Source organism: Chryseobacterium shigense, assembly GCF_900156575.1.
Classification (GTDB): Bacteria; Bacteroidota; Bacteroidia; order Flavobacteriales; family Weeksellaceae; genus Chryseobacterium; species Chryseobacterium shigense.
This window is the reverse complement of the sequence record NZ_FTNY01000007.1, coordinates 115,343-230,685: the sequence shown is the minus strand read 5'-3', so window position 1 is coordinate 230,685 and position 115,343 is coordinate 115,343. Positions and strand designations below refer to the sequence as shown.

Annotated in this window: 107 protein-coding genes and 1 tRNA gene (2 of these 108 running past the window's edge); 54 read left to right on the top strand and 54 right to left on the bottom strand. The window is 37.7% G+C overall.

All coding sequences use genetic code 11. The annotated features are described in order from the left end of the window. The 8 genes from BW964_RS20885 to amaB all read right to left on the bottom strand — a co-directional run. Positions 1–649 carry the 5' end (the start) of a TolC family protein gene (locus tag BW964_RS20885; RefSeq protein WP_076510292.1) on the bottom strand. Its footprint begins 767 nt before the window's first position, so only the first 649 of its 1,416 coding nucleotides appear in the window; the start codon lies at positions 647–649; its stop codon lies off the left edge, out of view. A 90-nt stretch (positions 650–739) separates the two neighbouring features. Then, positions 740–3,886 carry an efflux RND transporter permease subunit gene (locus tag BW964_RS20880; protein ID WP_076510290.1) on the bottom strand — a complete coding sequence of 1,049 codons (3,147 nt, stop codon included), beginning with the start codon at positions 3,884–3,886 and terminating at the stop codon, positions 740–742. A 1-nt stretch (position 3,887) separates the two neighbouring features. Beyond that, positions 3,888–5,072, bottom strand: coding sequence for an efflux RND transporter periplasmic adaptor subunit (locus tag BW964_RS20875; protein WP_076510288.1), 1,185 nt, complete (start codon positions 5,070–5,072; stop codon positions 3,888–3,890). A 1-nt stretch (position 5,073) separates the two neighbouring features. After that, the gene (locus BW964_RS20870) at positions 5,074–5,529 is read right to left on the bottom strand and encodes a transcriptional regulator (protein ID WP_076510286.1); all 456 of its coding nucleotides are present in this window, start codon (positions 5,527–5,529) and stop codon (positions 5,074–5,076) included. A gap of 116 nt (positions 5,530–5,645) precedes the next feature. Next, the gene (locus BW964_RS20865; protein WP_076510284.1) at positions 5,646–6,158 is read right to left on the bottom strand and encodes a GNAT family N-acetyltransferase; all 513 of its coding nucleotides are present in this window, start codon (positions 6,156–6,158) and stop codon (positions 5,646–5,648) included. Positions 6,159–6,456: 298 nt separating this feature from the next. Beyond that, on the bottom strand, positions 6,457–6,687 hold the full coding sequence (locus tag BW964_RS20860) for a DUF2007 domain-containing protein (protein ID WP_034727856.1): 231 nt from the start codon (positions 6,685–6,687) through the stop codon (positions 6,457–6,459). A gap of 62 nt (positions 6,688–6,749) precedes the next feature. After that, complete coding sequence (gene lat, locus BW964_RS20855; protein ID WP_076510282.1) at positions 6,750–8,075, bottom strand: L-lysine 6-transaminase; 1,326 nt, start codon at positions 8,073–8,075, stop codon at positions 6,750–6,752. 105 nt (positions 8,076–8,180) lie between these two features. Next, positions 8,181–9,731, bottom strand: coding sequence for an L-piperidine-6-carboxylate dehydrogenase (gene amaB, locus BW964_RS20850; RefSeq protein ID WP_076510280.1), 1,551 nt, complete (start codon positions 9,729–9,731; stop codon positions 8,181–8,183). Positions 9,732–9,865: 134 nt separating this feature from the next. On the opposite strand from amaB, the gene BW964_RS20845 reads away from it, so the two are divergent. Then, positions 9,866–10,069 (top strand): hypothetical protein, encoded by a 204-nt coding sequence (locus BW964_RS20845; RefSeq protein WP_076510279.1) that lies wholly within the window; start codon positions 9,866–9,868, stop codon positions 10,067–10,069. Between the two features lie 113 nt (positions 10,070–10,182). On the opposite strand, the gene BW964_RS20840 is transcribed toward BW964_RS20845, so the two are convergent. The 3 genes from BW964_RS20840 to ccsA form a co-directional block, all read right to left on the bottom strand. Then, positions 10,183–10,380: a type II toxin-antitoxin system antitoxin gene (locus BW964_RS20840; RefSeq protein ID WP_076510277.1), complete on the bottom strand. Its 198-nt coding sequence runs from the start codon at positions 10,378–10,380 to the stop codon at positions 10,183–10,185. A 127-nt stretch (positions 10,381–10,507) separates the two neighbouring features. Beyond that, a complete protein-coding gene (locus tag BW964_RS20835; protein WP_034750601.1) occupies positions 10,508–11,371 on the bottom strand; it encodes an SPFH domain-containing protein in 864 nt (287 codons plus the stop codon). A 340-nt stretch (positions 11,372–11,711) separates the two neighbouring features. Next, positions 11,712–14,981 (bottom strand): cytochrome c biogenesis protein CcsA, encoded by a 3,270-nt coding sequence (ccsA, locus tag BW964_RS20830; RefSeq protein ID WP_076510275.1) that lies wholly within the window; start codon positions 14,979–14,981, stop codon positions 11,712–11,714. A 567-nt stretch (positions 14,982–15,548) separates the two neighbouring features. Here ccsA and BW964_RS20825 point away from each other — a divergent pair. The 6 genes from BW964_RS20825 to BW964_RS20800 all read left to right on the top strand — a co-directional run bounded on the left by BW964_RS20825 (position 15,549) and on the right by BW964_RS20800 (position 23,112). Continuing rightward, positions 15,549–18,089 carry an FtsK/SpoIIIE family DNA translocase gene (locus BW964_RS20825; protein ID WP_076510273.1) on the top strand — a complete coding sequence of 847 codons (2,541 nt, stop codon included), beginning with the start codon at positions 15,549–15,551 and terminating at the stop codon, positions 18,087–18,089. Between the two features lie 66 nt (positions 18,090–18,155). Next, the gene (locus tag BW964_RS20820) at positions 18,156–18,803 is read left to right on the top strand and encodes an outer membrane lipoprotein periplasmic chaperone LolA1 (RefSeq protein WP_076510271.1); all 648 of its coding nucleotides are present in this window, start codon (positions 18,156–18,158) and stop codon (positions 18,801–18,803) included. Positions 18,804–18,871: 68 nt separating this feature from the next. Beyond that, positions 18,872–20,326: an LptF/LptG family permease gene (locus BW964_RS20815; protein ID WP_076510269.1), complete on the top strand. Its 1,455-nt coding sequence runs from the start codon at positions 18,872–18,874 to the stop codon at positions 20,324–20,326. A gap of 152 nt (positions 20,327–20,478) precedes the next feature. Continuing rightward, positions 20,479–21,270, top strand: a complete 792-nt coding sequence (locus BW964_RS20810) for a hypothetical protein (protein ID WP_076510267.1) — start codon at positions 20,479–20,481, stop codon at positions 21,268–21,270. A gap of 189 nt (positions 21,271–21,459) precedes the next feature. Further along, entirely contained in the window at positions 21,460–22,104 is a 645-nt protein-coding gene (locus tag BW964_RS20805) for a hypothetical protein (protein ID WP_076510265.1), read from the top strand. A 108-nt stretch (positions 22,105–22,212) separates the two neighbouring features. Next, positions 22,213–23,112 carry a PhzF family isomerase gene (locus BW964_RS20800; protein WP_076510263.1) on the top strand — a complete coding sequence of 300 codons (900 nt, stop codon included), beginning with the start codon at positions 22,213–22,215 and terminating at the stop codon, positions 23,110–23,112. Positions 23,113–23,163: 51 nt separating this feature from the next. On the opposite strand, the gene frr is transcribed toward BW964_RS20800, so the two are convergent. Together frr and pyrH are read right to left on the bottom strand one after the other, a co-directional pair. Further along, complete coding sequence (frr, locus tag BW964_RS20795; protein ID WP_076510261.1) at positions 23,164–23,718, bottom strand: ribosome recycling factor; 555 nt, start codon at positions 23,716–23,718, stop codon at positions 23,164–23,166. Between the two features lie 150 nt (positions 23,719–23,868). After that, complete coding sequence (gene pyrH / locus BW964_RS20790; RefSeq protein WP_073331171.1) at positions 23,869–24,576, bottom strand: UMP kinase; 708 nt, start codon at positions 24,574–24,576, stop codon at positions 23,869–23,871. 166 nt (positions 24,577–24,742) lie between these two features. On the opposite strand from pyrH, the gene porQ reads away from it, so the two are divergent. The 5 genes from porQ to BW964_RS20765 all read left to right on the top strand — a co-directional run bounded on the left by porQ (position 24,743) and on the right by BW964_RS20765 (position 27,827). Next, entirely contained in the window at positions 24,743–25,735 is a 993-nt protein-coding gene (gene porQ, locus BW964_RS20785) for a type IX secretion system protein PorQ (protein ID WP_076510259.1), read from the top strand. Positions 25,736–25,818: 83 nt separating this feature from the next. Further along, on the top strand, positions 25,819–26,493 hold the full coding sequence (gene cmk, locus BW964_RS20780; RefSeq protein ID WP_076510257.1) for a (d)CMP kinase: 675 nt from the start codon (positions 25,819–25,821) through the stop codon (positions 26,491–26,493). A gap of 94 nt (positions 26,494–26,587) precedes the next feature. Beyond that, the gene (locus tag BW964_RS20775) at positions 26,588–26,938 is read left to right on the top strand and encodes a YtxH domain-containing protein (protein ID WP_076510255.1); all 351 of its coding nucleotides are present in this window, start codon (positions 26,588–26,590) and stop codon (positions 26,936–26,938) included. Positions 26,939–27,017: 79 nt separating this feature from the next. Further along, positions 27,018–27,326 carry a phage holin family protein gene (locus tag BW964_RS20770; protein ID WP_076510253.1) on the top strand — a complete coding sequence of 103 codons (309 nt, stop codon included), beginning with the start codon at positions 27,018–27,020 and terminating at the stop codon, positions 27,324–27,326. Between the two features lie 3 nt (positions 27,327–27,329). After that, complete coding sequence (locus BW964_RS20765) at positions 27,330–27,827, top strand: phosphoribosyl-ATP pyrophosphatase (RefSeq protein WP_076510251.1); 498 nt, start codon at positions 27,330–27,332, stop codon at positions 27,825–27,827. A gap of 92 nt (positions 27,828–27,919) precedes the next feature. On the opposite strand, the gene BW964_RS20760 is transcribed toward BW964_RS20765, so the two are convergent. After that, on the bottom strand, positions 27,920–28,645 hold the full coding sequence (locus BW964_RS20760; RefSeq protein ID WP_076510249.1) for a TrmH family RNA methyltransferase: 726 nt from the start codon (positions 28,643–28,645) through the stop codon (positions 27,920–27,922). On the opposite strand from BW964_RS20760, the gene tamL reads away from it, so the two are divergent. Then, the gene (gene tamL / locus BW964_RS20755) at positions 28,631–31,237 is read left to right on the top strand and encodes a translocation and assembly module lipoprotein TamL (protein WP_084176074.1); all 2,607 of its coding nucleotides are present in this window, start codon (positions 28,631–28,633) and stop codon (positions 31,235–31,237) included. The genes BW964_RS20760 and tamL overlap by 15 nt on opposite strands. Here tamL and BW964_RS20750 read toward each other — a convergent pair. Together BW964_RS20750 and BW964_RS20745 are read right to left on the bottom strand one after the other, a co-directional pair. After that, a complete protein-coding gene (locus BW964_RS20750) occupies positions 31,234–31,791 on the bottom strand; it encodes a SanA/YdcF family protein (RefSeq protein ID WP_394333907.1) in 558 nt (185 codons plus the stop codon). The two genes, tamL and BW964_RS20750, sit on opposite strands and share 4 nt — an antisense overlap. A 56-nt stretch (positions 31,792–31,847) precedes the next feature. Next, a complete protein-coding gene (locus BW964_RS20745) occupies positions 31,848–32,972 on the bottom strand; it encodes a flavin reductase family protein (protein WP_076510245.1) in 1,125 nt (374 codons plus the stop codon). A 32-nt stretch (positions 32,973–33,004) separates the two neighbouring features. Here BW964_RS20745 and BW964_RS20740 point away from each other — a divergent pair, with 32 nt between their 5' ends. The 10 genes from BW964_RS20740 (at position 33,005) to BW964_RS20695 (ending at position 43,242) form a co-directional block, all read left to right on the top strand. Continuing rightward, positions 33,005–33,565 carry a TlpA family protein disulfide reductase gene (locus BW964_RS20740; RefSeq protein ID WP_076510244.1) on the top strand — a complete coding sequence of 187 codons (561 nt, stop codon included), beginning with the start codon at positions 33,005–33,007 and terminating at the stop codon, positions 33,563–33,565. A gap of 23 nt (positions 33,566–33,588) precedes the next feature. Continuing rightward, a complete protein-coding gene (locus BW964_RS20735; protein ID WP_076510242.1) occupies positions 33,589–34,560 on the top strand; it encodes an iron ABC transporter permease in 972 nt (323 codons plus the stop codon). Positions 34,561–34,901: 341 nt separating this feature from the next. Beyond that, entirely contained in the window at positions 34,902–35,279 is a 378-nt protein-coding gene (locus BW964_RS20730) for a GxxExxY protein (RefSeq protein WP_076510240.1), read from the top strand. A gap of 136 nt (positions 35,280–35,415) precedes the next feature. Next, positions 35,416–36,339 (top strand): ABC transporter ATP-binding protein, encoded by a 924-nt coding sequence (locus BW964_RS20725; protein ID WP_076510238.1) that lies wholly within the window; start codon positions 35,416–35,418, stop codon positions 36,337–36,339. 165 nt (positions 36,340–36,504) lie between these two features. Further along, positions 36,505–36,957, top strand: coding sequence for a MarR family winged helix-turn-helix transcriptional regulator (locus tag BW964_RS20720; protein ID WP_034751372.1), 453 nt, complete (start codon positions 36,505–36,507; stop codon positions 36,955–36,957). 55 nt (positions 36,958–37,012) lie between these two features. After that, the gene (locus BW964_RS20715; protein WP_076510236.1) at positions 37,013–39,406 is read left to right on the top strand and encodes a 3-hydroxyacyl-CoA dehydrogenase/enoyl-CoA hydratase family protein; all 2,394 of its coding nucleotides are present in this window, start codon (positions 37,013–37,015) and stop codon (positions 39,404–39,406) included. 39 nt (positions 39,407–39,445) lie between these two features. Next, positions 39,446–39,799, top strand: a complete 354-nt coding sequence (locus BW964_RS20710) for a four helix bundle protein (RefSeq protein WP_076510234.1) — start codon at positions 39,446–39,448, stop codon at positions 39,797–39,799. Positions 39,800–39,844: 45 nt separating this feature from the next. After that, positions 39,845–41,023, top strand: coding sequence for a thiolase family protein (locus tag BW964_RS20705; RefSeq protein ID WP_076510232.1), 1,179 nt, complete (start codon positions 39,845–39,847; stop codon positions 41,021–41,023). 43 nt (positions 41,024–41,066) lie between these two features. Then, entirely contained in the window at positions 41,067–41,423 is a 357-nt protein-coding gene (locus BW964_RS20700) for a four helix bundle protein (RefSeq protein ID WP_076510230.1), read from the top strand. Positions 41,424–41,475: 52 nt separating this feature from the next. Continuing rightward, positions 41,476–43,242: an acyl-CoA dehydrogenase family protein gene (locus BW964_RS20695; protein ID WP_076510228.1), complete on the top strand. Its 1,767-nt coding sequence runs from the start codon at positions 41,476–41,478 to the stop codon at positions 43,240–43,242. An 83-nt stretch (positions 43,243–43,325) separates the two neighbouring features. Here BW964_RS20695 and BW964_RS20690 read toward each other — a convergent pair whose 3' ends face one another. Both BW964_RS20690 and BW964_RS20685 read right to left on the bottom strand, forming a co-directional pair. Then, positions 43,326–43,730: a DUF805 domain-containing protein gene (locus tag BW964_RS20690; RefSeq protein WP_076510226.1), complete on the bottom strand. Its 405-nt coding sequence runs from the start codon at positions 43,728–43,730 to the stop codon at positions 43,326–43,328. A gap of 270 nt (positions 43,731–44,000) precedes the next feature. After that, positions 44,001–44,843 carry a GNAT family N-acetyltransferase gene (locus BW964_RS20685; protein WP_076510224.1) on the bottom strand — a complete coding sequence of 281 codons (843 nt, stop codon included), beginning with the start codon at positions 44,841–44,843 and terminating at the stop codon, positions 44,001–44,003. A gap of 275 nt (positions 44,844–45,118) precedes the next feature. On the opposite strand from BW964_RS20685, the gene BW964_RS20680 reads away from it, so the two are divergent. From BW964_RS20680 to BW964_RS20660, 5 genes are all read left to right on the top strand, one after another. Beyond that, on the top strand, positions 45,119–45,694 hold the full coding sequence (locus BW964_RS20680) for a hypothetical protein (protein WP_076510222.1): 576 nt from the start codon (positions 45,119–45,121) through the stop codon (positions 45,692–45,694). Positions 45,695–45,717: 23 nt separating this feature from the next. Further along, positions 45,718–46,038, top strand: a complete 321-nt coding sequence (locus tag BW964_RS20675; RefSeq protein ID WP_076510220.1) for a hypothetical protein — start codon at positions 45,718–45,720, stop codon at positions 46,036–46,038. A 36-nt stretch (positions 46,039–46,074) separates the two neighbouring features. Next, positions 46,075–46,410 (top strand): YegP family protein, encoded by a 336-nt coding sequence (locus BW964_RS20670; RefSeq protein ID WP_076510217.1) that lies wholly within the window; start codon positions 46,075–46,077, stop codon positions 46,408–46,410. 79 nt (positions 46,411–46,489) lie between these two features. Continuing rightward, the gene (locus BW964_RS20665) at positions 46,490–46,936 is read left to right on the top strand and encodes a phosphohydrolase (protein WP_084176068.1); all 447 of its coding nucleotides are present in this window, start codon (positions 46,490–46,492) and stop codon (positions 46,934–46,936) included. A gap of 145 nt (positions 46,937–47,081) precedes the next feature. Further along, complete coding sequence (locus tag BW964_RS20660; RefSeq protein ID WP_076510215.1) at positions 47,082–47,402, top strand: hypothetical protein; 321 nt, start codon at positions 47,082–47,084, stop codon at positions 47,400–47,402. On the opposite strand, the gene BW964_RS20655 is transcribed toward BW964_RS20660, so the two are convergent. Both BW964_RS20655 and BW964_RS20650 read right to left on the bottom strand, forming a co-directional pair. Further along, a complete protein-coding gene (locus BW964_RS20655) occupies positions 47,399–48,115 on the bottom strand; it encodes a DUF2490 domain-containing protein (RefSeq protein ID WP_076510312.1) in 717 nt (238 codons plus the stop codon). The two genes, BW964_RS20660 and BW964_RS20655, sit on opposite strands and share 4 nt — an antisense overlap. A 71-nt stretch (positions 48,116–48,186) precedes the next feature. Further along, positions 48,187–49,998: a TonB-dependent receptor plug domain-containing protein gene (locus BW964_RS20650; RefSeq protein WP_076510213.1), complete on the bottom strand. Its 1,812-nt coding sequence runs from the start codon at positions 49,996–49,998 to the stop codon at positions 48,187–48,189. 515 nt (positions 49,999–50,513) lie between these two features. Here BW964_RS20650 and uvrA point away from each other — a divergent pair. Beyond that, positions 50,514–53,306, top strand: coding sequence for an excinuclease ABC subunit UvrA (gene uvrA, locus BW964_RS20645; RefSeq protein WP_076510211.1), 2,793 nt, complete (start codon positions 50,514–50,516; stop codon positions 53,304–53,306). Positions 53,307–53,360: 54 nt separating this feature from the next. Here uvrA and BW964_RS20640 read toward each other — a convergent pair whose 3' ends face one another. Beyond that, positions 53,361–54,002, bottom strand: coding sequence for an NAD(P)-dependent oxidoreductase (locus BW964_RS20640; protein ID WP_076510310.1), 642 nt, complete (start codon positions 54,000–54,002; stop codon positions 53,361–53,363). A 207-nt stretch (positions 54,003–54,209) separates the two neighbouring features. On the opposite strand from BW964_RS20640, the gene BW964_RS20635 reads away from it, so the two are divergent. Next, positions 54,210–54,860, top strand: a complete 651-nt coding sequence (locus BW964_RS20635; protein WP_185117128.1) for an alpha/beta hydrolase — start codon at positions 54,210–54,212, stop codon at positions 54,858–54,860. Between the two features lie 363 nt (positions 54,861–55,223). Beyond that, positions 55,224–55,295 (top strand) — tRNA-Arg (locus BW964_RS20630). Positions 55,296–55,371: 76 nt separating this feature from the next. Here BW964_RS20630 and BW964_RS20625 read toward each other — a convergent pair. The 3 genes from BW964_RS20625 to BW964_RS20615 all read right to left on the bottom strand — a co-directional run bounded on the left by BW964_RS20625 (position 55,372) and on the right by BW964_RS20615 (position 58,432). Then, positions 55,372–56,286, bottom strand: a complete 915-nt coding sequence (locus tag BW964_RS20625; RefSeq protein ID WP_076510308.1) for a helix-turn-helix domain-containing protein — start codon at positions 56,284–56,286, stop codon at positions 55,372–55,374. A gap of 78 nt (positions 56,287–56,364) precedes the next feature. Next, complete coding sequence (locus BW964_RS20620) at positions 56,365–57,162, bottom strand: SDR family oxidoreductase (RefSeq protein WP_076510209.1); 798 nt, start codon at positions 57,160–57,162, stop codon at positions 56,365–56,367. A gap of 211 nt (positions 57,163–57,373) precedes the next feature. After that, the gene (locus BW964_RS20615; protein ID WP_076510207.1) at positions 57,374–58,432 is read right to left on the bottom strand and encodes a 3-oxoacyl-ACP synthase III family protein; all 1,059 of its coding nucleotides are present in this window, start codon (positions 58,430–58,432) and stop codon (positions 57,374–57,376) included. Between the two features lie 240 nt (positions 58,433–58,672). Here BW964_RS20615 and BW964_RS20610 point away from each other — a divergent pair, with 240 nt between their 5' ends. Next, positions 58,673–62,017 carry a DEAD/DEAH box helicase gene (locus BW964_RS20610; RefSeq protein ID WP_076510205.1) on the top strand — a complete coding sequence of 1,115 codons (3,345 nt, stop codon included), beginning with the start codon at positions 58,673–58,675 and terminating at the stop codon, positions 62,015–62,017. Between the two features lie 92 nt (positions 62,018–62,109). Here the strand turns inward: BW964_RS20610 and BW964_RS20605 are convergent, their stop codons facing one another. From BW964_RS20605 to BW964_RS20585, 5 genes are all read right to left on the bottom strand, one after another. Further along, entirely contained in the window at positions 62,110–63,408 is a 1,299-nt protein-coding gene (locus BW964_RS20605; RefSeq protein ID WP_076510203.1) for a GEVED domain-containing protein, read from the bottom strand. A 206-nt stretch (positions 63,409–63,614) separates the two neighbouring features. Next, positions 63,615–64,115 (bottom strand): endonuclease V, encoded by a 501-nt coding sequence (locus BW964_RS20600; RefSeq protein WP_076510201.1) that lies wholly within the window; start codon positions 64,113–64,115, stop codon positions 63,615–63,617. A 12-nt stretch (positions 64,116–64,127) separates the two neighbouring features. Then, positions 64,128–64,490, bottom strand: a complete 363-nt coding sequence (locus BW964_RS20595) for a VOC family protein (RefSeq protein ID WP_076510199.1) — start codon at positions 64,488–64,490, stop codon at positions 64,128–64,130. Further along, positions 64,487–64,933 carry a GNAT family N-acetyltransferase gene (locus tag BW964_RS20590; RefSeq protein ID WP_228432047.1) on the bottom strand — a complete coding sequence of 149 codons (447 nt, stop codon included), beginning with the start codon at positions 64,931–64,933 and terminating at the stop codon, positions 64,487–64,489. The genes BW964_RS20595 and BW964_RS20590 overlap by 4 nt, the downstream gene beginning before the upstream one ends. Positions 64,934–65,172: 239 nt before the next feature. After that, positions 65,173–66,216: a M28 family metallopeptidase gene (locus BW964_RS20585; RefSeq protein WP_076510197.1), complete on the bottom strand. Its 1,044-nt coding sequence runs from the start codon at positions 66,214–66,216 to the stop codon at positions 65,173–65,175. A gap of 254 nt (positions 66,217–66,470) precedes the next feature. Between BW964_RS20585 and BW964_RS20580 the strand changes: the two genes are divergently transcribed. After that, positions 66,471–67,610, top strand: coding sequence for an aminotransferase class I/II-fold pyridoxal phosphate-dependent enzyme (locus tag BW964_RS20580; RefSeq protein ID WP_076510195.1), 1,140 nt, complete (start codon positions 66,471–66,473; stop codon positions 67,608–67,610). 129 nt (positions 67,611–67,739) lie between these two features. On the opposite strand, the gene BW964_RS20575 is transcribed toward BW964_RS20580, so the two are convergent. Then, a complete protein-coding gene (locus tag BW964_RS20575) occupies positions 67,740–70,475 on the bottom strand; it encodes a sodium-translocating pyrophosphatase (RefSeq protein ID WP_076510193.1) in 2,736 nt (911 codons plus the stop codon). 131 nt (positions 70,476–70,606) lie between these two features. Between BW964_RS20575 and BW964_RS20570 the strand changes: the two genes are divergently transcribed. Then, positions 70,607–72,331 (top strand): amidohydrolase, encoded by a 1,725-nt coding sequence (locus BW964_RS20570; protein ID WP_076510191.1) that lies wholly within the window; start codon positions 70,607–70,609, stop codon positions 72,329–72,331. A gap of 132 nt (positions 72,332–72,463) precedes the next feature. On the opposite strand, the gene BW964_RS20565 is transcribed toward BW964_RS20570, so the two are convergent. The 8 genes from BW964_RS20565 to BW964_RS20530 all read right to left on the bottom strand — a co-directional run bounded on the left by BW964_RS20565 (position 72,464) and on the right by BW964_RS20530 (position 78,847). Then, positions 72,464–73,075 carry an inorganic pyrophosphatase gene (locus tag BW964_RS20565; RefSeq protein WP_076510188.1) on the bottom strand — a complete coding sequence of 204 codons (612 nt, stop codon included), beginning with the start codon at positions 73,073–73,075 and terminating at the stop codon, positions 72,464–72,466. A 17-nt stretch (positions 73,076–73,092) separates the two neighbouring features. Then, positions 73,093–73,605: a DUF7935 family protein gene (locus BW964_RS20560; RefSeq protein WP_076510186.1), complete on the bottom strand. Its 513-nt coding sequence runs from the start codon at positions 73,603–73,605 to the stop codon at positions 73,093–73,095. A gap of 24 nt (positions 73,606–73,629) precedes the next feature. After that, positions 73,630–74,796: a hypothetical protein gene (locus tag BW964_RS20555; RefSeq protein WP_076510184.1), complete on the bottom strand. Its 1,167-nt coding sequence runs from the start codon at positions 74,794–74,796 to the stop codon at positions 73,630–73,632. A 99-nt stretch (positions 74,797–74,895) separates the two neighbouring features. Next, positions 74,896–75,828: a phytanoyl-CoA dioxygenase family protein gene (locus BW964_RS20550; protein ID WP_076510182.1), complete on the bottom strand. Its 933-nt coding sequence runs from the start codon at positions 75,826–75,828 to the stop codon at positions 74,896–74,898. Between the two features lie 92 nt (positions 75,829–75,920). Next, positions 75,921–76,832 carry a hypothetical protein gene (locus BW964_RS20545; protein WP_084176065.1) on the bottom strand — a complete coding sequence of 304 codons (912 nt, stop codon included), beginning with the start codon at positions 76,830–76,832 and terminating at the stop codon, positions 75,921–75,923. Next, positions 76,829–77,506 carry a RadC family protein gene (gene radC, locus BW964_RS20540; protein ID WP_076510178.1) on the bottom strand — a complete coding sequence of 226 codons (678 nt, stop codon included), beginning with the start codon at positions 77,504–77,506 and terminating at the stop codon, positions 76,829–76,831. Before radC ends, BW964_RS20545 begins: the two co-directional genes overlap by 4 nt. 78 nt (positions 77,507–77,584) lie before the next feature. Next, positions 77,585–78,163, bottom strand: coding sequence for a murein L,D-transpeptidase catalytic domain-containing protein (locus tag BW964_RS20535; RefSeq protein WP_076510176.1), 579 nt, complete (start codon positions 78,161–78,163; stop codon positions 77,585–77,587). 15 nt (positions 78,164–78,178) lie between these two features. Further along, complete coding sequence (locus BW964_RS20530) at positions 78,179–78,847, bottom strand: ABC transporter ATP-binding protein (protein WP_076510174.1); 669 nt, start codon at positions 78,845–78,847, stop codon at positions 78,179–78,181. Positions 78,848–79,029: 182 nt separating this feature from the next. Here BW964_RS20530 and BW964_RS20525 point away from each other — a divergent pair, with 182 nt between their 5' ends. Further along, a complete protein-coding gene (locus BW964_RS20525) occupies positions 79,030–80,196 on the top strand; it encodes a hypothetical protein (RefSeq protein WP_076510172.1) in 1,167 nt (388 codons plus the stop codon). Positions 80,197–80,269: 73 nt separating this feature from the next. Here the strand turns inward: BW964_RS20525 and BW964_RS20520 are convergent, their stop codons facing one another. Next, the gene (locus BW964_RS20520; protein ID WP_076510170.1) at positions 80,270–81,883 is read right to left on the bottom strand and encodes a 2-oxo acid dehydrogenase subunit E2; all 1,614 of its coding nucleotides are present in this window, start codon (positions 81,881–81,883) and stop codon (positions 80,270–80,272) included. Positions 81,884–81,978: 95 nt separating this feature from the next. After that, positions 81,979–82,980, bottom strand: coding sequence for a pyruvate dehydrogenase (acetyl-transferring) E1 component subunit alpha (gene pdhA / locus BW964_RS20515; RefSeq protein WP_076510168.1), 1,002 nt, complete (start codon positions 82,978–82,980; stop codon positions 81,979–81,981). Positions 82,981–83,104: 124 nt separating this feature from the next. Here pdhA and BW964_RS20510 point away from each other — a divergent pair, with 124 nt between their 5' ends. Both BW964_RS20510 and BW964_RS20505 read left to right on the top strand, forming a co-directional pair. Then, a complete protein-coding gene (locus BW964_RS20510) occupies positions 83,105–83,707 on the top strand; it encodes a phosphatase PAP2 family protein (RefSeq protein WP_076510165.1) in 603 nt (200 codons plus the stop codon). A 7-nt stretch (positions 83,708–83,714) separates the two neighbouring features. After that, on the top strand, positions 83,715–84,206 hold the full coding sequence (locus BW964_RS20505) for a BlaI/MecI/CopY family transcriptional regulator (RefSeq protein WP_076510162.1): 492 nt from the start codon (positions 83,715–83,717) through the stop codon (positions 84,204–84,206). Between the two features lie 284 nt (positions 84,207–84,490). Here the strand turns inward: BW964_RS20505 and BW964_RS20500 are convergent, their stop codons facing one another. Further along, positions 84,491–84,859, bottom strand: a complete 369-nt coding sequence (locus BW964_RS20500) for an RNA recognition motif domain-containing protein (protein WP_076510160.1) — start codon at positions 84,857–84,859, stop codon at positions 84,491–84,493. Positions 84,860–85,166: 307 nt separating this feature from the next. Here BW964_RS20500 and BW964_RS20495 point away from each other — a divergent pair, with 307 nt between their 5' ends. The 12 genes from BW964_RS20495 to BW964_RS20440 all read left to right on the top strand — a co-directional run bounded on the left by BW964_RS20495 (position 85,167) and on the right by BW964_RS20440 (position 97,070). After that, complete coding sequence (locus BW964_RS20495) at positions 85,167–85,370, top strand: helix-turn-helix domain-containing protein (protein ID WP_076510158.1); 204 nt, start codon at positions 85,167–85,169, stop codon at positions 85,368–85,370. 61 nt (positions 85,371–85,431) lie between these two features. Beyond that, positions 85,432–85,842: a DUF6157 family protein gene (locus tag BW964_RS20490; RefSeq protein WP_076510155.1), complete on the top strand. Its 411-nt coding sequence runs from the start codon at positions 85,432–85,434 to the stop codon at positions 85,840–85,842. Positions 85,843–85,937: 95 nt separating this feature from the next. Further along, positions 85,938–86,330: an acyl-CoA thioesterase gene (locus BW964_RS20485; protein WP_076510153.1), complete on the top strand. Its 393-nt coding sequence runs from the start codon at positions 85,938–85,940 to the stop codon at positions 86,328–86,330. Continuing rightward, a complete protein-coding gene (locus BW964_RS20480; protein WP_076510150.1) occupies positions 86,327–86,887 on the top strand; it encodes a helix-turn-helix domain-containing protein in 561 nt (186 codons plus the stop codon). Before BW964_RS20485 ends, BW964_RS20480 begins: the two co-directional genes overlap by 4 nt. 240 nt (positions 86,888–87,127) lie before the next feature. Then, entirely contained in the window at positions 87,128–89,983 is a 2,856-nt protein-coding gene (locus BW964_RS20475; protein WP_076510148.1) for a heavy metal translocating P-type ATPase, read from the top strand. Between the two features lie 4 nt (positions 89,984–89,987). Then, on the top strand, positions 89,988–90,716 hold the full coding sequence (locus tag BW964_RS20470) for a DUF72 domain-containing protein (protein WP_076510305.1): 729 nt from the start codon (positions 89,988–89,990) through the stop codon (positions 90,714–90,716). Between the two features lie 445 nt (positions 90,717–91,161). Continuing rightward, positions 91,162–92,028, top strand: coding sequence for a polysaccharide deacetylase family protein (locus BW964_RS20465; RefSeq protein WP_076510146.1), 867 nt, complete (start codon positions 91,162–91,164; stop codon positions 92,026–92,028). 170 nt (positions 92,029–92,198) lie between these two features. Continuing rightward, the gene (locus BW964_RS20460) at positions 92,199–92,858 is read left to right on the top strand and encodes a YggS family pyridoxal phosphate-dependent enzyme (protein ID WP_076510143.1); all 660 of its coding nucleotides are present in this window, start codon (positions 92,199–92,201) and stop codon (positions 92,856–92,858) included. A 56-nt stretch (positions 92,859–92,914) separates the two neighbouring features. Further along, positions 92,915–94,099 carry a sigma-54-dependent transcriptional regulator gene (locus tag BW964_RS20455; RefSeq protein ID WP_076510141.1) on the top strand — a complete coding sequence of 395 codons (1,185 nt, stop codon included), beginning with the start codon at positions 92,915–92,917 and terminating at the stop codon, positions 94,097–94,099. 105 nt (positions 94,100–94,204) lie between these two features. Continuing rightward, complete coding sequence (locus tag BW964_RS20450) at positions 94,205–95,563, top strand: MATE family efflux transporter (protein WP_076510139.1); 1,359 nt, start codon at positions 94,205–94,207, stop codon at positions 95,561–95,563. A 179-nt stretch (positions 95,564–95,742) separates the two neighbouring features. Beyond that, on the top strand, positions 95,743–96,570 hold the full coding sequence (locus BW964_RS20445; protein ID WP_076510137.1) for a GLPGLI family protein: 828 nt from the start codon (positions 95,743–95,745) through the stop codon (positions 96,568–96,570). Between the two features lie 11 nt (positions 96,571–96,581). Next, entirely contained in the window at positions 96,582–97,070 is a 489-nt protein-coding gene (locus BW964_RS20440) for a hypothetical protein (protein WP_076510135.1), read from the top strand. 58 nt (positions 97,071–97,128) lie between these two features. Here the strand turns inward: BW964_RS20440 and BW964_RS20435 are convergent, their stop codons facing one another. Then, entirely contained in the window at positions 97,129–97,629 is a 501-nt protein-coding gene (locus BW964_RS20435; RefSeq protein WP_076510133.1) for a GNAT family N-acetyltransferase, read from the bottom strand. A gap of 268 nt (positions 97,630–97,897) precedes the next feature. Beyond that, complete coding sequence (locus tag BW964_RS20430; RefSeq protein ID WP_076510131.1) at positions 97,898–98,464, bottom strand: Crp/Fnr family transcriptional regulator; 567 nt, start codon at positions 98,462–98,464, stop codon at positions 97,898–97,900. A 77-nt stretch (positions 98,465–98,541) separates the two neighbouring features. Here BW964_RS20430 and BW964_RS20425 point away from each other — a divergent pair, with 77 nt between their 5' ends. Then, a complete protein-coding gene (locus BW964_RS20425; protein ID WP_076510129.1) occupies positions 98,542–99,231 on the top strand; it encodes an HAD family hydrolase in 690 nt (229 codons plus the stop codon). A 635-nt stretch (positions 99,232–99,866) separates the two neighbouring features. Here the strand turns inward: BW964_RS20425 and BW964_RS20420 are convergent. After that, positions 99,867–102,269: a S9 family peptidase gene (locus tag BW964_RS20420; RefSeq protein ID WP_076510127.1), complete on the bottom strand. Its 2,403-nt coding sequence runs from the start codon at positions 102,267–102,269 to the stop codon at positions 99,867–99,869. Positions 102,270–102,396: 127 nt separating this feature from the next. Here BW964_RS20420 and BW964_RS22625 point away from each other — a divergent pair, with 127 nt between their 5' ends. Next, a complete protein-coding gene (locus BW964_RS22625) occupies positions 102,397–102,552 on the top strand; it encodes a bacteriocin-like protein (protein WP_165789190.1) in 156 nt (51 codons plus the stop codon). Positions 102,553–102,623: 71 nt separating this feature from the next. On the opposite strand, the gene BW964_RS20415 is transcribed toward BW964_RS22625, so the two are convergent. Then, positions 102,624–103,052, bottom strand: coding sequence for a DoxX family protein (locus tag BW964_RS20415; protein ID WP_076510125.1), 429 nt, complete (start codon positions 103,050–103,052; stop codon positions 102,624–102,626). A gap of 67 nt (positions 103,053–103,119) precedes the next feature. Continuing rightward, the gene (gene era / locus BW964_RS20410; RefSeq protein WP_076510123.1) at positions 103,120–103,995 is read right to left on the bottom strand and encodes a GTPase Era; all 876 of its coding nucleotides are present in this window, start codon (positions 103,993–103,995) and stop codon (positions 103,120–103,122) included. A 223-nt stretch (positions 103,996–104,218) separates the two neighbouring features. Between era and BW964_RS20405 the strand changes: the two genes are divergently transcribed. Next, positions 104,219–104,782 carry a Crp/Fnr family transcriptional regulator gene (locus BW964_RS20405; protein ID WP_076510121.1) on the top strand — a complete coding sequence of 188 codons (564 nt, stop codon included), beginning with the start codon at positions 104,219–104,221 and terminating at the stop codon, positions 104,780–104,782. Between the two features lie 213 nt (positions 104,783–104,995). After that, complete coding sequence (locus BW964_RS20400; protein WP_076510119.1) at positions 104,996–105,322, top strand: DMT family transporter; 327 nt, start codon at positions 104,996–104,998, stop codon at positions 105,320–105,322. A 68-nt stretch (positions 105,323–105,390) separates the two neighbouring features. Here the strand turns inward: BW964_RS20400 and BW964_RS20395 are convergent, their stop codons facing one another. From BW964_RS20395 to gpmI, 5 genes are all read right to left on the bottom strand, one after another. Further along, positions 105,391–106,158: a class I SAM-dependent methyltransferase gene (locus BW964_RS20395; protein WP_076510117.1), complete on the bottom strand. Its 768-nt coding sequence runs from the start codon at positions 106,156–106,158 to the stop codon at positions 105,391–105,393. Next, positions 106,158–106,967, bottom strand: a complete 810-nt coding sequence (map, locus tag BW964_RS20390) for a type I methionyl aminopeptidase (protein ID WP_076510115.1) — start codon at positions 106,965–106,967, stop codon at positions 106,158–106,160. The genes BW964_RS20395 and map overlap by 1 nt, the downstream gene beginning before the upstream one ends. A 169-nt stretch (positions 106,968–107,136) precedes the next feature. Next, entirely contained in the window at positions 107,137–107,568 is a 432-nt protein-coding gene (locus BW964_RS20385; protein ID WP_076510113.1) for a BT0820 family HAD-type phosphatase, read from the bottom strand. A gap of 95 nt (positions 107,569–107,663) precedes the next feature. Beyond that, positions 107,664–108,644: an acyl-ACP desaturase gene (locus tag BW964_RS20380; RefSeq protein ID WP_076510111.1), complete on the bottom strand. Its 981-nt coding sequence runs from the start codon at positions 108,642–108,644 to the stop codon at positions 107,664–107,666. A 150-nt stretch (positions 108,645–108,794) separates the two neighbouring features. Continuing rightward, positions 108,795–110,336, bottom strand: coding sequence for a 2,3-bisphosphoglycerate-independent phosphoglycerate mutase (gpmI, locus tag BW964_RS20375; RefSeq protein ID WP_076510109.1), 1,542 nt, complete (start codon positions 110,334–110,336; stop codon positions 108,795–108,797). A gap of 358 nt (positions 110,337–110,694) precedes the next feature. Here gpmI and BW964_RS20370 point away from each other — a divergent pair, with 358 nt between their 5' ends. Continuing rightward, positions 110,695–111,018, top strand: coding sequence for a translation initiation factor (locus tag BW964_RS20370; protein WP_076510107.1), 324 nt, complete (start codon positions 110,695–110,697; stop codon positions 111,016–111,018). A gap of 2 nt (positions 111,019–111,020) precedes the next feature. Here BW964_RS20370 and BW964_RS20365 read toward each other — a convergent pair whose 3' ends face one another. The 3 genes from BW964_RS20365 to BW964_RS20355 form a co-directional block, all read right to left on the bottom strand. After that, complete coding sequence (locus BW964_RS20365) at positions 111,021–111,920, bottom strand: leucine-rich repeat domain-containing protein (protein WP_076510105.1); 900 nt, start codon at positions 111,918–111,920, stop codon at positions 111,021–111,023. A 54-nt stretch (positions 111,921–111,974) separates the two neighbouring features. After that, on the bottom strand, positions 111,975–114,128 hold the full coding sequence (locus BW964_RS20360) for an alkaline phosphatase PhoX (protein WP_076510103.1): 2,154 nt from the start codon (positions 114,126–114,128) through the stop codon (positions 111,975–111,977). Positions 114,129–114,405: 277 nt separating this feature from the next. Continuing rightward, positions 114,406–115,343: the 3' portion of a cytochrome-c peroxidase gene (locus BW964_RS20355; RefSeq protein WP_076510101.1), read on the bottom strand. The gene runs 892 nt beyond the window's last position; the window shows 938 of its 1,830 coding nt (coding positions 893–1,830); its start codon lies beyond the right edge, outside the window; it ends in the stop codon at positions 114,406–114,408.

Sequence of the window (115,343 nt, the reverse complement as noted above, 5' to 3'; positions counted from 1 at the left end):
TTAATGCTCTGGTTGTTTCTAAATTTTTCTCACGTACAGCAATGGTTTCCGTAATGATCTTTTTCTGGGAATCATACGTTAACAGCTGATAATACGAAGAAGCAACTGATGCTACCAGATCACTTTTTACAGCTTTATGTGCTGCTACCGTTCCCAGATAAGTGGCAAGCTGAGCTTTTTCCTGAGCTTTTAATTTGCCCCAGATATCCGCTTCCCAACCAAGACTTGCTGTAATATCAAGCTGATTGATGTATCTTCTATCTCCAAACAACTGTCCGGTTTGGGTATTCAAAGACTGGGTCTGGAAAGAATAGCCGGGTCCCACAGTTAAGGTGGGTGCGTAAGCTGCCTTACTTTGCTTCAAATAAGCCTCTGCAGAAGTAATGCTCTGTAAAGCAATTCTGATATCTAAATTATTTTCTAAAGCTTTGGAAATATGCCCCTGAAGTATAGGATCGGTAAAAATTTCTTTCCAGGAAACGTTTGCGATACTGGTGCTGTCTGTAGGAAGCATATCTGTGCGGAAAAGCTTTTCGTCTGCCACATTTTTCGGCCTTTCATATTCTTTTCTGGCCATACAAGATGAAACGGCAGCAAGAATTGCGACTGAAAAAGTTATTCCTTTTATGATGTTTAATAAACTCTTCATTTTTGTTAATTAGAAGTTAGAGTTTAGAAGTTAGAAGTTAGTTTTAGACTAATCTCTAAATTCTAACTTCTAATTTCCTGAACTTTAATTTTATTCTGCTAAATTGATTTCTTCTTTTTTAAGCGGTTTCACTTTTTCCTGTAAAGTCTGGAAAATTACATACAAAACAGGAATTACGAAAAGTCCTAAAATCGTACCTATTAATAATCCAATCGCGGCACCTGTAGCAATAGATCTGTTACCTACCGCACCAATTCCGCTCGCTAAAACCAATGGTAATAAACCGAAGATGAAAGCAAATGACGTCATCAGGATGGGTCTTAATCTGGCTTTTGCCGCATTGATGGCAGACATGACAATGGTTTCACCATGATGTCTTCTCTGAACCGCAAATTCAATGATCAGGATGGCATTTTTCGCGAGCAATCCAACCAACATAATCAAGGCGATCTGGAAATAGATATTATTCTCCAGGCCCATTATCTTTTGTCCGAAATATGCTCCCATTACCCCAAGAGGAAGGGAAATAACCACCACTAAAGGAAGGATGTAACTTTCATACTGAGCAGAAAGAATTAAGTAAACGAAAACTAAACTTAATCCAAAGATCAAAAGAGTCTGAGATCCTGAATTCAATTCTTCTCTTGTTAATCCCGTAAACTCTACATCATAATTTTGATTTAAAGTTTCCTTCGCTACGTCCTGAACTGCCGTAATGGCATCCCCGGAACTGAATCCTGCCGAGTTCGCTCCTGTAATCTTCACGGAAGTAAACAAGTTATATCTGCTTACCGATTGCGGACCGTATGCTTTTTTCAGCGTTACAAACTGAGAGATCGGCGACATTACTCCGGAAGCTGTTCTTACATATAATTCATTCAAATTATTGATGTTCTGTCTGTTTTCAGGAAGTGCCTGAACCATTACTCTGAACTGTTTTCCGTACTTCGTAAAGTCGGCGGTGTAAACGCCTCCGATATATCCCTGCATTGTACTTAAGATCGTACTTACAGAAACTCCCATCTGTTTAGCCAAAGGAACATTGATGTCCATTTGGTACTGAGGATATTTTGTATTAAATGATGACTGGGCAAATTCAATCTCAGGTCTCTGCATTAGTTTTCCGATGAACTCGTTTGTTTTGTCATCGAGATCAGCATAATCACCTCCTGACTTGTCCAGCAATACCATTTCAAAACCGGCACTGTTACCAAAACCTGGTACACTTGGCGGCTGGAAGAATACAACTTTCGCATCCGGAACTTTTCCTGAGATCCCGAATAGCTTTTTAGTAATATCTTCAGAAGTCTGATTGTCTTTTTTCCTTTCGTCAAATGGTTTCAACTTAATGAACGCAAGACCATTATTACTTCCGTTTCCTGATAAGAAACCTCTACCGGTAGAAATCGTAACGTTTTGTACTCCCGGAACTTTCATTGCATTAGCCTGAAGTGTTTTCAAAGCGTTATAGGTTCTTTCCATAGAAGCGCCCGGAGGAAGCTGTACATCTGTAAAGATAATCCCTCTGTCTTCTGTAGGAACGAAACCTTTTTTCATCGTTGAGCTCGCCCAGAATAAAATCCCTCCTGTCACGGCAAAAATGATCAAAGTAACCCATTTATGTCTTAGTAAGAACACAAATCCTCTTCCGTAACGATCTGTAGTCGTTTTGAAAGCAATATTAAATTTATAGAAAAACTTCTGTAAAAAGTTTAAGTTTTTATATTCTGCATGATGAGCATCGTGAGGTTTCAGGAATAATGAACATAAAACCGGACTCAACGTTAATGCATTAATAGCAGAAATGATAATCGCAATAATCAGCGTAATCCCAAACTGCTGGTAGAAAACCCCTGTTGGACCTGTAATAAAGGTTACCGGAACGAATACCGCTGCCATCACCAAGGTAATGGAGATAATAGCTCCTGTAATCTCGTCCATCGCTTCTACTGTCGCTTTTTTTGCATCGGAAATACCGTGTTCCATTTTCGCATGAACGGCCTCGACGACGACAATGGCGTCATCCACCACAATACCGATCGCAAGCACTAATGCAAACAGGGTGAGAAGGTTTAATGAATATCCAAATAAATTCAGGAAGAAGAATGCTCCTACAATAGATACCGGAACCGCAATGGCCGGAATCAAGGTAGATCTGAAATCCTGTAAGAAGATATACACCACAATAAATACCAGGATAAATGCTTCAATTAAAGTATGAACTACCTTTTCAATGGATGCATCAAGGAATTCGTTGGTATCAAAGTTAAACGTATATTTTACCCCTTCAGGAAAGCTTCCTTCTGCTGATTTCAGGTAAGATTTGATATTTTTAATGATCTCCTGAGCATTGGAACCCGGCGTCTGGAAGATCCCCATACTGATGGACGGGTTGTTTCCGTTTTCCCCGACTCCCGTATAAGACTGGCCTGCCAGCTCAACTTTAGCTACATCTTTCAGCATCAAGTTCTGTCCGTCAGGAAGCGCTTTGATGATGATATTGTCATACTGATCTTTTTCGTTGAATTTTCCGACATATTTAATGATATATTCAAAAGAACTTCCACTGTTTTGTCCGATAGAACCAGCGGCCGCTTCTCTACTCTGCTCATTGATAGCAGCCGTAACATCATCCGGAGTTAATCCGTACGCTGCCATTTTGGAAGGATCCAGCCAAACTCTCATGGAGTAGTTTTTACCCCCGAAAACGTTGGCATCACCTACTCCGTTAATCCTTTTTAAGTTGGGAATAACGTTGATATTCAAGAAGTTTTGAAGGTATACATCATCTAAGTCTTTATTTTCAGAATAGAAAGACATATACATCAGGGCACTGGTCTGCTGTTTCTGGGTAACCACTCCTGAACGGGTTACCTCGCTTGGAAGCAACGGTGTCGCTCTTGTCACACGGTTCTGTACGTTTACCGCAGCAATATCGGGGTCAATTCCCTGTTTAAAAAATACCTGAATCTGCGCTGAACCATCATTTCCTGCACTGGAAGTAATGTAGTCCATTCCTTCCACTCCATTAATCTGTTCCTCCAAAGGGACTACCACACTTTTCATAACAGTTTCCGCATTGGCTCCGGTATAGTTTGCTGAAACGCTTACAGTAGGAGGGGCAATATCGGGATACTGTGTGACTGGCAGGGAAATCAATCCCAAAACACCGAGAATCACAATCAAAATTGAGATTACGGTGGATAAAACCGGTCGGTTTATAAAATTTTTAATCATTTTAGAATTTCGGTTTTATAGATTGTACAAGGCTATCCATTTTAACAGGCTTCGGCTTCACGGCAGTTCCAGGTTTCAATCCTCCGATTCCTGCAGCAACGATCATTTCACCTTTATTGACCCCGGATTTTATTAAAGCCATATTGTCGATTCTGTCGATCACATTAATCACCACATTTTTAGCAGTATCTTTTTCTACTTTGTAAACATAAACGATGCCCTGCTGTTCGTAAGTTGCGCTTTCAGGAACGACCAATACATTATCGTATGTTTTTGGAAGTCTGATAGATCCACTGTTCCCGTTGCTTAACAATTTCTGAGGATTTGTGAACGCGACTCTGAACTGAATGGTTCCGGTTGTTGCATCAATTTGTCCTGTAATGGCTTCAATTCTACCCTTTTCAGAATAAATACTTCCATTGGCCAATTGTAACTCTACCATTGGAAGATTTTTGATCTTTTCCGGCAATGTAGCTCCCGGAGATTTTTCCAAGAAATCAAAGTATTCTTTTTCATTCATTGAAAAATAAGCGAATAATTCTGATGTATCTGAAATAGTCGTTAAAGCTGTCTGATCAGTTGGCCCCACTAAACTCCCCACTTTTAAAGGAAGTTTCCCGATAACGCCTGAAATAGGTGCACGAATGATAGAATATTCGATGTTTGCAGCGACTCCTTTATAATTAGCAGAAGCCTGTTGTTTCGCAGCCATTGACTGTTGCAGCTGAGCTTTTGCCTGAGATAAGTTAGCCTGTGCAGTCTGCAACTGAACATCACTGATGATATTTTTAGCTACCAAAGGTTTTAGCTTATTGACTTCCACCTGCGCTGCATTCACCGCTGCCTGTGAAGCTGCAATGGTGGATTCAGCTGCACCGATTCCGGCTTTTGCTGCTGCTGCATTTTCTGACAAGATATTGGTTTCAAGACGGAATAAAGGTTGTCCTTTGGTCACATACTGCCCTTCGTCTACTAAAACCTGCGTGATATATCCCTGTATTTTCGCACGTACATCATTATTGACTCTTCCTTGTATGGTAGCTGGAAATGTCTGATAACCTACGATATTTTTTGCCTCCACATTGATGACAGGATAGGGTTTTGCGCCATCCTGTTTTGGAGCTTCTTTTTTGCAGGCTGTCAGTGAAAACGCTGCAATAGAAAGTATAACTAGCTTATTATTCATTTTAAAGTTTATTAAGAGATTCCTGAATATTTTCTATGTTTTTATATAAGAGTGCTTTGTAAGCTTCTATCCGTTCGTTGTATTGATTGTCATGATTCTTTTTAAAGTTGTTGAGATCATCCAGCAGTTTGAGTTCGTCCTCCATTTTTTGAACAATCTTTTCAAATCTGATTTTCTTGTATTCATCATTGATAAAAAAATACCGTTTTCGCTCATCCATTTTATTATGGTCGATGATCAGCTGTGCATTCAGCAGTAATGAAATGCTGGTAGAAACAGAGCTTTTGCTTGCGGAAAGCACTTCGACAAATTCATCAAAAGTAATTCCTACTTTCTCATAATCGAAAAGAAGGTAGGAGTAAATCTTTGATGCTAAAGGGGGTAGATTGAAAACAGTGCCATAAAATTTTACAGCATCCTGAAATATTTTCTCGTCAACTTCTATACTTTGGTGCATAATATAAAAATTTTAACAAAAGTATAAATTAGTTCAGAACTAAACGAACAAACATGATAGAGTTTATAAATACAACTTCTTTTAAAAATTCAATGAAAGTTGATTTAACTTTTTGCCTAAATTATAATCTTCTCATAAGCCTTACGCATTCCGTCCGCCAGAAGAACTTCACCGCAGTAAGAATATCCTTTGCTTTCAAGGATTTTTAGCATGGCAATATTGTCATAATTGGTATCTACTTTTATGCTTTGGATTCCCTGTGATTTTGTAAAATCTTCAATATGGTCAAACAGTTTTTTCACCATTCCCCGCCCTGCAAATTTTCCATCAACCGCTACTCTATGGACTACGACGAATTCGCCATCACTTAACCAGGCGCCTTCAATCGTACTATAGGCAGGTTCATCATTTAATATCAGGGCTGCATAAACGGCAATTTCTCCTTCTACTGTAAGAACATAAGCGAAACCTTTTGCAATGTCACTCTCTACCGTCCCCATATTGGGATAGCCATTCTGCCACTGCGTGCTTCCATCCTGTTTTCTTCTTTCAATGGACTGTTGAATAATAGCCCAAATCTCATTTCTGTCTTCCATCTCAGCTTTTCTCAGCTTAGTTTCTAAATTCATTATTGTCGGATTTTTTAATTAAAAGATAAATAGATTCGAAAATGTAAATAGTCGTGTTTTTAATTGTTGGTTACATCCCAATCTGGTAGTCTCATCTCAAAAGAAAAACTTCCTTCTATTGATTAGAATTGGTTGATACCCCTTTTAAAAACTGATATTTTCAAAATTACCACTCGTTCTATCTTTAAATCATTTAACTTTAACTCTTTGAATGCTTATTATTTGAATCAAAAAACCGAAAACTAATTAAAATTAATTTTCGGTTCGAAGTAGTAAAATTTAAAATTATGAAATTGTTTTATTGATTTTCACTTTGTTGAAGATAAGCATCTATAATTTCGAATGCATTCTTCTCGTCTTCCAGATCTACCATCACTTTCAGCGACGTTGCGGTAGGCGTAGTCGTAAATGTAAGATAGCTGTTTTCGACGCTGTTTGTAATTTGTGCATCATCCAATTTAGACTTTATTAACTGGATTTCTGAAGGCTTGTCACTTTCAAAAACCGATACTCTCGTACTTCTTTCCATATTCTATATCGTTTGAGTATCTAAATATACAATGTTTTTTTTAAAATTACAAATCTTTGGTTTTAAATTTTATTAAGATTGCTCTCGATTTTATCTAATGCCAATTGAATTTCTTCCTGCGTAACATTCAGATGGGGTCTGAAACGAAGTGACTGATCTCCACACGGAAGAATGATCAATCCGTCTTTGAAAAGCTCGTTCATCAGATGATTTCTGTGTTCTGCTGAAGGAAGATCTACGGCACACATTAAGCCTCTTCCTCTTGCATTTGAAATTTTCTCAGGATATTTCTGAGCCAGTTCTTCTAATTTTTTCAGCAGATAATTACCTACCACTTTTGCATTTTCAACCAGGTTTTCTTTTTCGATGACTTCCATCACCAACTGGAAACGAAGCATGTCGATAAAGTTTCCTCCGAAAGTAGAGTTAATTCTTGAACTTTCTCTGAACACGTTGTTCGGGATCTGATCAAATTTTTCTTTATTGGCTAAAACACCACAAACCTGCGCTTTTTTCCCGAAAGAAATAATATCCGGTTTGGCTGTAAAATGCTGGAACGCCCACATTTTCCCTGTAATGGCAATCCCAGTCTGAACTTCATCAAAGATCAGTAAGATCTCATTCTGATCACACAGTTTTCTCAATCCCATTAAGAACTCGTCTCTGAAGTGATTGTCACCCCCTTCAGCCTGGATAGGCTCTATAATGATACACGCCACTTTGTTTGGGTTCATTAAAATGGCTTCCTCGATCTGAAGAAGAGCCAGTCTTTCGTTCTTGATGGTTTCCTCTAAATTTTCTTCTGTGATCGGAAAAGATAATTTAGGATTTAAGATTCTCGGCCAGTCAAACATCGGGAAATACTGATATTTTCTTGGGTCGGAAGTGTTGGTTAAGCTTAATGTATAGCCACTTCTTCCGTGGAATGCCTGTCTGAAATGGATACAGATACCGGCTTCCGTCTGAAGTCCTTTTTCAAAATTCTTACGCGTTTTCCAGTCGAAGCACGCCTTCATTGCATTTTCTACCCCTAAACTTCCACCTTCAATAAAGAAAGCATACTGCAGTTCTTCAGGAATAACCACTCTTTCAAAAACTTCCAGAAAGTGGGCATATTCCTCTGAATACACGTCTGCCAAAGTAGGTTTGTTCACCGCCATTCTTCCCAGCCATTCTGATCTTTCTACAAGATAAGGGTGATTGTACCCTACAGATGCTGATGCAAACATCGAGAACATATCCAGGTACTCTTTGTCTGTAAGCTTGTCATACAACCATGATCCGTGAGATCTTTCAATATCCATCACAAAATCAAAGCCGTCTGCCAAAACGTGTCTTCCTACTGTTTCTTTTACTTTATTTGCTTTTATATCAATTGTTTGTTCCATAGTTAACTGTGTTTGATTTAAAAATTGAATGAATAAAAAGATTTAAACATTCCAGGTTATTAATTTTTAAATTTTTAAATCGGTAAATGATTTAAATTAGAATTTTTACAGATCGAATTTAATCCCTTGTGCCAAAGGAAGCTGAGCTGTATAGTTGATTGTATTGGTTTGTCTTCTCATATAGTATTTCCAAACGTCAGATCCGGATTCTCTTCCGCCTCCGGTTTCTTTTTCACCTCCGAAAGCACCTCCGATTTCAGCACCTGAAGTTCCGATGTTTACATTCGCAATACCGCAGTCTGAACCTGCATGAGAAAGGAATAATTCTGCTTCTCTAAGATTCTGAGTCATGATAGCAGATGACAATCCCTGAGGAACATCGTTCTGGATCGCGATAGCTTCCTCCAGTGTTTTATATTTGATCAGATACAGGATCGGCGCGAAAGTTTCGTGCTGAACGATCTCGTAAGAGTTTTTCACTTCTGCGATGCATGGCTTGACATAGCATCCTGATTCGTATTCTTTTCCACTCAAAACGCCACCTTCAACAGCGAATTTCCCACCTTCTTTCTTACATTTTTTGATAGCCTCTTCGTACTGATTAACAGCATCTACATCGATAAGCGGTCCTACGTGGTTATTTTCGTCCAGTGGATTTCCTATTTTCAATTGCCCGTATGCTTTAACCAATCTGTTCTTCACTTCATTGTATACGCTTTCGTGGATGATCAGTCTTCTTGTCGACGTACATCTTTGTCCGGCCGTCCCTACAGCTCCGAAAACAGCTCCGATGATGGACATATCGATATCTGCATCTTTAGAGATAATAATTGCATTGTTTCCTCCCAATTCCAGGATAGATTTTCCGAATCTTTCTGCTACTTTGGAAGAAACCATTCTTCCTACTCTGGTAGAACCGGTGAAAGATACCAATGAAACTCTTTTATCATCAACCAGTTTCTGCCCGATCTCATGGTCAGATACCAGTACACTTGAAATACCTTCAGGAAGATTGTTTTCCTTTACGACTTCAGCCATGATGTTCTGACATGCGATGGCACATAATGGTGTTTTTTCTGACGGCTTCCAGATCGTCACGTTTCCGCAGATCCATGCTAAAGCGGTATTCCAGGCCCATACGGCAACCGGAAAGTTGAAAGCGGTAATAATACCTACCACTCCAAGCGGATGATACTGCTCGTACATTCTGTGACCAGGTCTTTCTGAGTGCATGGTATAACCATGAAGCTGTCTTGATACTCCTACTGCAAAATCGCAGATATCAATCATTTCCTGAACTTCTCCAAGACCTTCCTGAAGAGATTTACCCATTTCATAAGAAACCAGTTTTCCAAGGTCATCTTTATATGTTCTTAATTTCTGACCTAACTGCCTAACGATCTCACCCCTTTTAGGAGCCGGGATAGATCTGAACTCCTGAAACGCCTTCTGAGCCGTCTCAATTACTTTGTCATAATCACTTTCTCCGGAAGTCTTAATTTTAGCGATTAATCTGCCATCTACAGGAGAAAAACTTTCTATCGTTTTCCCTGAAGCAAAATATTTTCCGCCCACTGAAGTCCCCTTATTTTCTTCTTTGATACCAAGGTTTTTGAGTGTTTTTTCGATTCCGAAATCCTTTACTTTTTTAGACATAAAATGTTACTTTTCGTTTCCTCTAAAGATAGAAATATTATGCGAACCTCAAAATTTTAATTTTTAACTCGCTTTTTATTTGGACTAATTATAAACATGCTTATCTTTGTGAGGTAATCTTTTGAATTTCAGGAATGGAAAATAACAAGACCGTAGAGGATACTCATACAGCAGAGGAAAAGAAGACTTCCAAATGGAAAAGTCTGGTGAAAAAATTTGGGATAGGCGGGATTATATTCTTCACGGTAAAAGGAATTATCACTTCTACCCTGATCTATTTTCTGGGTAAGAATTTCTGGACGGTGATCAGCAATTACTTTAGTACTTTATTTGAATAAATAGCCGATCTATTAAAATAAAAAAAGCAGAGAAAAATTTCTCTGCTTTTTTGTTGTATAAAGATTAATTGAATTATTGATTGATCTGGTTTTGGAAGGCTCAATCCAAAGGTTTACCCTTCCTCATCTTTCTTTTTCCTCCCCGAATTCACCAGGCTTTGATGCAGCAGATACTCGATCTGCCCGTTGACGCTCCTGAACTCGTCATTGGCCCACTTCTCCACCTGTTTATAGGTAGATTCATCGATCCTGATGACAAAAGATTTTTTGCTTTTGTTTTCGGAGGGTTTTGAAGTTTTTTCCGGTTTCATTCTTTTCTCTTTGCCTGTTTAATAGTTCTTTTCAATGATGCATAAGATGCAAAGGCATTTCACTCAGCTGAGTCTAAAAATTCATTCTTCATTTTTCATTCTTCCTTATACCTTATACATTCTTGATTTAGTAAAGAGTTCCTGCGTTTAAGATAGGCTGAGCTGCCTTTTCACCACAAAGCACCACCATTAAATTGCTTACCATTGCTGCTTTTCTTTCGTCATCAAGCTCAACAATGTTTTCTGCTGAAAGTTTTTTCAATGCAAGGTCTACCATTCCTACGGCACCTTCCACGATCTTCGTTCTTGCTGCTACAATAGCTGTGGCCTGCTGTCTCTGAAGCATCGCTCCTGCAATTTCTGAAGCATAAGCCAGATGAGAAATTCTTGCTTCCTGAATGATAATTCCCGCTTTTGAAAGACGGTCGGTTAGTTCCTGCTCCAAAATAGAGTTGATCTTATCCCCTCCTTCTCTCAAAGTAATAGGTGCATGATCATCTTCTAAATTATCATAAGGAAAACTCATCGCCAAATGACGGACCGCCGCTTCACTCTGCATTTTGACAAAGTCTGAATAACGCTCTACATCGAACGCTGCTTTATACGTGTCTCCTACTTTCCAAACCATCACTACTCCGATTTCAATAGGATTCCCCATTTTGTCGTTTACTTTCAAAGTCTGCCCCTGCAGGTTCTCTGAACGCAATGACATTTTCTGTGAAGAATACAAAGGATTAATAAAAAACAATCCGTTATCTTTTACAGTCCCCACATACTTTCCAAAGAAGTTCAATACTCTTGAATGGTTCGGCTGAATGATCATCAGTCCTTTCAGAAAGAAGCAGAACAGCAGAAAACAAAGCATCGCAAGGATGACATATGTGATGCTCTGCTCAACTCCGGAAATAAAAAAATAGACAGCTCCTGCAAATAAAATAAGACAGAAGACTAATGCCAGATAGCCCGACATGGGCTTTAATACTTTTTCCATGATTTCAATTTTTAATTTGATATTATAATGATATCATAAAGATATGAATAAGTTTTGAATTTTGAGTGATGAGTGATGAGTTTTTTAGTATGAGATTTGGGGTATAGAATTGAAAGAGTTCTGTGGTGGAATTTATAATGCTTTCAACTACCCCGTCTTTTTGCTTTGCAAAAATCCACCCCTTCATGGAAGGGGAATTTTTGGGTCGAGATAGATTGGCTGTTCATGTCATCTACACCTTACATATTGCGATAACTCATAATTTATCATCCCAAAACCTACACAAAAAAAATCCCGGAAAATAAATCCCAGGATTTTGATTGTTATATTGTAAACGTTTTTATTTCTTCGTTAAAGTTTTAAACTTGAAGTAAGAAACAGCTGATAGCAGAATCATGGTTCCCAAACCAATGTATACCCATGCCGGAACCGGAACCGGATCTCCAGCTGCGTAGGAGTGAAGTCCGCTCAGGTAGTAATTTACTCCGAAATAAGTCATCACCATAGAACAGAATGCAAACATCGTTGCTACGTGGAATGCCCATCTGCTTCTCAATCCTGGCACCAATCTCATGTGCAATACAAAAGCATAGACCATGATGGAGATGAAAGCCCAAGTTTCTTTTGGATCCCAGCTCCAGTATCTTCCCCAAGATTCATTCGCCCAGATCCCTCCTAAGAAGTTCCCCACTGTTAAGGCAAAAAGACCAATGGTAAGAGACATTTCAGAAACGATCACCAATTCTTTTAACGTCGTATCGTGGTGAAGTTTATAGGTATCTTTATTTGAAATGATATAAAATACAAGAGAAATCACAGCAATAATCATGGACAGGGCAAAGAAACCGTAACTTGAGGTAATGATCGCTACGTGAACAATCAGCCAGTAAGATTTCAATACCGGAACAAGTGGTGTAATCTGCGGATCAAGTGCTGAACCTCCGTGCGCAAATCCCATCATAATAACAGCAACCATAAATCCGGCAGCAGGGATCAATGCATTGGCATTTCTGTATAAAACAAGTCCTGCTGTAATACCGACCCACGAGATGAAGATAATGGCTTCGTACCCGTTACTCCAAGGCGCATGTCCTGAGATATACCATCTTGCTACAAGGCCTAAGAAATGGCATAAATAGCCAATTAAGCCTACAGCGATAATGATTTTAATCGCTTTATTTAAAATTTTATTCGATTTGAATAATTCTACAAATCCTAAGATCAATAACAACCCACCTATTATTGTATAGAAAATCAATAATTTGAAGTTGATATTCACACTGTTCATGAAAACCTCCAGATCTACTTTAGATTTTGCAGGAACCACTGCTTTACCCCATTTCTGCTGGTATTCTGAAAGTTTGGCCAGTTCAGCATCCGCCTTACTCCAGTTTCCTGTTTTCTGAGCGGTAAGCACTTCTGCAAAATAAGGTCCCATTACCTGCTGCGATTCCATATCCGGCTCGAATTTCTGGTCAAGCCATGAATGCCATGTATGGTTAGCATCATTTTTTACGGGAACAATTCTCATAAACTGACCGCTGAAAAACTCATTAAAGATCTGTACTCTTTCGTTGACAGAGATTACTTCTTTATCATAATTGGTCTGCTCAGAAGGTTTTTTGCGGAATGCAATGTTATAGTCATGCTCAAGAATATAAGCCAGGTTACCGTTTGCATCTGCCGGGAAAAGGTTCATCAGTGAAGTATACCCTTCATCATCGGCCTTTGTCTTATTTTTCAGTTCATCACCTCCTTTTGTACCGACTTTGATCATTGGAACCATAGTCCAGCTCGGTGTATCTGTATTAACGGACAAGAACCATTGGTTAGCCGTCAGAGACTTTCCATCTGTTCCTTTGAATTCGTCTCTTTTGTATAATTTTCTTAAAACATCCAGTGCTTCTGTATTGATAGGAACAATCCTACCGTCGAAATTCTGTACCAGAAGATATCCGAATTTGTCTGCATGTTCTTTGCTGATTTTGTTTCTTGCAATGATTTCATCCGGCGAGATAGATCTCATTTTACCCATTGGTGTGGCCAGGGTATTTTGTTTTGGAGCAGTTCCATCAAGCGGTTGTGCAGATGGAGCAGGTGCATGGGAATGATTATCTCCTTCCACATGGATGTGTTCTTTGCTTCCGTCAGAAGTACCGTGGGTTTCGATTTTCTGTGCATTCAAACCTAAACTTAAGAACACTAAAAGGACTGCTGCTGTTTTTTTCTTGTTAACATCGGTCAGCATTTTATTTAATTTCCAGAAATGGGTACCTTTCCAGAAGAAGATCACAAACATTCCCAGGAATAAAAGTGTATATCCGATGTAAGAAATAATCGTTCCCCAGAAATCATGGTTAACAGAAAGTACGGTTCCCATTCTGTCCGGATCAAAACTTGACTGGAAGAAACGGTATCCTTTATGGTTAAGAACGTGGTTCATATAAATTTTATAAGGAGTTTCTTTTCCTTCGTCAATGATCTTTACGTGGCTTTCATAAGCACTTGGAGAGCTGCTTCCTGGATAGGTTTCCATAACGAAGTCATCCAGCTTTAGTGCAAAAGGAGTATTGTACACTTTAGGTCCGAAACCTACCATAATATTCAGCCCATCCATAGTGACCTGTTTGAATGCATTGGGATTTCCTTTTTCTACAGAAAGGTCAACCAATTGCTTTGTTTTGGGGCCCTGAAGCTCTATTCTAAGGACATCAGGCACCATCGCATCTTTCTTTTTATCCCCTTCGAAAGCCATCAGTCTTCCTTTTTTCAGGCCTTCAGGAACAACCAGCTTCAATTCGTTGATGGTATATAAACTTCTCAACACCAAAGGCTGGAACTCATCTTTCTTGGTACTTCCCGTAGCCTGCGTTGCCATGGTCATAAAAGCCGCGTCAACAGGTGTTTTGATGAATATTTTCCCGTCTTCTTTCTTGAATTCCACAGCTCCTTCAATGGCTCTGTTGAACGTTACCAAAGTTCCGTTGATAGATTTTGTTTCTCCCGGTTTGATGTAGATATTCTGTCTTCCTGTAGTTCCTGTAGACACCAGGTGAAGATATTCTGTACCATTGGGCTCAGCAATTAAGCTGTCTTTTTTTCTCTGAATGTAATCTTTTGTAAAAACCTTCACTTCCTTTCCGTGGAAATCATAGGTCGCTTTAAAATCTTTGTGCAGAGGAGACATCAGATAAGGAACATCCTGATAGTTAAGAACATCTCCTTTATCCTCAATCTGGATCTTAAAGAAATTTTTGTCGGTCACAATTTCATTGGAAGTTTCTCCCTCCCTGATGTGCATTGTGCCTTCAAAACTGATGTATCTGGTGATAGCACCTCCTATAAAGATCAGGATAAAGGCAAGGTGAAAGACCAGAACCGGCCATTTTTCTCTTCTCCATAGCCGATATCTTGCGATATTTCCTACAAAGTTGAGAATGAGCAGAAACATGATTAATTCAAACCATTTTGCTTCATAAATTAGCGCTTTAGCTGTAGGAGTTCCGTAGTCGTTTTCTAAGAACGTTGCATAGGCCATTGCAAATGCATACACCAGTAACAGCACAGCCATTGTTCTGGTTGAGATAAGAATATCTTGGAGCTTCTTCATGATTTATTTTACTTGACATGCAAAAATAAGGATGATAAACAACAAAGAGGATAAAAAAAGCTGTTTTTTGTCATTTAAAGGCGTATTTAGGTTATTTTGAACCATTCTTAATAGTGTAATATTTATTAGGAAAAATTCAATTTTTGAAATCATAAAATTCCAGATACAATATTCCTATTGATGTTATTGAAAGCTTCTATCTCAAAGACTTGGCTGTCGTGGGTATTCTGACCCTTAATAATTCATACAGTGTGGTTTTCTTATTTCTTTTTTTCCTCTGCATTGATTTTTAATTGCAAAATTCAAGTCAGGTGTAAAACCAGAAAGGCTCAGAGTATATTTTAAATTTTTTTTATGTTTTTAAGCTTTCTGGAACAAAATTAGTGGTGCTTTAGCAAGGGACATTTCAACTTGTTTAAAAAACACCTGTCGCATTACGTTTTAATGAAAAAAATATCTAAAAAACGTAATGAAATTTTAAAAAATAAACCTAAATTACGCTATCTTTTGAACAAAAAAAAGATTCTATTAATGTTGAAAAAACATTAAATTTGCCGAATTGATATTATGGATAAAAAAACACAGACAAAACAGACGGAATCGCCTGATAAAGGCAAAATATTATCTAAGCCACGCATATTTTTCGGGCTTACCTTCATTCTTTTTTCTGTCGTTCTGGCATTTTCGTTCGTCTCTTATCTGATGAACTGGAAAGCGGACCAGAGTCAGGCGGGAACCATGACAGACAAGACTATACAATCTTCAAATATTTTTGGAAAGGTAGGAGACTGGTTGGGGAACATTTTTATATTCGAAAGTATAGGAATTGCCTCATTTATTATCGCCTTCCTATTTCTTGTGGTGGGTACTCTTATCCTTAAAAAAAGAACTTTCAAACCTTGGAAAACCATTGGACATTCTTTGTTTTTCATTTGCTGGCTTCCTATTTTTATGGGGGCAGTGACCAAAGGACAGGGTGTTTTGGGAGGTGTTTACGGATACCAGATTATGGATTATCTGAATGCCATCATCGGATCTGTAGGTCTTTGGATGGTTTTAGCGGCAAGCATCCTTTTGTATTTCATTCTGGAATTCAATCTTCGTCCAAGCTCTATTAAAGCTAAACTAGGCAAGATTAATGATAATACCATCGGAAAAGTTAAATCGATGATGCCGAGTTCAGAGGAAAACTTTGAAGCAGATGAAGAACTTGAAGAGGAAGCTGAGGCATCAGCACCCAACGTTACCGTTACAGAGGTACCGAATAATAAAACAAAAGCGAAGGAACAGACCCCGGTAAATGTTCCTAAAGGATTTCCTGAAGTTCAGCCTACTACAGATATAGAAAAGATTGTAACACCCAATCATACTTCTTTTGAAGGAGATGAAAAACCGATCAGCTTAAACCTGAATACAAAACCGGCCGTTCCTACTTCAACGCCGGAACAGGCTTTTGATATGACACCGGTAAGTCCGGCCGTCGCTCCGGTTCCGACACCACCTCAGGACAACATCAAATTCAATGTAGAAGTAGCCCCTGTTATTGATGTACTGGACGAATCAGACAGAAAATCACAGGAACTTGTAGAAAAGCATGGATTGTATGATCATAAACTTGATCTGGCAGGTTTCCAGATGCCGACGGTAGAATTGCTGAAAGATTACGGAAACGAAGAAATCTCTATCAATCAGGAAGAATTAGAGGAAAATAAAAATAAAATTGTAGGACTTTTAAAGAACTTCAATGTGGGTATTTCTGAGATCAAAGCAACGATCGGACCTACCGTTACTTTATATGAAATTGTTCCGGAAGCGGGAATCAGAGTGTCTGCCATTAAAAAACTTCAGGATGATATTGCTCTGAATCTTTCTGCTTTAGGAATCAGAATCATTGCTCCGATGCCAGGAAAAGGAACCATCGGAATTGAAGTTCCGAGAAAAAATCCTACGATGGTTTCGATGCGTTCTGTTATTGCTTCCCACAAATTCCAGAATACGGATATGGATCTTCCGGTGGTTTTCGGAAAAACGATTTCCAATGAGGTCTTTATGGCTGACCTTGCCAAAATGCCCCATTTATTGATGGCGGGTGCTACAGGACAGGGTAAATCTGTAGGGATCAATGCGATTCTTACTTCCCTCCTTTACAAAAAGCATCCAAGCGAATTGAAATTCGTGATGGTAGATCCAAAGAAGGTGGAACTCTCACTCTATTCAAAAATTGAAAGACATTACCTGGCCAAACTTCCGGATGCTGAAGAAGCCATCATTACGGATACCAATAAAGTGATCAACACCCTGAACTCTCTTTGTATAGAGATGGATACCAGATATGATCTTCTTAAAAATGCATTCTGTAAAAATTTAAAGGAATACAACAAAAAGTTTACAGAGAGAAAATTAAACCCAGAGAACGGACACCGTTTTCTACCGTACATCGTATTAGTGGTAGACGAATTTGCCGATCTTATCATGACCGCAGGAAAAGAGGTTGAACTTCCTATTGCCAGACTGGCTCAGCTTGCAAGAGCGGTAGGAATCCACCTGATTGTTGCGACCCAGAGACCTTCCGTGAATGTCATTACAGGTATGATCAAAGCAAACTTCCCAGCAAGGGCGGCCTTCAGAGTAATTTCAAGTGTGGATTCAAGAACGATTCTGGATTCTCCGGGTGCAGACCAATTGATTGGTAAGGGAGACATGCTTTATTTCAACGGAAACGAAATTTTAAGACTTCAGTGTGCTTTCGTGGATACTCCGGAAGTGGAAAGACTTGCAGAATATATTGGTGAACAGAAAGGATATTCGTCAGCATTCTTACTTCCTGAATTTGTTTCCGAAGACTCTACGAGTACCGTGGGCGCTTTTGACCCTAACGAAAAAGATGCCTTGTTTGAGGAAGCTGCAAGAATTATTGTCTCTACACAGCAAGGTTCTACTTCCATGCTACAGAGACAACTGAAACTAGGATACAACAGAGCAGGAAGAATTATGGACCAGCTAGAGGCGACCGGTATTGTAGGAGGATTTAATGGCGCAAAAGCAAGAGAAGTGATTATCAGTGATCTTCATTCTTTGGAACAGTTTTTGGAAGATTTGCGTAGTTAAAGGGAAAAATGCATTACCAGATTAATCTGGGAGCATGAAAATGTTTAAAGTTTATTAAATAGAAAAATGAGAAATATTATTTCAAAAGTTATAGCCGGAAGTTTAGTCATTGGTGCCGTAGGATTTGCGGAGGCGCAGAAAATTGATGCGAAAGCTAAAAAGATTCTGGATGATATTACCGCTAATTATAATTCCAAAAAGAATTCTTACTTCAAGTTTTCTTTTGGAACAGGTCTGAACGGACAGGTCAATAAAACAGAACCAGGAATTTACTATTCTGCAGGGGATAAGTATAAGTTGAAAATCATGGATACAGAACAGATCTTCGACGGAAACAAAATCTACAATATTAATGCAGATGATATGGAAGTAACAGTTGCCAAACCTAACGGAAGCAGCAGCATGTTCTCCCCTATCAATTATCTTTCGACCTACAGAAATGATTATAATGTAACGTATAACGGTAAAAAGAACGTTAATGGGGTCAATGCAGACTTCATTAAGCTGACACCTGTAAAATCCAACGGAATACAGTACGTCTATATTTTTGTAGATTCTGTAAAAAAGCAGATTGTAAAACTTGAACAACACGGAAACAACAAAGACGTAGCTGTAATTGCTATTAAAGAATATAAGGAAAACCAGACTCTGGACCCGAATATGTTTGTTTTTGACAAGAATAAGTTTAAAAATTACGTCATCACGGAACTTTAAAAATAAAAAGTAATAAAAATTATAGAAGCCACAAGTAAACTTTGTGGCTTTTTGATTAATTTTGACGCATGTTAAAAATACTAGACCGATATATCATAAAAACCTTCTTTGGACCGTTTTTCTTTATATTCAGCGTTTTGTTTTTCATCTTTATTGTAAACATTATCTGGGTTCAGCTAGGGCAGTTCATGGGAAAGGGGTTAAGCTACTGGCAGATCCTTAAACTTCTTTTTTACCTGGGGATCAGTGTTATCAGTATGGTACTTCCGCTTACTATTTTGCTGGCAAGTATTATGTCTTTCGGTGAATTTGGAGAACGGTACGAGCTTGCAGCTATGAAAGCAGCAGGAATTTCCCTGACTCGGGTAATGGCACCTCTGATGGGCGTTGCTGTAGTACTGGCAGTCATGCTCTTCTTTTTCTCCAATAATATCATTCCGGACTTTCAGAAGAAAGCTAAGAATATGCTTTTTAATATTGCACAAACCAAACCTGCCCTTAATTTTACACCCGGACAGTTTATCGACCAGATTCCCGGATACATGGTAAAATTTGATAAGATCTATGGGGAGAATGAGGAAAGCATCGAAGGAGTATTTGTCCACCGAAAAGCAAGTAGCTACGAAAATCAACAGTCTATTGTGGCAGAAAGAGGAAAATTTGTTCCGGCAGCCAACAAAAACTTTCTGAAACTGGAACTTTACAACGGTTATATATTCGAAGATAATTTCGCTGGTAAAAGTGAAAGTGTAAGACAAAAACAACCGGATCAGGCTATTAAATTTGATACTCTGGTTTCACATTTTGATATCGGTGAGATCATCAATAAAGCCATCGAAAAGGAACAAATTACAGATGACTACCGTTTTCAAACGTACGGCCAGCTTAATGAAACCGTTGCTAAAAACAAAAAAGATAACCAGACTTTCTTTTCCAATGTCAGCGCTGATGTTCTCAGCCAGACCAACTCTGTGATTGGCTATATGGATAAAAATAAGTCCAAAGCAGTAGCAAAACAACAAATAAAACTGGATACGGTAAAAGGAGAAAAAAAGCTTGAAATCATTTATAATTCATACACCAGACTGGAAAATCTAAAAACAACCGCTTCAGGTAAAAAGAGTGAGTTCAGCTCTAATATCAAATACTTCAGTAAAGTGGTGATATACCAACAGAGAATTATTTCTTATTCTGTGACCTGTATCATCTTCTTCCTCATCGGGGCGAGTTTGGGATCGATCATCAGAAAAGGAGGAATGGGACTTCCTGTGATTATTGCCATCATCATCTTTATTATTTTCTACGTTATGAATCTGGGTATCGAGAATATTTCGTGGGGAGGAGGAATGAGCCCTTATCTGGCAGCCTGGTTACCCAATCTTATTCTGCTTCCTTTTGGGATATGGATGACTTATAAAGCACTTACCGACTCACAGCTGTTCGATGCTGAAAAGTATAAAGCTTTATTTAAACCGATCACTAAGAGGTTCATCAAAAATAAAGAACATAAGAGATATCAGTAACTCTTATTAAAAGATTGAAAATTTAATAATTTAAAGATTATGACAGGCCCGGATTTTTTCGGGTCTTTTTATTTATAGGGTATCATTCCATTGTATTTTATAATAAACGAAAAAAGCTATATTTACAAAAAAATATTAAAAACGATAATTATATGAAGAAAGTATTACTATTTAGCCTGTTTACATTGACATCGTTCAATGCCTACGCTCAGGAAGACAACACGGATTATGAGCTGAGAAACGATGAAAAGTACGGGTACATCATTGATAAAGGAGGAAAAAAAATTGAAGGAATTGTAAGACTGAACGGAGATGCCATGAACCCATGGAGCAACCAGAAAAAGGTGAAATTCGTTGCGGTATCTGATATCGACAAATCTAAAAAGAAGCAGAAATTCAAAACGCTTGATCCGGATGATATTAAGAAATATGTTGCCTTTGACGAAAACAATAATGAAAGGCATTTTGAAATGATCAAATACACCAATACCAAAGAGGGTTTCAATACAGCAACCGGAGGTTTAAGCGGAAACATCAAAGCTTTCAACAACCTTACAAAAAGCAACCAGTTTGCTGAAGTAGTACAAGACGGTAAGATCAAGGTATATAAACTCTATGGCTACCCTACTACATTCTCTGCCGGAGGACAAATCGCAGTGGCTGAAAAGGAAACAGAAAGAATGAGAAACTCTCCATCTTACATCTATTCCAAGAAAGGGGGTAAAATTGAAGAACTCACTTTAGCCAAAGCTAAAATTATCATTGCAGACTGCAGCTATGCCAAAGGAAAATTGACCAGTGGTTCTTATGCCTCTCTTAAAAATGATGAAAAGAAAAGATCAGGACTTGGAAGACTGATCAAAAGCCAGATCGATGACGTCATGTCTAATGTACCGGAAATTGTAGACGAAGTAATTACAGATTACAACGAAAACTGTAAATAAAATTTGATTTTATACCCCATTAAAAGATTCAGAATTTCTGGATCTTTTTTACATTTAACCCTAAATAATTTTATTTTTTGATGGTGAAACACGATTCAGCTATCTGCCGTTTTTATTCCTATTATTCTTTTGATCCAACGCACAGCAAAATATAATTTTGTAGTTTTATGATTCACCAAAAAATGTCATATGAGAACTTTATTGCTTGCTGCCGGATTAGCTGTTATTTTTTCCTGTAAAAACTCCAGAGACCCAACTCTTCCTGAAGCCTCTCTTTCTAAAGATAGCCTTTTGGTAAAAGAGAATTCAGGGGAAATACAAAATGCAACAAATCCTGTAGATGAAATCAAAAAAGAATACAATAACATCCAAACAAAATTAAAGGCAAAAAAACTTACTTCAACGAGCTTTAATTACAACTGTAATGATGAAATCTCAGGAAAAGTAACCTACTACTCTGATGAGGGCGAAATCAGAATGATTGAACATTCTTACGACGAAAACAGTCATTTTGGTTCTACCGAACAGTATTTTGTCAAAGAAGGGAATTTATTTTTTATTTTTAAAGAAGATACAGTCTGGAATTTTGATGGAGGAACTCCGGAAAAACCGATCACAAAAGATGACATTACAGAAAGCCGCATTTATATCCAGAATAACAAGCCGGTGAAATGTCTGGAAAAACAATATTCAATAAGATCCAATACTTCCGGCAAGCCTTCGCCTGATAAAATCTCCAATAAAGAAACCCAATGCCATATTGATGAGCTTATAAAAACCTATCAGTCTCTGTTAAAAAATAAAGATAAAAAGAAAGAAATACAGTGTCTGTAAGAAGAATAGTTTAAATCAATCGTTAAATGTCTTTTTTTTAATTGTCAATTGACAATTTATTAAATAAAAGTACTCACTATATTTATCGTTCAATCGCAATTATACCCCATGAAGAAGACCTTACTTTATCAGATAGACGCCTTTACCAAGGAAAGATTCAAAGGAAATCCCGCAGGTGTTGTCCTGAATGCAGATGGAATGAATGATGAAAATATGCAGGCTATCGCAAGGGAACTTAACAACTCCGAAACAGCATTTATTTTTTCTCCCACAGATTCCGAAAGCGATTATACGATCCGGTATTTTGCCCCCTCTACAGAAGTACCGTCATGCGGACATGCTACGATTGCGGCACTTTATGCCAAAGCGTTAGAAGACAATCTCAATTCCTGTATTTTACGGATCAATACTAAAATCGGAATTCTTCCAGTTGAAATTGAAAAAACAGATCATGATTATCAAATCATCATGACCCAGGGAGCTTTTACATTGAGCCCCGTCTTTGATGATAAAACCACTGAAAAACTACTTTCAGCATTACATCTTGACCTTTCTGATCTTGAAGAGAAATGCCCGGTCCAGATTGCATCTACCGGTCATTCAAAAGTGATGATTGGTATAAAAAGCAGAAAAAAACTGAACGAGCTTCATCCGGATATGAGCGCCCTTACTGCTTTAAGCAATGAAATAGGATGCAATGGTTATTTTGTATTTACATTCGATTCTGATGATGAGGATATCCTGACCTACGGAAGAATGTTTGCGCCTGCCATAGGAATCGCGGAAGATCCTGTAACCGGAAATGCAAACGGACCACTAGGTGGCTACCTGGTGCAGAATAAATTGGTAAATTATCAGAATCATTATTTTGAGTTTAATGGAAGGCAGGGGGAACAAATGAACCGCCTCGGAACAGTGAATGTAAAAGTGACAGTCTATAATGGAAAGCCGGAACTGGTAAAAATTAAAGGAAACGCGGTTGCCATCTTCAAAACTAATTTACTATAAAAAAAAGCACCTTTAGTAAAAGGTGCTTTATATATGGTGTACGCTTGAAAATTATACTTTCATAATTTCAGCTTCTTTGGTCTTAAGATGCTCATCACAAAGCTTTACATATTTATCTGTAAATCCCTGGATTTCTTCTTCCACTCCTTTTATAACATCTTCAGAAACACCTTCCAGCTTTTTAAGTTCTTTCAAACCGTCCTGTCTTGCATTTCTTACCGTTATTTTGGTGTTTTCTGCTTCTACTTTCGCCTGTTTGGCCAGCTCCCTTCTTCTTTCTTCTGTTAAAGGCGGAACGTTAAGGATAATATTTTCCCCGTTATTAGAAGGTGCAAAGCCTAAATTTGAATTGATAATCGCTTTTTCAATAGCACCGATGGCCGTTCTGTCCCAAGGCTGAATAGAGATCGTCATGGCATCCGGTACAGAAACATTGGCAACCTGATTAATGGGAGTCGGAGCTCCGTAATATTCTACCATGACATCCTGCACCATTGACGTAGAAGCACGTCCTGCTCTAATTCTTTGAAATGCATGATCCAGGTGCTTTACCGCCCCATCCATGTCGTGCTTTACAGATTCTAATATAAGATCTAATTCTTCCATTATATAGTTAAAATTTGATAAATTACACATTTTTATAAATGATGATTGATAAATATAAATAATCAATAGCGAATAACAAGCAATCCGTAATTTCTAAATCTTCAAATTACCGGCAAGCTTACCTGCAACCTGTTATCTGCTATCTGCTACCTACAAATCAACTAAAGTCCCTACATTTTCTCCATCCACAATCTTCTCTAAATTACCATCTTTATTCATATCAAATACAATGATCGGCAATTTATTTTCGTGGCTTAAAGTGAAGGCTGTCATATCCATTACTTTAAGATTCTTAGCATATACTTCGTCAAATGACAATGAATTGTATTTTACAGCATCCGCATTCTTTTCGGGGTCCATATCATAGATGCCGTCTACTCTTGTGCCTTTTAAAATCACGTCAGCACCAATTTCGATCGCTCTTAGGGTGGCAGCGGTATCGGTCGTAAAATAAGGGTTTCCTGTTCCCGCTCCGAAGATCACGACTCTTCCTTTCTCAAGGTGTCTTACTGCTCTTCTTTTGATGAAAGGCTCAGCCACTTTATCCATTTCAATGGCAGACTGAAGTCTTGTTTTGATTCCTGCATCTTCAAGAGCACCCTGAAGAGCCATTCCGTTGATTACCGTAGCCAGCATTCCCATATAATCGCCCTGCACTCTATCCATTCCTTTTGCCGCTCCCGCTACTCCACGGAAAATGTTTCCTCCTCCAATGACGATCGCCACTTCGCAGCCTTTTTCTACTACCGTTTTGATCTCCGCAGCATATTCCTGCAGTCTTTCATTGTCTATACCATATTGTCTGTTCCCCATTAAGGCCTCGCCACTCAGTTTTAGAAGGATTCTTTTATATTTCATCTTTAATTTTTAATAAACTTTACCGGAGTAATTTTCTCCGAAATTTGATTTTGCAAATATAATCATTAAAAATATTGAAAAAAGAAAAATATTTACGTAGAAATAATGTCAGAAATATTTTGATAAGTACGAAAAAGGATTATTTTTGCATTAATTATAAATTGAATTGAAGAAAATTGTCATTTTATCATTAATTCTGTCAGGAATTGTTTCTTTTGCACAAACAGGAACAAATGTTTATCCTTTCTTAAACATCCCTGTATCTGCCCGACAGGCTGCCCTGGGCGGTGATGCAATTTCCATCAGAGACCATGATGTTTCCTTTGCTATTGCAAACCCAGCCCTTTTAAATAAAGATTCAGACCAACAGCTTTCCGTGAATGCCGCAGCGTATCTTGCCGACTCCAAATATGGTACGGTAGCGTATGCCAGAGATTTCGATAACGGACATATGGCGACCATCAATGCCCGATACATGACTTACGGAAGTATTCCCAGAACCGATGAAAGCGGTTACGAAAATGGAGAATTCAAAGCTTCAGACGTAGCCATCGGAGCCGGATATGCTTATCAGTTTGAAGAAGACTGGACGATTGGTGGGGGCATCAACTTTATTACTTCCAAAATAGACAATTATACTTCTTCTGCCGTTTCTGGGACTGCGGGAGTTACCTACCATAATAGAAAAAACAAGGAAGTCCTTTCCCTTGTTATGAGAAATTTCGGGTTTCAGCTGAAATCTTTTAACGGAACCAGAGAAAATCTTCCTTTCAGGATAGACATGGGATATACCAGAACTCTTAAAGCGATCCCACTGGCCATTACCATTACAGCTCATGATTTGCAGCAGTTTGATATTTCTTCTGAATTTAATGTTAACGGACAGGAAGTTGGTTTCGGAAGAAAACTGGCAGACCACTTTTCTATCGGAGCAGAACTATTCCCTGAAAAAGCATTTAATATCCGACTGGGTTATAATGCCAAAAGAGGAAATGAGCTTGCTGTAGCAGACCAGAGAAACTTTTCCGGGCTTTCGGGAGGGTTTGGAATCAAGCTGAGACGATTCCGTATAGACTATGCTCATGTCCGTTACCATAACTCTTCCAATGTGAACCAGATAGGCATCTCTATGGACCTTAGCAGCCACGCAGGAGAGTAATGCTCCCTAAAAAATCTTGAGAATAATAAATATTTTTTTCTGCGTTGTCTTGATTTTTTAAAAAAATTCTTGAAATTTGCGGTATGAAAAAACCTGTAATAGCTATCGATGGGTACTCGTCTACCGGAAAAAGTTCAATTTCTAAAGTCATTGCCGATAAACTGGGTCTTATCCATCTGGATACCGGGGCACTTTACAGGGGAATTACATGGTTTGCTTTACAAAACTGTATCGACGCCAATGATTCCATTAATCTTCAGGAACTATTCTCCTCTTTAGATCAGATTGAGCTTGAATTCAGAAACTACAACGGAGAACTGATTCTATATCTTAATCATATTGATATTTCAAAACAAATCCGTACCCCGGAGGTTTCCGATAATGTAAGCCTTGTTGCCAAACAGAAAGAAGTAAGAGATTTTCTTCTCAGCTCACAGCGTTCTCTGGCAGAAAAAGGCGGCATTATTATGGACGGACGTGACATAGGGACCGTAGTTCTGCCAAATGCGGACTATAAGTTTTTTCTTACTGCCAGTATTGATGAAAGAACCAACAGAAGATATTTTGAATTGGCAGGATTGGGAATTCACACCGACAGAGAACAGGTAAAACAAAACCTAATCGGCCGCGATAAGATCGACAGCGAAAGGGAAATTGCTCCCCTGAAGCAGGCGGAAGATGCCACTGTTATTGACAATACAACGCTTACAAAAGAAGAAACCATAGATCTGATTTTATCTCACATTAAAAAGATTTAACAATTTTTAATAAGAACAAAGCCCCTTTGGTATACAAATTGTACATTTATCGGTAGTAAAAACTAATATTTATTAACTATTAAAAAAGCTAAAAATGTCTAAAAACGGAAAAAATACAGCAGGTATATTGGCAGGACTTCTTGCAGGTGCTGCAGCGGGTGTAATCTTAGGAATGCTTTATGCGCCGGAAGAAGGTAAAGAAACTAGAAAAAAAATCAAAGATAAAGCAGGAGACCTAAAAGACCAGGCTAAAAACAAATATGGTGAAGTTTCTGAAAAAGTAAAAGATCAGTATGGAAACATCTCTTCTACTTTCAAAGAAACAGCCAGTAGTGTAGCCCATACGGTAAAAGATGGATATGATAAATACAAAGATCAGATCGTTTCCAAAACTGCAGACGTAGTAAAGGATGTAGAAGCGGAACTGAACGATCTTAAAAAATAAATAGTTTATTTTTTAAGTAAATTATGGGAAGGAACTTTTTGTGTGAAAGTTCCTTTTTTTGTAACTTTAAAAAAAAACAATGATAGAGACTATTAAAGAATATGCATCAAAGAGGATAGATCTTCTGAAAATAGAAGCTACTGAAAAATCTTCTCTTTCTGCAGGACTCATTACCTACTTTGTAGTGCTGCTCGTTGCTTTTACTTTTTTTATTATCCTTTTTAATTTTGGAATGGCATTCCTTATTGGCAAAGCACTGGACAACACCTCTTACGGATTCTTGATTGTAGCAGGATTTTACGTTATCATAATGGCGTTTATTGTTGCTTTCAAAAATAAGCTGGTGAATATGGTTGCAGATCAGGTTATTAAATTTTTAAATCATTAAGCTATGGGCAGAAAATACGAAAGCATCGAGGAACTGAGAAGAAAGAAAAAACTGCTCCAAGGCGAAATCAATGACCTCGAAAATTTACTAACCTTCAAAAATACAAAAGAAAGCCTGAGTGCATTCACTAATGGCCTTACAGACCAGTATCTGCAGGAAAAAGTAGATGAAGACGGTGATGAAAAAGTAGTCCTGCGTAAAGATGTCATAGCCAGACACCTTACCTCAGAGGTAAAGGATATGTTCATCAATAAACAGACCGCGGTGGGAATTGCAAGTACGGCATTGGGCGGTAATGTGGCCGACAGCCTTATCAAACTGGGCATCACTGCAGTAGTTGGCAATTACGCCAAAAACAATATGAAAAGTTCAAATTGGAAGAAAAAGCTTCTGGGTGTAGCGATGATCTACCTCGCTCCTATTGCATTGAAATATGTAAGAAAGAAACTGGAAGTATATCAGAAGAATAAAAGTGTTTCAAGTCTGGAACAGTTGATATAAAAAGTTATAAGACCTCAGATTTCAGATCGATGAGTGGGTGATCAATATATCACCATATTAAAGTCTGAAATCTGAGGTCTCCTATCTGATATCTATCTAGAAAATAATTGCCCCAGTATAATCCCCGCCGCCATAGAAACATTCAGGCTTTCTGTAGACTGGGATTTTCCAAATCTCGGAATGGTAATACACTTTTGAAGAAGTTTCTCCGTTTCAGGACGCATACCGTTTCCTTCATTACCCAGAATGAGATTTATTTTTTCAGGTTTTTCAAAAGTATAAATACTCTCTCCTTCCATATCTGTTCCTATATTGATATTCTCCGTTTTGGAAAGGTATTCCACCAGATCTTTATACACTATATTCACTCTCGTAAAAGAACCCATAGTGGCCTGGACTACTTTAGGATTATAGACATCTACAGTATCCTCACTACAGATTATCTGTTCTATTCCAAACCAGTCTGCCAGGCGGATAATAGTCCCCAGATTCCCCGGATCCTGGATCCCATCTAAAACAAGCTGCACCTCCTTATCATCATTTTTTTCCTGTTCCGGCAGATAACATACTGCGACAGAATCTTTAGGTGTTTTAAGGAAGCTGATTTTTTTCAGCTCATTTTCACCAATCTCTATAACAGGAATATCTGTACGGTCCAGTTTTTGCGGATCGGTAGAAAATATTTCTTTAACTTTAAAATTAGATTGAGGAAGTTCACTGATGATTTTATTACCTTCAACCAAAAACAAATTGTATTTTTGTCTGAACTTCTTTTTATCTAAAGACTGTAAAATTTTTATTGTATGAGCTGTAAGCATTATATGAATTCTCCTCAAAAATATTATAAAATTATCTCATTTGCAACATTTGTTGGTCTCCTTTATGCGTGCAGTACAACAAAAAAAGTTCCGGACGGGGAATATTTGCTTACTAAGAACAAATTTGAGCTTGAAGACAAGAAGGAATCTATTGATGAAGAACTGAAAGACTATGTTCAGCAGAAGCCTAACAAAAAGCAACTTCTGTTCGCTCCGTTGAGTTTAGGTTTTTATAATATGGCCAATCCCAAATATGATACCCTGCTCAATGACTACATGACCTACCCCAGCGAAATGAGAAATCAGAAACTCAGAGATTCTCTTTTCCTGAAATACAATATGAAAAGCAGTGTAGGAAAAACATTATTTTTAGACCGTTTGCTTCACAGCTGGGGAACTCCGCCGGTCATCCTGGATCAGACCAGAAGTGAAAAAAGTACAGAATCTATTGAAAAAAGACTGGTGTACAGAGGTTTTTGGGATGCTGACGTACAGGTAAAACATTCTCTTGATTCCACCTCTAAGAAAGCCGTTGTAGATTACATCATTAAACATAACGATCCCACCTATATTAAAGATTATTATTACAATATTACCGACCCTACCGTAAAAGGCCTTTACTGGCAAAAGCTAGACAAAAGTCTTATCAGATCAGGGCAAAGGCTGGACCAGACTGTTCTTGAAAAAGAAGTAATACGAATTACTGATCTGATGCGTGAAAACGGATATTACAGATTCAACAGTTCCAATGAAGAGATTTATTTCGTTGCAGATTCTCTGAAAAGCAAAAAACAGGTTCCTCTTACCCTGGAAATTCACAAAGATTCGGCAGATCATCCTTATAAAGTAGCGACAATAGGAAATATAGATGTTGCCATTGTCAACGAAGCAGGTGATTTTCCTAAAAACACCATCAAGGACAGCTTAAGAAGAATAAGATTCCACAAAATGGACAACAGTTACAAAACGTCTTCGTTATGGAGAGCTGTAATTGTGGACAGTAAAAAAGTATATGATCAAAAAAATCTGGATCTTACCAAGAGGAATTTCATCGCGATGAACAACTTCAGTATCCTGAAGGCAAGAGACTCTCTGAGAAGAGGTGGCGGAATATCACCCAATGACAGTATCGTTGATGTTTTGTATCTATTGAAACCGCTTCCTAAATATGAACTTAAACTGGGAACGGATATCAACTATTCGCAGATCCTGAATCTTGGGGTATCGCCTTCTGTAGATCTTACCACAAGGAATATTTTCAGAGGGGCAGAAAACCTTTCTACAAGTATTTCAGGAACATTCGGATCGATCAGAAGTACCAAAAACATTGATAAAAGAGAAGTTGCCTATGAAATTTCAGCTCAGGCAGCCCTTAATTTCCCTAGACTGCTGCTTCCGTTTGATTATTATAAATTACTTCCGAAAAGATATACCCCTACCTCTTCCATACTATTAGGAGCCTCGTTACAGAATAATATCGGTTTGGGAAGGGTCAATTTCAATACGGGATTAAATTATCAGGCAAACGTTAATGATCAGGTTTCCCACAGACTTACCCTCTTCAATACACAGGTCAGTCTTACCAAAAACAAAGATGCGTACTATGACTATTTCGTTAATGACGAAAGCATAAGAAAAGACATCTTTGCCAGTTATTTTGCCCACGATCCGACTCTGAAGCCGGACTACGAGGCAGGCAAACTAAGCATTGATTATATTTCGAAAGAGATCGTTGCTGACCCCAGCTATCCGGGTACGCTTGATCAGAAAGGACTGGATCTTCTAAATGCATTCAGAGGAACTCTTGTGAACAAAGACAGACAGACTCAAGATGTCATCATCTCCTCTATGATCTATAATTTTGTTTATAATGAGATTGGTAAGAAAGATTACCCCAATGCATTTTATTTTAACGGAAAAGTAGAGCTTGCAGGGAATATATTAAGCATATTTAATCAAAAAAGAGATGATGGAGGGGTTGTAACAAGTCCGCAGAGAACCATCTTTGGAATTCCTTATGCACAGTTTGTAAAATTTGATATTGATACCAGAAAATATTTTAAATTCAACGGCAATCAGACCCTGGTATTGCGTCAGTTCATTGGTGTGGGTATTCCTTTTGGAAACTCTACCAGTATGCCAGTCATCAAATCTTATTTTAATGGTGGATCCAATGACATCAGAGCTTGGGTAGCCTTTGGAGGACTGGGACCTGCAGATTCTCAGCTGGACGAAAGAGTTCGTACCTACATGACAGATAATGTAAAACTGACCACCAATATAGAATACAGGGTTCCTTTTAATGAAATGTATGAAGGGGCTATATTTACCGATATCGGAAACACCTGGAGCCTTAAAAGTTCCAACGAAAACGGCAGCTATGGCGATGAATTTAAGTTTAATAAATTCTTAGGACAGATGGGAATCGGAAGTGGATTCGGGCTAAGGGTTAATGTAGCGTATATTACGTTCAGACTGGATCTTGCTTATAAAATCTATGATCCGAATAAACCTGAAGGAGACCGATGGAGATTTAAAAATTTCCAGCCTTTCAAACCTACCCTGAATATCGCATTCGGATATCCTTTCTAATCCGGAGAAATCCCCAATATGAAATAGACTACAGCAATCACTCTGGCGAGTACTTCTCTGGCTTGGTTTCTGTAGTAGCTTTCAGGTTTTGTGACATCCTGTGCATCAAATCCAAGGGCATTCATATTGTTGTTTCTTGCAAAAAACAGGGCACGAAGATTATGAAAGCCCTGTGAAACAATGATTACGTCTTTCTTTTTGTAGACATCTTTACAGCGGAGAATACTTTTATAGGTATTAAATCCTTTCGGGTCTTCCACAATAATGTCACCGGGAACACCTTCCTGATTCACCAGATAATTTTTCATCGCAGCAGGCTCATTATATCCCTGACTTTTCTCTCCGCTTACAATGATTTTTTTGATTTTTCCATGATGATACAAAAGGGCGGCAGCATCCATCCTCTTGGTAAAATAGGGATTGGATAATCCCGATCTCATCTTGGGAGAAGTTCCCAGAACCAGCGCCACTTCACGGGGAGGGATTTTTGAGATCTTGGTATAGGTACGTCCGTTTGTAAGCCCGAATACCCAGGCATTACACAAACATATCACCAGAATTCCTATTTCTGCTGATATAAAAGTTAAGTTAAATATGTTCCTGATAATTCTCAACTAAGGTCAAAGTTAAGCTTTATTTTTTTACTTTTTACAATCGACATACACGCTAATATTTTCCCCTGTGCCTCTTCCTTTTCCGTCAGATATTCATTTTCCAGAAGTTCAACTTCTCCTTCTTCAAGATAACATTCGCAGCTTCCGCAAATTCCGGACTTGCATGAATAAGGAACCGGAAATTTTTGAATCAAAAGCTGTTGCAATATCTTATCTCTGTTGTCTGAAAAATGCGTCTCATACACTTTACCAAGCATCTTAAACGCCACTTCTACATTCTCTATCAGTGGAAATTCTTTTTCTACAGGATAAATATCGTCATTATATTCTTCAAAAAGCTCAAAATGGATATTCTTTTTCGGAATCCCATGATGATAACACGCATTGGCGAGCGATTTGATCATTTCTCCTTTACCGCAGATCAACACTTCATCTACCGCATCCCAAATGGTAGATTCTTCGTCAGTATCGTCCAGGTGCAAAATCTGGTTGATGATCAGATTGAGTTTCTTTTCATCCAGTCTTCCGTAGAAAAACTGGTCAGCCGTTTTTTCCTGTGAAAAGAAGTAAAAGATTTGCATCCGTTCACCCCAGATTCTTACAAGGTCATCTAATTGTTCTCTGTAAATAAGTTCTTCAGAACTTTTATTCCCGAAGAATAAAAAGAGTCTGGTGCGGGGTTCTGTATGCAGAATATTTTTAAAATGGCTTAAAATTGGGGTAATTCCTATTCCTGCCGCAAAAGCAATAATTGTTCGGAATTCGCTCGGTTTTGAAACCAGCGTAAATCTTCCGGAAGGCTCTCCTACCATCAGCACATCTCCAACCTGATAATTTTTAAAGAGTTCCGAAGTAGCTCCTTTAGACGAGTTTACCTTGATCCCCAGGCTTATCTTCTTTTCATACGGAGCGGATGTCATCGAATAATCATTAATAACTTCATGCCCATTTGCTGCAAATTTCAGGCTGACGTATTGGCCAGCTTCAAACTTAAAATGCTCTTGTAAATTCCCGGGAATCTCGAATTCGAGAGAAAAAGTATTTTTGGTCAGTTGTTCCTTTTTCGTTACTTTTAACGGATGAAACTGTATCAGTTTCCCTTTATAGATTTGTTGTTCCATACTTCAATTCAAAAATAGTCAAAAAATAATTTATGAAGAAGATAATTTTATCCACGCTTATTCTTACGGCTCTTTACAGCTGTAAAAAAGAAGGCCAGAAAATAGAGAATACTGCTGTGGCAGATTCAGCTTCAGTAACGGAAAATACTGCTTCAGCAACGAGAGCCTACACCTCAAAGGAGCTTTCTCCTGAAAACCTGGGGAAATTTTTAGCCCAAAAGAATGACACTTTATATGTAACCAATTTTTTTGCGACCTGGTGCGGCCCTTGTATGAGAGAGATCCCTCACTTTAAGAAAAAAATGGAGGAGCTAAAAGGTAAACCGGTAAAATTCACATTTATCAACCTTGATGACAAATCTGAATGGAACAGTTCTGTGAAAAAATTTGCACAGGAGAATAATCTGGCCTCTAATATTATTCTTTTAGACGGGCAAAAATTAGATGCTACTTTTTTTAAAACTCATTTCAAGCAGTGGGACGGTGGCTCAATTCCTTTTACCTATTTAAGAAAAGGCGATACAACCGATGAGTACTTAGGCATGATGACTGAAGAAACATTGAATTCTAAAGTTGAAGCTCTTTTAAAATAAACGATCCAGATTCTTTCTGAATAATGTCAAAAAAATTCAAAATCCTGTGTTTACTTCTGACAGTCGCTATTATTTTCACTGCGGTTATCAATCTGAACACAGGATTTTTAAGCTTAAATCTACAGGATTTTCTACAGGATTCTGCTCACAGTCAGATTGCTGAGATCCGTGTCAACAGGGTTCTTGTCATGCTTATCGCTGGTATTTCAATTCCTACGTCAGGTTTCCTGATGCAGGAGTACTTTCAAAATCCGCTGGCAGGACCTGATATATTAGGAATCACTTCGGTCGCCAGTTTATCTGTAGCATTCTATATTTTTTTCTCTCATGACTTTCTGATTCCTGAGTTTCTGCAAAACAGCTTCCTCAGTCTTTCGGCCATTGCAGGAAGCCTTGTACTGATGCTTGTCCTGCTTTCCCTATCGAATAAATTTCAGGATAAATCTTACCTTATTATATTTGGATTCCTTGTTTCAGCTTTTGCTGGTGCCATCGTTTCTTTGTTGCAGTTTTATGCAGAAAACCAAAGCCTGAAAAACTATGTTTTATGGTCTTTCGGGGCTAATAATATGGTGACCAGAAATCAAATTTATGTACTATCCGCCTTAGTTTTCATTGGACTTTTCTTCTGTTTTAAAACCATAAAACCACTGATAGGAAACTCATTGGGAACTTCTTATGCACAAAGCCTGGGAGTCAATCTCAATCAGCTGAAAATCCTCATCATTGCGGCTTCTTCGCTGCTTTCGGCTTCTATAACGGCATTTTTGGGTCCTATCTTGTTTATTGGAATCATTGTTCCGCATTTCTGCAGACTGATCTATAATCCTTCCAAATTGTGGCAACAGTGGATTCTTAATATGTTTCTTGGCATGCTGGTAATGATGCTTTTCTCAGTAGTAGCTGAAAAAACACAGATTCCTCTGAATGTGATCAGTTCTGTATTTGGAATACCTGTGATTTTATTGATGCTTTTGAAGCAGAACAAGGTGTAAAAGTGAATGGTCAATGGTCAATGGTCAATGGTGAATTTTTTAAACTGGAAGTAAAATCTGCGCGTTAATTTTACACCTGATTTTTTTTTAAATCATTGATCTTGTGAAATTCCGAAATACGTCTGACGTATTGGTGAATCGCAAAGCCGCTAAGAAGTTGATATGGATGCTGTTTGAAGGCGCAAGGATTTTATCTTCGATAAAATTCTAACTGGAGATTTATACTGATATAATTGCTGAAAATTTTTGATTTTTGTGTGCCTTAAAACAACATTATAAGAAAAACCTTGCGCCTTTAAAATTCACCAATAATCTCTATATTAGTATAAAAACACATGGCAATGACAGAAAATGAATTATCAAAAGTAGTTTTTGATGCAGGTTTAAAGATCCACAAAAAACTTGGAGCAGGATTATTTGAGCACGTTTATGAAGAATGTCTGTTTTATGAGCTTTCAAAAACGAGTTTAGTAATTGAAAGACAAAAGATATTTCCTATTATTTACGAAGATCTAAAAATTGAAAATGCTTTCAGATTGGATATCATCGTTCAAAATAAATTAATAATTGAAATAAAGGCCGTAGAATACATTAATTCGACTCATAAAGCTCGGCTTTTAACTTACTTAAAAATGACAAACTGTAAATTGGGACTGTTGCTAAACTTCCAATCTGATATTTTTAAAAACGGAGTCACCAGAATTGTCAATCATCTATAGTATAAAAATATTAATTTAGCGGAATAGAAGTATTGACAACACAAGCCAACTAAATCTTGCTGAAAATCTTTGATTTTCTTGCGCCTTGTAAAGCATAATAAATAAAACTTAGCGCCTTTGCGTTCAATAAAACAAAATGCACCTGGAAATCCGAAATGCCAACATAGGCTATGACACGACCTTAATTTCAAATGCCCATGCAGATCTGAAACTGGGTGACGTATGTCTGCTGATTGGAAATAACGGGGTTGGAAAAACCACGCTTATCAAGTCTGTTTTGCACCAGATTCCCCTGTTAAAAGGAGAAATTTTAATTCATCAGAAAAATATAAAAGCACTCTCCGTTAAAGAAATTGCAGAAAATATTGCTGTCGTTTTTTCTAAATCTTCCGTTCCACACCATTATACTGTTGAAGATCTTATTTCTTTGGGCAAATACATCTACTACCCTTTTTATTTTGAACTAAAACAACAGGACAGAGAAGAAGTCTCCCATATTATAGACGAACTGGAACTTGGACAATACCGGCACACGCTTCTTAAAAACCTTTCGGACGGAAATCTGCAGAAAGCATTCATCGGGCGTGCTATTACCCAAAATTCTCCGCTGATTATCCTGGATGAGCCTACAACGCATCTGGATGAGAAAAACAAGCTTATCATTTTAAAAACACTTCGCAGACTGGCTAAAGAACAGAATAAAATCATCTTGTTTTCTTCCCACGACTGGAGACTGGCCAAAGAATTTGCAGACAAAATCTGGTATTTAAAGGACAATCAGCTTTTTTCCGGCCTTGTAGAAGATGTATTGCTTCAGCATGATGAACTTACCAATGTATCCTTGTTTCAGGTGAATGATAATTTTGTTCCACCTTCTATTGAGGCCCCACAGGTCCATAAAGAAATGCTCTATTCATTATTGCAGAAAAATTTCGAAAAAGACCTTTCTGCCCTCCATTTTGAATACAGGAACGGTTTTTGGGATATTCTCACCAACACTTCCCAACAACAATGTGAATATTTCGAAGAAATAGTTGATTCCGTTAAAAACATTCATTAATACTACATTTCTGTTAAATATTTCACATACTATGCATGCATAGTATTATGCTAATCATACAATTTAACTTCCTTACCATCAGCTTATTAACAAAATTTAACGTTAATAAATACTATGCATGCATAATATTTACTAAATTTGGGTAACACCATTCGTACAAAAATGATGGACAATAATAGAGAAAAAATAGAAAACGTAGATTTAGTTTTAAAACAGACCTGGTTGGCTGTTTCTAAAATGTATACAGAACTTGCTCAAGAGCATGATTCTACAGCTGTACAAGCCCTCACTCTTCTTAAAATTGACCCCAAAGAAGGTACACGAAGTACCAACTTAGGGCCTAAAATGGCTATTGAGCCTACCTCTTTAACCAGAATTATCAAACTTCTGGAAGACAACGGATATATCTATAAAGAAAAGACCACGGCCGATAAAAGGGAAGTGATCATCAAACTTACGGATAAAGGTCTGAATTCAAGGAATATGTCAAAAGAAGTGGTTGTCAATTTCAACAAAAAAGTGATGGAAAAGATTGCTCCTGAGAAAATTGAAACCTTCAAGGAAGTCATGTCTGAAATCATGAAAATTGCAAACGAATTACTTAATAACAGAAAATAAATGATAATGAAACCTCAGGGTTGCATATGATTTTAGAAATAATAAAAATTTACATATGAAAAGAAGAATCAAACATGTAACGGTTCTTGGTTCAGGAATTATGGGTAGCGGTATTGCGGCACACTTCGCCAATATTGGTGTGGAAGTCTCTCTGTTGGATATCGTCCCTTTTGAACTGACGGAAGCTGAACAGAAAAAAGGTTTGACCAAAGATGACAAAGTGGTAAGAAACAGAATTGCTTCTGAAAACTTTGAAAAACTGAAAAAAGCAAGTCCTGCCCTGCTCTATTCTCCAAAATTTGCGGATAGAATCAAGGTAGGAAACTTCGATGATGATCTTCAGAAGATTAAAAACACAGACTGGATCATTGAGGTTGTCGTTGAAAGACTTGACATTAAGAAATCTGTTTATGAAAAAATTGAACAGTTCAGAAAGCCGGGAACATTAATTTCTTCTAATACATCAGGAATTCCTATTCATTTTCTAATTGAAGGAAGAAGCGATGATTTCAAACAATACTTTGCGGGAACGCATTTCTTCAACCCGGTAAGATACCTTCCTCTTTTAGAGATCATCCCTACCCCGGATACCCTTCCGGAAGTGGTAGACTTCTACATGAGCTATGGAGCTAAATTTTTAGGAAAAACAACAGTTTTAGCTAAAGATACTCCGGCATTTATTGCCAACAGAATTGGAGTATTCTCCATGATGGATCTTCTTCACAACGTACAAAAATTAGGATTAACCGTTTCTGAGGTTGATAAATTAACCGGTCCTGTCATCGGACGTCCAAAATCTGCAACTTTCAGAACGGCTGATGTGGTAGGTTTAGATACTTTGGTGATGGTTGCCAACGGTGTTCGTCAAAGCGGTGCTGAAGCCAATAACTTCAACGATGTTTTTGCCCTTCCTACCTATATCCAGACCATGATGGATAATAAATGGCTGGGTTCTAAAACAGAACAAGGGTTTTATAAAAAAGTGAAAAATGCAGAAGGAAAATCTGAAATTCATGCTTTAAATCTTGATACATTAGAGTACGAACTTCAGGGAAAATCATCATTCCCTACCTTAGAATTAACTAAAACTATTGACAAACCAATTGACCGATTCAAAGTTTTAATTGGTGGAAAAGATAAAGCGGGAGAATTATACAGAAAATCATTAGGGGCGTTATTCGCTTATGTTTCTCATAAAGTTCCTGAAATCTCTGACGAAGTTTATAAAATAGACGATGCGATGAGAGCCGGTTTCGGATGGGAAAACGGACCGTTTGAAATTTGGGATGCGGTAGGCGTTCAAAAAGGTGTTGAATTAGCAAAAGATGCAGGTTATGAAGTTTCAGACTGGGTCAAAAATGTAGAAACATTCTATAAAGTAAATGAAGAAGGTCAGAATATTTTCGTTGATAAAAATTCAGGAGAATATAACAAAATTCCAGGTCAGGATGCCTTTATTATTTTAGATAACATCAGAAAAAACAAAACACTCTGGAGCAATTCAGGGTCTGCTATTGAATATCTGGGTGATGGAATTATCAACTTCGAGATCCGTTCCAAAATGAACTCTCTTGGAGGCGAAGTTCTTGACGGATTAAACAGAGCTATTGATTTAGCTGAAAAAGAATACGACGGATTAGTCGTTGGAAACCAGGGAACGAATTTCTCTGTGGGAGCCAATCTTGCGATGATCCTTATGATGGCTATCGAACAGGACTGGGATGATTTAAATATGGCCATTGCCTATTTCCAGAAATCGATGATGAGAGTTCGTTACTCTTCTATCCCTGTTGTGGTTGCTCCTCACGGAATGACTCTTGGCGGTGGTTGCGAAATGACAATGCATGCAGACCGGGTGGTGGCAGCAGCTGAAACATACATCGGATTGGTAGAAACAGGAGTTGGAGTTATTCCTGGTGGTGGTGGAACGAAAGAATTAACCTTGAGAACTTCAAGAGAATTCCACAGTGATGATGTTAAAAATAACAGACTTCGTGAAGCTTTCATGAATATCGCAATGGGTAAAGTGGCTACTTCTGCTTATGAAGCCTACGACATGGGAATTCTTGAAAAAGGAAAAGATATCGTTGCCGTTGATAAAAGAACGCAAATAAAAACAGCAAAAATGTTGGCAATAAGTTTAGCCGAACATGGTTATACTCAACCAATCGAGCAGAAAGTGAAAGTTCTTGGTAAAGATGCTCTGGGAATGTTCTACGTTGGAACAGACCAAATGTTAACCGGAAACTTCATCTCTGCCCACGATAAGAAAATTGCAGACAAATTAGCCAACGTAATGGTGGGAGGAAATCTTTCCGAACCAACAGTCGTTACCGAACAATACTTACTGAATCTTGAAAGAGAAACCTTCTTACAACTTTGTGGGGAAAGAAAAACTTTGGAGAGAATCCAGTATATGTTGCAGAATGGTAAGCCGTTAAGGAATTAATTTGTACAATGTCGGTTGTATAATGTAATAAGTATTGACATGTATAATTTTAGAGAACTGGAGGTTTGGAAAAAATCAATTTTATTATGTAAACAATATTATATGATTTCTAAAAACTTCCCGAAGGATGAATTATTTGGATTAACATCTCAATCAAGAAGAAGTTTTTATTCAATTCCTTCTAATATTGCTGAAGGTGCCGGAAGAGATACCAATCCTCAGTTCTGTCAGTTTTTAAACATTGCATTAGGTTCTTCTTTTGAATTTGAAACCCAAATTATAATTGCTAATGATTTGGAATTCATTAATAAAAATGATTTTGAACTACTCATAACCGATATCAGACATATTCAAAATATGATAATTAGATTAAAACAAAATTATTCTAAATAACGTACACTGTACATTTTACATTGTACATAATACATTCTACATAAAATGAAACAAGCATATATAGTAAAAGGGTTCAGAACTGCCGTAGGAAAAGCGCCAAAAGGCTCCCTTCGTTTTACTCGTCCTGACGTAATGGCGGCTACAGTTATTGAAAAATTAATGGCTGAGCTTCCACAATTAGACAAAAACAGAATCGATGACCTTATTGTAGGAAACGCAATGCCGGAAGCTGAACAAGGCTTAAACGTAGCCCGTTTGATCTCTTTAATGGGATTAAATACAGACAAAGTTCCCGGAGTTACGGTTAACAGATATTGTGCATCAGGAAGTGAAGCGATCGCGATTGCTTCAGCAAAAATCCAGGCTGGAATGGCAGATTGTATCATCGCAGGAGGTACAGAATCTATGTCTTATATTCCAATGGGAGGTTACAAGCCGGTTCCGGAAACGGATATCGCAAAAACAAACCCTAACTATTATTGGGGAATGGGTTATACAGCGGAAGAAGTAGCTAAACAATATAATATTACAAGAGAAGAACAAGATCAGTTCGCGTATGAATCTCACATGAAAGCTTTAAAAGCGAATGCTGAAGGGAAATTTGCCAGCCAGATCGTTTCAATTCCTGTAGAATATAATTTCCTGGACGAAAATCAGAAGATGCAGACTCAAAAGTTTGACTTCTCTGTAGATGAAGGTCCTCGAAAAGATACTTCATTGGAAGGTCTTGCTAAATTGAGACCTGTATTCGCTAACGGAGGAAGTGTAACCGCCGGAAACTCTTCTCAAATGAGTGATGGGGCCGCTTTCGTTATGGTAATGAGCGAAGAAATGGTGAAAGAATTGGGCCTTGAGCCGGAAGCAAGATTGGTAGCTTATGCTGCTGCAGGTCTTGAACCCAGAATTATGGGAATGGGTCCTATTTATGCTATTCCTAAAGCCCTTAAACAAGCAGGCTTAACCCTAAAAGATATTGAATTAATTGAATTAAACGAAGCATTTGCCTCACAATCTGTTGCCATCAAAAAAGAATTAGGATTAAATCCTGATATCCTGAATGTCAACGGAGGAGCGATCGCTCTTGGTCACCCGCTTGGATGTACCGGAACAAAACTGACCGTTCAGCTTCTTGACGAAATGAGAAGACGCGGCAATAAGTACGGAATGGTATCTATGTGTGTAGGTACGGGACAGGGAGCCGCAAGTATCTTCGAGCTTCTTTAATTAAATAGACTAAAAGAGCAAAGAATAAAGAGAAAAGACAAGAATGAAGCATAATTTCAAAAATCTCAATATTTGGAAATTATCTATTGAACTGGCTGATGAAATTTATACAGTTACTGACAGTTTTCCCAAAAGCGAAGAATTCGGATTGAAATCCCAGCTTAGAAGATGTGCAGTTTCTATTGCTTCAAATATTGCAGAAGGCTCAAGCAGAAGTTCTAATAAAGATTTTAATCGTTTTTTAGAAATAAGTCTTGGTTCTCTTTATGAATTGCAGACTCAAATAATAATTTCAAATAACAGAAATTATTTTGAGTCATCTAAAAATGAAATTATAGAAAATAAAATCACAGAATTACAGAGAATGATCTCGGGCTTTCAAAAAAACTTAATGTTGTAAGTCTTTGCTCTTTTCTCTTTATTCTTTAATCTATCAAAAAACAAAAAAACATATGGCTACATTAAAGGGAGGAGAATTCCTCATCAAGGAAATTCCTGCACATGATATTTTCACTCTTGAAGAACTGAGTGAAGAGCAAAAAATGCTTCGTGACTCTGCCAAAGAATTTATCGACAGAGAGGTCATTCCTCAAAAAGAAAGATTTGAGAAAAAAGATTATGCTTTAACTGAAGAAAAAATGCGTCAGTTGGGTGAAATGGGTCTATTAGGAGTTGCTGTTCCTGAGGAATACGGCGGTCTTGGAATGGGCTTTGTGAACACCATGTTAGCATGTGATTACTGCTCAGGAGCCAATGGTTCTTTGGCAACAGCTTATGGTGCTCATACGGGAATCGGAACCCTTCCTATCCTGTTATATGGTACAGAAGAACAAAAGAAAAAATACCTTCCGGATTTGGCAACGGGTACAAAATTCGGAGCCTATTGTTTAACTGAGCCGGATGCAGGTTCTGATGCCAACTCTGGAAAAACGAGAGCAAAACTTTCCGAAGACGGAAAACATTATATCATCAATGGACAAAAGATGTGGATTTCCAATGCAGGTTTTGCAGAAATTTTCATTGTGTTCGCTAAAATTGATGATGACAAAAACATTACAGGGTTCATCGTAGAAAAAGAAGGAACTGAAGGCCTTACTTTCGGTGAGGAAGAGCATAAATTAGGAATCCGTTCGTCTTCTACAAGACAGGTTTTCTTTAATGATATGAAAGTTCCTGCTGAAAATCTTTTAGGGGAGAGAAACAACGGTTTCAAAATCGCTTTGAATGCATTGAATGTTGGAAGAATCAAGTTGGCAGCTGCTAACCTTGACGGACAAAGAAGAATCCTAAACCATTCTCTTCAATATTCTAATGAAAGAAAGCAGTTTGGCGTTTCTATTTCAACTTTTGGAGCGATCAGAAAGAAACTGGCAGAAATGGCAACCGGAATTTTCGTTGCTGAAGCAGGTTCTTACAGAGCGGCAAAAGATGTGGAAGATAAAATCAACGAATTGGTTGCCGGTGGAATGAATCACCAGCAGGCCGAATTAAAAGGAGTTGAAGAATTTGCAGTGGAAGCTTCTATTCTGAAGGTTTTCGTTTCAGATTTAACCCAACATACGGCTGACGAAGGAATCCAGGTATACGGCGGAATGGGCTTCTCTGAAGATATGCCTATGGAAGCAGCCTGGAGAGATTCAAGAATTGCAAGAATCTATGAAGGAACTAACGAGATCAACAGATTATTAGCCGTAGGAATGTTGATCAAGAGAGCGATGAAAGGAGAATTGGATTTGCTTTCTCCGGCAATGGCGATCAGCAAAGAATTAATGGGAATTCCATCATTTGATGTCCCTGATTATTCAGCATTCATGAGTGAAGAAAAGGCTATTATCGCTAACCTTAAGAAAGTATTCCTTATGGTTTCAGGAGCCGCTCTTCAAAAATTCATGATGGATATCGAAAAGCAGCAGCACTTATTATTGAATGCTTCTGAGATCCTTAACCAGCTTTATATGGCTGAATCTGCTATACTAAGAGCTGAGAAACACTTCTCTGCGGATTCTGTAGAAGCAGCAATGGCACAGCTTAACCTATATAAAGCTGTTGAAAAAATCATCGTGGCGGCTAAAGAAGGAATTATCTCTTTTGCTGAAGGTGATGAGCAGAGAATGATGCTTTCAGGTCTGAGAAGGTTTACAAAATACACCAACCATCCTAATGTAGTAGCCCTTACTGAAAAAGTAGCAGCCCAATATATTGCTAAAGGTAATTACTAAACATTATTTTGAATATAACAGAAAAACGCTCCAAGATTTTGGAGCGTTTTCTATATGAATAAGCGTTGTAATTCTTTTAAAATTTACATCTGTTTTTGTCCGATTTCATTAATTTCATTGAAATTCTCTTTAGGATTTACCCCATACTGATTCGCTCCCGGAGTTCCGTCTGTTGCCAGAAGTACAAGTAACCAAATCGTTCCAACAATTGGGATCAGAGAGATAAACATCCACCACCCGCTTTTATCAACATCATGTAGTCTTCTGACCATCACAGCTAATCCCGGAATAAAAGTAGCCAATCCGTAAATCAAGTAAATGAATCCATAAGGGATTTCCTGATTAAATTTCAATCCTAAAAGATTGTCTAATACTGCGGCTATAATTGCGAAAATCAGATTAAACAGTATGTACATCCAGTATTCTGTTCTTCTCGCTCTCCCTGTAAAATCAGCATATTGTTTCAATGCTTTTAAGTACCATTTCATAGTTTTTGTTTTTTTTATTGCAGCCAAAAATAAAGATTTTTTTCAGATTCCCAACTACTTTTTATTTTTATTAAGTACAATTAAAAGCTTTGCTTTCTAAAAGATTAATCACGCAATACCACAAAAATGGAGTACGTCTTACTGAAAAAGCAGCTGATTATTACTACTAAAGGAGCTTATTAGTCTTTTTTATAAATAAATTTAACTGTAAAGCTTATCAAGAATAAGAATCTTTTTTTGCTATAATTATCGCAATGTCTTGATCAATAACTAAACAGCTCTGGTCATTTCGAACTGTACCACCTTTTTGGAAAGTCCGATTTTTTTCAAAAAACAAACACTCGCAGTTGAGCTGTCATCTATATTATAGACATACACATCATCGCTTTTCATCATCTCACGGATGTATGAAAACAAGCTGCTGCCAATTCCCATGCCCCGATAATCGGGAGAGACGGCAAACTGATAGACCTTTGCTGATACTGCATTAAATATCACATATCCCACCTTTACCTGATCCTTATACGCTATGGCAATGCTGCAAAGGCTTTTACTATTCTCTAATGATTGAATCGCATTTTGCCAGCTGGGTTGTATTTCCCAGAAAGGAACAAATTCATTCCATTTCAATTCGGAAGCCTGTTGGATCGTCACCTCTTTATTGTCTTTTAGAATATTTAATTTACCTGAGAAACAGTCCAGTTTTCGGGAAACAACATATCCCATTTTCTCATAGGCCCTGACGGCGGGCTTGTTCTCCCGGATAACTTCAAGAACCATTTTCTTTACATTAAGTGCTTTTAATCGAGGAATCAGTTCTTCGTACATTTTCCCCACCAGCCCTTTTCCTCTGTACTCTGGTATTACTCCGGTACCGGCATTGTATACAGCCGATCCTGATTCATCTATCCTCAATCCATGAAGCATAAATCCCACTATCCTATCGGAATCAAAAACACCAAGAGATAAACCGGGTCTGATGTCTTCTGCTTCTATTTTAGATTTCAATTGTTCCAAAGTCAACTGGAAGGGGACGATATAATCAGAAAATGACAGATTGAAAACAGCCGTCAGATCTTCCATTGTAACCTTTTCTAAACTCTTAATTTGCATCTTCAGCTATTTATTTTTAGTTAAAAATTTAATAGAAAAAGGCCGTTAAAGCCTCATTAAACAAACGCAATAAAAATACTTTATTTATATAAATCTTCACCTGTTTATGAGGCCCGAGATCTTATTTTTCTTAAAAAAAATTTCAACATTCATAGATTGGCGTGAATGAAAATGAATATTAGATCTTTAACTTCGTGCATCTTTTTTTGCTGTATTTTATTTTTTTTGTTATTTTTAATAAATAAATATGATCAACAATCATTTTTTTGAACACGATGACAAAAAAATTACCCGCTTTTATTGCAGTATTCATATTCTGTCTTTCATTTTCCCAATATGCTCTCAAAGACAGTATAAGACCAAAATGCAATGGTATATTAAGAGATATCACATTAAGTAATGTTGAATATTCTTTCAGTAACAGAATAAATAGACCTCAAGAACCTAAGCTTATTTTTGGCTGTGGCACTGCTGCTATGGAATATGCTGAGGAAATGTCATGCATGAATGCTGAATCTATTCTCAAAAAATACCCCTTTATCATAAAAGAATTAAAAAACAGAGAAAGTGAAATCCTAACACCATTAGGTGACTCTAATATCCTGTGGATCCAAAATGAGCCTGACCGCCCAACCCATGATCCTGTGGAGATCAGGAAAAATGAAATCAAATATAAAAACTGGGAACTAAAAAAGAAAAGAATTCCGGTCTCTGTTTCCATTACCATTAATAGAAAAAATAATGAGACCGAAGATGTTCTGATCCAATTTTTATGGACAGATAAAAAGAAGGAAATAACAAAAAAGTATAAAGTGTTTAAAAATCCTGAATGGAGCTATACTCAATCATAACCATTATTAAAAAATGTAAAGGAATGAAATCATTATTATCGTGTACACTGATATTATTTTGCACAACCGTTTTCGCCCAACAGAAAGATGGTAATGTAAAAGTTCTGCCAAAAATAGATACCACGAAGGCAAGCTACTTTAAAGATCGTAAAAAAGAAGTACCGACAGATATTAGTAAAGATCATAATGAACCTTACAAAATATTGACTGTAAAGCCGGACACCTCAGCCTATATGGCTTTAAAAGAAGCAAAGAAGGATAACTCACAATATAAAATACTCAATACAGGCACTATACCGGAAAAAACAGAAACCGATACAAAAAAGGCAACGCCTTCCAAATAACGAAAAAACAAACTCAATTCACAAAAACTAATGACTATGGGAAAATTTATTATTTCTAAAAGAACAAACGGAGATTTTCAATTCAATCTCAAAGCCGGAAACGGACAAGTGATCTTAACCAGCCAGGGATATGCCTCAAAACCCTCCTGTGAAAACGGCATAGAATCTGTACGCACAAATTCGCAGGACGATTCGAAATTTGAAAGAAATATGGCGAAAGATGAGCGCTGCTATTTCAATTTAAAAGCCGGCAATGGACAGGTCATAGGAACGAGCCAGATGTACGAATCTGATAATGGAATGGAAAACGGTATAGAATCCGTAAAAAACAATGCTTCAGGTGCTTCTGTAGAAGATGATATTAATCTTTAACAATATCTAAAATAAACTTAATAAAAATGTCTTATTCTTTAAGGCATTTTTTATTTTTGTATTCTATTTTCAATCTGAAATGACAAAAGAAGAAATGCTCAACAGAGCCATAAAAATAGCCGACAAGGCACATAAAGGACAAACCGACAAGTACCATGCACCCTACATTGCTCACGTAATGCGGGTGATGGAATATGGAAAAACACTGGATGAAAAAATTGTAGGCGTATTGCATGACGTGGTGGAAGATCATCCGGCAGAATTCAGTCTCGAGTATTTAAGAGCTGAAGGTTTCCCCGAATATATAATTTTTGCCGTAAGCTGCCTTACCAAATATGATCCTGAAGAAGATTATGATGAGTTTATCAAGAGAACGGAAAGATCTCCTCTTTCGGTAGCTGTAAAACTGAATGACCTGCGGGATAATATGGATCTTCGGAGAGTGAACAGAGAATTGACGCCCAAAGATATTAAAAGGTTTAATAAATATCTGAAAGCTTACCGCTACCTGATCGAGAAATATTAAAAGCATAAAAACACAAAAATGAATAACCTCCCTAAAATGTCACCAGCTTACAGGTCTAAGCTGACTTCTGCTATTGTATCCATTTTAATATTTTTCACCGTATATCTTATCCTCATCACTGAAGTTTGCTGCCTACCTTCAGTTCATGACTGTTACTTTACCCTTTGAAGAAATCCGTAAGCATAGAGCCAAACTATTAAAAGCAGAAACCTCTTTCAAAAAAAGTCTGAATGATTTTATAGACAATTCAAGTTATAAAGAATCATTAACAGAAGAAAGCAGATCTATTCTGAAATCATATGCAGACGCCGCATACATTTACTTTAATCATGACAAATACCTTGAAAATGAAGTTGAATCTGTATTCGCAATGGTCAATCAATTCCAGAAAACCCTTAATGAATATTATCTGGACATAAAAAAAGATGTATTAGGTTTTCAGGCAGACTTAGACAAAGCATCTTAGTCTGCTCCCGGGAAATCATAGGTTTTTGTAGGATGATCTGTTCCGTCTATATTGATATTCAGGGCCAGATAAATAAAATGAAGGTTTTTATTTCCTTTTGCTTCAAATTCACGTTGCCAAAGATAACCCGTCAGAATTCCGAAATGATCATCGATCTGATAGCCGAAACCGCCATATACTCTATTTCTGGCGAAAGTAGGCTTCATAGGACTAACAAGGAAAATTTCGTCATAGGCATTGGCGAAAACAGTTCCCTTTTTAACCGTTTTTGCATTCAGGGGAACACTAACGTTCAGACGATATCTGTAACGCATTCTTTGAGAACTTTTATCGGTTGACGGCTCATAAAACCAGCTTTTTTCTGCACGGAAACGGTTTTCGAACTTCACGATTCCTTTTTTCAGATCGATCACGTCCTGAAGCCATACCCTGAATTCTTCTCTGCTCAGACTATGCTCTTTATAGTTTACATATCTCCCAAGACCTACGAAGGGTTTGTGGTTTTTGGTCAGGTTGTAACCTACTCCTCCTTTGATCTCGTAATAATCAGGATAGGTATAATCTTCGTTGCCTCTGAGCTGTCCTTCGGCGTAAAGAAAAAATTTCGGATGAAACTTATAGGTTAGAGTCACTGCATTGAAGCTGGAAATATGTTCCTGTGCTTTTAAAAAGGTTATACTCAGAAGTAAACTCAGACTTAAAAAAAGTTTCATAAAAAATTTTTGCAAAAATAAATGATTTAACAATTTGTTAATATTAACTTTCATTCATTTCAAATTAACATTTACTTAATATTGATCATATAAGAGAAGCCAAAATGGAACCATCGCTGAGGCATAGCCACTCCAAAAGCCTCAGTATATTGTGTATCCGTAAGATTATTGATGAGTACATATACAGAAAAATCCTTTTTGCTGAAACTCAGTTTTTCATCAAGAAGATTATAGGTTCCCAGGTTCATTCTTTCATTATATCGGTACACCAGTTCATTAGTGAAATATTTCAGGAATCTTGTTTCCAGCTTTGCGACCACCTGATGCTTCAGATTATCGAGAATATACCTGGAAACAAGCTCATTCGATTCTTTCATTTTACTGTCAAGATACGTGTATCCTGCTGTATATTTCAGCCAGTCAAAAACCCTGTGGCTCACCTCTACTTCAACTCCTTTTGTGTCAATTTTCCCAACATTCTGAGCATACCAAACCGGATCCGTGAGGCTTTTTTTAACCCAGTCGATCGAATTATTGGAATTTCTCATAAATCCGCTCACTTTCGCCAGAATGCTGCTGTTCTGGTACTGATAACCTACTTCAGAAGAAACTGCATTTTCAGGAAGAAGATTCGGGTTCCCCTGTTCCGTTTTGCTTACATAATAAAGATCTGTAAAGGTGGGAACTCTGTGAACTTTGGCAATATTTCCGTAGATTTTATTATTCTGATTGAAATTATATCCAACATCCAGACCCGGGTAGAAAAAATTTCCTTCTTTAGAATAATTGGCCCATGAAATTCCGGGCGTAATGTTCAATTTCTTATCCAGTAATGAAAAATGATGTTCAAAGAAAACCTGCGAAACAAAGCGGTTTCTTTCTCCTAAATTATTACTCGCCAGAAACTCTTTTCTTAGCTCCACTCCAATACCAGTGGTTCCTAATCCCCATTGATAACTGGAATTCACTTCACCCCCTACATTATTTCCGATGTGCATATTTCTGTAACCATCAGGTTTGTTTCTGTCATACAGATACATATCCTGTCCTCTTCTCCAGTATACATTAGAACTCAATTTTAGAGCACCAAAAGTCTGTTGATGTGCCACACTTACAATAGAAGCCTGGGTTTCCTCGTACTGTTCCGTTGCACTTTTAGAAGCATAAAAGCCATTGGCTCCGAATTTCTTTTCAGAAAAACCTGCCTGTAGCTTAAGATCTCCGTTTTTAATATTCAGTTTACTCTGGTAAAATACATTTCGGATCTCATAGTCCGTATTGTACATATACCCTTGTGATGAAGCCGAATTGGCCTGAAGAGAATTAGAGAATTTTTCATTTCCCAGCTGCGCATTGAAACCGAATCCGTAAGTTTCGAAATCTCCGCCTTCAGCGCTTATCTTAACCCGTTTTCCGGGGGTTGTTTTTGTAATAATATTGATAACTCCGGCATAAGCGTTCTGGCCAAATCTTCTGGCAGCAGGACCTTTGATGATCTCGATCCTTTCTACATCATCCATATCTACAGGAACATTCATAGAATTGTGCCCCGTTTGTGAATCATTCATTCTGATTCCGTTCAACAGCAATAATACCTGTTCAAAAGAACTTCCTCTGAACCCGATGTCACTCTGCACCCCATTGGCCCCTCTCCTTCTGATATCCATTCCGGGAACCTGCTGAAGAACCTCATCAATACTTTTTGCAGGAGAATTGGCAATATCTTCCTTCGTAATCACCGTAATATTCTGATTGGCATTTTTATAAGGCGTGGAAATAAATTTCCCCTGAAATTCAATGCTTTCAATATCTGTTGTCTTTTCCTGTGCATACGCGCAGAGCATGGATCCCAATAAAAATATGCTTCCAATCTTCTTGATCATAGTAGTACCTAGTTTTGTTCTAAATCAGTTTCTTTAATAATGGACCCAAAAGTAAGGGAGTTCCTGAAGACAGGCAAATGATAGTTATCATAAAAAAAAGATGCAGTATTGCTCAATACTGCATCTCTTACGGGAAGTGACTTTTTATCTTTTTCTCATTAAATGTGTAACAAGATCTCTGAATAACTTTCTCATTTCTTTATTACCTATTTATGAATACAATTTTAAATAATTTTAAAACACAAAACAAGGGAAAAATTAAAAATATAACGAAAATCATCAATTGATTCAAAATACAATACTGATTTGATATTTATATAACTTTATAATTATTAATCATATAACCCCCCGATTTTACTGTGGTTCATGAAATATAAGTCCTCTTTTTTTGAATCCTTCCCGCATAATATATTTACACACTGCAAATATATTAAACGTATTATTTTCACTAAAAATTCGTAATTTTGTGGGTCTTAATTTTTTAAGATGCGAACAATCTTTTTCAAAGATAAAACATGGCTAAAACAGTAGAAATAGATATAAAAAAACAGATCTTCGTTAAGAATGCACATCTTAACAATCTGAAGCATATAGACGTTCTGATCCCTAAAAATAAACTGATCGTGATCACGGGAGTTTCCGGAAGCGGAAAATCTTCCCTGGCTTTCGATACCATTTATGCAGAAGGACAGCGACGATATGTAGAGAGTTTGAGCTCCTATGCCCGTCAGTTTTTGGGTAAGTTAGAAAAACCGAAAGTAGACGATATCAAAGGACTTGCTCCCTCTATTGCCATTCAGCAGAAAGTAATTTCTTCCAATCCACGTTCTACCGTAGGAACATCTACAGAGATCTATGATTATATGAAACTTCTTTTTGCCAGAATCGGGAAAACTTATTCTCCGGTTTCAGGGGAAGAAGTGAAGAAAGATTCTGTTTCCGATGTGATTGATTTTATCAAAACCTCCAAAAAAGATACGTCATTTCTATTGACAGCTCCTTTGGAATACGATGCAGACAATTTCAAGGAAGCACTGAATGTTTTAAAGCTGGCCGGTTTCACGAGACTTGAAATAAACGGTAATGTCGCAGGTATTGAAGATCTGGAAAGTTTCGGGTTCACTCCGGAAAAAGGGATGGTCATTAATCTTGTGATCGACCGTTTTTCTTATGAAGAAGACGAAAACTTTCTTCAAAGACTGGCCGACTCTATTCAGATGGCATTTTATGAAGGTCACGGCTACTGCGCACTGAAGAATGCGGATACCGGAAAAGTAAAGGAATTTTCCAATAAATTTGAACTGGACGGCATGGAGTTCCTTGAGCCCAATGTCCATTTTTTCAGTTTCAACAATCCATACGGCGCATGTCCTGCATGTGAAGGCTATGGAAAAGTAATCGGGATCGATGAAGATCTTGTTGTTCCCAATAAGACTTTATCCGTTTACGAAGATGCCATTGTTTCGTGGAGAGGCGAAACCATGAGCGAATGGAAAAAATCGTTCATCAAGAAAGCAGAAGACTTTCCTATCCACAAGCCTTATCATCAGCTGACCAAGGAACAGAAAAATTTCCTTTGGAAAGGAGACGGAAAAAGCAGTTTTCCTTCGATCAATAATTTCTTCAAAATGCTTGAAGAAAACCTATACAAAATTCAATACCGCGTTATGCTTTCCAGATACAGAGGAAAAACACTCTGTTCTACCTGTGAAGGACTGAGGCTTCGTGAAGAAACAACCTGGGTAAAGATAGACGGTCATAATATACAGTCCATGATCGAGCTCCCTCTGGACGAATTATATCCTTTAATAGAAGGGCTGAAGCTTTCAGAGCACGATCAGGATGTAGCCAAAAGGTTATTGTACGAGATCAAAACCCGAATTCAGTTTTTATTAAAAGTAGGTTTAGGCTATTTAACGATCAACAGAACCTCCAATACCCTTTCCGGTGGTGAAAGCCAGAGAATCAACCTTGCGACAAGTTTGGGAAGTTCACTCGTAGGATCTATCTATATTCTGGATGAACCTTCTATTGGTCTTCACTCAAGAGATACGGAAAACCTGATCGGAGTTTTAAAGAATCTTCGTGATCTCGGAAATACAGTCATTGTCGTTGAGCACGACGAAGATGTGATGAAAGCTGCGGATTATATTATTGATATCGGTCCGGAAGCAGGTTATCTGGGGGGCGAACTGGTATTCGCAGGGGATTATCATGATCTTAAAAATGCAGATACCCTGACCTCAAAATATTTAACCGGAAGAATGGAAATTGAAGTTCCTAAAAAGCGAAGAAAAGCGAAGGAATGGATCCATATCAAAGGAGCAAGACAAAACAATCTGAAAAATATAGACGTAGATGTTCCTCTGGAAAGCTTAACGGTGATCGCGGGAGTTTCCGGAAGTGGAAAGTCTACGCTAATGAAGGAAATTTTAACCAATGATATCCAGATCCAGCTGGGAATGGGTGGTAAAAAAGGAGATTACGACTCTGTAGAATTTCCAAAGAAACTGATTAAAAATATTGAACTCATTGACCAGAATCCGATCGGGAAATCCTCCCGGTCCAATCCTGTTACTTACCTGAAAGCATATGATGATATCAGGGATCTTTTTGCCAAACAGAAAGTTTCAAAAATGATGGGTTATAAGCCGAAACATTTTTCTTTCAACGTAGATGGCGGAAGATGCGACGAATGTAAAGGTGAAGGGGTAATCAATGTTTCCATGCAGTTTATGGCAGACATCGAACTGGAATGCGAAGTATGTAAAGGCACCCGTTTCAAAAGCGAGATCCTTGAAGTGAAATTCGATGAAAAAAGCATTTCCGATATCCTTCATATGACCGTGGATGAATCCCTGGAATTCTTTAAGGACAATAACGAAGACAAGATCGTTACAAAACTGAGACCGCTTCAGGAAGTAGGACTTGGCTATCTTCAGTTGGGACAAAGCTCTTCTACTCTTTCCGGAGGTGAGGCGCAGCGTGTGAAACTGGCTTCATTCCTTGTTAAAGGCGTGACTACAGACAAAACCCTGTTTATCTTCGATGAACCTTCTACAGGACTGCATTTCCATGACATCCAGAAATTGCTGAAATCATTGCAGGCTTTGATTGATCTCGGACATTCGGTAATTGTTATCGAACATCAGCCGGATATTATAAAAAGTGCAGACTACATTATAGATATTGGCCCTGAGGCTGGAAAATATGGTGGAGAAGTAGTTTTTGCAGGAACACCGGAAGACCTTGCGAAAGATAAGAAATCGCACACCGCGAAATACATCAAGGAAAAACTTGAAAACTAAATATAAATAGAGAGCCAAATGGCTCTCTATTTTTTTGCTTAAATGATAAGATTTCTAATCCGGGACATTATACAAAAACGGACTCTGCTTACGGTAGGTTTCATCGTCAATCTGGGAAACCAAAAACTCAGACAGATCGGCTGCACTTATTTTATCGCCTACACAATCTACCAGATTGGCTTCTGTCTTAAAATGCTCAGAAGTGGGGATAATTAGCGGAAGTCTGACCAGTGTCCAGTCTACATTGCTGTTCACGAGAATATCGTATTCGTCCTGTTTATCCTTTGTTGTTTTCGGATAATTCTGGTACATCCATTCGGTAGCTGCTTTTACCTTGTCATTTTTATCATCCAAGGGAGCATCTACATTCAATCCGGTAATCGCAATATATCTTTTAATGCCATAAGAATTCATAGACTTGATAATATTTTTTGTAGCATCCGTGAATATAGATTTTTCTCCTACAGGCTGTCCGATTTTACTGATTACTGCACTGCAGTCTTTTATCAAACGGTTTACTGCATCAAAATCTCTTGCATCTCCTTGTACAATTTCAATTAAAGGATTCTCCATGGTAAAATTTTCGGGAGTGCGCAGTAGCAGTTTCATCGGATATCCTTTTTGCAAAAGCTCCTGAACGAGGTAATTTCCTGTTTTTCCTGTGCCGCCAATAACGGCTATTGTATTGGTTCTCATAATGATCTCTTTTGTTGGTAAAGAAATAAGGTCATAATCAAGGATGAACAATTATCCATCGATACCAAATTTTCTTTGTTAATGTTAAATAATACTAGAATGAGGCTCAGACAATTTGAGCCTTAAGGTTTCAAACACTTAGAAACGTGTCTGATTAAGTAATGATATTTATAAAGAGATATTAATGAGCCAAATATAACCATTTTTATGAAACATCAAAAGCGAAACCGTAAAATTCCTGTCGCCTTCTACAGTCCGAAAACCAATCAAAAAATTTCCGGGCAAAAGGTGGTCATCTTCAGTCATGGCTACGGAGCCAATAAAGGAGGTGATTATCTTGTGTATTCTTATCTGACCGAAATGCTCGCTTCAAAAGGATATTTTACAGTAAGTATCCAGCATGAGCTTCCCACCGACGAACTGATTCCGATGGAAGGAAAGCCACAAATTGTAAGGATGCCATTCTGGGAACGTGGAACAGAGAACATTTTATTTGTCTTGAATGAGCTTAAAAAGACCAGACCAGATCTTGATTATAAACACCTGACACTGATCGGGCATTCCAACGGTGGAGACATGACCGCTCTGTTTGCCAATAAATACCCAACTCTTGTGTATCAGATAATTGCTTTGGATAATCGAAGAATGTATCTTCCAAGAACCTCGCATCCTAAAGTATACACTCTTCGTTCCAACGATTATCCTGCTGATGAAGGCGTACTTCCGTCATCTGAAGAACAAAAAAAATACCATATGACGGTGCAGCCTACTCAAATCAACCACGGGCATATGGATGATAAAGGCAGTAATGAAGAGAAGAAGATATTAAAAAACAAGGTGTTACAATATATTGAATAACAAGAACTTACAGACTTATCCACAGTAAATTGTGGATAACTTGTGAATTTTAACATTAAATTTACACTTCGTATTAAAAATTGTACTACATTTACTATGTAATACAACTGAAATGAAATCATTTTTTGCTTTTTTCAGCTTTGAAATTGCAATTAAATTTGAAATAAAAATTTAAGCACAGCATTGTCGGCTGTGCTTTTTATTGTTGTCTAATTAAAAAAATGAGATGTATTTATCTACTGGGTCCGCTCCTAAAGAGCGGATTCTTTTATTTACCACTCCACCAATAAACAATGCATACTCAAAGATTAATGTTCAGTCTTTTTTTTATTTCAATTAATTAGTATTTTTATTCCGTTCGAAGGCCTCATAGTTCAATGGATAGAATAGAAGTTTCCTAAACTTTAGATCCAGGTTCGATCCCTGGTGAGGTCACAATCTATCATGGATCATTGTTAAAGTTCAAAAAAAAGCAATCGTTACATTCCATTACCCTTCTGATTTCAGAGGATTAATTAAATAACTGCCTGTAACTTAAAGGCGTTTCATCCGTTTTCTTTTTAAACAGTTTATTAAAAGACTGTGGATGCTCAAAACCTAAAGCATAAGCCACTTCAGATACAGAAAAATTTGTCGACGTGAGATATTCTTTAGCCTTTTCAATAAGTTTTTCATGAATGTGCTGCTGCGCATTTTGCCCGGTAAGATTCCGGAGCATATCACTTAGATAATGGGGGGACAGATGAAGTTGAGAAGCGAGAAATTCTACCGTGGGAATACCACTTTTTAAGGTCTGCTCCTGATTAAAATAGTCCTCGAGTACAGTATCCATTTTAGACAGCAGATCACTGTTCACCGCTTTTCTTGTGATAAACTGCCTTTTATAAAAACGATTGCTATAGTTCAGCAAAACTTCGATATAAGAAATAATAACATCCTGGCTCACCTCATCGATGGCCGTATTCAATTCATTTTTGATATTGTCCAATAATCCTGTGATGACTGTTTTCTCCTGATCAGATAAATGCAGTGCTTCATTGGTATCATAGGAAAAGAACCCAAATTTCTTAATATTCTTCGCTAAAGGATAACTCCGTATAAAATCGGGATGTACCAGCAGGGTGTATCCGCAATATTCTGCATCTACTTCTGTAGAAAGAATTTGTCCCGGCGATGTAAACATCATTCCTCCTTCATTAAAATCATAATAGCCCTGTCCGTAGCCCATTTTTCCATGCTCAGAAAATTTATAGGAAATCTTATAAAAATTGAGATGAAAACTTCTGTTGAGCAGTTCTTTATTAACAGTCATTTTGGTATTATCTACCAGGCTCACCAGCGGATGAAGCGGCTTAGGGAGCTTCAGCAGATGGTGAAGTTCCGATATGGACGAAATTTTCATAGGGGTGGTATCTTTCTTTTCCATGATATAAATGTATTGAATATTCAGATTAAAAGACAGCATAAATAAAATCTACTTACGCTGTCCTCCTATTTCAATAGCTTAGATGAACTGTTTTCCAAACTGTTCTCTGAAAAGCTCATCTCCCAGCTCAATACGCTGCGCATACAATGCTTTCGCATCTTCTCCCGCTACATATCTTAATTGCTTTTTACCGTCTGTAGCAGCTTCATAAACTACCTCAGCAATCTGTTCCGGTTCTGAAGCAGCCTCCATCATTCCTTCCATCTTGGAGAACAAAGAGTTGGTCATTTCTTCATACGCAGGACTGGTGGCCGCCTCTAAAGAACGGCTTACAAAATCTGTCTTAATTCCTCCGGGAGAAACAGTTTTAACGTCAATTCCAAATGTGTTCAATTCATAGGCTAAACTTTCGCTCCAGCCTTCCAGTGCCCATTTAGTAGCGTGGTAAGTAGAACCTAACGGAAAGGCGATTAATCCTCCAATAGAAGTGGTAGAAATAAACATTCCGCTTTTTCGCTCTCTGAAATATGGGATGAATGCCTGCGTCACCCGAATTACCCCTAAAAGATTGGTATCCAACTGCTTTAAGATCTGTTCATCCGATAATGCTTCCAAAGGTCCGATAAGACCGTATCCGGCATTATTGAAAACAACATCAATATTCCCTAACTCAAGGGCTTTGCTAACGGTTGATTTGATCTGTTCAAGATTGGTCACATCCAATGGAAGCAGGGTAACGTTATCTAAACCGTTAAGCTCAGTATCTGCTTCGGGATTTCTCATCGTTGCAATAACGTTCCATCCTCTGCTTTGAAATAATTGGGCAGTCGCTTTTCCTAGTCCTGTTGAAGCGCCTGTTATAAAAATTGTTTTCATTTTGTTCTGTATTAAATTAACAGGACAAAGGTCAGCATTAGAAAAAAGGCTGGAGTTGCCAAATTGGACTAACCTGTAGCCAAAACGGATTTGAATCCATGAAAATGTAAATAAAAAAAGCTCAGATCATCACAATCTGAGCCTTTTTTCAATAGAAGAGAACCGATAATGTGATCATTGAGACCACAACCTCCTTTTCTTATATAATAAGTTAAAATTTATAAACAAATGAATTGATATTCATCCCTGCCCCTACAGAGGCAAATAAAACAACATCGCCTTTTTTTATTTCGTGAGAAGGCAGCTCTTCGTCTAAGATCATCGTAAGCAAAGTAGGAATCGTCGCTACGCTGCTATTTCCTAGTTTAGAAATGACCATCGGCATAATATTTTCCGGCATTGGAAGATCGTACAGCTGATAAAAGCGTTTTACGATTGCCTCATCCATCTTTTCATTTGCCTGGTGGATAATGATTTTGTCAAGCTGATCTATCGTATATCCGCTGGCATCCATACATTTCTTCATTGCATCGGCTACATTCACCAGGGCAAATTCATAGATCTTACGACCATCCATCTTGATGTATTTGGTATCAGGACAGCTTTCGTTATTGTATGACTTTCCAAAAAACAGGAAATCTTTTTCGTTTAAAGTGTAAGAGGCTGATAAATGGGACTGTATTCCACTGTCGTCATCACTGGCTTCCAGAATTGCAGCTCCTGCTCCATCGGCATAGATCATACTGTCTCTGTCGTGGATATCCACCACTCTTGAAAGTGTTTCTGCTCCGATCACCAGACAACGCTTTGCAATACCTGATCTGATGAAAGCATTGGCCTGTATCACCCCTTCGATCCATCCGGGACATCCAAACAAAACGTCGTAGGCCACACAGAAATTATTTTTGATCTTTAGAAGATGTTTTACTCTTGAGGCTAAACTTGGAACACTATCCGACTGGATAGTACCCGCACGTACATCCCCAAAATTGTGCGCAAAAATGATATAATCCAGTGTTTCAGGATCTATTTTAGAATTTTCTATGGCTCTCTGTGCTGCGATCAGTCCCAGATCTGAAGTGACCTGGTGCCCAGATGCATACCTTCTTTCTTCGATGCCGGTAATTTCTTTGAGCTTTCTGGCAATAATATCATTCGCTTCCTTTAATGACTCTCCGTTTTTATTAATAAAATGATGCTGGTCAAAAAATAAATTTGTAATTGTTTCCGGCGGAATATAATTGCCGACGCCTATAATCTTGCTTGTCATTAAAAAAAAATTATAATCTTCTTAAATTCATTTCGTATTTTTCATGAATTCAAATATTGTACAATAATAACGATAAAATATCTATTAATCGTATGATAAAATAGAATTGAATATTTATATTGGTATTCAGAGCATACAATACGCGTTTAACATCTATTGAAACGCGCTCTACCATTGGTTTTTCACTTCATTCAGGATCCCTTTGATTTTTGTCATGCTTTTTCGTAAATTCGCCTGCTTATGGCGGCATATATTCTGGAAAATAAAAGCATCACTACGCTTTCTGTTTATGATCTTTTAAAACACACCTCAGGGAGTGCATTTCTGGAGATCAGAGATTTTCATGAAATATATCCTACTGCCATTGAAAACAACAATGCAGTTTTCACCAAAACATCTCCATTAAAGGATTTTCCAGATGTTTCAGTAAGCCAGATAGGCAGTTCTATAGTAAGTACCTGCAGCTGCAGCAGTCCCAAAGACCAGCTTTGTGATCATCAGACAGAAATTATCCACTGTATTCTGGAAAATAAAAATTTCAGAACTTTTTTTGATCCGTTTCTTCGCAAAAAGCTTTTTATTGCCAAAGCTAAAAGTTATGGCTTGGAAAATGAGCCGGATCTCGATCAGTATTTCGACCTCGAATACACTGATGGCCAGGTTGAGGTACGTCCTAAGATCAAGGAAATGCTGCCTATAGATGAGGAAGTTTTAAAACAGCAACTTCTTCCCCAGCGCTCTTCAGCGATTGAAGAACTAGCGCTACTGGAAACCGGAAAAAGAAAAATACTGGTTATCGGAAGGCACCGGTATTACAGCCATCTGAACTTTTCACTGATGGAAGCTGATGCCACGCAAGCCGGAAAGATCAAGAATCCGGTCAATCCAGTTGATGCCATGCAGCTGATCTGGAAAGCCGAGGAGCCAAAGCAGATTAAATTCTATACAGCTGTTTCTGCTTTTCAAAATAATTATAATGAAGAGTACAATGCAGCAGAACTTGAGGCTCTGAAGCAGATCGTACAGAATCCTCTCGGTCTGGAAACATACTACCATGACCGGGAATTATCAGAAACCGTTTCGGCGAAATCTCTTGTCCCTGTAGATCTTGAAATTTTACAGGCTGAAATACGGCTTTCCGTATTTAAAAAAAATCCTTTTTACGAAATAACGGGTGAACTTGAGTTCAATGATAGAGCTATTCCTTTTAAAAATATCGTCATCAGGAATGAGTACTTTATCTACAGCCGGAATACCTTCAGTTTTGCAGATGATCCTGATATGCTGAGGGTCATTAAATTTTTCAAAGCCAATAATGAAATCCTGCTTGTTCATTCCTCAAAATATGAAGCATTTATGCAGAATATTTTAGCTTCACTTGAGCAGCGTATTCAAATTAATTACAGCTATATCCAACCTGGAACTCCGGTACAGCTTGAAGAAAAAACACACAGGAATGAAAGGATCATTTACCTTCGGCAGCAAGGGAATTATATTGCCATCACTCCGGTGATGAAGTATGGACAGGCGGAGGTTCCTGTCTACTCCAGAAAGCAGCTTTTCGGTACAGATCAGAATGGAAATGTGTTTAAAATTGACAGAAGTGATGCTGAGGAGGCGCGCTTTACATCTCTCATCATGAAGCAGCACCCTGACTTTGAGGCACAGATGGATGGCTATGATTATTTTTATCTTCACAAAGATAAATTTCTGGATGAAGATTGGTTTCTTCAAGCTTTTGAACTGTGGAGAAATGAAGGGGTTATCATTCTGGGATTCAATGAACTGAAAAACAATAAGCTCAATGGATACCGAGCCAAGATCGATATTCAGATTACCAGCGGACTAGACTGGTTCAATGCTAAACTAAAGGTGAGTTTCGGGCAGAAAGATGCTGCTTTGAAACAGCTTCACCGGGCTATCCGCAACAGGAGTAAATTTGTCCAACTGGACGACGGCACTCTTGGCTTTCTTCCGGAAGAATGGATCGACAAAATGAATGAGTTTTTCAGGATCGGAGAAATTGATGCTGAAGATCTTAAAATCCCGAAGATCAATTTTACTGAAGTGTCCACTTTATTTGAAAAAGAAGTTTTAAGTGAAGAAATGCAGGAAGAACTTTCTTCCTACTCCATTCAGTTTTCATCGGTTAAAGATATTCCTCAAATCAATATTCCCACCGGATTAAATGCAGTATTGAGGGATTATCAGCATGACGGACTGAACTGGCTGGACTTTTTAGACGGTTTCAATTTCGGGGGCTGCCTGGCCGATGATATGGGACTTGGAAAAACGCTTCAGATCATTGCCTTTATTCTGTCTCAGAGGGAAAAACGGGGACCTACGACCCATCTTGTGGTGGTTCCTACTTCCCTTCTCTTCAACTGGCAGGAAGAAATTGCCAGATTTGCGCCTTCCATTAAGGTAATGACACATTATGGAGCAGACCGGTTGAAAGCTTCAGAGCATATGTCTGAGTATGAAGTGGTGCTTACCAGCTATGGAATGCTTCTTTCGGATATTGGTTTTCTGAAAAACTTCCGTTTCAATTATGTCTTTCTGGATGAGTCACAAACAATAAAAAATCCTAATTCGGAAAGATATAAAGCTGCTCGCCTTTTACAGTCGAGAAATAGGATCGTTCTTACCGGAACTCCTATTGAAAATAATACGTTTGATCTTTACAGTCAGCTTTCTTTTGCGTGTCCCGGGCTTTTGGGGAGCAAACAGTATTTTAAAGACATTTACGCCGTCCCTATTGATAAATTTGAATATGGTAAACGGGCTCAGGAACTCCAGCAGAAAATAAAGCCTTTTATTCTCCGCAGAACCAAGAAGCAGGTGGCCAAAGAGCTTCCTGACAAAACAGAGATGGTGATCTATTGCGAAATGGATGCGGAACAACGTAAAATTTATGATGCTTATGAAAAGGAACTGCGTGAATTCATTGCGGCCAATGATGACGATGACCTGAACAAAAACAGTATGCACGTCCTCACAGGTCTTACCCGGCTCAGACAGATCTGCAATTCTCCGGTCCTTTTAAAAGAAGGATACTCCAATGAGCATGCCGTGAAAATAGAAATACTGATGGAACAGATTCAAAGTAAGTCTAAAGATCATAAAATCCTGGTCTTCTCCCAATTTGTAGAGATGCTGGACTTACTTAAAGCTGAACTTGAACGTAAAAAAATTCCTTTTGAATACCTTACCGGACAGACTAAAAACAGAGGTAAAGTCGTTAATAATTTTCAGGAAAATGAAGAGGTCCGAGTATTTCTGATCAGTTTAAAAGCGGGCGGTGTAGGACTCAATCTGACGCAGGCTGACTACATTTATCTGGTGGATCCATGGTGGAATCCTGCCGCGGAAAATCAGGCCATTGACCGAAGCTACCGGATCGGACAAACTAAAAATGTGATTGCTGTCCGGCTGATCTGTTCGAATACTGTGGAAGAAAAGATTTTAAGTCTTCAGAAAAAGAAAAACGAATTGGCTCAAAATCTGCTCCAGACGGATGGAACCGGCATTCAGAAGCTTTCAAAGCATGATTTACTGGGATTATTGGAATCCAAACCATCATAAAAGTATTTTCCTTTCAAAAAAGAAAACCGACAGATAGGATCTGCCGGTCTAAAAAAACAAAAATTGATATGGATATGATTAGATAAGTGTTCTTATTTTTTGATGACCTTTTCAGTGGTACTTTTTTGATCTCTGGTGTGAATCTTAATCAGGTAAGTTCCGGACGTAAGACTTTCCATATTGATAACATCCGACGTTCCTTCTGCAAGTTTTTGTCCCGTCAAATTATAAATCTCATATTTTTCCAATCCAGCATCCGTCTTCACATATACAGAATCTGATGTAGGATTAGGGTATATTCTGGAAGAAGATCTTTTTACCACTTCCGATGTCGCCAGATTTGAAGCTTTTACCTTTAAAGTATAATCTTCAACCTGTCCAATGAACCATCCTGAAGGACATGGACGATTTTCGAGAGTTCCCATCCATGAGCTGGATTCATAAGCTTTGACAATTCTGAAACGGGTCTCTCCAAGCGTAGCATCGGCAGGAATATCAATCGTTCCGGAGGTTAATCCGGACTGTCTGCCCGGAATAGGGTCTGAATTATCCAGATAGCCTAAATTAAATACTTCATTGGCATCAAATACATTATTATGATTAAGATCTATGTAAGCATAAGCAGAGACCGTGGTTTGCCCCTGAGTTCCTCCTGTAATAGTTATCGGATAAGAAGTTCCTCTGCTGACATTGAAAACAGTACTTGTAAAATTCTCGATCACGTCTGAGTTTCCGTCGATAATACTTTCTCTTGAAATTCCTGCAAATTCTACCTTTGTTATTTCACTGACAGTCAGTGTATTCACATTTTCCGCTCCGCAATAAGGTGAGGGGAAAACTACATTGTTGCCAGCAATATTAACGGTATAATCTTCTGCCTGTCCTGCTCTTAAACCATTATCACAAGCTGTATGGATAGAATTGGCAGCATTGGGATCGGAATAAGCAGCCGTATTGGTATTTTTGAGTACTCTCATTCTTGTGACACCGGATGCTGCATGGGAAGGAACTGCTATCGTCCCGGTAATCGTCATTGCATTGAAAGGGTTAGCGGCTCCCAGCCTTCCAATATTGAAGCTTTCTCCCGCATCATCAAAATTTCCGTTTTTATTAAAATCAATAAAAACTACCACATCACTGGGAAAAGTACTGGAGGGACCTTTTACAGAAATCTGGTAACTGTTGCCAGCCTGAAGGTCCGTAGACATCGTAGTGAAATTTTCGTATACTTGTGTACTTCCGGATTGAGAAGATGACGTATTATTGATAGTGCCAAAACTTACATTGGTGATCATATTACTGTCGGCTCCATATTGAAATGACGGAGTACAATACTGCGCATTCATCATCATGTAGAATACAACAGCAGATAGAGTAGATAATTTCTTCATTGATTACTTATTTTCTTGAGACAAATTTATATTTATTTAGAATCAATAAAAATAAGAAGCGAATGATATTTGTCACCTTTTGAAGAATACCATTAAAATCAAATAAAAAATTAAGGATAATTCATTGATAATATGACAATTGAACAAGTGATATCAAAATGAAATGATCAACACTATTGAAACCAGTCTACCTGATGTATAAAAAATTACGCTCGGGAAAGGTGATCCAGCTTTTTCAGAAGGGTTGGTATGCGGTAAAGGCCAGCCATTTTTACTACCTGTAGAAGTATTTCATCAACCTCTGCGCCTTTTGCCGTAAGATACAGCGGTGTTTTGCTTTCGCCCCTCAAAACACTTCTTCTTTGGGAATCCGGTGATGCAAATTTGTTCTTGGCAATCCCGATGATGGGATACTTCTGATCCAAAGATTCATACAAATATCCTCCAAGCCCTATTTTGCCTTCGTTGTTAAGGGTGACATACCCATCTACTATAATAAGATCTCCTTCTTTTAATTCAATCTTTTGCAATAAGCTCAAAATACAGGGTAATTCTCTTTTATAGAATGTTCCACTCTCATAATCAGAGGTGATGTCTGTTTTTTCACTAAAAATTTCAGATTCCTTTTCGGAAGTCCAGTCTTGAAATGCGATACACACCGTATTCGCATAATCCTCGTAATAATACGTATCAAAAGCGTAAATCATATTCACTTGTCCTTAAAAAAATTCTCCGAAATGCCACAAAATACCGGACGGATCATGGACAAAACATTCTTTTCCCCACTCCATTGTTCTTACAGGTGTCAATTTTACCCCTTCATATTTTTCAGGAAGCTGTAACGTCTGAAGCTCTTTCCAGAAATCATCCGTATTGTCTACTTCCATAAAGATCATCGTATTGTCAATCCAATCTTTAGCATAGTAATCCTGAAGATAAAACCCTGTTTCCTGTTTTTTAAATAATGACAATTTGGGTTCAAGGATTACTTCCTCAAATCCCAGGTCTTTGTAAAAATGTCTGCTTACCCCGAAATTTTTAGCTCCGATAAACGGTCTGATTGATTTTACGTTTTGTTTCATGATTTTATATTTTTCCAGGTATTAAAAGACATTTCAAACCTGATCTCTTTTCCGTGTTTCCCCGTTTCCTTCCAGCCGGATTTTTGATAGAAGACTGCTGCTCTTGTTCCCGGCGCTGTTCCCAGCCATACCTCTTCTGTGGTCTGTTCAAAGTACCAGTCCAGCATGATATCGTGAAGCTTTCTTCCTATTCCGAGTTTTTCAAAATCAGGATGTAAAAAGAGGGCCCAGATGTTATGTTCTTTAAGGTCTACAATAGAAAACCCTACAATTTGGGAGTTTATTTCGCCTATCCAGCCTTTCCCTCTTTTAAACAGGAATTCTTCACAGTCTGCATCAGTTACCAGTGCGGGATCAGAAAGTGTATTTTCTTTCACGGAATTTCTGATGATCTGAATTTGTGGAATATCTTCCTTTCTGGCTTCACGGATGATGATGTTCATGGATGTGCTGGGCTGGAACCGTATGTTTTTTAGTTATTTTTATACAACAGACTCAAGTTTGTTTCTACTGAGTATATAGGTTAGTCAATGCAAAGGCACAAGGATTTTGTCTCGAAAAAAAATTATCTACCGTTAAAAACTATGGCTAAAACTTATTGAAAACAGTTGATTTCATAAGCATTACCACTGATTATTTGAAGTAATTTCCTTTATTTCTTTGCATTGACCACCACGATACCTTATTTCTTGTCTACCACAATTCTCTCTGCTCTGTTGGCAATTTCCCATGCTGTCGCAAAAACAAGCTGTGTCCTTTTCTCTAATAACGGATAATCTATTTTCTCAGGATCATCTGTCGGTTTGTGATAATCTTCATGGATTCCGTCAAAGAAAAAGGCTACCGGAACATTGTTTTTCGCAAAATTATAATGGTCTGAACGGTAATACAGCTGCTCGGGATCTGCTGGATCATCATATTTGTAGTTTAATTCCAGATTGTTCGTTTTCTTATTGGCTGCCTCATTGATGACCTTAAGCTGTGAACTGAGCATTTCGGAACCAATGACATAAACGTACTGCTTTCCTCTGTTTTCGGCATCATCACGGCCAATCATGTCAATATTCAGATCAACCACGGTATTCGCAAGTGGAAATACAGGATTGCTGGTATAGTATTCGGAGCCAAACAGCCCATGCTCTTCTCCTGTTACATGAAGGAACAGAATTGATCTTTTTGGTCCTTTTCCAGCCTTTTTAGCTTCCTGAAAAGCTTTTGCGATCTGCATAACCGCAACGGTTCCACTTCCATCATCGTCAGCTCCATTGTACACTACTCCGTTTTTGGTTCCCACATGATCGTAATGGGCAGATACCACTACTATTTCTTCAGGCTTTTCACTGCCTTCGATGAAGGCAAGTATATTTTCAGAATCAGGAAGATTCCCCCCACCTCTTTTTTTCATAAATTCCGCCGGAACCTTCTGATAATAGGATCCTAATGCCTTGGGTGGAGTAATTCCCAGGCTTTTATAATAATTAATCATATACTCACCCGCTTTCTTCTGTCCCGGACTTCCCGTGTCTCTTCCTTCCATATCATCAGAAGCGATAACATATAAGTTTTTCTTTAATTCATCTGCCTTAATTGTCTTATAGGCAGATAGAAAAGCTTTGTCAGCTTTTGCCACGGATGATGACTGGGCCGAAACTCCTTCAGAGGTTTTCGCTGTTCCACAACTGACCATCACAGCCAGACCCAATAACGGGATCAGTATTTTTTTCATATGATAATAATTTGCTTAAAAATAACAAATTTTATTGAATACGAGATGCCACATTACAAGGACTCACCATCAATGATCATTTCATCATAACACCGTTTGAAAATAAAAAAAACTAACTAGATAAAGATAAAAAAACGGTGATTTCTAAATAAAAAGCCCATACATCACATCAATAAATCAAAGAAAATAATATTTTAAATATAATAATTCAATAAATATCTATTTTTATTATATTTGATTCAATTACAGAATAGATGGAAAAAATTAACGGATTTACACATTATTCCTTTTTTACGGAAATGTCTCAACTTGCAGCCAGGCATGATAGCTTTGACCTGTCGCTGGGACTCCCCGATTTTGATATTGACAGCCGTCTTAAATCATTTTTAAAAGAAGCCGCAGATCATCCATGCCATCAATATGAACCGCTTGCAGGAAATCCTTTGCTGATTAAAAATATTATTGCTTACAATGCCAAAAGAGTCAATAGTATGAAGCTCCGGGAAAATGAAGTCACCATTGTTCCATGTGCAACTTTTGCTTTACATACGGCCCTTAAATCAGTTTTAAATCAAGGAGATGAAGTTATTATCATTCAGCCGTCCTACTATACTTATGGGCCTTCTGTTGTTCTAAACGGTGGTACTCCTGTGTATTATGACCTTGAATATGATTTCACCATCAACTGGGAAAAGTTTCAGAATTGTATCTCTGAAAAAACAAAAGCCGTTATCATCAATTCGCCTCAAAATCCTACCGGAACCATTCTTAAACAAAGTGACTGGCAACAGCTGTACGAATTGATAAAACATCAGGAAATTTATCTGATTTCGGAGGAGATCTATGATATATATTGCTATGACGGACTTGAACATTACAGTTCTTATCTACATCCAGAACTGAAAAACAGGACTTTTTGTATTTTCTCTTTTGGAAAAATGTTCCATACATCAGGCTGGAAAGTCAGCTATCTTCTTGCTCCGGAAGATCTGACGGCAAAATTCAGATGCCATCAACAATATATTTCTTACAGTGCCAGCGCTCCCGCCCAGTATGCTCTGGCCAGATATCTGGAAGTATTTGACCCCTTTGAAAACAGAGGGATCATGGAGCGGAAAAGGGATCTGTTTAATGGCATGATTGCCTTCACGCCCTTGGAAGCAGCAAAAAAAGCAGAAGGAAGCGTATTTCAAATCGTTAATTTCAGAAATGTTTCTAAAACAATGACTGATGTAGAGTTTTCAAAATGGCTTACAGTAAAGAAAAAAACGGCTTGCCTTCCTCTTTCTGCATTCTATAACTCCCGGCAAAATTCTGATTATATCCGTTTCAGCTTTGCTAAAAAAGACGAACTGATCATCCATGCTCTGGAACATCTGCAAAAAAATCTTTAAATGGGAAAAACAATCTATCTGATCCCACAGATTTTACAGATGATCAGATTCATTAGTCAAAAAAATTGAAATCCATAAAAAAGCACCGCCTCCGGCGGTGCTTTGAATATCTGATAAACTGATGGAGTTCTAAAGAGCAAGAACCCTTACATCAATTCTTCTGTTTTTGGCTTTACACTCATCGGTATCATTGGCTTCACACACCGGATGCTGTGAGCCGTAGCCTTCGGCTTCTACCCGGTCTGATGAAATTCCTAATTCAAGAAGTTTCAGTTTGGCAGTCTGAGCTCTCAGGTTTGATAATTTCTGATTGCTTTCTTCATTGCCGGTATTGTCGGTATAACCTCCTAATTTTATCTTTAAATCAGGATAAGCATTTAAAATTTCGGCAAGATTATTCAGCTGCATTTCTGAACCTGCTTTCAGATCGCTTGATCCTGTTTGAAAATAAAGGTTTTCCAGCGTATACCAGTTGTTCGGATCGATGACGCTTTTATCTTTTTGATTCACCGCATTGTACAATTGAAACAATCTGCTTCCTTCACCCAATGTGATCGTTTTTCCTCCTTTCAGTTTTATTTCCTGAATAGCCCCGGTCTCATAGACAAAATCTCCGTTTTCATTGAGCTGTCCTTTAATCTCTTTTGTAACAACAGGAGCCGCCTGGATTCCTGCATAGGTGGTAGATGAGCTGGCATTATAAGCTTTTGTCAGGCTTTCCAGTTTGGCTTTTCTATTGGCTTCAATTTTATCTTTATGGATCACTGCCAATGTGGGCGCAATCACTAATGAAACAATAGACATTAGTTTGATCAAAATATTCATTGATGGTCCTGAAGTATCCTTAAACGGATCTCCCACTGTATCTCCCGTTACGGAAGCTTTATGGGGTTCTGACCCTTTGTAATACGTCTGACCATTGATGTCAACGCCTTTTTCAAAGGATTTCTTAGCATTATCCCAGGCACCTCCGGCATTATTCTGGAACATTCCCATCAGAACGCCACATACAGTAGCTCCTGCCAAAAATCCTCCCAAAACCTCAGGTCCGAAAATAAAACCGACCAAAATAGGTGAAATAATGGTAATTGCTCCGGGAAGCATCATTTTTCTGATGGAAGCATCGGTGGAGATTGCCACGCACTTTTCATATTCAGGCTGTGCTTTTCCTTCCAGAATCCCGGGAATTTCACGGAACTGTCTTCTTACTTCTTCCACCATCGCCATCGCTGCCTGTCCTACTGCTGTAATGGCCAGTGAAGAAAATATAAACGGGATCATTCCCCCTACAAACAATCCAGCCAGAACATCTGCCCTGTAAATATCAATACCGTCAATCCCTGCAATGCCTACGAAAGCAGCAAATAAAGCCAAAGCTGTTAACGCCGCAGAAGCAATGGCAAATCCTTTTCCACTGGCTGCTGTGGTATTTCCAACAGCATCCAGGATATCTGTTTTTTCACGGACTTCTTTGGGAAGCTCACTCATTTCAGCAATTCCTCCGGCATTATCTGCAATCGGTCCGAAAGCATCAATCGCGAGCTGCATGGCAGTGGTAGCCATCATTCCGGCAGCGGCAATGGCGACTCCGTAAAGTCCGGCACATAAATAAGATCCATAGATACCCCCTGCTAATACAAGGATCGGAAGCAAAGTAGATTCCATCCCTACTGCAAGACCTCCGATAATATTCGTTGCATGTCCTGTAGAAGACTGTCTTACAATACTGGAAACGGGTCTTTTACCCATGGCTGTATAATATTCCGTGATGATGCTCATCAACGTTCCTACAACCAATCCTACCATTATTGCTCCGAAAACTCCCATTTTAGTAAATTCATGCTCTCTGAGCGTCATTTTCTCCGGAAGAAGATAGTTGACCAGGAAATAAGAAGATATGGCTGTAATTACGATACTTCCCCAGTTCCCCAGATTCAGGGCGTTCTGTACGCTGGAAGTAGATGAACCTTCATTGTCATTAATCCGTACAAATAAAGTTCCTATCATAGAGAAAATAATCCCTGTCCCGGCGATAAGCATCGGAAGGAGAATAGGAGCAAATCCTCCGAAAGCATCATCAGACATCGTTTCTCTCCCCAGGACCATTGTGGCTAATACGGTGGCAACGTAAGAACCAAATAAATCGGCTCCCATACCTGCCACATCTCCTACATTATCCCCTACGTTATCGGCAATTGTAGCAGGATTTCTCGGATCATCTTCGGGAATTCCCGCTTCGACCTTTCCAACCAGGTCAGCCCCTACGTCGGCAGCTTTGGTATAGATCCCTCCACCTACTCTTGCAAAAAGGGCAATGGATTCTGCACCCAGAGAGAACCCGGTAAGAATTTCAATCGTCTTTTCCATTTCATGGGAATCTACTGTAGCCTCAGGAGCAAAGATCTGTTTAATGATCAGAAAAAGGGATCCCAGACCAAGAACGGCCAATCCGGCAACCCCCATTCCCATTACGGAACCTCCGGTAAAGGAAACTTTCAAAGCTTTGGACAATGACGTTCTTGCAGCTTCTGCGGTTCTCACATTGGCTTTTGTAGCGATTTTCATTCCTATAAAACCTGCCAGAGCTGAAAATACGGCTCCAACGGCAAATGCGAGACCTATACTCCAGTGGGAATTGGAATTGCTGGATCCCATTACTGCAAGCAGAATAGACACTACAACTACGAAATAGGTTAAAATCTTGTACTCTGCCTTCAGAAAGGCCATGGCACCGTCAGCGATATGTCCGCTGATTATTTTCATTTTCTCATTTCCGGCATTCTGCTTACTTACCCAGTTACTCTGCAGGAAAGTATACACTAGGGCGATGACACCAAAAACCGGAATTAAATAGAACAAATCCATAGTTTATTATTTTTATATTAATAAATAGTAATTAGTTTTATAAATATAATAAAAATTCCATGGTTTTATTAAGCCTTGTGGTATAATATATTTTTCCGTAAATTTAAGGAACACCACAAAACAGAATAGTTATGAAAGTATTAATTAATTTAATCTTTTCAGTCTTTCTTATGGCCAGCTGTCAAAACAGAATGCCTAAAGAAAAAGCAGATGCTCTTTATTTTGGAGGAACTATTTTAACCATGGAAGACGCAGCCCCTGAAGTAGAGGCTGTTGCTTTAAAAAATGGCAAAATACTTTTTGCAGGAACTCAAGCAGAAGCAGATCGTTATAAAGGCGATCAAACAAAGATCATTGATCTTAAGGGGAAAGTTTTACTTCCCGGTTTTATAGATGTTCATGGGCACTTTACTTCACGGGCAGGAATGATGCAGGCTATCGATCTGTTCCCGGAACCTTATGGTACAGTCAATTCCATCCGTGACCTTCAGACCACTATTAAAAAATATATTGAGGAGCATTCTCTCCCGAAAACCCAGCCGATTATAGGAAATGGCTATGATGATGCGATTATGACCGAGCATCGGCATCCTACCAAGGATGAACTGGATGCAATAAGTACAACCAATCCAATTATTGTTATCCATACTTCAGGACATGCCAGTGTAGTCAATACAGCCATGCTGAATCTTTTGGGAATCTCTGAATCTGTAAAAGACCCTGAAGGCGGACATTACGGAAGAAATAAAAAGACTGGAAAGCTTAATGGAAAACTGGAAGAAAATGCCAGCTTTAGAGCACTTCTTGCGATCACAGAAAAGATGAGTAAAGAGGCAGGCCATTCTCAGGATCAAGCCATTAAGAGTCTCATGAAAGCTCAGGATGAATGGTTGAGCTACGGCCAGACTACGATCTGCGACGGAAGGACAATGGGAGAAACTGTAGGTCTGATGGAAAAAGCTGCTTCTGAACATCTTTTCAAAGCCGACATTGTCTATTTCCCGGATTATGAATATTTCAAAAAGGATCTGAATACTTTTAAGCCAAAGTACATGAAGTACAACAATCATCTAAAGCTTGGGGGCTTCAAATTTTCGGATGACGGCTCTCCTCAGGGTAAAACGGCATGGCTTACAAAGCCTTATCTTGTACCACCCGAAGGTCAGTCCGCAGATTACAAGGGCTTTCCTATTTTTTCTGATCAGGTTTTATATGATGATCTGAAGACTTTGTTTCAGAACCATATTACAGCACAGCTTCATGTGAATGGTGATGCTGCCATTGATCAGGCATTACGGGTGATCGGACAATTAAAAGAAGAGAACATTTATAAACCGGAGCTGAGGGCTACTCTTATTCATGTTCAGAACAGCCGTCCGGATCACATTCAAAAGATTAAAGAGATAGGTCTTATTCCATCTTATTTTTCCACTCATGTTTATTTATGGGGTGACTGGCATTACTCCAGTGTCTTCGGACCGGAAAGAGCTTCATTTATCAGCCCTGCCAATTCTGCACTGAAGGCAGGAATTGTTTTCACGATGCATCATGATGCTCCGGTAACTCCTCCTGATCTCATTACAGCGGTATATTCTGCCGTCAACAGGAAAACACGTTCGGGAAGAATTCTGGGTCCGGATGAAAGAATTACTCCTCTTCAGGCATTAAAAGCAATCACCATCAACGCTGCTTACCAGTTGCAGGAAGAAAAAACAAAAGGTTCTATTCAGGCAGGAAAGCTGGCAGATCTTGTCATCCTTGATCAAAATCCGCTGACCATTGATCCTGAACAGATCCGAAGTATTAAAGTATTGGAAACTATCAAAGAAGGAGTCTCTGTTTATCAAAGGAAATAAACTATTTTCTTCTTTTAGTATGGTTCTTATTATGCTTTCATCACTGAACTACCATCTATAATTGTAGACAAATAAAAAGGCAAATGAAAGAAAATTCATCTGCCTTTTATTATCGTTCAGGAATGCTGTTTCTTAGCCTCCGAATTTTTCTGCGTAATCTTTTTGAGAAGCGATGATCACTTTTCTAGCATGCTCCGCTCCGTATACTTCGTGAATTCTGCATTTTGCAGGCTCATCCGGTAAGTTTTTGTACGTTAAGAAGTAGTGCATTAATCTTTTAACCTCTGCTTCAGGAAGTTCAGCAATATCTCTGAAGTGTCCGAATGCGTGGTCACCGATCATTACTGCAACGATTTTATCGTCAGCTTCTCCACCATCGATCATTTTGAATCCTCCGATTGGAATAGCTTCCATTAATAATCCTCCTGAATGGATATTATGAGAGCTTAATACACAAATATCAAGTGGATCATGATCTCCTTCCGTTACATCATCAGCTCCAGCTTCTACAGCCAGTTTCATTACTTCATTGTGACAATAGGTTCTTGGAACAAACCCATATAAAGCGGGGATGATATTGGAAAATTTCTGAGGTCTGTCTACCTTTAAAAATCCTGTTTCTTTATCTACTTCATATTTAATGGTATCTGAAGGAACGATTTCCACGAATACGTTTACAACATTTGGCGCATCTTCTCCTGCAGAAACCCCATGCCATGGATGTGCTTTAAAATTTGGAATCATTATTTATCTGTTATTTTTTAAGTTATAATTAAAATTTCTCTTCTAAGGTCTTCGATTGTAGCGGCAATATAGTCATCGCTTTCCATATAGTTCATGATGAAAATGGTTTTGAATTCTTCAAGATCCGTATTTCCATTCAGTCCGTCATAGGTTTTGTGGAGTAAATCTATTAAAGCATTCTTAGAATCTACGATATTCTTCCAGGAAGCTTTTGTAATATAAAGCTGCTGTGAAGAATTGTATTCAAACTCATCATTAATTGTTTTTTCGGTCAGAAAGATGAACTCATGAGCTGCAAGATCTTTATCAAACTTCTGAATAATGTTTGACGGTTTTATTCTTTCTAAAAAGAGCGTCATCCTTTCATAAGAATGGGCTTTATTTTCAGCATTGGATTTTACAGAAAGAAGCTTGATCTCCTGATTTTTAAGGGTAATGTACGAATGTACAAATTGTCTCAGCAAAACCAGAAAAGGTATTGCGATAATTAATGCAAAAGCATATGGTAAATATCCTGAAAAACTAGCCATAATTTTAGACGGCAAAATTACTAATTATTTTCCGGCTTCTAAAGAGTTTTTCAATATATCGATCTTAGAATTCTGAATATAGATGAGAGACAGGATGATGATGAGATAAAAACCAATCATCATTCTGTTGGCCAAACTTGGAAAAATCAGAAATCTGAGAAACACGGAGCTATAAATGGCTCCGAAAAACAGGCATTGTCCCCAGCTTTTTTTACAATTCACTGAAAATTTGTTCGCCAGAATAACGACAATGAATAAGAGCAGCAAGGGAAAATAAGAACCATTGAAGTCAAGCATTATAGTCTTCCTGATAAAATTAAAATAGTCCGGAAAATAAAATGGATCGGGATTCGATATCGGATAAATCTGAACTTTTGTAAACTGATTCATAAATAAAGTAGACCAGGAGATCTGGTTGAAATACTGAATCAGAGAGAAGGAAAGAAAGATATAACCATAAGACAGAAATAAGTGTACCGTTTTAATATGAATACTTCTTTTATAGAAATAAACCAATGCATAAAGAAATGAGTACAAGATAAAATATTCAGGTCTTGTTAGAATACACAACATGGCAAAAACCGTAGCAGCAAGATGATTTTTTCTGACCCAAAATACATACAAGCTTAATAAAAGTAATAAACAGGATAAACTGTCTGCTGAAGCATGTCTGCTGGCTTCCAACAGTGGTTTGAATAAAGAGATTAAAATGGTTATGATGAATGCTAAAGGATAGTTTTTTATCGTTTTTATCAGGTAACAGAATATTAAAATCAGGATCAGAACATAAGAAACGATTGAGGTTAAAAATATGGATGTTGTAATTTTAAAACCCAATTTAAAGAACATCAGATTAACAAAATTATAGAAAGGTTTTACAGAAAACAGCTGGAGTTCTTCTCCGTATGCTTTGGGGTTTTCCGAAAGAACTTTATAATAGGTGTTCTCCCCTTCTGCAATTTCTTCATCCTGAGGAGTGATGCCGAAAAGTTTAGGATTGGTTCCTTTCAGTTCGTTATATACCTTTTTATGAATATCCTCTATTTTCATATCGGGATATTCTGCTTTATAGATTAGACCTGCGTAAGCCTCAAGATCTACATTGTAATACTGATGGGTATACAAGTAGCATGACATCAGACCTAAATAGATTGAAAAAATAAAAACAAGAATATTTCTGCTTTTTTTCATTTACATTTTTGTTTTGTTCAGTAAGAATGCAAAAGTAAAAAAACTATCGGTTGGGCCGTTATTTATTGAAATTATTATTTCACAAGAAAAATAGAGGATTTACAATTCGAATAATGCCGGCCTTTGAGTTACTTCATGATAACAGACACTATTCTCGTCAAAAAAATGATATACCAGGCTTTTTCTTGTTTTGTTTTTATCCCTGTGAGGCTCGCCGCCGTGAAGGATGTTGGCATGCCATATCAGCATATCTCCTTTTTTAGCTCGAAAAATCTCTTTTTTTAAGCCCAATTCTTTGACCTTGTTATCCAGGAATTCTTCATAAGCCCGATAGCTCTTTTTTCCAATCCTCAATGCGTCCCCTTCATTTTCATAATCAGAATTCAGAAAATAAGGGAGTTTATGGCTTCCTGGAATGTAATGAAGCGCTCCATTGGTCTCATCCACATCTTCCAAAGCAATCCATACTCCGAGAAGGCCGCCAAGCGGATAGGTGGTCATATGAATACTGTCTGAATGTGTTTTTTGCTGGCTTCCGTTGATAAAATTAATACTCTGGAAAAGTTTCGCCTGACCATCCAATAATACGGAAAGGAAATCAAGCAGGTTTTTATTATTTCCTATATTTTTAATGATCTCAGAATGATGGATGGCAAACATCAGTTTTCCGCCATAAATAAATTTCAGCGTTCCATTTTCCATGAGCTTTTCAATTTCATTATTGATCTTATCTGCATCATCTGTACTGATAAAGTTCCTTAAGATCATGTATCCATTATCATCGTAGTGTAACGCACTTTCTTTATTTTCAGGCGTTAAACCCTTGAAAAACTCAGTATTGACCAAATTTTCATGAGTGATGGTTCTTTCGGAAGCCGGAAGATGGGCAAAATCAGAACTCGAAATGCTGGAAAAGTATTTTTTGCTGACCCCGTATTTTTTGTATAAAGGAATATTATGCTGTAACTTTTTCTTATTAAAAAAATTATAAATGATATAGGGCAGTTTATAATGACGGATCTGCTTTAGCATGGCTTAGATATTAGTATTAAATACGTTATAAAGGTAACGAATATTATTTAATTAAAACCATTCTAAATAACGGTTTAAACATGATAATAATCCTAAAAAAACTTTCCTCTCATCATCAGTGATGCAAAATTTTTAACAAGAGCTTTTTTGGAATTATCGATCACTGCGTAGGGCTTTAATTCTGGTCTGAAACCACGAAAAAATTCTTCAATACTGGGAAGATTTCCTCCCTCAAAATCAAAGATCCTATTTTCTATATTTTCTTTGATCACCTGATCTATCAGCGTAGATGCTCCTGCCATTTTAATGTATTTTTTGTCATTAAATGTTCCTAAAAGAGCAATTGTATCATAGTCTGAATAGGTAGCGATCATATTCGTAATTTCATGATGATAATAAAAAGCCAGGAACTTCAAATGCTTTAGCGAATAGAATGACTCCAGAGTTTTGAGTAAAGCGACGGAATCATGTTCCTTATCCAGTCCTACAACATTCTCTCTTATAAATTTTTCTGCTTCCGGATAGCTGATCTCTTTTATTGCTGAATTTTCCAGTACTTCATCATCCAAGCGTAATTTTCTTTTTCTTTTTGGCGAATACTTAGCAAAAATTTCATTATAATTACCCGGATACAAAACGAAATTTTTCTTAGTCGTTAATTTTGAATCAAATCTGTTGGTTTCATTAAAATAATAAACCTTAATGAGATAATTCTTTTGAAGAAAGTGGAGAAACTTCTCATTAATCTTCTTATCATCTTTAACAGAAAAGACTCCAAGTTGCTGACACATCAATGGATTATGGACGATTTTGATTCCTTTTTTAAGGATAAAAGGAACAGGCATTACCCCTTCATAGTCTTTGTAAACCAAAACATCCCATTGTTTGTTGGCAGTTATATCTAAGAAATCTTTTGATGCTGAGTATTTTCTTTGCTCTGAATTTTCAAGACAGTCAGCATATTTCTTAAAATCGATCTCTTTATATTTCAATCTTCTAATCATAATAATCCTTCATCTGAGAAACTAAAATAGGAATCATGTGCCACAATAACATGATCTAAAAGCTGGATGCTTAATGTGCTTCCGGCTTCTTTTATTTTTTGGGTAATCGCAATATCTTCTTTGCTGGGTTTCAAACTTCCTGAAGGATGATTGTGGGCAATAATAATTCCAGTAGAGAAATGATCCAGTGCGGTTTTAAATAAAACTCTCACATCTACGACGGATTGGCTGATGCCCCCCTGGGTCAGCTGTGAAATGTGAATCACTTTATTGCTCTGATTGAGAAACATAGCCCAAAACTCTTCCGTCCTTAAGTCTGATAATTGATTTTTAAGGATAAAATAAACATCCTTACTATTGGAAATAACAGGTTTGTCAGGAATTTCCTGAACGGCTCTCCTTTTGCCTATTTCTAATGCTGCCATAATAGAAAGAGCTTTCACTTCGCCTATTCCTTTGAATTTCATCAATTCTTTACTGGAAAGAAGACTCAGCTGATGCCAACTATTATTTACCGATGATAGGATTTTTCTCGCTAATTCCAACGCACTCTCATCCCGGCTTCCGCTTCCCATAATAATGGCCAAAAGTTCGGAATCGGAAAGTGAACTTTTACCTTTCTGTAAAAATCTCTCTCTGGGTCTGTCGTCTTTAGCAAGTAATTTTATGGTCATTTTTAGAGATTAGAGATTAGAGATTAGAGATTAGAGATTAAGTTACAAAATTATAGACTTTAAATCATTTGAATAAATTTAATAAAACGCATACATGATCACAGGCTGCTTTGAATGATCAAGATATTCAGCCGTTTGAAGCAGTGCATTTTGAGAAAGCATAGGACATCCTAAACTCAAACATGCGGGATTTGGGGATTCCTGATCCGGAACACATCCTAATGAATGCAGCACGATGGCGCGCTCTACAGCATTGCTGTTACCTTCATCCAGTCCCTTAAGCCTGTAAGCTTTTCCGAATTTCCCGTTATAGCTGTTCAGGATCTCATATTTTCCCAGTGAAGATTGATATGATCCTTCTGTATTGCTGAATTTCAGAGCCTCTGAATTCTTAATCACCGAGCCCGATCCGTGAGAAACAATTGCTTTCTGAAGTATTTTATTATTTTTCAGATCGTAAACAAAGTAACGGTATTTTCCTGAATAGGTCTTAAAATTGATAAAAATAGCGATATCCTGATTATAGTTTTTTCCTTTTAAGAAATTTTTCAGTTCCAAAACTTTTGCCACCGGAAGAATATCAGATTTACTATTTACCTGAGATTCAGCTGTGGAACAGGAAATGATAAAAAGAAACAGGACAATAAACTTTTTCATTGATAGAATTGTTTTTTATTCGATAATCATTCCATCTTTCATCACAAGTTTTCTGTCCGTGATTTCTGCCAGGTTTGGATTGTGTGTGACAATGACAAAAGTCTGGTTATATTTATCTCTAAGATCAAAAAATAACCGGTGAAGATCATCTGCGTTTTTTGAGTCTAAGTTTCCTGTAGGTTCATCTGCAAAAATTATTTTTGGAGAATTGATTAAAGCTCTTGCTACCGCTACCCTTTGCGCTTCCCCTCCTGATAATTGGTTGGGTTTATGGTTCAGTCTTTGCTCTATTTTAAGGTCTTCAAATAAAGCATAGGCTTTTTCTAACGCCTCTTTTTCATTGGCTCCTCCTATTTTGGTAGGGAGCAATACATTTTCTAAAGCGGTAAACTCAGGAAGAAGCTGATGAAACTGAAATACAAAACCAATATTCTGGTTTCTGAATTTTGAAAGCTGTTTGTCGTTCATATTAATGAAAGACTCCCCCGCAATGCTAATTTCCGTATGATACTTATTGGAATTACTTGGATGATCCAAAGTTCCTAATATCTGAAGCAATGTAGACTTTCCCGCTCCGGATTCGCCTACAATAGAAACAACTTCACCTGTTTTAATGTGAATATCAACTCCTTTCAGTACTTCTAAATTCCCATAAGATTTATGGATATTACTTGCTTTAATCATGATTCAAAAATAGTAATTTGATTTTAAAATACAGTCATAAAACTCATATGCTGACAATATTTTTTAGCATTCAAAAATTACACAAAGGGGTTATTTTGAAAGGAAGAAAGTTTAAATAGATTTGAATATCGTTATAACGGATGTATAAAATTTCAAATACTCACTAAAAAACAGAAAATACAATGCTAAAAATAAATTTTGAAACAAGAATTGATTTTACAGAAAAAAAAATTCAGGAATTTCTTTTTGATAAAAACCAACAGAATTATCAAGTGAATCCTCCTGTCAAAAGCGGGTTCTTTTATGCAAGTGATAAGGTTGCCAACGATCAGATGATCAATGCATCTTATCAACAAAAAGTAACCTATTCTATACGAGAATTCTGGTCCGTTATACAAAATAATATATCGGTACAAAATAACCCTATCACTATTGTATATGAGCAGGAAGTAGACATTAATCCTGAATATCTGATATATTTCAGGGAGGGAATAAGTAATGAAGCCCTTGCCTATGCCAAAGACATCATCAGTCAATATCGTTTTGATACTGGAATAGCCATTGAGGAATGGATCCAGTCTAAGTTAAATATGATATTAACAGAAGATATGTTTTATATAGACACCTCATTATATATCACAAAAATAGGCGATAGAATAGAGTTTAATGCTGATCAGCGTTATGCATTTTTAAGAGTATATCGTCTTATTGAAGAGGATCCCTCAAAAGATAAGCCTGTAAAAAGCCAGGTTCACATTATTGATGACGGAGATCTTTCACATTGGCAGAAAGAATCTAAAACACGGCTGGAAAAATTAAAATATGAGGAACTTATATTAGATAATATTGAGCCTAAACAAAATCCGACGATCAAGGAATACCCTGCAAATTCACCAATTCCGGAAGCTCAAAAAATTACAGATGTACTCTCTGTCATTTCAAGTTCACTGATTCCTTCAGATTGTGGAGTGATGAATTTTAAAACTATAAAATTACTTACTCTTTTTAATTTCCCTGAATTTAAAGTTGAAATGGTTGATCACAGAATTAGAATAGGATGTTCAGATATTATTATAAGTCTTCCTGTATTAAGGATGAGAAATGCCGAGATTGTTTTTTATATTTATTACTCAGTTCCTGATGACATCACCCAGGTTTTATTGAAAATAATGACCGTCTGTGCAACAAGAGCGGCCCTTGAAGCTGCTGTTTTAGGTGTTATAACAAGTAATCCTGCAGTTGCCATTGCTGTATTCAATAATCAATTTAAAAACTGTATCCAGCAGGAAGCTCTGAAATGTATCAATCCTGGGATTATGACCATTAAAGAAACTGATGACTGGCGTTAGACTACCATAATTACTATTTTAAATAAAAAAACCTCTCGAAATGAGAGGTTTTACTATTGTATAATCCAGACTGTTACAGTAACAAAGTTAATGGACTTTCCAGATATGTTTTTAAAGTCTGTAAGAACTGAGCTCCCGTAGCACCGTCTACCACTCTGTGGTCACATGCTAATGAAAGCTTCATGATATTTCCTACGACGATCTGACCGTTTTTAACAATCGGTTTTTCGATGATCGCTCCTACGGAAAGGATCGCTGAGTTGGGCTGGTTGATGATACTTGTAAATGTTTCGATTCCGAACATACCCAAGTTTGAAACCGAGAATGTAGAACCTTCCATTTCATTTGCTTTAAGACCTTTATTCTTAGCTCTTGTCGCCATATCTTTTACCGCTGCCGAAATCTGAGTGTAATTCATTTGATCTGTATTTTTAAGTACAGGAACTACTAATCCGTCAGGAATAGCTACTGCTACCCCCACATTGATGTTTCCTCTGTGGATTACCTTATCTCCTGCCCAGCTTGAATTTACCTGTGGATGTTTTCTTAAAGCCACGGCAGTCGCCTTAATGATCATATCATTGAAAGAGATTTTAGTATCCGGTAAAGAGTTGATTTCTTTTCTGGCCTCAATGGCTTTATCCATATTGATCTCTACCATCAGATAATAGTGAGGAGCAGAGAATTTACTTTCAGCAAGACGTTTGGCAATAATATTTCTTACCTGAGAGTTTGGTGTTTCTGTATCTTCACCCTGAACAAAGCTCAATGCAACCTGAGCTGCTGCCGGAGCAGAAGCAGCCGGTTGAGCCTGTGCCTGAGAAGGCTGGTAATTTTCAATATCTTTTTTAACGATTCTTCCGTTTTCTCCTGACCCATTCACGCTGTTGATATCAACCCCTTTGTCCTGAGCCATTTTTTTAGCCAATGGAGAAATCGCTACTCTGTCTGAAGATGTAGAGTTTACAGCCGGAGCTGCTTTTTCTTCTGCCTTAGCTTCAGTTTTCTGTTCAGCTGGTTTTTCGGGAGACTGAGCAGCGGCTTTTGGAGCCCCTACCGCAGAAATATCTGTTCCTTCCGGACCGATAATTGCCAACACTGAATCTACCGGAGCTGCACCACCTTCTTCTACACCCTGCTTCAATAGTACACCGTTGAATTCAGATTCAAAATCCTGAACTGCTTTGTCTGTTTCGATTTCAGCAAGAAGATCACCTTCTTTTACAGTATCGCCAACATTTTTATGCCATTTCGCCACTTTACCTTCTGTCATTGTATCAGAAAGTCTTGGCATGGTAATTATTTCCACTCCTGCAGGAACTTCTGCAGTAGTCTGCTCAACACTGGTTGCGTTATTTTCTGTTTTCGATTCTTCTTCAGATTTTTTTTCTTCAGAACCTCCCGCAGCAGGAGCAGCAGCCCCACCGGTTAATCCTGAAATATCTTCCCCTTCATTCCCGATAATCGCTAAAACAGAGTCTACAGCAGCAGCAGATCCCTCTTCTACACCAATGTATAAAAGAGTTCCGTTTATTTCAGATTCGAAATCCTGAACAGCTTTATCTGTTTCAATTTCGGCTAAAATATCTCCTTCTTTTACTTTATCTCCTACGTTTTTATGCCATTTCGCCACTTTACCTTCCGTCATAGTGTCGGAAAGGCGGGGCATCGTAATAACTTCTGCCATAATTTATTGTATTAATTTGTTAATGTGATGATGTGATGATAAGAACAGTGAACCTTGAGTAAGCACATCATCTATCATCTGATCAGCAAATTATTTTAGTTTTCTAATTGATCTAAGAATGGATAATTTTCCTGAGAATACACATATTCATAGATTTTATCTGTATCCGGATACGGAGAATTTTCCATGAATTCTATACACTCATCCACAAAATCTCTTGATTTGTTGTCTACAGCTTCCAATTCAGCTTCTGTAGCCCATCCATTTTCCAAAATTCTGTGTTTTACCAATTCCATAGGGTCATCATTCTTATGAATGGCTACTTCTTCCTTGCTTCTGTAAGGTTCAGCATCAGACATAGAGTGTCCTCTGTAACGGTATGTTCTTGCTTCAATGAAAGTAGGTCCGTCTCCTCTTCTTGCTCTTTCGATAGCTTCGTACGCTGCTTCAGCTACTTTTTCAGGATCCATTGCATCTACTGCAAGACAAGGCATTTCGTATCCTAATCCTAATTTGTAGATATCTTCGTGGTTAGCTGTTCTTTTTACAGAAGTTCCCATGGCATACTGATTGTTTTCAACAACAAATACTACAGGAAGTTTCCAGTTCATCGCCATATTGAATGTTTCATGAAGCGATCCCTGTCTGGCTGCTCCATCTCCGAAGAAACAGATGTTTACCGCTTTTCTGTCATAATACTTATCTGCAAAAGCAATTCCAGCTCCCAAAGGAATCTGTCCTCCTACGATCCCGTGTCCTCCGTAGAAACGGTGCTCTTTACTGAAAATGTGCATAGAACCACCCATACCTCCGGATGTTCCGGTAGCTTTACCACAAAGTTCAGCCATGATTCTCTTAGGATCTACGCCCATCGCCATTGGATGGATGTGGCATCTGTAAGCAGTAATCATACTATCCTTTGTTAAATCCATTGCATGCGTGAAGCCGGCAGGAATAGCCTCCTGACCGTTATACAAATGTAAAAAACCTCTGATCTTTTGTTTTAGATAAAGAGAACGGCATTTGTCTTCAAACCTTCTCCACATTGTCATATCTTCATACCACTTCAGGTATACCTCTTTAGAAAATTCTTTCATGTGCTAGCTCTTGCTTTTTTATGATGAATATTTGAGCAAAATTATAAAAAAAACTTTGTTTTTATCGTATACATACTAATTGTTTTTTTGCTTATAGTGTTATATTTGAATTTTAAACTTAAACATGGAAGAAAAACACCCTTCAATGGTACTTAAAACTTCAAAAGTCATCTCAGATTTTTTTAATCCGTTGGTCTCTTTATTTATTTTCTTCATTTATATGAGCATGAGAGAATACTCATTAAAAGACTCTATTTTATACTTTGCTCCTATATTATTAATGATCATTGCTCCGGTAGTGATCTGGCTGGTATGGAATGTAAAGACCGGAAGATATACTAATATGGATGTTTCTGACCGTATTCAAAGAAAAACACTGTATATCTTTATTGCTGCGTGCGTGGTCTTCTATCTGGTTTTTAATTACTTTAGAAACGGATACATAGATCTTGTGATGCTGTTTATTCTGATTTTAATTTTCACGATGCAAATCAGTAATTTTTTTATCAAAAGCTCAATGCATACCGCCTTTAATGTATTTGTGGCGGCATTATTTTTCACTCTGAACTGGAAAGCCGGACTGATCTGGCTGGGAATTGCTGCTTTGGTGGGAGTTACAAGGATTATTTTGAGAAGACACACCGTAAAGGAAGTATTTATGGGTGCCGGAATAGCATTTTTGGTATCTTTTATCTATCTTTATTGCAATATACAATTTCAACATTAAGAATTCTATGAAAATAAATCATCTTACCGCTGCTGAGGAAAATTTTATGAAGCTGTTCTGGAAGCTTGAATCTTTTTATCTTAAAGACATTATGGAACAGCATCCTGAGCCGAAGCCACATCAGAATACCGTATCTACGTATTTGAAAATATTGGTGGAAAAAGGATATATCACGACCCAAAAAGAAGGCAGAATCTTTAAATACACGGTAGTTGTTCCCTCAGAAGAATACAGAAAATTTTTATTGAAAGAGCTTTCTCACAATTTTTTCAATGATTCAGGGAAGGAAATTCTGGACTTCTTATTTAACGAAAAATTAATTTCCCAGGATGATCTGAAAAACTACTTTGATCTTAAAATTGAGATTGTGCCTGCAAAAAACGAAGAACCGAAATTTGAATATGCAGATGAGATCTTAAATCCTAAAAAAGTAAAAAAAACCAAAGCGAAAGACAAGGATAAGGATAAAGACAAGAAAAAGAAGAAGAAAAAAGACTAAACACAAAACATTTTCAAAAGAAATTGCAGAAAATGGCCGCAAATGGTATAGGTATATCCTATTTGAAGAGTAATAATGTATCACTCTCTGCTCTGGAGCTACTGTGTACAGGAGAGTGAATGAAATGTGAATTCTCCTTTTACCGGCCTACTATTTACACGACCTTTACCAATATATCTTTTCAATAAAAATATCCCTTTTTAAAACACACTGAATGATCAGCCTGTTTTAAAAAGGGATATAATACTACATAAAAAAAGCGGCTCAAAAGCCGCCTTATATTTTTACCAACGATTTCCGCCACCGTTACCACCACGGCTGTTTCCACCTCCGTAGCCGCTACCGCCGCCTCTATTGTTGTTTCCTCCGTAACCACCTCCTCTGTTGTTGTCAAAGCTTCTTCTTGGCTTTTCTTCTCTTGGCTTAGCTTCAGATACGTTTAACTCTTTTCCGTTAAATTCTTTCTGATTAAGAGCTTCGATAGCTTGCTTTCCTTCTTCATCTCCCATTTCTACAAAACCGAAACCTCTTGAACGGCCAGTTTCTCTGTCTGTAACGATTTTAGCTGATGATACATCACCAAATTCTGCGAATAGATCGTGCAACTCATATTCTTTAGTTGCGTAATTGATGTTTGAAACAAAAATGTTCATTTTAAATAAAAATTAAAAATTAATAAAAATTTGGTATATAAAAGAAAAGCAACATAAATTAATGAACAAATATTGATTCCAAATATAAACGTATGCAAGATACAATTTAAAATTTTAAATCAAAGCTTTTTTTAAAGTATTTATCACTACAGAATGAAACCAAAGTCTTATATTATCGAATAACAACAAATAAATATTGTTTATTACAAAATTTTTACTGAAATTCGCATAAAGTTAAAATTAGTTAACACACAAAAAATCATCAAATAAGCCTGTCAAGAGGCCTCAAAAAGACCAATATACCCCTATGCCTATTATAATAAACCTTGATGTGATGATGGCCAAAAGAAAAATGTCGCTGAACGAGCTCTCTGAAAGGATAAATTTAACATTATCCAATGCATCCAACCTGAAAACGGGTAAGGCAAAAGCGATCCGGTTCAGTACGCTTGATGCCCTATGCAAAGCGCTGGACTGCCAACCCGGAGATATTCTGGAGTACCGCGAATAATAGGATATGAAAAATTCACCGATCATCTTTAAATGTTCAATATACTTCACGTAATATATATATGATACACACCACCAATTACATCAATACTTTTATTGAGATTGCCGATGACTGCCCCGTTTCGTATGCTGAGACACCACCTGAAAAGAAAGTAAAAACACTGGCCTCCTTACAGTATGAGCAGATCAAAAAAAATCCTTACCGCTATTCTTCTGATGATATTATATTTGAGTGTTATGCTCTAAAAAATGACATTTGTGAAAGTGAAAAGCAGCAGGAAAAAATACAGTTTTTCTCTAAAGGACAACCTTGCCTTCGGTCATCTCCTTTAGCCAAACGCTACGGATTTGGGATCCATCATAATGAAGAGGGAAAAGTCGCTATTTTCGCGGTTGAAAGCAAAGAATACCAAATTCTTCTAAACGACAATACAATAAACAAAGTAAAAGCCATGCGCTCCAAGAAAATATGATTGAGAAAATGAATCATTTCCTTCAGATCAGTAAATACGGTTTCCTTGATAAACCCAGTTTTTAACACTAAATTTGTGAAGTAAATTATTAAAACATGAACTACCATACGAGAAAATGGGTAAAACCCGAAGATCTAAACCCCAATCACTCACTTTTTGGAGGAAGACTTTTACAGTGGATCGATGAAGAGGCTGCCCTTTATGCCATCATTCAGCTGGAAAACACAAAAGTCGTGACGAAATTTATTTCCGAAATCAATTTTGTAAGCTCAGCCAAACAGGGTGATATTATAGAAATAGGGATTGAAGCATCACATTTCGGATCATCATCCATTACCTTGAAATGTAATGTGAGAAACAAAATGACCCACCAGACCATTATCACCGTAGATAAAATTGTGATGGTCAACCTGGACAGTGAAGGAAACCCTGCACCACACGGAAAAACACAAATTGAATTTGTAAAAGACAGATTGAGCCAGCCATGAAAATTTTTATCAAAAACATGGTGTGTAACCGCTGTATTTCCGCTGTGGAAAAAATATTCAATGAGGCAGATGTCATGATACACTCTGTCTCTTTGGGTGAAGTAGAAACGGAAACTGATATTCCGGCTGAAAAAATGCTGGTGATAGAAAAAAGTCTTCTCGAAACAGGCTTTGAAAGAATTACGGATTCTACGCATCAGCTTGTTGATAAGATTAAAAATAGGATTATCGTCAAGATCAGTGAACTTGACATTGATGAAAATTTTCTTCTTTCTGAGTTTTTAAGTTCAGAGATTCATAAAGATTACAGTTCTCTATCCAAAACCTTTTCTCAAAACGAAAATATGACACTGGAACAGTTTTTTATTCTGCATAAAATTGAAAAGGTAAAAGAACTGCTTCTTTATAATGAATTCACTCTTACCGAAATCGCTGGAAAGCTTGGCTATAAAAGTGTTCAGCATCTCTCATCCCAGTTCAGGAACATTACCGGATTTACCCCCACAGAATTCAAGAAACTGAAAGATCACCAACGGAAGACGCTGGATAGCTTATGAGTTGGAGAGTTTTAGTACGGAGGGGTTAGAGTTTGACTATAAACGCGTGCTAAACTATTCAAATATGTTAATAGGATAATCAAAATCCCTATCCTTCAACTTATACATTCCTTCTACTCTTCCACGCTCCTCCTCTAAAACCCTCCAATACCCGCATTCCAAATTCTGTAACTATTATCCCTAAAATTATAACAGCCTTTCCAATGGATTTTGGACATTTGCAGGATAAATTCAAGGATCATGCAAAGACAATACAATATACTCGGAATGACCTGCTCCGGATGTCAGAAGAAAATTTCTGAAAAGCTCAACAGCGTTGAGGGAGTTACAGCCGATGTCAATCTGGAAAACAATACCGCAACCATCACTTCCGATCAAGAAATTAAACTTTCGGTTTTAAATGATGCGTTGGGAGAGAAATATAAACTGGAAGACCCCAAAAAACCTGATACTATGTTTGTAAAACCTCAGGACAGAATTTCCCCCTCGTCAGTTTATTATTGCCCGATGGAGTGTGAAGGTGATAAAGTCTACTTCAAACAAGGTGAAAGATGTCCGGACTGTAATATGTATCTTGTTCCTATTGAGGAAAAGCATGCTAAAGATCCCAACCACAAAGCCACCTACTCTTCTTCCAATCTGCCTTCAAACTTCAAAGACAGTGTAGGAAAATACTACTGTCCGATGTTCTGTGAAGGAGATAAAATCTATGATGAAAAAGGGGAATGCCCTGTTTGCCATATGCATCTGGAAGAAATTACAGATGATTTTGCCAAAAATGCAGCTTCTCACAGTCATCAGCAATCTCATTCCTCTACTCATGACCACAGTCATCATGAAGCTCCGAAAGTGACCGATGATATGGCCGGAAAGTATTACTGTCCTATGTACTGCGAAGGAGATAAAACCTATGACTCCAATGTAGGATGTCCTGTATGCGGAATGGATCTGGTAAAATACCCCGAAAAGAAAACGGCAAAATATACCTGTCCTATGCACCCGGAAGTTATTCATGATGAGCCGGGAGACTGCCCGATATGCGGAATGGATCTGGTAAGAATGCCCGATAGCGATAAGGACGAAGAAGATGAAACGTATCATATTCTGAAAAAGAAATTCTTTATTTCCCTTGCCTTCACGATTCCGGTTTTTATCCTTTCAATGGGCGGGATGATGATTGATTTCCCTTTTTCTCACAAAATACAGGGATTTATTGAACTCGCGCTTACGCTTCCTGTGATGTTTTATTCCGGATGGTTTATACTCAAACGAGGCTGGGTTTCTTTCAAAACCTGGAATTTAAATATGTTCAGCCTGATCGCTTTAGGAGTTGCCGCAGCCTTTATTTTCAGTATTGCTGCTTTGGCTTTTCCGGATATCATTCCTCATGAAATCATAGGTCACAACCATGAGATCCCTCTTTATTTTGAGGCGGTCTGTGTGATCCTGACACTCGTTATCTTAGGGCAACTGATGGAAGCGGCGGCTCATAAAAAAACAGGAAATGCCATTAAAGAACTGATGAATCTTTCTCCGGATGAAGCTAATCTTATTGTGAATGGAGAAGAAAAAAGAGTCTTGCTTTCTCAGGTGAAAATCGGAGATCTGCTGAAAGTAAAACCAGGTGAAAAAATCCCTGTTGACGGGAAAATCACAGAGGGAACTTCTTTGGTGGATGAAAGTATGATCACAGGAGAACCAGTCCCTGTAGAAAAAGGGATTGATGACAGAGTTTCTTCAGGAACGATCAACGGAAATAAAGTATTCGTCATGAAAGCTGAAAAGGTAGGTGATGAAACTCTTCTTTCACAGATCATTAAAATGGTAAATGAAGCCAGCCGAAGCAGAGCTCCAATACAGAAACTGACGGACAAAGTGGCCAAAGTATTTGTTCCGGTAGTGATTCTTGTTGCTGTTCTTACCTTTGTTTTATGGCAGTTTTTCGGACCGGAAGGAAAAAGAAGTTTATTTGCTTTCGTGAATGCAGTTGCCGTATTAATTGTTGCCTGCCCATGTGCATTGGGTCTTGCCACTCCTATGTCGCTGATGGTAGGAATCGGGAAAGGCGCTAAAAGTGGTATTCTGATCAAAAATGCAGAAGCACTGGAACAAATGCATAAAGTGAACGTTCTGATCACTGACAAAACAGGAACTTTAACGGAAGGAAAACCTTCTGTAGAATACATTGAAACTTTAGAAAACGGAGATAAAAACGAAATTTTAAAGCTTGCGTTTTCCCTTAATCAAAACTCGGAACATCCGCTATCCAATGCCGTGATCAAAAAAGCGAAGGAACAGAATTTAACGGTCGAAAAGGTAAATGAATTTGAAAATATTTCAGGAAAAGGAGTTCAGGGAAATATTAATGGAAGAACCGCTTATCTGGGGAACGAAAGTCTTCTGATTTCCAACAACCTATCCATTCCACAGGCCTTAAAAGATAAAGCGATCGAGGTACAGTCTAAAGCCCACACCATTTCTTATGTAGCGCAGGATAAAACCGTATTAGGATTTATCAGCTTTACAGATAAGATCAAAGAGACTTCCAAAAAAGCAGTTCAGCGGCTGATGAAAGAAGGAATTGAGGTGATCATGATGACCGGAGACAATGAACATACGGCGAAAGCGGTTGCTGATGAATTGGGAATCAAACATTATAAAGCAAGTTGTCTTCCTGAAGATAAACTGAATGAAGTTAAAAAACTTCAGCAACAAGGAAAGATCGTGGCGATGACCGGAGATGGAATCAATGACTCCCCTGCTCTGGCACAATCTAACGTGGGAATTGCGATGGGAACCGGAACTGATGTGGCTATGGAAAGTGCTGAAATCACTTTATTAAAAGGTGATATTTTGGGGGTAGCAAAAGCCAAATTACTGAGCGAAAAACTGCTTAAAAACATCAAAGAAAACCTGTTTTTTGCATTTATCTATAATGTATTGGGTATTCCGGTAGCGGCAGGATTATTGTATCCTTTCTTCGGAATATTATTATCACCCATGATCGCAGCCGCTGCAATGAGTGTCAGTTCACTGTCTGTCATACTGAATTCATTGCGTTTAAACTCGGTAGATCTGGATGCAGATATACAATAAGCTTATGAAAAAAGAAAGTCTTTACATTGGATGTTCGGGATTTTATAATAACGACTGGAAAGGGTCGCTTTATCCTGCAGATGCTCAAAGTAAGGACTTTCTTACTTTATATTCACAGGTTTTCAATTCGGTAGAGATCAATTCTACTTTTTACAGAAAACCCACTTCGAAAACGCTTTTAAAATGGCATGATGAAACGCCTGAAGATTTTAAATTCTTCATTAAAATTCCTAAAGCCATTTCCCATGAAAAACGCCTGAAAGAATCTAAAGAAGAAATTTCAGAATTCTGTATCCATATTCAAACCCATTTAAAAGAAAAGCTTGCCGGATTCCTGTATCAGTTTCCGCCTTCTTTCAAAAAATCTCAGGAAAATATAGATCTGATTCTTACTAATCTTGATTTTAATTATGCCAACGTCATTGAATTCCGTCATGAGTCCTGGTGGACAGATGAACTATTTGATCTTTTGAAAGAAAACAATATCGTCTTTTCAGGGGTCAGTTTTCCAGGAAACCTTCCTGAGGAAATGATCATTAATCATCCGGAAATCCTTTATTACAGACTCCACGGAAAACCGGTTCTTTATAAATCTGAGTACACTCCGGGATTTATTGATGATCTTGCTGAACAGATTAAACATTCAAAAAGAAAAGCATTTATATTTTTCAATAATACCTGGGGAACTGCTGCGATTAAGAATGCACTGTACCTCAAGAAAATTTTAGAATAGGGATTTAATTCTTTACTCAAATATTCCTATCAGCAGAAGTTCTGCTGATCCTAACTTTTTATTCTTTACAATAATTCTTTTAACAGATTGATTTTTATCAAAAGAAAATACTTCTATAAATCTCCTAGGCCTATTAATAAAAGAATTCATGATAACAAACAGACCTTTACTATTCATCCAATTAAAATAATTCCCCAATACAGGAAGAATAGAGAAACTTCAATACAAATAGAAAAAATCAATGGATTTTACATTGATAAATGTTAAAACAAAAGAATACAAAAACATAATCTACAGACCTGTTATTGTATTCAAAAATAGCTTTAAAATAAAGTTCTTAAAATAAAATTAAAAAGTAAAAAATTAACAAATCATGGCATATAATTTGTTAACATTTGAGTAGTATTTTAACGATTTTTTAACTTTTTAAATCTCCATTATCTTTATGAAAAAAAAATTTGGGGAAAAGTCAAGAAACATGACTTTTCTTGGGATGACTGCATTGATGAGTGCGGCCTCAATTGTATTCAACAGCTGTAATAACAAAACCGATGTGAAAGAATTTGATCAGATTACTTCACAGCAACATCCCACCGTACCAACGGTCCCCCAAATAGATGATGAGAGTGTAGAAACCGATAAAAGAATTATCTACCTTACTTTTGATGACGGCCCCAACCAGGGAACGGAAAATCTGCTTAAAATTTTAAACAAAAGAAACGTTTGCGCCACCGCCTTTTTGGTAGGAAAACACGCCTATGGAAGCAAGAGACAGAAAGATGATCTGGAACTTTTAAAAAGCAACCCACTCATCGAACTGGCCAATCACAGCTTTACACATGCCCATAATAAATACACCGATTTCTATAAAAATGCTGATGCAGTAGTCCGCGATTTCGATATCGCCAAAGACAGCCTGAAACTTTACGATAAAATAGCAAGAACTCCCGGCAGAAATATCTGGAGACTGAACAACATTAACGTTACCGACATCAAAAGCTCTACAGATGCAGCCAATGGCCTTAAAAAAGCGGGTTATAAAGTCATCGGATGGGATCTTGAGTGGAGACCTTCTCAAAAAATGACTTTGAAAGGCAGCCACGAAGCGATGATTAAAAAGGTGGACAGCATCTTCCTGAATGATCTTGAAAAAACCTCGAGACACCTGGTTTTCCTTACGCATGATCAATACCTCAGAGATGCAGATTCTATCAATGAGCTGGATATGTTTATTGAGAAACTACAGAAAAGCAACAAGTTTGTATTCAGAAAGATTTCTCAGTATCCGAAGATTAATGACATCCTTAATTAATATAATAATGTAACAATGCAATAATCTAACAGTGTAACAACTTAATGAAGCGGGAATATATTACATTGGTGGTAAACTAGCAACTAGCAACTAGCAACAAATATAAACTGTCAACAACAATTTTACAGATTCATTAGTTTTTTCCTTTTATAATTCAGAAATTTGCATTTATGGATCTTAAAGAAAATTATACAGCGATAAAAAATCAGCTTCCATCAGGCGTTCAGCTGGTAGCAGTTTCCAAAACACATCCGGTTGAAGCTGTTCAGGAAGTTTATGATCTGGGGCAAAAAGTCTTTGGTGAAAACAAAGTTCAGGAGCTTATGGAGAAATACCCTCTCCTGCCCAAAGATATAGAATGGCACCTGATCGGGCATTTACAAACGAATAAGGTTAAATACATTGCTCCGTTTATTGATACCATCCAAAGTGCGGATTCTGAAAAACTTCTTACAGAGATCAGTAAAGAGGCGGCTAAAAACAACAGAACGATCAAAGTATTGCTTCAGGTCAAAATTGCTGCGGAAGAAAGTAAATTCGGGCTTGAGATTCCTGAGGCAAAACTCTTATTCCAACAGTATATTGATGGTGGATTTCCGAATGTTGAAATTACAGGATTGATGGGAATGGCTACTTTTACAGAGGATGAAGAGCAGGTAAGAGGAGAATTTTCCGTTTTGAAAGGGCTTTTTGATGAATTGACTCAACTAAAAACACTGGAAACTTTATCAATGGGAATGAGTGACGATTTCCCGGCTGCCATTGAATGCGGTGCCAATTCCGTGAGGGTGGGATCTGCTATTTTCGGCAGAAGAGATTACTCAAAATAGTATATTTAGGTATAGTTTTTGCTAATAATTGAATCAAAAAATCTAAATTTGCAACTATGCAAAAAATCCTTATTGTAGAAGACGAAAAAGCAATCTCGGGAGTATTACACAGTATCCTTTCTGATGAACTTACCGAATACGAATTTGTTATCGCTGAAGATGGCCTTGAAGGCTACAAACAGATAGAAAAAGAAGATTTCGCATTGGTGATCTCTGATATCAAGATGCCTAAACTTTCAGGAACAGAACTTTTAAAGCAAAGTATGATGTTGAAACCTGAAAGCACATTTATCATGATCTCAGGTCACGCGGATATTGATTCTGCTGTTTCCTGTTTAAAGGAAGGTGCATATGACTTTATTTCCAAACCTATCGACATCAACAGACTGATCACCAGTGTAAAAAATGCCTTAGCTAAAGAAAGTCTGAAAAAGGAAAATAAAAATCTTCAAACTGAAAATAAGACCTTAAAAAGAAAGGTCAACAAAAAATACCAGATGATCGGTGATTCTCCTGCTTTGAAAAAAATTCAGGACATGATCGAAAAAGTAGCGGTTTCTGACGCCAGAGTTCTAATCACAGGACCCAACGGTGCAGGAAAAGAATTGGTAGCTCATGCTATTCACAATCAAAGTGAGCGTGCAAGAGGTCCGATGATCGAAGTAAACTGTGCGGCTATTCCATCTGAACTTATTGAATCTGAACTTTTCGGACACGTAAAAGGGTCTTTCACCGGAGCTATTAAAGACAAGCAAGGGAAATTTGAACAGGCTAATGGAGGGACCATCTTTTTGGATGAGATCGGAGATATGAGTCTTATTGCTCAGGCGAAGGTCTTGAGAGCATTGCAGGAAAGCAAAGTTTCTCCTGTGGGAAGTGACAAGGAAATCAAAGTTGATGTAAGGGTAATTGCAGCAACGAATAAAAACATGCAGAAGGAGATTGAAGAAGGGAAGTTCAGGGAAGACCTTTACCACAGGCTTTCTGTGATTGAAATCTATGTTCCGCCATTGGATGACAGAAAAGAAGATATCAAATTATTAGTGGATCATTTTTCCGGTATGATTGCCGATGAACATGGTACTGCTGTGAAAAAATTTGATGATAAAGCGATTGAAGCGCTTAAAGTCCTTTCATGGACTGGAAATATTAGAGAACTGAGAAATGTGGTGGAAAGATTAATTATTCTTGGCGGAAATTCTGTTTCCGAAGAGGATGTTGCAAGTTTTGTAAGGAAATAATTTAATTGAACATTAAATATATGATAACAATTTGCAGTAGCCCTACTGCAAATTTTTTTTTGCTCTATTTTTAAATATTAAACTCTATATGAATCATCAACTATTATGAATTTTTTAAACAAAAACTATACGAAAGAATGTCTCACACTGGCTCTTCCTGTAATGCTTACGCAGGTGGGGCAGGTCTCGGTGAATCTGTTCGACAATATTATTGTCGGAAAACTTTTAGGTGCGGATGCTCTTGCTTCCGTTTCATTGGGAAATGCTGTATTTTTCTCAGTATTTGTATTGGCATTGGGATTTTCGTTTGCCATTCCGCCATTAGTTTCTGAAGCTCAGTCCAAGCAGGATCACGGAACCATTAATTCTGTATTCAGCCATGGGTTTGTCATCAATATGTCTGTAGGAGTTATTTTAATGGGGCTTTTGCTTTTGGGGATGCCGCTACTCTATCATTCGGGGCAGCCGGCGAAGATTATTCCCAATACGGTAGACTTTCTGGGAATCATGGCCATCAGTATGATACCCTTTATGGCATTTCAGACGCTTCGTGAGGTTTCTGAAGGTCTTTCCTATACCATTGGTGTGACCAAAGCCACGATCATTGCCAATATCATCAATATTGTTCTGAACTATGTTTTGATCAAAGGGATCTGGATCTTCCCTGAGATGGGGGTAAAAGGGTCTGCTTTGGCCACACTGATTTCCAGAATATTCATGGTAGTGTTCCTTTATGTTGTATTGGTGAAAGAGAAAAAAACAAGAAGATATATTAAAGACTTTTCTTTAAAAATCCAGGTTTTCTCTAAAAGTATGTTTGATAAAATGGTGAAACTCGGGCTGCCTACCGCTTTACAGATGTTCTTTGAAGTAACAGCCTTCGCAGGGGCGGCATTTATTTGTGGGCTGATCTCAGCTCATGATATCGCTTCCCATCAGATTGCTCTGAGTATGGCATCATTTACCTTCAACCTGTGTGTAGGATTTAGTGTAGCTTCTACGGTGATGATTGGGAAAAAGCTTGGTGAACAGAATTTTGTTGAATTAAGAAAGGTGGGGATCAACAACCTGAAGATCGCTTTTATTTTCATGTGTATTTGTGGATTGGTGTTCATTCTGGGAAGAAATATACTTCCGACTTTCTTTACTAAAAAAGAAGAAGTTGAAGTGATAATGCTGGCCTCAAAATTAATGATTATTGCTGCCTTATTCCAGCTTTCAGATGGGGTTCAGGTAACAGCTTTAGGAATGCTGAGAGGGCTTCAGGATGTAAAAATACCTTCCATTTATACATTTATCGCTTACTGGGTGATTACAATTCCTTTAGGCTATTTCCTGTGTGTCACTTTAGAAATGGGCGCTTTCGGAATGTGGATTGCTTTAGGATTAGGACTTACCGTGTCTGCGGTTTTCCTTGTGAAGCGATTTTTAAATATGTCTGCGAAAAGGATTAAGCAGAATTAATGGAATGGGAAGATGGAAGAGAGAGGCTGGAAGTTAATATTCGCCAGATTCATTTATTTTCGATCTTTAAACTTTCTGACATCATAAAAAAAGTTTGCAAAAAAAGCTTCGCGAAGTCTTCGACTTCGCGAAGCTTTTTTTATTTTTGGTCCCGCTATTAAACAGAATCAAAAAAAACCATGAAAAAAATTATATGCCTTCTGGCTTTGTATGCAGGTTCATTCTATCATTCACAGACCAACCGATTTATTTATGAGCTACAATACCGGAAAGATGGTTCGGAAGAGTACAGACAGAACCTGATGAATCTTGATATCAGTCCGAAATCCGTCAAGTTTTATGATCAAAAATTCGCCGACTATGATTCCATCAATAAAAATGCAAACCAATCTGTTTCAAGGTACAGTACGAAAACCGATCAGGTGATAGAAAGAGCACCGGATTCTTTTAAAAACAAATGGTACAGGGACTTCTTTGATTATTTCGTGGTCAATACAAATGACGAAATGAAATGGAAATTGCTTCAGGAAACCCAGGAATACAATGGTTACAAGCTTCAAAAAGCGACGACCGATTTCGGAGGCAGAACCTGGAATGCATGGTTTTCCAATGAGGTGAACATTAAAGAAGGTCCTTACAAATTCAGAGGGCTTCCGGGCCTGATCTTTATTCTGGAAGACACAGATCAAAATTTCATTTATAAACTGATCAGTAATAAAAAGCTAGATACCGACTATGACACCAAAGATTTTGTAGAAACCCATTACGGAAAAACAGCCATTCCTATTTCCAACGAGAAATTTAATCAGTATATCGAAGACATTTATGAAAATCCAACAAGGATGTTTTCAGAAAATATAAAAAACGGACAGAAAGCCACTTTTAAGAACGAAAGTATAGAATCTGTTGAAGAACTTAATAAAAAGAAGTCAATGCTTCAGAACGGGATAAAAAGCCGTTACATTTACATTGAAAAGGATAAGGAACCTTCTTTTAAAACGAAGTAACTTCTTTAAAAATGGGTTTAAGTATAGAAGAATTACGAAGACATGCTCTCTTCGATCCTACATTTGGAAGATTAGAAATCATTATTGAAGGCTTAAATAAAGCAATAACATATTTCAGAGGAAATGAATTAGCAATTGATTGGTGGGGCTCATTGGACGATAAAAAAGAATATGAGTCTATGTACAAACTTGCAATTTTAGCCATTGAAGATTATTTAAAATTAACAATAAAAGGTTTTTTTGACATTCATGAAGAAAAAGATTATGTCACTTTTTATGAATCCGAGCCCCATATTGATCTGATTTTTCTTTTAGCTGACTATATAAAATCAAATTCAAAAGCATCCAAAGAATCATTCAGCAAGTTTGATCTAAGTATAGACAATTATCCAATTTATCATGGTGTTGTACTCCTGAATAAAGATCAAGATTTAAATGAAATTCTCAAAAATCTGAAAGAGTATAGAGCTAAACTTATCGATTTAAAATATCCGGAATAGATCTATTCCTTACAAATTCGGCGAAGTCTTCAACTTCGCCGAATTTGATTTATATCAATTATCCAACCCTTTTCCCTAAAATCGTCAAGCTCCTTTCGATCCCATCCAGAACCGCTACATTAGGAAACATTCCCCATTCTTCAAACCCGAAATATCTGAAAAGTTTCATACTGGCTTCATTATGAGAAAAGATAAATCCGAGAAGCGTTTTTATTCCTAAGCCCGGTGCGCTGGCGATACAGTGTTCCATTACTTTCTTTCCGTACCCTTTTCCTCTGCAGGATTCATCCATGTAAATACTCATTTCAACGGTTCCATTGTAGGCAGGCCTTCCGTAAAATGAAGAAAAACTTACCCATCCAACCGTTTCATGATCATTTTCAATAATCCAAAGCGGTCTTGTTTCAGGATTGTGATCTTCAAACCATTCTTTTCTGCTTTCTACAGAAACATTCTCTGTATCTGCGGTTACCATTCTTGAAGGAATGGTAGAATTGTAGATCTCAACTATCTTTTCTAAATCTTTCAGATCAGCGTTTCTGAATTGTAAGTCTTGCATTTTTATAGGTTCGGTTTTATTTCATGCAAAAATAAGAAGTAAAAACTTTTACACGTAGAGATTCAATCAATAATTGCAATTATTGTCGGGATGGAAGCTGGAAGAGGGAGGATGGAAGTTACTATTAGGGTTTTATATAGCCTTGTCAAGGCTATTACTCGAAATTTTTACGGTAAAAAGAAGCAGTCCAACTGTTTTTGTTTGAAAATGTAGCAGCTATCTTTTCACATTCAATGACTCCCCTCTTCCATCCTCCATCTTCCCTACTTTATTTACCCAAATTCTTCAGCGTCCTGTTCAGGCTTCTCACCGTAATTCCCAGGTAAGCCGCCATATCTTCTTTTGACATCTGAATATCCTGCTGTACCTGTAGTTCAAGAAGTTGCTTCAAAGTATGTTCAGCGGCATACAACTGCTGATAAGAAGCTCTTTTGGAAGTATTGACAATGCGTTCAGCAAAGACATCCAACAGATGATTATTTAACGAAAGATCGGTTTTGATTAATGCTCTGAAATATGGAATAGCTATCGCATAAACGGTGACCTCTGTTACTGCCTCAATACTGCAAAGGCAGGAAATATTCCGGATCAGTTCTATTTCTCCGATGACCTCTCCTTTTCCCAGGAACTCAACAATGTATTCTTTATCGTTTTCTTCAACAAAAAAACATTTGGTAATGCCTTCTTTGATCAACATTACTTTAGATGGGGTTTCATTCTGACTCAATATCCTTTCCCCTTTTGAAAAAGACCTGATGATGATATCTTCTTTACGTTCCTGTTTTTCGTAAAGATCTTCTGCATAGTTTAAAAACAACTGGTTAGTCCGTAACATATTTTATCCGGGACAAATGTCCTTTGGCGATTGAATTTTTATACTGAATTTTGTCGGGAGAAAAATACAAAAGTAAAATGAATAATCACATAACGACAATCGCCTTTGATGCAGATGATACCCTTTGGATCAACGAACCTTATTTTCAGGAAGCGGAGAAAGAATTCTGTGTGCTGCTGGAAGATTATCTACCGCAACATTCCGTATCTCAGGAATTATTTAAAACCGAAATGCAGAACCTCCATCTGTATGGTTATGGTGTAAAAGGTTTTATGCTGTGTATGATTGAAACGGTAAGCAGAGTTTCCGGTGGCACCGCATCGATGCAGCTGATCAACCGCACTATTGAAATCGGTCAGGAACTTCTTCAGAAACCCATAGAATTGCTGGAGGGAGTTACCGAAACATTAGATGCTTTAAAAGGAAAATACCGACTGGTAGTCGCCACAAAAGGAGATCTGCTGGATCAGGAACGTAAGCTTAAAAATTCAGGATTGCAGGAATATTTTCACCATATCGAAATTATGAGTGACAAAAAGGAAAGCGATTATCAAAAGCTGTTGAAACATCTGGACTGTCAGCCTGAACACTTTCTGATGCTTGGGAATTCTATCAAATCAGATATTCTGCCGGTACTGGAAATCGGAGGTTTTGCAGCCCATATTCCTTATCATGTGACGTGGAGCCATGAACAGCATGATCATCATCTGGAACATGACCATTTTATGGAACTGAAGTGTATTGATGAAGTGCTGAAATACTTATAAGATTAAACTTAATTCCGGATGGGGTATTTATTTTAGATTTCACATATGAGACTTCTTTCGTAAATTTTATGGCTAAGTCTCAAAACCTGGTTTGTAAAATAACTACAATCACACTTAAAGGAGATTGTTTAAAAACTGATCTTAATTTTCTTAACCTCAATAAACTTTAGTTTATTTCTTAATTTTAAAGATTAATGATTTAAGCGGTGCGCTTTGTTATCAATGAAAAAATCAATAAATTGATTTTTTTAAGTTCTTTAAACATCCCATCTTTTAAGATCTTAATTTCTTAATGTTTAAAAAAAATAAGACAGTCTGTAAAATTTCGTCATCTAAAATATCTTTTGATTTTTATTTTTTTAAACCACAAAAGTTTTTACGTTTTTTTATCTCTCACAGGTTTCTCTGATAGCACAAATTTTAATAAATGCTTTTTTAAAAACATTAAGATCAATGAAGGATATAAGTTTAGTTAAGAAAAATCATTTGGATTTTTTAAGCTATATGTCTTAAGGCGAAGCTAAAACTTAACATTCTTAAAAGCTTAACACAGAATCTTATGGTTTGAATTTTGGGCGTCAAAAAACATAAAAAAGCCCGTTTCAATCATGAACGGGCTTTCTGTCAAATTATTTTTATTTCTTCAGGCACTTCTCAAGGAACTGATCCTGTTCCCATAAAAGGTGTAGAATATTTTCTTTAGCTACATAACCATGCGCTTCTTTCGGAAGAAGAACCATTTTCACAGGAGCTCCCAGGTTTTTCAGAGCCTGGAAATACCTTTCGGTCTGCAAAGTGAAGGTTCCCGGGTTGTTATCGGCATCCCCATGAACCAAAAGCATTGGTGTTTTCATTTTGTCTGCATTCATAAATGGAGACATCGTGTTGTAAATTTCAGGAATATCCCAGTAGTTTCTCTGTTCGCTCTGGAATCCAAATGGAGTCAACGTTCTGTTGTATGCTCCACTTCTGGCAATACCACAGGCGAAAAGTTTAGAGTGAGTTAAAAGATTAGCCGTCATAAAAGCACCGTAAGAATGTCCTCCTACAGCCACTTTCTTCTTGTCAATATATCCTAGCTGATCCACCGCATTGATCGCTGCTTCAGCATTGGCCACCAACTGTGGAATAAAAGTATCGTTTGGTTCTGTTTTTCCTTCTCCGATGATCGGGAATGCAGCGTCATCCAGAACAGCATATCCTTTTGTTGTCCAGTATACGAAAGATCCGTAGTATGGAAACGTAAAGTCATTCGGGTTCTGAGTGTTTTGTCCTGCCGTATTTTTATCCTTATATTCTGTAGGGTACGCCCAGATCAGTAAAGGCAGCTTTTCTTTTTTCGCCTTTCTGTCGTAATTGGCAGGCAGATAAAGCGTTCCCGTTAAAGTAACTCCATCGTTTCTTTTATACGTAATTACCTCTTTGTAAACATCTTTAATGCTTTCGAAAGGGTTCGCAAATTGGGTTACGGCTTCTGTTTTATTAGATTTAATATTCTTTTTAAAATAGTTCGGATACAGACTTGGAGACTGCTGAGTCGTTAAAATCTCTCCTTTTGAAGGGTTCAGAATATCAATGATTTCTTCTTTACCATTCTTAACGTTGGAAGTATAAAGCCTTTTCTTTTTAAGTGACTTTACGTCCATTTCATCGATGAAAGGGTGTTGTCCATCTTTTGTAAACCCGTCTCCGATCAGGTAGGTTTTCCCTCCTTTCATATCGATAACATATCTTCCATACTGGTTTTTAGTCGTATTAAAATTTCCGGGATCACTATAAACATCCTGATAATTTCTGTCATCCAAAACTTTTGACTCCCCATTATTAAGATCTACCAAATAAGATTTGGTATTCCTTGTATCATACCAACCTTCGGACACTATGGCATAATGATCATTGGTCCAGCTTACGCCTTCATATCTCTGTTTTGTTTTAAAGAATGACTTTGGAGCAGCGGTAAAGGGAGCCTCCCACGTAAAGATCTCATCTCTGTATTCTGCAGGTTTAGACTGATCTCCTCCATCCAATGCTTCGGCAAACAATAAGGTTGCCGGCGCATCACTTCTCCATCCCATGCTTCTCTTTCCTTCTCTTACGGATGAAAATCCTTTCGGCATGATTTCATTCAATGGAACATCGTTCACCACTTTTACAGCATTTCCTTTCATATCATACACTGTAGCAGTCAATGGAAATCTGCTTAACGGAACGATATATGAAAACGGTTTTTTGATCACAACGGCCATCATATAATTTCCATCAGGAGAAAAGCTTAAACCGGAATACATATCCTGATCTTTTACTTTTTTAAGATTTCCGTTCAGATCTACGTTATAAATTTCAGAAGCAGTAAGAACCTCAAAGTTTTTTTCATCCTGGGGATTCTTTAAAAGATCCTGGTAGGTTCTGTTTTGAGAAACTTTCCCGTCTGCTGTAGAAACAATAGGTCCCGTGGGAAGGTCTTTGCTGGCATCAATCAGCGCAGGTCTGTTTTGAGGAAGTGTTCTTATCAGTAAACTTTGTGAATCATTGTACCATACATAAGGGCTTCCTAAATTGGCATTAAGATTATCATTCGTGATTTTTTTTGCTGAAGCCGTTTCCATATCCACTATCCAAAGCTCTACTCCTTTGCTGGTCGTGTTGGTGAAGACCAACTTTTTTTCGTCCGGAGAAAAAGAAATATAAGTAATTTTAGCATTGGCAGGCAAATTTTTCACCTGGGTCTCGTTTTTATCATTGATCTTTCTGATCTTCAGATTATTGGAATAGGTGATGCTGCTTGAAATATTCGTAACAGGATTGATTCTTAATCCTGCCAGTTTCATTTCCTGCTGATTAAGGTCTTCCAGTGTTTTATATGTAGGACGGTAAGTAAAAACCACCCAGTCTTTTTTGCTGTTCATCAGAACGCTTGGGGGTCTTTCATAATCTGCCAGTTTTAGGATCTCCGCAGATGGCTTTTGATAAGTAATATTCTCCTGTGCATCATAGAAATTGAGAAATGCCAGAAGGCAAATAGTCAGTTTTATCTTCATATTAATTCATTTTCTACGAAAGTAGTGATTTTTGTAATATAACTGAAATAGTTAATTTTTAATACCCAATAGCGTGATATAATTAAATAATTTTATATTAGTAGGATCAAATAATTAGAATTTTATTATGAAAAATTTAAAAAAATTATCCAAGAGAGATCTGAAAACCATTGTTGCAGGAAGTGCGCCGACTTGTGACTTAGACTACAAAGCGTGCGTTATGGGAAGTGATGCCAATGGAGCCCCGATCTGGGATTGTGTACCTCCATCCTATCCGTGCTGATCTTAGAGAAAATAAAAAAAGAGCATTAATTTTAGTTAATGCTCTTATATTGTATTCATGCTTAGACGGATTTACCAGTCTGAAGCTCTCTTTCTTTTTTCTATCATATGATCTACCGATACTTTTCCTGCACCAAAAGCCATCAGGAGAAGATATACTGAAAGATAGATCAGGCTCATTTCTCTTTTCTCAAATGGATCTGCTCCGTGAACTACAAAAGCAGCGATAATCATGGTAAAGATCAGAAAACTTAATGAAATCCTGGTAAACAATCCTAAAATAAGGAGTATAGAACAAACAAATTCAGCAATAACCGTAAGAACAAGGGATACTAAAGGCCCTAATCCGATAAAGTCAAAAAATTCAATTTTACCACCCTCCAAAAGCATCTGCAGCTTTGGAAAACCGTGAGAAAGCATCGCAAAACCTATAAATACTCTCACGAGTAATAAAATGATATCTTTAGGTACTGAGCTTGAATTTGAATTGAAATAGTTCATTTACTAAAAATTTAGATTAAAGGTAATAAAAATCTTTTAATAGAACGGAATCACGGGCATTTTTAGTTTATCTGTACCCGAAATTTTTCAAATCCCTGTCGTTTTTACGCCAGTCTTTTTTCACTTTTACAAAAAGATTCAAATGAATTTTCTTGGAAAAGAATTTTTCCAGATCGATCCTGGCTTCTGTTCCTACTTTTTTGATAGCATCCCCTTTATGGCCAATGATAATTCCTTTCTGGGTATCTCTTTCTACATAAATAATAGAATCGATGAAGATGATCCCTTCTTTTTCTTTAAACTGCTCGGTAACTACTTCTACAGAATAAGGAATTTCTTTCTCGTAGTTTAAAAGAATCTTTTCACGGATCGCTTCATTCACGAAAAACCTTTCGGGCTTATCGGTGTACTGCTCCTTATCATAATAAGCAGGGCTCTCCGGCAACAGAGATCTTAATTTCGGCAGAATGATATCTGTATTGAAAGCATTCAAGGCAGAAATAGGCAGGATCTCAGCTTTTGGAATCCTGTTGTGCCATTCTTCTACCAGTTTTTCAAGTCCTTCCTGAGTGGTCTGGTCTACTTTATTCAATAAAAGCAATACCGGAACCGGGATTTTGTTTAGTTTATCAATTAAAAATTCTGAAGGTTCAGCTTTATCCGTGACGTCTACGATGAATAAAAATACATCGGCATCCTGTAAAGAATCCTTTACAAAATCCATCATTTTCTCCTGAAGGCCATACTTCGCGTCCAATACTCCGGGAGTATCTGAAAATACGATCTGTAGGTCTTCTTCATTATAAATTCCAAAAATTCTGTGGCGGGTTGTCTGTGCCTTCTGCGTTACAATAGCCAGTTTCTCTTCCATTAATTGATTTAATAAGGTAGACTTTCCGGCATTGGGCTTTCCGACTATGTTTACAAATCCAGCTTTATGCATATAAATAGTATTACGAATTGCAAAGTTAGTAAAACAAAACTGGTCTTCACGGTTTAAGTCTACTTTTAGAAAATAAAAAAGCTTAATCTCTTGAAAAAAATCGGATGATGTGATTTTTTTCAATCATTCATCTGTATATTTATCTGGTTATTTTTAAAATCAGCTGGAATGCATTTGTATTGCATCTCTTAAAACCAATATTTTTGACCTTATAATTGACTTTATGGATATAGACCAGATTCTTGATCGTATTTATGTGCTTCCCGATGCCTCAAAAACCTCTTTGAAAAAGCATATTACGACAATTTCCCATCCTAAATATTTCTGTCTCATGGAATCTGATAAGATCATTCCCCGGATCTATTTTATAAGGAAAGGGATGGTACGAGCCTATGCTTCTACTGAAGATAATGATATTACGTTCTGGTTCGGAAGTGAAGGTGAAACTATCGTTTCTATGAAAAGCTATGTAGAAGACAAACCCGGTTATGAAAGCATTGAGCTTCTGGAAGACTGCGATCTGTACATTCTGGAAACGAAAATCCTCCGAAAACTCTTTAATGAAGACATTCATATTGCGAACTGGGGAAGAAAATTTGCAGAAAAGGAACTGGTAAAAACAGAAGAGCTCATCATTTCAAGGCAGTTTAAAACGTCGCTGGAACGGTATAAAGATCTGATGACCAATAAGTCTGATCTTCTGAAAAGGGTTCAACTAGGTCACATTGCTTCTTATCTCGGCATTACACAGGTAAGTCTGAGTAGAATTCGAGCAGAAATAAAATAAAAAAGCTGGAAATTGAAAGTTATAACGGGATACTGACTTTTGATAATCTCTCTAAAAAATGAATAAACCGTACTCTATAATTCTACTTTTAAGTATGAATAAATTTCTTTTTTGAAACTCAAATTTCACCACCCTAAAAATACATTTTTTAACAATTGTAAAATGATTTCTCCTTCAGAATCATGAAATTTGCGGGAGAGAAAATTTAAAAAAATGAATTGGATTATTTTAATCATCGCCGGATTATTTGAGGTGGCTTTTGCCTCGTGTTTAGGAAAAGCCAAAGAAACATCAGGATCTGAGATGTATTACTGGTATGCCGGCTTTCTGGTGACCATGACGATCAGTATGCTGCTGCTGATCAAAGCTACGCAAACCCTTCCTATCGGAACGGCTTATGCCGTATGGACCGGAATAGGAGCTGTAGGCACGGCTCTGATGGGAATGTTCTTTTTTAAAGATCCCGTAAGCTTCTGGAGAATATTCTTCATCGTTACCTTAATTGGTTCTGTAGTTGGACTGAAATCTGTTTCCCACTAAGATTTAAAACAATTTCTATCTATATTAAAATAAACCCGTCTTCAGATTTGAAGGCGGGTTTATTATTTTTATTTTTTGAAAACGACGGGTAAGATTTCATTTTGTCTCAAACCATATTTTCTGATTTCTTCTTCTGAAAAATTTTGGGAATAGAAATTAGGTTCTGTTTCAAAACCTGCTTTTCTTAGTCGGTCAAAATAATCCATTCCGTACCAGCGGACATGGTCGTACTGGCCAAAATGTTTCTGACGTTCTTTTGGATCTTTTATGGAAAAATCTTCATAGGTTTTCTCCAGAGTATTTCTCATCGGGACCTGAAAGATCCCCCAGCCTCCGGGTCTCATAACTCTGTAAAGCTCGCTTATGGCTTTTGCATCATCTTCTATATGTTCCAGAACATGGTTGCAAAAAACAATATCAAAACTTTCATCTGCAAAAGGTAAATCCAGAATATCCGCTTTCACATCCACGATGGGAGAAAAAAGATCTGCGGAAATATAATCCAGATTTTTCATCATCTTAAATTTTCTCAGAAATTCCTGTTCGGGAGCGATATGAAGGACTTTAGCATTTTTAATGAAAAAGTCGGTTTCATTTTGAAGATACAGCCACATCTGGCGGTGTCTCTCCAAGCTCAATGTTCCCGGAGAAAGAGCATTTTCACGCTGTTTTCCATAACCGTAAGGAAGAAATTTCCGGTAAGATTTTCCGTCGATAGGGTCATAAAACCGATCTCCCTTGAATAACTGGTAAATCAATGGTCTCGCCCAGATACTCATTTTAATAAGCATCGGACGTGGTAAAGTATTGAGTAAAAGTTTAGCTACTTTTTTCATTAAAAATCCAATTGGAATGGCTTCTCTTCATCGCTTACAATCCCTAAAGCTTCGTAAACATATTTGAATGTGGAAAGCAACACCGGTTTACCATTGATCACCGCTACATCATGCTCAAAGTGGGCAGAAGGAAGATTATCAAGGGTGGTTACCGTCCAGCCGTCATTATGGAATTTTACTTTTTCAGTCCCCATATTTACCATAGGTTCAATAGCGATGGCAAGACCGTCTTTGATGACCTTTCCACTTCCCTGCTTTCCATAATTCGGAACCTGTGGATCTTCATGCATTTTTCTTCCAAGACCATGTCCTACAAGTTCTCTTACCACTCCATATCCTTCTTTTTCACAATGGGATTGGATGGCATGAGAGATATCTCCTATTCTTTTTCCTCTTATACACTGTGCAATTCCTTTATAAAGGGATTCTTTGGTCACCTGCAACAATTTTTTAACTTCCGGCTTTACTTCGCCGATCTCAAAGGTATAAGCATGATCACCTACAAAACCGTTAAGAATAACGCCACAGTCTACAGAAAGAACATCTCCTTCCTGGATAGTATCATTATTGGGAAAACCGTGAACTACCTGATCATTGGGAGAAATACACAAAGAATTCGGGAAACCGCCATATCCTAAGAAAGCAGGTTCTGCTCCGTGATCTTTAATAAAATCGTGCGCCAGTTTATCAAGATATAAAGTATTGATTCCCGGTTTTATTTCTTTAGCAAGCATTCCCAGTGTTTTTGACACAAGGTGAGCACTCTCCTTCATGAGGCGTAGTTCCTCTATTGTTTTTAATTGAATCATTTTTTTAGATGTTAGATAGTAGATGTCACAAGTTAGACTACAGCTTAATGTATATTTTAAAGTATGATTAAATGATAGCCTTCCAACATCTACGGTTTTCTGATAAGGTTTAAACGAAGAAGCCGCATTAAAAAACTAATCTCTGGCTTCTAATTTCTATTTTAAATTATTACCAGAAAAGTCCTTTTTTCTTTTCTTTTTTAAGTTTTGAGTAAGCCAGAACTTCTTTTCCTTCAACACGGAATTCTATTCTGTCCTGGATAATATTGTAAATTTCGCCCCATCCCGGAAATCCACCTAAGTTTCTGTCATCGATGAACCAGTCTGCATCCAGTTTTCTGGATTGATTTTCGGAATCGAAAACTTCTCCCTCAAAACTGGAATTGATGGCGTAAAATTCAATGCCATTATTTTTGCAGAATTCTACCGCTTCGTCTAAAGTCTTTCCATGTCTGTAAGTCCAGAGGATCAATCTGTATCCCTCTGACTGAAGTCTCCTTAATGTTTCGAAAGCAAATATTTTCGCTTTTCCAATTGCAGGATAGGCATCATCAACGATAGTTCCGTCGAAATCCACAGCAATTTTTTTATTATTTAACATTGTCTACCTTTTTTAGCTTTGCAAAGATAAGAAATAAAAAGAGCGCCGAAAACGATGGCACTCTTAAGTTTTTATAATTTAATGATAATCTGTTACTAGCTCTTCACCCATTTAAACTGGAACTGAAGATCCGGTGTAGAAATTCTGTCTGTAATTTTCTGAAGTCTTGAAGGAAGTTTCATCAAATATTCCTGAGCTTTTTCAGCTTTCTCCGTAAGTCCTTTTACATGCTCAATCTTCCACTCATCCAGCAGATCTGATAAAATATTGATATAATCATTCCCTGTATACACCATACATCTCTGTGCGGCATCTGAAAAGTGTCCCCAAAGTTCACCTGCTTTCTGACCAGACTGTCTCATCATGTGAGCAGGCATTACGATCTTTTTACGCATCATATCTTCGAAAGCAAGAATCATTTCTGATGGATCTATTTCTAAAATTTTAGTCACGAAATGTTTATAGGCTTTAGCATGTCTGGCTTCATCTGCGGCAATAACTCCACACATTTTAGCCAGTTTCCCGTTTCCGGACTGCTTTGCCAATGTTCCTACTCTACGGTGAGAAATATTGGTAGCGGTTTCCTGAAAGCTGGTATAAACGAAATTTCTGTAAGGATCCATACTTGTTCCTAAATCGAAACCGTCATTAATTAAATATTGAGTGGTAACTTCCAGTTCTCTCATATTCACTCTTCCACACAAATAAAGATATTTGCTCAGGAGATCTCCATGTCTGTTTTCTTCACCGGTCCAGGCTCTTATCCAGCTGGCCCAGCCTATTTCATTCTTCTCCTGATCAATTCCGTCTACTCCCATCAACCATGACTCATAGGAAGGCAGTGCTTCTTCTGTGATACAGTCTCCGATCAGCGTTACGAAAAGGTCGTAAGGCATTTCACGGGCAAAAGTCTGAATTTCTTCAAGATCATATTTAAAATCAGAGCTTGATGGATCGGGAAGATAATCAGAAGGTTGCCAAATCTTTTCAATTGGCGTTAAAAATTTATCCAGAAAAGAACCTACTTCCTTTTCCAATATTCCCATTACTTCTTTTCTGACAAGCTGTTGATACATTTTACTATATGGATTTAATTTACAAAGATATGATTTATTTATTATTTGTCGCATAATAACATATGCAACCCATACGATGACTGACATAAATCATGCAAAAATGCCGCCATCTATAGTATAACGGCATTTTTCGGACATTATTATTGAATTTTAGCTAACTAAAATATCTCCGGTCATTATTTCCGGAATTGGCACTCCCATTACCTTTAAGATCGTAGGAGCTACATCCCCCAGTTTTCCGGGTTTCAGATTCCAGGTATGGTCCTTATCCATGACAATAAATGGGACAAGATTCGTAGAGTGCTGGGTATTGGGTGTTCCATCCGGATTGATCATCACATCTGAGTTTCCGTGGTCTGCAAGAATAAATACGGTATATCCGTTTTCGTATGCTGTTGTAGCCACTTTTTGAATACATTGATCTACCGTTTCAGCCGCTTTTACAGCCGCTTCAAAAACGCCGGTATGTCCTACCATATCTGTATTGGCAAAATTCAAACAAACAAAGTCAGCTGTACCGTTTTCCAGTTCCGGTACGATCACATTGGTGATGTCATAGGCAGACATTTCAGGCTTAAGATCATAGGTCGGAACATCTTTCGGACTTGGACAAAGCAGTCTTCGTTCACCATTGAACTCCTCCTCTCTGCCTCCGGAAAAGAAGAAAGTGACGTGAGGATATTTTTCGGTTTCCGCAATTCTTATCTGCGTTTTGCCATTTCTTTCAAGAATTTCTCCCATGGTATCCTTCAGTACCTCTTCATCAAATACAACCTGTACATTCTGATAGGTTTTGTCATAATTGGTTAAGGTGATATAGTGAAGGTTGAGTTTACGCATAAAGAAATCAGAAAAATCTTTCTGGGTAAGAACTTCTGTGATTTCACGTCCTCTGTCTGTACGGAAATTAAAACAGATCACCACATCTCCATCTATAATTTTGGCTACCGGTACTACATTTCCTGTTTCTGTAGTTTTCACCAGAATGATGGGCTTTAAGAACTCATCAGTTACGTTATTATCATATGAAGATTTAATAGCAGCCAGAGCATCTGTCGTTTGCAGTCCTACTCCTTCCACCATAGCATCGTATGCTAGTTTTACACGCTCCCATCTTTTGTCACGGTCCATAGCATAATATCTTCCGGTTACGGTTGCAAGCTTACCTACCGTAGTCTCCATGTGGCCCTGAAGCTCTTCAATAAAACCAAGTCCTGAATGCGGATCACAGTCTCTTCCGTCCGTAAATGCATGAACAAAAACATTTTCATGAAGCCCGAATTCCTGAGCGGCAGTTAATAAACCTTTCAAGTGATTGATATGGGAGTGTACGCCTCCATTGGAAACCAATCCGATGAAGTGTAGTTTTTTATTTTCTCTTTTAGCATAGTCGAAGGCATCCTGGATGATCTGCTGCTGTCCCAATGTTCCGTTCTCCACGGCCATATTCAGTTTCACAAGATTTTGGTAAACAACTCTCCCTGCGCCTAAATTCATGTGCCCCACTTCAGAGTTTCCCATTTGTCCTACAGGAAGTCCTACCGCCAGACCGCTGGCTTCAAGTGTTGTATGTGGAAATTTTTGATAACAGCTGTCTATAAATGGAGTGTTTGCTTTTTCTAAGGCAGACACCTCTGGATTTGTCCCCAGTCCCCATCCGTCAAGGATTGCTAATATTGCTTTTTTTGACATTTCTATAACTTTTTGTTACACAAATTTACCTAATTTCCGATGAATAGAAGAATTTGAAAGGTTTATTTTAAAAACATTCTGGTAAAAATAGTACATATTATTAGTATAGAATCTACGAATGATTTGCTTTTCTGATCTCGCGCGGATTTCGCTGATGGGGGCAGATTTTTAAATTTTATTCGGTTCGAATGATTCTGGTTATTGGTGGAAATTATTGGTACGCTGTCACTAAGTTTTGTTTTTTTTGCCGCAGATTGCGGAGATTTTCACGGATGATTGAGGTTGTTGATGTGAATGATTGGTGCTATTTGTGAAAAATTATTTGTGATATTTGTGTTTAAACATTTAATTTTGCTTTATGGATTTACGAGATCAGCTAAAGAACCTTTTTCCTGAACATGAGGAAAAAGATTTTGAAATGCCTAAAGAAGATTTTAAGCAACAGGAACCTCTGGTGTGCAAATTTGAAAAAAAAGGAAGAAACGGTAAGCCTGTGACGATTGTTGAAGGCTGGGAAGGAAGTGAAGATGATTTGAAGAAAATTTCAAAAAAAATAAAAACCACCTTAGGAATAGGCGGTTCAGAGAAAGACGGAACGATCATTATTCAGGGCGATAATCGTGATAAAATAATGAATATCCTTAAAGAAATGGGATATAAAACCAAAAGAGTCGGCGGATAAATCTAGAAATAGATCTGGGTGTCCGGCATCAGGTTTTTTAATCGTTCAATCTTCGTTTTTTCTATTGGATTTCCTGTAAGAATAAGGGTTTTCAGGTTTTTAAGCTGTGCTATTTCTGCAGGAAGGTCTTTTAAGTCATTGTTCGCAAGATTCATACTGGCGATATTTTTGAGTCCTTTTATTCCGGACGATATTTCTGTAATATGATTGTCGCTTGCATTTAAAAATTCAAGATTTTTAGCTTTAAACAAGTTTTCAGGAAGCTTTACAATAGCATTCTGCTGCAGTTCCAGATATTTTAATTGTCTGGGAAACGACAGATTTCCAAGGTCATTGATCTGATTTTCAGATAAGTTGAGGAATTTTAAATTTTTGATCCTGTCCAAACGGTCCGCAATGATGCTGATCTGATTGCCCTGAAGATTAATTTCTTCCAGAGCCGGGATCTCCATCAATGCCTCCGGAAACACATTCAGATTATTGGCGTCAAAATGTACCACTTTTAAATGTTGAAGTTTTGCAACATGAGGATTGATACTTGTCAGGCCATTAAGATTCATCGAAAATGTATGAAGCTTTTTCAATTTTTCTATTTCATCAGGAATATATCTGATACTGTTTTCATTCACATTTAAGATCTCCAGTTCAGTTAATGCAAAGATCTCCCGATCCATCTTTTCAAGTTTATTTCCCATAATATTCAGAAAGAACAGAGCATTCAGTTCAGAGAGTTTCGGTGGCAGATTAAAAAGCCCTTTTTCTCTGAAACTCATACTGTAAACTGTTTTCTTGCTGGCCAAAGCCTCGTCTATATTGGTAAACGTAGGATATTTTACAGGATCGATCTGTGCTTTCGCTGGACAGATGGACAAAAAAGAAATCAATAGGACAAGTTTTTTCATAGTGATAAATTTCGGGCGGCGGCTTTGCCGCCGCCCGAAATGGATATTAATAATTTACTTTTTTAATAATTTCACAGTCTTCTGGAAACCACCTTCTGCTTCGATATTCAGAACCAAAATACGGGATGTTTCCAGCTGATGGGTAAAATCAAGATCCAATGATCTGTTCACACCACTGAATTTCTTCGTATACACAATCTTTCCATCCATGCTGTAGGCGGTTACTGAAATATCTTTCAATCCTTTTGGCGAATTGATCTTAACCATTCCTGAAGTAGGATTCGGAGCGACCTCAACGGTATTTTCTGCATTGTGGCTGTCAACAGTTCCTAAGGCTCCGGCTGTTCCTAAGTTTTGCTTTAAAGCAATAACAATCGTGGCTGATTTCCCTCTGTAGTCGATTGTGTTTCCGGTAGCGTCAACATCTGTAGAAATGGTAGAATCTGGATGCTGAATAGAGAAGAAACCGAATTTATGATCTGGGGTAAATGTCAGTCCTGTAGGCTCCGACCCTGCCGGCATAGAAGCGAAAAGTCTGACTTTAGGATTGGCTTGTGTATGATCCGGAGCAATCACCCAGATGTAATTTTTTCCACCATCCTGAAGAACCCAAAGATTTCCTAGTTCATCAAATGTCAGGTTATCATTTCCGTCACCCCACGCTTCAGTTTTCATTCCCTGTGGTGTATTGAAAGAATAAGAAGTGGAAGCACCTCCTACAAAAGTTTCCACCTGAGAAGCTGTCGTGCCATTATCCTGAAGACGGTATACTTTGTCTAGACCTTTTGCCGTAAAGTAGATTTTTCCGTCCAGAGGACTTATATCTACGTCTTCTACTCCATTAAATCTTGTTCCTCCCAACGACTGGGCAAGATTGGCTGTATTATTCTGATCTGCTTTCACTTTGTTCGGAACCTGAACCCATGTGGCTGTAGTTCCTACCGGATCTCCGGACGTACTTAGTCCCTGGTCAAGTTTTAGTACGTAAAGGTTTCCTGAAGCCAGATTATTCGGGGTATCCATTACATATTTGTACACCATGTGTGTTCCTCCATCTTCTCCGTAATAGGCTGTAGTTCCTGCATTATTCACCACTACGTTTTCGTGGTTCATGATTCCCATCTGCCAAAGTTTTCCTTTAGAACCGTCTGTATTTTTAGAAACCACCTGAGCAGTCGCCGGATCTATTTCCACTAGCCATCCGTAATCTTTGTAGCCATCATTGTTTACATCATTAGAAGTAACAGATTCTTCTGCTGTAACTACAGTTCCCCAAGGTGTAACTCCACCCGAACAGTTTCTGATCGTCTGAACCAAACTTGGATCTGAGAAACTTACTGCTCTCGATCTTGTCAGCTGCCATAGTTTTGTAGAAGAATTGTAAGTAACCTCAGCCATGGTAACACCTCCGGGATTCGTTTCATGGTTGACAGAAAGATATCCGTTGGTACTGCTTCCTGTCTTGGGAACATAAGCTGTAAAATCATTCTGACCACCTACCATTCCGCCTCCTTCAGTATAGTTGTCACCTTCTTTTAAGATAAGCTGATATTTGTGTTCTGCCGGAATGATCAGTTTATTGGTTTGTGCAGTAGGAACGATGGAGGTAAAACAACTGATGTGGGTTCCTGTACATGCTGCAGGAGGAGTAACGGTAGTTGTTGTCTTTAAATAAGCATCGATTCTGAGGTCTGAACTGGTTCCTGTTCTGTTGTGAAGTTCTACAGAAATTCTGTTCGTTCCGTTGACAAATTGAGACTTTGGAATAGAAAAAATATTATAAACACTTTCTGCCGCACCATCAATTGTTGTCACAGAAGGCGTATTGAAAGCAATAGTTCCGGCAGGCATATTATCTCTCACCACTTCAACCCCATTAAGATAAACAACGATTCCGTCATCTCTCATTACACCCAATTCCATATTGTTTGAAAGGGTAGACAAATCTACGGTGAAATCTTTAGCAAAATAAGCTGCTGTAAGACCTGAGCTGATGGTAGTGGTTACAGGATCTCCGTATCCCAGAGGTCCGTTTCCTACTGCCCATGTTGAAATGTCGTAGGTCTGGCCTTTCCATGGATCTGCCAGGGCCTGGTTGTTGTCTTTATAGCTCCACGACGAGTTTTTATTGAATAAAAAGGTCTGCGCCTGTACACTAAAGCCAGCGGCCATTGCCAGCGCCGCAATTGTAAGTAATTTTTTCTTCATTTTTTATTGATTTATTAGACCCTGCAAAACTATTTTTTTGCTGCTGAACCTCTGTTAATAGGACTTTAATTAAAGATCAGGGAATATTAATAAATCTAGAACCTAATGTTAAGGGAATTAAATAATTGTTAAATAATGAATGATACCATCAATGATAGATAGATAGATAGATAGATAGATCGTACTATACGATTCACCATTTCAGCAAAACATTGCCTTGAACCTGTCATCTTAAAGACTATTTTTACATTCAAAAACTCTAAACCTTTAACGCTTCTTACTTCGCTTTGCTAATGTCTGTCAGTGAATTCAGAAATGCAATGATCTGTTTGATCTCTGTTTTTGTCAGGTTGAGTTTATCCGGTGGTAAGGTTTGGTTTTTCATCTTTAATCCAAGACCTTCTCCCCCGCCTTCATTATAAAAATCCATAACTTCTTCCAGTGTGCTGAAAGCTCCATTATGAAAATATGGTTTCGTAAGGGCTATATTTCTTACTGTAACGGTTTTGAAAGAGTAATTATAAATCCATGACTTCTCTTTTTTGACAGGGCTTTTTCCCCTTCCCGGATCGGCATCCAGCTCTACAGGAAGCTGGTTAATTGGTTTTTTCGTTACTCCTAATACTTCAGATTCATTTTCATTGAAAAACGGTGGAACTAAACCAGAAAAATGAGGGGCAAAGTGACAAGTGGCACAGTTGGCTTTCCCCATGAATAAATTATAGCCTTTTTTCACATCATCGGAAATATCCTTTTCATTTCTCATGAAACGGTCAAAATCACTATCAAAAGAATACAGGGAAGCTACATAAGAACTTAAAGCTTTGGAAAAATTCTCTTTATTGATTTCACCATTGTTAAAAGCAGCACGAAACGCTTTTTTATACGCTGGTTTCGTTTTTAATTTTTTGATGATGTCTTCATAGCTGGTATTAAACTCGTCATCATTGTAAATCACGTGTTCAGCCTGCTGTTCCAGATAAAAGGCACGAAGGTCATAAAAAAACCTTTTCGCAAAAACAGCATTATAAAGAGAGGGTGAATTCCTTAAAACGGTTTTCCCTTCCACATTACTGGGGGATTTTGCTTGAAGATCTGTAAAGGCATTTTCCTGAAGATGACAAGCGGCACAGCTCATTTTACCGTTTTGACTTAAATTCTGATCATAGAAAATGGATTTCCCAAGACTTCGCAGGTCTTTATTATCTTCCGAAG

Coding starts and splice junctions, on each gene's coding strand:
- BW964_RS20880 (WP_076510290.1), bottom strand. CDS start 3,886: ATGATTAAAAATTTTATAAACCGACCGGTTTTATCCACCGTAATCTCA.
- BW964_RS20875 (WP_076510288.1), bottom strand. CDS start 5,072: ATGAATAATAAGCTAGTTATACTTTCTATTGCAGCGTTTTCACTGACA.
- BW964_RS20870 (WP_076510286.1), bottom strand. CDS start 5,529: ATGCACCAAAGTATAGAAGTTGACGAGAAAATATTTCAGGATGCTGTA.
- BW964_RS20865 (WP_076510284.1), bottom strand. CDS start 6,158: ATGAATTTAGAAACTAAGCTGAGAAAAGCTGAGATGGAAGACAGAAAT.
- BW964_RS20860 (WP_034727856.1), bottom strand. CDS start 6,687: ATGGAAAGAAGTACGAGAGTATCGGTTTTTGAAAGTGACAAGCCTTCA.
- lat (WP_076510282.1), bottom strand. CDS start 8,075: ATGGAACAAACAATTGATATAAAAGCAAATAAAGTAAAAGAAACAGTA.
- amaB (WP_076510280.1), bottom strand. CDS start 9,731: ATGTCTAAAAAAGTAAAGGATTTCGGAATCGAAAAAACACTCAAAAAC.
- BW964_RS20845 (WP_076510279.1), top strand. CDS start 9,866: ATGGAAAATAACAAGACCGTAGAGGATACTCATACAGCAGAGGAAAAG.
- BW964_RS20840 (WP_076510277.1), bottom strand. CDS start 10,380: ATGAAACCGGAAAAAACTTCAAAACCCTCCGAAAACAAAAGCAAAAAA.
- BW964_RS20835 (WP_034750601.1), bottom strand. CDS start 11,371: ATGGAAAAAGTATTAAAGCCCATGTCGGGCTATCTGGCATTAGTCTTC.
- ccsA (WP_076510275.1), bottom strand. CDS start 14,981: ATGAAGAAGCTCCAAGATATTCTTATCTCAACCAGAACAATGGCTGTG.
- BW964_RS20825 (WP_076510273.1), top strand. CDS start 15,549: ATGGATAAAAAAACACAGACAAAACAGACGGAATCGCCTGATAAAGGC.
- BW964_RS20820 (WP_076510271.1), top strand. CDS start 18,156: ATGAGAAATATTATTTCAAAAGTTATAGCCGGAAGTTTAGTCATTGGT.
- BW964_RS20815 (WP_076510269.1), top strand. CDS start 18,872: ATGTTAAAAATACTAGACCGATATATCATAAAAACCTTCTTTGGACCG.
- BW964_RS20810 (WP_076510267.1), top strand. CDS start 20,479: ATGAAGAAAGTATTACTATTTAGCCTGTTTACATTGACATCGTTCAAT.
- BW964_RS20805 (WP_076510265.1), top strand. CDS start 21,460: ATGAGAACTTTATTGCTTGCTGCCGGATTAGCTGTTATTTTTTCCTGT.
- BW964_RS20800 (WP_076510263.1), top strand. CDS start 22,213: ATGAAGAAGACCTTACTTTATCAGATAGACGCCTTTACCAAGGAAAGA.
- frr (WP_076510261.1), bottom strand. CDS start 23,718: ATGGAAGAATTAGATCTTATATTAGAATCTGTAAAGCACGACATGGAT.
- pyrH (WP_073331171.1), bottom strand. CDS start 24,576: ATGAAATATAAAAGAATCCTTCTAAAACTGAGTGGCGAGGCCTTAATG.
- cmk (WP_076510257.1), top strand. CDS start 25,819: ATGAAAAAACCTGTAATAGCTATCGATGGGTACTCGTCTACCGGAAAA.
- BW964_RS20775 (WP_076510255.1), top strand. CDS start 26,588: ATGTCTAAAAACGGAAAAAATACAGCAGGTATATTGGCAGGACTTCTT.
- BW964_RS20770 (WP_076510253.1), top strand. CDS start 27,018: ATGATAGAGACTATTAAAGAATATGCATCAAAGAGGATAGATCTTCTG.
- BW964_RS20765 (WP_076510251.1), top strand. CDS start 27,330: ATGGGCAGAAAATACGAAAGCATCGAGGAACTGAGAAGAAAGAAAAAA.
- tamL (WP_084176074.1), top strand. CDS start 28,631: ATGAGCTGTAAGCATTATATGAATTCTCCTCAAAAATATTATAAAATT.
- BW964_RS20760 (WP_076510249.1), bottom strand. CDS start 28,645: ATGCTTACAGCTCATACAATAAAAATTTTACAGTCTTTAGATAAAAAG.
- BW964_RS20745 (WP_076510245.1), bottom strand. CDS start 32,972: ATGGAACAACAAATCTATAAAGGGAAACTGATACAGTTTCATCCGTTA.
- BW964_RS20740 (WP_076510244.1), top strand. CDS start 33,005: ATGAAGAAGATAATTTTATCCACGCTTATTCTTACGGCTCTTTACAGC.
- BW964_RS20735 (WP_076510242.1), top strand. CDS start 33,589: ATGTCAAAAAAATTCAAAATCCTGTGTTTACTTCTGACAGTCGCTATT.
- BW964_RS20730 (WP_076510240.1), top strand. CDS start 34,902: ATGACAGAAAATGAATTATCAAAAGTAGTTTTTGATGCAGGTTTAAAG.
- BW964_RS20725 (WP_076510238.1), top strand. CDS start 35,416: ATGCACCTGGAAATCCGAAATGCCAACATAGGCTATGACACGACCTTA.
- BW964_RS20720 (WP_034751372.1), top strand. CDS start 36,505: ATGGACAATAATAGAGAAAAAATAGAAAACGTAGATTTAGTTTTAAAA.
- BW964_RS20715 (WP_076510236.1), top strand. CDS start 37,013: ATGAAAAGAAGAATCAAACATGTAACGGTTCTTGGTTCAGGAATTATG.
- BW964_RS20710 (WP_076510234.1), top strand. CDS start 39,446: ATGTATAATTTTAGAGAACTGGAGGTTTGGAAAAAATCAATTTTATTA.
- BW964_RS20705 (WP_076510232.1), top strand. CDS start 39,845: ATGAAACAAGCATATATAGTAAAAGGGTTCAGAACTGCCGTAGGAAAA.
- BW964_RS20700 (WP_076510230.1), top strand. CDS start 41,067: ATGAAGCATAATTTCAAAAATCTCAATATTTGGAAATTATCTATTGAA.
- BW964_RS20695 (WP_076510228.1), top strand. CDS start 41,476: ATGGCTACATTAAAGGGAGGAGAATTCCTCATCAAGGAAATTCCTGCA.
- BW964_RS20690 (WP_076510226.1), bottom strand. CDS start 43,730: ATGAAATGGTACTTAAAAGCATTGAAACAATATGCTGATTTTACAGGG.
- BW964_RS20685 (WP_076510224.1), bottom strand. CDS start 44,843: ATGCAAATTAAGAGTTTAGAAAAGGTTACAATGGAAGATCTGACGGCT.
- BW964_RS20680 (WP_076510222.1), top strand. CDS start 45,119: ATGACAAAAAAATTACCCGCTTTTATTGCAGTATTCATATTCTGTCTT.
- BW964_RS20675 (WP_076510220.1), top strand. CDS start 45,718: ATGAAATCATTATTATCGTGTACACTGATATTATTTTGCACAACCGTT.
- BW964_RS20670 (WP_076510217.1), top strand. CDS start 46,075: ATGGGAAAATTTATTATTTCTAAAAGAACAAACGGAGATTTTCAATTC.
- BW964_RS20665 (WP_084176068.1), top strand. CDS start 46,490: ATGACAAAAGAAGAAATGCTCAACAGAGCCATAAAAATAGCCGACAAG.
- BW964_RS20660 (WP_076510215.1), top strand. CDS start 47,082: ATGACTGTTACTTTACCCTTTGAAGAAATCCGTAAGCATAGAGCCAAA.
- BW964_RS20655 (WP_076510312.1), bottom strand. CDS start 48,115: ATGAAACTTTTTTTAAGTCTGAGTTTACTTCTGAGTATAACCTTTTTA.
- BW964_RS20650 (WP_076510213.1), bottom strand. CDS start 49,998: ATGATCAAGAAGATTGGAAGCATATTTTTATTGGGATCCATGCTCTGC.
- uvrA (WP_076510211.1), top strand. CDS start 50,514: ATGGCTAAAACAGTAGAAATAGATATAAAAAAACAGATCTTCGTTAAG.
- BW964_RS20640 (WP_076510310.1), bottom strand. CDS start 54,002: ATGAGAACCAATACAATAGCCGTTATTGGCGGCACAGGAAAAACAGGA.
- BW964_RS20635 (WP_185117128.1), top strand. CDS start 54,210: ATGAAACATCAAAAGCGAAACCGTAAAATTCCTGTCGCCTTCTACAGT.
- BW964_RS20625 (WP_076510308.1), bottom strand. CDS start 56,286: ATGGAAAAGAAAGATACCACCCCTATGAAAATTTCGTCCATATCGGAA.
- BW964_RS20620 (WP_076510209.1), bottom strand. CDS start 57,162: ATGAAAACAATTTTTATAACAGGCGCTTCAACAGGACTAGGAAAAGCG.
- BW964_RS20615 (WP_076510207.1), bottom strand. CDS start 58,432: ATGACAAGCAAGATTATAGGCGTCGGCAATTATATTCCGCCGGAAACA.
- BW964_RS20610 (WP_076510205.1), top strand. CDS start 58,673: ATGGCGGCATATATTCTGGAAAATAAAAGCATCACTACGCTTTCTGTT.
- BW964_RS20605 (WP_076510203.1), bottom strand. CDS start 63,408: ATGAAGAAATTATCTACTCTATCTGCTGTTGTATTCTACATGATGATG.
- BW964_RS20600 (WP_076510201.1), bottom strand. CDS start 64,115: ATGATTTACGCTTTTGATACGTATTATTACGAGGATTATGCGAATACG.
- BW964_RS20595 (WP_076510199.1), bottom strand. CDS start 64,490: ATGAAACAAAACGTAAAATCAATCAGACCGTTTATCGGAGCTAAAAAT.
- BW964_RS20590 (WP_228432047.1), bottom strand. CDS start 64,933: ATGAACATCATCATCCGTGAAGCCAGAAAGGAAGATATTCCACAAATT.
- BW964_RS20585 (WP_076510197.1), bottom strand. CDS start 66,216: ATGAAAAAAATACTGATCCCGTTATTGGGTCTGGCTGTGATGGTCAGT.
- BW964_RS20580 (WP_076510195.1), top strand. CDS start 66,471: ATGGAAAAAATTAACGGATTTACACATTATTCCTTTTTTACGGAAATG.
- BW964_RS20575 (WP_076510193.1), bottom strand. CDS start 70,475: ATGGATTTGTTCTATTTAATTCCGGTTTTTGGTGTCATCGCCCTAGTG.
- BW964_RS20570 (WP_076510191.1), top strand. CDS start 70,607: ATGAAAGTATTAATTAATTTAATCTTTTCAGTCTTTCTTATGGCCAGC.
- BW964_RS20565 (WP_076510188.1), bottom strand. CDS start 73,075: ATGATTCCAAATTTTAAAGCACATCCATGGCATGGGGTTTCTGCAGGA.
- BW964_RS20560 (WP_076510186.1), bottom strand. CDS start 73,605: ATGGCTAGTTTTTCAGGATATTTACCATATGCTTTTGCATTAATTATC.
- BW964_RS20555 (WP_076510184.1), bottom strand. CDS start 74,796: ATGAAAAAAAGCAGAAATATTCTTGTTTTTATTTTTTCAATCTATTTA.
- BW964_RS20550 (WP_076510182.1), bottom strand. CDS start 75,828: ATGCTAAAGCAGATCCGTCATTATAAACTGCCCTATATCATTTATAAT.
- BW964_RS20545 (WP_084176065.1), bottom strand. CDS start 76,832: ATGATTAGAAGATTGAAATATAAAGAGATCGATTTTAAGAAATATGCT.
- radC (WP_076510178.1), bottom strand. CDS start 77,506: ATGACCATAAAATTACTTGCTAAAGACGACAGACCCAGAGAGAGATTT.
- BW964_RS20535 (WP_076510176.1), bottom strand. CDS start 78,163: ATGAAAAAGTTTATTGTCCTGTTTCTTTTTATCATTTCCTGTTCCACA.
- BW964_RS20530 (WP_076510174.1), bottom strand. CDS start 78,847: ATGATTAAAGCAAGTAATATCCATAAATCTTATGGGAATTTAGAAGTA.
- BW964_RS20525 (WP_076510172.1), top strand. CDS start 79,030: ATGCTAAAAATAAATTTTGAAACAAGAATTGATTTTACAGAAAAAAAA.
- BW964_RS20520 (WP_076510170.1), bottom strand. CDS start 81,883: ATGGCAGAAGTTATTACGATGCCCCGCCTTTCCGACACTATGACGGAA.
- pdhA (WP_076510168.1), bottom strand. CDS start 82,980: ATGAAAGAATTTTCTAAAGAGGTATACCTGAAGTGGTATGAAGATATG.
- BW964_RS20510 (WP_076510165.1), top strand. CDS start 83,105: ATGGAAGAAAAACACCCTTCAATGGTACTTAAAACTTCAAAAGTCATC.
- BW964_RS20505 (WP_076510162.1), top strand. CDS start 83,715: ATGAAAATAAATCATCTTACCGCTGCTGAGGAAAATTTTATGAAGCTG.
- BW964_RS20500 (WP_076510160.1), bottom strand. CDS start 84,859: ATGAACATTTTTGTTTCAAACATCAATTACGCAACTAAAGAATATGAG.
- BW964_RS20495 (WP_076510158.1), top strand. CDS start 85,167: ATGCCTATTATAATAAACCTTGATGTGATGATGGCCAAAAGAAAAATG.
- BW964_RS20490 (WP_076510155.1), top strand. CDS start 85,432: ATGATACACACCACCAATTACATCAATACTTTTATTGAGATTGCCGAT.
- BW964_RS20485 (WP_076510153.1), top strand. CDS start 85,938: ATGAACTACCATACGAGAAAATGGGTAAAACCCGAAGATCTAAACCCC.
- BW964_RS20480 (WP_076510150.1), top strand. CDS start 86,327: ATGAAAATTTTTATCAAAAACATGGTGTGTAACCGCTGTATTTCCGCT.
- BW964_RS20475 (WP_076510148.1), top strand. CDS start 87,128: ATGCAAAGACAATACAATATACTCGGAATGACCTGCTCCGGATGTCAG.
- BW964_RS20470 (WP_076510305.1), top strand. CDS start 89,988: ATGAAAAAAGAAAGTCTTTACATTGGATGTTCGGGATTTTATAATAAC.
- BW964_RS20465 (WP_076510146.1), top strand. CDS start 91,162: ATGAAAAAAAAATTTGGGGAAAAGTCAAGAAACATGACTTTTCTTGGG.
- BW964_RS20460 (WP_076510143.1), top strand. CDS start 92,199: ATGGATCTTAAAGAAAATTATACAGCGATAAAAAATCAGCTTCCATCA.
- BW964_RS20455 (WP_076510141.1), top strand. CDS start 92,915: ATGCAAAAAATCCTTATTGTAGAAGACGAAAAAGCAATCTCGGGAGTA.
- BW964_RS20450 (WP_076510139.1), top strand. CDS start 94,205: ATGAATTTTTTAAACAAAAACTATACGAAAGAATGTCTCACACTGGCT.
- BW964_RS20445 (WP_076510137.1), top strand. CDS start 95,743: ATGAAAAAAATTATATGCCTTCTGGCTTTGTATGCAGGTTCATTCTAT.
- BW964_RS20440 (WP_076510135.1), top strand. CDS start 96,582: ATGGGTTTAAGTATAGAAGAATTACGAAGACATGCTCTCTTCGATCCT.
- BW964_RS20435 (WP_076510133.1), bottom strand. CDS start 97,629: ATGCAAGACTTACAATTCAGAAACGCTGATCTGAAAGATTTAGAAAAG.
- BW964_RS20430 (WP_076510131.1), bottom strand. CDS start 98,464: ATGTTACGGACTAACCAGTTGTTTTTAAACTATGCAGAAGATCTTTAC.
- BW964_RS20425 (WP_076510129.1), top strand. CDS start 98,542: ATGAATAATCACATAACGACAATCGCCTTTGATGCAGATGATACCCTT.
- BW964_RS20420 (WP_076510127.1), bottom strand. CDS start 102,269: ATGAAGATAAAACTGACTATTTGCCTTCTGGCATTTCTCAATTTCTAT.
- BW964_RS22625 (WP_165789190.1), top strand. CDS start 102,397: ATGAAAAATTTAAAAAAATTATCCAAGAGAGATCTGAAAACCATTGTT.
- BW964_RS20415 (WP_076510125.1), bottom strand. CDS start 103,052: ATGAACTATTTCAATTCAAATTCAAGCTCAGTACCTAAAGATATCATT.
- era (WP_076510123.1), bottom strand. CDS start 103,995: ATGCATAAAGCTGGATTTGTAAACATAGTCGGAAAGCCCAATGCCGGA.
- BW964_RS20405 (WP_076510121.1), top strand. CDS start 104,219: ATGGATATAGACCAGATTCTTGATCGTATTTATGTGCTTCCCGATGCC.
- BW964_RS20400 (WP_076510119.1), top strand. CDS start 104,996: ATGAATTGGATTATTTTAATCATCGCCGGATTATTTGAGGTGGCTTTT.
- BW964_RS20395 (WP_076510117.1), bottom strand. CDS start 106,158: ATGAAAAAAGTAGCTAAACTTTTACTCAATACTTTACCACGTCCGATG.
- map (WP_076510115.1), bottom strand. CDS start 106,967: ATGATTCAATTAAAAACAATAGAGGAACTACGCCTCATGAAGGAGAGT.
- BW964_RS20385 (WP_076510113.1), bottom strand. CDS start 107,568: ATGTTAAATAATAAAAAAATTGCTGTGGATTTCGACGGAACTATCGTT.
- BW964_RS20380 (WP_076510111.1), bottom strand. CDS start 108,644: ATGTATCAACAGCTTGTCAGAAAAGAAGTAATGGGAATATTGGAAAAG.
- gpmI (WP_076510109.1), bottom strand. CDS start 110,336: ATGTCAAAAAAAGCAATATTAGCAATCCTTGACGGATGGGGACTGGGG.
- BW964_RS20370 (WP_076510107.1), top strand. CDS start 110,695: ATGGATTTACGAGATCAGCTAAAGAACCTTTTTCCTGAACATGAGGAA.
- BW964_RS20365 (WP_076510105.1), bottom strand. CDS start 111,920: ATGAAAAAACTTGTCCTATTGATTTCTTTTTTGTCCATCTGTCCAGCG.
- BW964_RS20360 (WP_076510103.1), bottom strand. CDS start 114,128: ATGAAGAAAAAATTACTTACAATTGCGGCGCTGGCAATGGCCGCTGGC.